General features: G+C 72.5%; 102 protein-coding genes, 3 pseudogenes and 1 riboswitch (2 of these 106 cut by a window edge). Of the genes and pseudogenes, 31 read left to right on the top strand and 74 right to left on the bottom strand.

The genetic code is table 11. From position 1 onward, the window contains the following. The 6 genes from ACSMXO_RS29610 to ACSMXO_RS29635 form a co-directional block, all read left to right on the top strand. Positions 1–644: the 3' portion of a polysaccharide deacetylase family protein gene (locus ACSMXO_RS29610; RefSeq protein ID WP_455414708.1), read on the top strand. It extends 406 nt beyond the left edge of the window; the window shows 644 of its 1050 coding nt (coding positions 407–1050); its start codon lies beyond the left edge, outside the window; it ends in the stop codon at positions 642–644. 402 nt (positions 645–1046) lie between these two features. Then, positions 1047–1496 (top strand): helix-turn-helix domain-containing protein, encoded by a 450-nt coding sequence (locus ACSMXO_RS29615; protein ID WP_346259647.1) that lies wholly within the window; start codon positions 1047–1049, stop codon positions 1494–1496. Between the two features lie 51 nt (positions 1497–1547). Next, positions 1548–2051, top strand: a complete 504-nt coding sequence (locus tag ACSMXO_RS29620; RefSeq protein ID WP_346259648.1) for a hypothetical protein — start codon at positions 1548–1550, stop codon at positions 2049–2051. 11 nt (positions 2052–2062) lie between these two features. Further along, positions 2063–3331: an MAB_1171c family putative transporter gene (locus tag ACSMXO_RS29625; protein WP_455414709.1), complete on the top strand. Its 1269-nt coding sequence runs from the start codon at positions 2063–2065 to the stop codon at positions 3329–3331. Between the two features lie 8 nt (positions 3332–3339). Beyond that, positions 3340–4260 (top strand): oxygenase MpaB family protein, encoded by a 921-nt coding sequence (locus tag ACSMXO_RS29630; RefSeq protein WP_346259650.1) that lies wholly within the window; start codon positions 3340–3342, stop codon positions 4258–4260. 171 nt (positions 4261–4431) lie between these two features. Then, the gene (locus ACSMXO_RS29635; protein WP_346259651.1) at positions 4432–5211 is read left to right on the top strand and encodes a VOC family protein; all 780 of its coding nucleotides are present in this window, start codon (positions 4432–4434) and stop codon (positions 5209–5211) included. A 36-nt stretch (positions 5212–5247) separates the two neighbouring features. Here the strand turns inward: ACSMXO_RS29635 and ACSMXO_RS29640 are convergent, their stop codons facing one another. Next, positions 5248–6207 (bottom strand): EamA family transporter, encoded by a 960-nt coding sequence (locus tag ACSMXO_RS29640; protein ID WP_455414710.1) that lies wholly within the window; start codon positions 6205–6207, stop codon positions 5248–5250. Between the two features lie 40 nt (positions 6208–6247). Here ACSMXO_RS29640 and ACSMXO_RS29645 point away from each other — a divergent pair, with 40 nt between their 5' ends. Both ACSMXO_RS29645 and ACSMXO_RS29650 read left to right on the top strand, forming a co-directional pair. Further along, entirely contained in the window at positions 6248–6835 is a 588-nt protein-coding gene (locus tag ACSMXO_RS29645) for a MarR family winged helix-turn-helix transcriptional regulator (protein ID WP_455414711.1), read from the top strand. Between the two features lie 110 nt (positions 6836–6945). Continuing rightward, positions 6946–8526, top strand: a complete 1581-nt coding sequence (locus ACSMXO_RS29650) for an outer membrane protein assembly factor BamB family protein (protein WP_455414712.1) — start codon at positions 6946–6948, stop codon at positions 8524–8526. Positions 8527–8638: 112 nt separating this feature from the next. Here the strand turns inward: ACSMXO_RS29650 and ACSMXO_RS29655 are convergent, their stop codons facing one another. Beyond that, positions 8639–9922 carry a hypothetical protein gene (locus ACSMXO_RS29655; RefSeq protein WP_455414713.1) on the bottom strand — a complete coding sequence of 428 codons (1284 nt, stop codon included), beginning with the start codon at positions 9920–9922 and terminating at the stop codon, positions 8639–8641. 397 nt (positions 9923–10319) lie between these two features. Here ACSMXO_RS29655 and ACSMXO_RS29660 point away from each other — a divergent pair, with 397 nt between their 5' ends. Next, positions 10320–13793, top strand: coding sequence for a phosphatidylinositol-specific phospholipase C domain-containing protein (locus ACSMXO_RS29660; RefSeq protein WP_455414714.1), 3474 nt, complete (start codon positions 10320–10322; stop codon positions 13791–13793). A gap of 351 nt (positions 13794–14144) precedes the next feature. Here ACSMXO_RS29660 and ACSMXO_RS29665 read toward each other — a convergent pair whose 3' ends face one another. The 5 genes from ACSMXO_RS29665 to ACSMXO_RS29685 form a co-directional block, all read right to left on the bottom strand. Next, complete coding sequence (locus tag ACSMXO_RS29665; protein WP_455414715.1) at positions 14145–15845, bottom strand: ABC-F family ATP-binding cassette domain-containing protein; 1701 nt, start codon at positions 15843–15845, stop codon at positions 14145–14147. A 509-nt stretch (positions 15846–16354) separates the two neighbouring features. Then, entirely contained in the window at positions 16355–16726 is a 372-nt protein-coding gene (locus ACSMXO_RS29670) for a hypothetical protein (RefSeq protein ID WP_455414716.1), read from the bottom strand. 848 nt (positions 16727–17574) lie between these two features. Further along, the gene (locus ACSMXO_RS29675; RefSeq protein ID WP_455414717.1) at positions 17575–18309 is read right to left on the bottom strand and encodes a class I SAM-dependent methyltransferase; all 735 of its coding nucleotides are present in this window, start codon (positions 18307–18309) and stop codon (positions 17575–17577) included. A 381-nt stretch (positions 18310–18690) separates the two neighbouring features. Further along, positions 18691–19083, bottom strand: a complete 393-nt coding sequence (locus ACSMXO_RS29680) for a VOC family protein (protein WP_346259659.1) — start codon at positions 19081–19083, stop codon at positions 18691–18693. 35 nt (positions 19084–19118) lie between these two features. After that, positions 19119–19901, bottom strand: coding sequence for a MerR family transcriptional regulator (locus ACSMXO_RS29685; RefSeq protein ID WP_346259660.1), 783 nt, complete (start codon positions 19899–19901; stop codon positions 19119–19121). A gap of 229 nt (positions 19902–20130) precedes the next feature. On the opposite strand from ACSMXO_RS29685, the gene ACSMXO_RS29690 reads away from it, so the two are divergent. After that, the gene (locus ACSMXO_RS29690) at positions 20131–21744 is read left to right on the top strand and encodes a helix-turn-helix domain-containing protein (protein ID WP_455414718.1); all 1614 of its coding nucleotides are present in this window, start codon (positions 20131–20133) and stop codon (positions 21742–21744) included. A 226-nt stretch (positions 21745–21970) separates the two neighbouring features. Here ACSMXO_RS29690 and hisG read toward each other — a convergent pair whose 3' ends face one another. The 4 genes from hisG to ACSMXO_RS29710 form a co-directional block, all read right to left on the bottom strand. Further along, a complete protein-coding gene (gene hisG / locus ACSMXO_RS29695) occupies positions 21971–22816 on the bottom strand; it encodes an ATP phosphoribosyltransferase (protein WP_346259662.1) in 846 nt (281 codons plus the stop codon). A 79-nt stretch (positions 22817–22895) separates the two neighbouring features. Continuing rightward, the gene (locus ACSMXO_RS29700) at positions 22896–23159 is read right to left on the bottom strand and encodes a phosphoribosyl-ATP diphosphatase (RefSeq protein ID WP_208811799.1); all 264 of its coding nucleotides are present in this window, start codon (positions 23157–23159) and stop codon (positions 22896–22898) included. 81 nt (positions 23160–23240) lie between these two features. Then, positions 23241–24473, bottom strand: coding sequence for a GerMN domain-containing protein (locus ACSMXO_RS29705; protein WP_455414719.1), 1233 nt, complete (start codon positions 24471–24473; stop codon positions 23241–23243). Beyond that, positions 24470–24991, bottom strand: a complete 522-nt coding sequence (locus ACSMXO_RS29710; RefSeq protein WP_455414720.1) for a SigE family RNA polymerase sigma factor — start codon at positions 24989–24991, stop codon at positions 24470–24472. The genes ACSMXO_RS29705 and ACSMXO_RS29710 overlap by 4 nt, the downstream gene beginning before the upstream one ends. 210 nt (positions 24992–25201) lie before the next feature. Here ACSMXO_RS29710 and ACSMXO_RS29715 point away from each other — a divergent pair, with 210 nt between their 5' ends. Genes ACSMXO_RS29715 through ACSMXO_RS29725 form a run of 3 tightly spaced genes read left to right on the top strand, consistent with a single transcriptional unit; the run spans position 25202 to position 27656 of the window. Further along, on the top strand, positions 25202–26059 hold the full coding sequence (locus ACSMXO_RS29715) for an ABC transporter substrate-binding protein (protein WP_455414721.1): 858 nt from the start codon (positions 25202–25204) through the stop codon (positions 26057–26059). Then, positions 26056–26901 (top strand): amino acid ABC transporter permease, encoded by an 846-nt coding sequence (locus tag ACSMXO_RS29720; RefSeq protein WP_455414722.1) that lies wholly within the window; start codon positions 26056–26058, stop codon positions 26899–26901. Before ACSMXO_RS29715 ends, ACSMXO_RS29720 begins: the two co-directional genes overlap by 4 nt. Then, complete coding sequence (locus tag ACSMXO_RS29725) at positions 26898–27656, top strand: amino acid ABC transporter ATP-binding protein (RefSeq protein ID WP_455414723.1); 759 nt, start codon at positions 26898–26900, stop codon at positions 27654–27656. Before ACSMXO_RS29720 ends, ACSMXO_RS29725 begins: the two co-directional genes overlap by 4 nt. Before the next feature lie 393 nt (positions 27657–28049). On the opposite strand, the gene ribH is transcribed toward ACSMXO_RS29725, so the two are convergent. From ribH to pyrR, 25 genes are all read right to left on the bottom strand, one after another. Next, a complete protein-coding gene (ribH, locus tag ACSMXO_RS29730; RefSeq protein ID WP_346259667.1) occupies positions 28050–28529 on the bottom strand; it encodes a 6,7-dimethyl-8-ribityllumazine synthase in 480 nt (159 codons plus the stop codon). A gap of 2 nt (positions 28530–28531) precedes the next feature. Continuing rightward, positions 28532–29803 carry a bifunctional 3,4-dihydroxy-2-butanone-4-phosphate synthase/GTP cyclohydrolase II gene (locus ACSMXO_RS29735; RefSeq protein WP_455414724.1) on the bottom strand — a complete coding sequence of 424 codons (1272 nt, stop codon included), beginning with the start codon at positions 29801–29803 and terminating at the stop codon, positions 28532–28534. Next, positions 29800–30429 (bottom strand): riboflavin synthase, encoded by a 630-nt coding sequence (locus ACSMXO_RS29740; protein ID WP_455414725.1) that lies wholly within the window; start codon positions 30427–30429, stop codon positions 29800–29802. Before ACSMXO_RS29740 ends, ACSMXO_RS29735 begins: the two co-directional genes overlap by 4 nt. A 2-nt stretch (positions 30430–30431) precedes the next feature. Next, on the bottom strand, positions 30432–31493 hold the full coding sequence (gene ribD, locus ACSMXO_RS29745; RefSeq protein WP_346259670.1) for a bifunctional diaminohydroxyphosphoribosylaminopyrimidine deaminase/5-amino-6-(5-phosphoribosylamino)uracil reductase RibD: 1062 nt from the start codon (positions 31491–31493) through the stop codon (positions 30432–30434). Positions 31494–31657: 164 nt separating this feature from the next. Further along, positions 31658–31830: riboswitch (FMN riboswitch) on the bottom strand. Positions 31831–31911: 81 nt separating this feature from the next. Next, entirely contained in the window at positions 31912–32916 is a 1005-nt protein-coding gene (locus tag ACSMXO_RS29750) for a GGDEF domain-containing response regulator (protein ID WP_455414726.1), read from the bottom strand. Beyond that, the gene (gene rpe, locus ACSMXO_RS29755) at positions 32913–33593 is read right to left on the bottom strand and encodes a ribulose-phosphate 3-epimerase (protein ID WP_455414727.1); all 681 of its coding nucleotides are present in this window, start codon (positions 33591–33593) and stop codon (positions 32913–32915) included. The genes ACSMXO_RS29750 and rpe overlap by 4 nt, the downstream gene beginning before the upstream one ends. A gap of 38 nt (positions 33594–33631) precedes the next feature. Beyond that, a complete protein-coding gene (locus tag ACSMXO_RS29760) occupies positions 33632–35755 on the bottom strand; it encodes a xanthine dehydrogenase family protein molybdopterin-binding subunit (RefSeq protein WP_455414728.1) in 2124 nt (707 codons plus the stop codon). 126 nt (positions 35756–35881) lie between these two features. After that, positions 35882–37495, bottom strand: coding sequence for an RsmB/NOP family class I SAM-dependent RNA methyltransferase (locus ACSMXO_RS29765; protein WP_455414729.1), 1614 nt, complete (start codon positions 37493–37495; stop codon positions 35882–35884). Further along, a complete protein-coding gene (fmt, locus tag ACSMXO_RS29770) occupies positions 37492–38418 on the bottom strand; it encodes a methionyl-tRNA formyltransferase (RefSeq protein ID WP_455419335.1) in 927 nt (308 codons plus the stop codon). Before fmt ends, ACSMXO_RS29765 begins: the two co-directional genes overlap by 4 nt. Positions 38419–38426: 8 nt before the next feature. Continuing rightward, entirely contained in the window at positions 38427–39047 is a 621-nt protein-coding gene (gene def, locus ACSMXO_RS29775) for a peptide deformylase (RefSeq protein WP_455414730.1), read from the bottom strand. Between the two features lie 190 nt (positions 39048–39237). Beyond that, entirely contained in the window at positions 39238–40221 is a 984-nt protein-coding gene (locus ACSMXO_RS29780) for an AAA family ATPase (protein WP_346259675.1), read from the bottom strand. Between the two features lie 220 nt (positions 40222–40441). Continuing rightward, positions 40442–42565 carry a primosomal protein N' family DNA-binding protein gene (locus ACSMXO_RS29785; RefSeq protein WP_455414731.1) on the bottom strand — a complete coding sequence of 708 codons (2124 nt, stop codon included), beginning with the start codon at positions 42563–42565 and terminating at the stop codon, positions 40442–40444. A 59-nt stretch (positions 42566–42624) separates the two neighbouring features. Next, positions 42625–43818, bottom strand: coding sequence for a methionine adenosyltransferase (gene metK / locus ACSMXO_RS29790; protein ID WP_107262802.1), 1194 nt, complete (start codon positions 43816–43818; stop codon positions 42625–42627). 92 nt (positions 43819–43910) lie between these two features. Continuing rightward, the gene (gene coaBC / locus ACSMXO_RS29795; RefSeq protein ID WP_455414732.1) at positions 43911–45116 is read right to left on the bottom strand and encodes a bifunctional phosphopantothenoylcysteine decarboxylase/phosphopantothenate--cysteine ligase CoaBC; all 1206 of its coding nucleotides are present in this window, start codon (positions 45114–45116) and stop codon (positions 43911–43913) included. Between the two features lie 19 nt (positions 45117–45135). Continuing rightward, positions 45136–45399, bottom strand: a complete 264-nt coding sequence (gene rpoZ, locus ACSMXO_RS29800) for a DNA-directed RNA polymerase subunit omega (RefSeq protein WP_101366725.1) — start codon at positions 45397–45399, stop codon at positions 45136–45138. 148 nt (positions 45400–45547) lie between these two features. Next, positions 45548–46060, bottom strand: coding sequence for a guanylate kinase (locus ACSMXO_RS29805; RefSeq protein ID WP_455414733.1), 513 nt, complete (start codon positions 46058–46060; stop codon positions 45548–45550). 26 nt (positions 46061–46086) lie between these two features. After that, positions 46087–46404: an integration host factor, actinobacterial type gene (mihF, locus tag ACSMXO_RS29810; protein ID WP_101366727.1), complete on the bottom strand. Its 318-nt coding sequence runs from the start codon at positions 46402–46404 to the stop codon at positions 46087–46089. A gap of 171 nt (positions 46405–46575) precedes the next feature. Then, positions 46576–47418 (bottom strand): orotidine-5'-phosphate decarboxylase, encoded by an 843-nt coding sequence (gene pyrF / locus ACSMXO_RS29815; RefSeq protein WP_455414734.1) that lies wholly within the window; start codon positions 47416–47418, stop codon positions 46576–46578. A 164-nt stretch (positions 47419–47582) separates the two neighbouring features. Continuing rightward, positions 47583–48857: an adenosylmethionine--8-amino-7-oxononanoate transaminase gene (locus ACSMXO_RS29820; protein ID WP_455419336.1), complete on the bottom strand. Its 1275-nt coding sequence runs from the start codon at positions 48855–48857 to the stop codon at positions 47583–47585. A 40-nt stretch (positions 48858–48897) separates the two neighbouring features. Then, a complete protein-coding gene (locus tag ACSMXO_RS29825) occupies positions 48898–49965 on the bottom strand; it encodes a quinone-dependent dihydroorotate dehydrogenase (protein ID WP_455414735.1) in 1068 nt (355 codons plus the stop codon). Beyond that, positions 49962–53285 carry a carbamoyl-phosphate synthase large subunit gene (gene carB / locus ACSMXO_RS29830; protein ID WP_455414736.1) on the bottom strand — a complete coding sequence of 1108 codons (3324 nt, stop codon included), beginning with the start codon at positions 53283–53285 and terminating at the stop codon, positions 49962–49964. The genes ACSMXO_RS29825 and carB overlap by 4 nt, the downstream gene beginning before the upstream one ends. Further along, on the bottom strand, positions 53278–54402 hold the full coding sequence (carA, locus tag ACSMXO_RS29835; protein WP_455414737.1) for a glutamine-hydrolyzing carbamoyl-phosphate synthase small subunit: 1125 nt from the start codon (positions 54400–54402) through the stop codon (positions 53278–53280). Before carA ends, carB begins: the two co-directional genes overlap by 8 nt. 52 nt (positions 54403–54454) lie before the next feature. Then, entirely contained in the window at positions 54455–55771 is a 1317-nt protein-coding gene (locus tag ACSMXO_RS29840) for a dihydroorotase (RefSeq protein WP_346259684.1), read from the bottom strand. Then, positions 55771–56694, bottom strand: a complete 924-nt coding sequence (locus tag ACSMXO_RS29845) for an aspartate carbamoyltransferase catalytic subunit (RefSeq protein ID WP_346259685.1) — start codon at positions 56692–56694, stop codon at positions 55771–55773. Before ACSMXO_RS29845 ends, ACSMXO_RS29840 begins: the two co-directional genes overlap by 1 nt. Then, positions 56694–57275, bottom strand: a complete 582-nt coding sequence (pyrR, locus tag ACSMXO_RS29850; protein WP_318397399.1) for a bifunctional pyr operon transcriptional regulator/uracil phosphoribosyltransferase PyrR — start codon at positions 57273–57275, stop codon at positions 56694–56696. Before pyrR ends, ACSMXO_RS29845 begins: the two co-directional genes overlap by 1 nt. Positions 57276–57558: 283 nt before the next feature. Here pyrR and bldD point away from each other — a divergent pair, with 283 nt between their 5' ends. Continuing rightward, complete coding sequence (gene bldD / locus ACSMXO_RS29855) at positions 57559–58047, top strand: transcriptional regulator BldD (protein ID WP_101366736.1); 489 nt, start codon at positions 57559–57561, stop codon at positions 58045–58047. A gap of 533 nt (positions 58048–58580) precedes the next feature. Here the strand turns inward: bldD and nusB are convergent. From nusB to ACSMXO_RS29880, 5 genes are all read right to left on the bottom strand, one after another. Then, a complete protein-coding gene (nusB, locus tag ACSMXO_RS29860; RefSeq protein WP_346259752.1) occupies positions 58581–58991 on the bottom strand; it encodes a transcription antitermination factor NusB in 411 nt (136 codons plus the stop codon). A 23-nt stretch (positions 58992–59014) separates the two neighbouring features. Then, positions 59015–59572, bottom strand: coding sequence for an elongation factor P (efp, locus tag ACSMXO_RS29865; RefSeq protein WP_107262813.1), 558 nt, complete (start codon positions 59570–59572; stop codon positions 59015–59017). Positions 59573–59673: 101 nt separating this feature from the next. After that, entirely contained in the window at positions 59674–60120 is a 447-nt protein-coding gene (gene aroQ / locus ACSMXO_RS29870; protein ID WP_346259686.1) for a type II 3-dehydroquinate dehydratase, read from the bottom strand. After that, positions 60117–61193: a 3-dehydroquinate synthase gene (gene aroB / locus ACSMXO_RS29875; RefSeq protein WP_346259687.1), complete on the bottom strand. Its 1077-nt coding sequence runs from the start codon at positions 61191–61193 to the stop codon at positions 60117–60119. The genes aroQ and aroB overlap by 4 nt, the downstream gene beginning before the upstream one ends. Positions 61194–61204: 11 nt before the next feature. After that, the gene (locus ACSMXO_RS29880) at positions 61205–62203 is read right to left on the bottom strand and encodes a helix-turn-helix transcriptional regulator (protein ID WP_455414738.1); all 999 of its coding nucleotides are present in this window, start codon (positions 62201–62203) and stop codon (positions 61205–61207) included. Positions 62204–62288: 85 nt separating this feature from the next. Here ACSMXO_RS29880 and ACSMXO_RS29885 point away from each other — a divergent pair, with 85 nt between their 5' ends. Then, positions 62289–63035 (top strand): alpha/beta fold hydrolase, encoded by a 747-nt coding sequence (locus ACSMXO_RS29885; RefSeq protein WP_455414739.1) that lies wholly within the window; start codon positions 62289–62291, stop codon positions 63033–63035. A gap of 303 nt (positions 63036–63338) precedes the next feature. Then, complete coding sequence (locus ACSMXO_RS29890; RefSeq protein WP_455414740.1) at positions 63339–64268, top strand: TIGR04222 domain-containing membrane protein; 930 nt, start codon at positions 63339–63341, stop codon at positions 64266–64268. A 171-nt stretch (positions 64269–64439) separates the two neighbouring features. Here ACSMXO_RS29890 and ACSMXO_RS29895 read toward each other — a convergent pair whose 3' ends face one another. From ACSMXO_RS29895 to ACSMXO_RS29905, 3 genes are all read right to left on the bottom strand, one after another. Further along, on the bottom strand, positions 64440–64955 hold the full coding sequence (locus ACSMXO_RS29895; protein ID WP_455414741.1) for a shikimate kinase: 516 nt from the start codon (positions 64953–64955) through the stop codon (positions 64440–64442). Positions 64956–65016: 61 nt separating this feature from the next. Next, positions 65017–66195 carry a chorismate synthase gene (gene aroC, locus ACSMXO_RS29900; protein WP_455414742.1) on the bottom strand — a complete coding sequence of 393 codons (1179 nt, stop codon included), beginning with the start codon at positions 66193–66195 and terminating at the stop codon, positions 65017–65019. A 97-nt stretch (positions 66196–66292) separates the two neighbouring features. Further along, entirely contained in the window at positions 66293–66790 is a 498-nt protein-coding gene (locus tag ACSMXO_RS29905) for a MarR family winged helix-turn-helix transcriptional regulator (RefSeq protein WP_455414743.1), read from the bottom strand. A 177-nt stretch (positions 66791–66967) separates the two neighbouring features. Between ACSMXO_RS29905 and ACSMXO_RS29910 the strand changes: the two are divergent. Continuing rightward, a pseudogene (locus ACSMXO_RS29910) lies at positions 66968–68167 on the top strand (multidrug effflux MFS transporter); the annotation flags it as partial. 136 nt (positions 68168–68303) lie between these two features. On the opposite strand, the gene ACSMXO_RS29915 reads toward ACSMXO_RS29910, so the two are convergent. From ACSMXO_RS29915 to ACSMXO_RS29925, 3 genes are all read right to left on the bottom strand, one after another. Further along, positions 68304–68495 carry a DUF397 domain-containing protein gene (locus ACSMXO_RS29915; RefSeq protein WP_455414744.1) on the bottom strand — a complete coding sequence of 64 codons (192 nt, stop codon included), beginning with the start codon at positions 68493–68495 and terminating at the stop codon, positions 68304–68306. Between the two features lie 314 nt (positions 68496–68809). Then, entirely contained in the window at positions 68810–68998 is a 189-nt protein-coding gene (locus tag ACSMXO_RS29920) for a DUF397 domain-containing protein (RefSeq protein WP_455414745.1), read from the bottom strand. Continuing rightward, positions 68961–69770, bottom strand: coding sequence for a helix-turn-helix domain-containing protein (locus tag ACSMXO_RS29925; RefSeq protein ID WP_455414746.1), 810 nt, complete (start codon positions 69768–69770; stop codon positions 68961–68963). Before ACSMXO_RS29925 ends, ACSMXO_RS29920 begins: the two co-directional genes overlap by 38 nt. 370 nt (positions 69771–70140) lie before the next feature. Here ACSMXO_RS29925 and ACSMXO_RS29930 point away from each other — a divergent pair, with 370 nt between their 5' ends. Beyond that, positions 70141–70395, top strand: coding sequence for a hypothetical protein (locus tag ACSMXO_RS29930; protein ID WP_455414747.1), 255 nt, complete (start codon positions 70141–70143; stop codon positions 70393–70395). A gap of 420 nt (positions 70396–70815) precedes the next feature. Here ACSMXO_RS29930 and ACSMXO_RS29935 read toward each other — a convergent pair whose 3' ends face one another. From ACSMXO_RS29935 to aspS, 13 genes and pseudogenes are all read right to left on the bottom strand, one after another. Next, positions 70816–71646, bottom strand: a complete 831-nt coding sequence (locus ACSMXO_RS29935) for a shikimate dehydrogenase (protein ID WP_455414748.1) — start codon at positions 71644–71646, stop codon at positions 70816–70818. A gap of 12 nt (positions 71647–71658) precedes the next feature. Continuing rightward, the gene (mltG, locus tag ACSMXO_RS29940; RefSeq protein ID WP_455414749.1) at positions 71659–72879 is read right to left on the bottom strand and encodes an endolytic transglycosylase MltG; all 1221 of its coding nucleotides are present in this window, start codon (positions 72877–72879) and stop codon (positions 71659–71661) included. Then, a complete protein-coding gene (ruvX, locus tag ACSMXO_RS29945) occupies positions 72876–73337 on the bottom strand; it encodes a Holliday junction resolvase RuvX (protein ID WP_455414750.1) in 462 nt (153 codons plus the stop codon). The genes mltG and ruvX overlap by 4 nt, the downstream gene beginning before the upstream one ends. Positions 73338–73499: 162 nt before the next feature. Further along, positions 73500–76181: an alanine--tRNA ligase gene (gene alaS, locus ACSMXO_RS29950; protein WP_455414751.1), complete on the bottom strand. Its 2682-nt coding sequence runs from the start codon at positions 76179–76181 to the stop codon at positions 73500–73502. Then, the gene (locus ACSMXO_RS29955; protein WP_130460315.1) at positions 76178–76483 is read right to left on the bottom strand and encodes a hypothetical protein; all 306 of its coding nucleotides are present in this window, start codon (positions 76481–76483) and stop codon (positions 76178–76180) included. The genes alaS and ACSMXO_RS29955 overlap by 4 nt, the downstream gene beginning before the upstream one ends. Before the next feature lie 4 nt (positions 76484–76487). Continuing rightward, positions 76488–76979 (bottom strand): DUF948 domain-containing protein, encoded by a 492-nt coding sequence (locus tag ACSMXO_RS29960; protein ID WP_346259701.1) that lies wholly within the window; start codon positions 76977–76979, stop codon positions 76488–76490. Positions 76980–77120: 141 nt separating this feature from the next. Then, on the bottom strand, positions 77121–77876 hold the full coding sequence (locus ACSMXO_RS29965; protein ID WP_455419337.1) for a hypothetical protein: 756 nt from the start codon (positions 77874–77876) through the stop codon (positions 77121–77123). 2456 nt (positions 77877–80332) lie between these two features. Next, positions 80333–82129 (bottom strand): replication-associated recombination protein A, encoded by a 1797-nt coding sequence (locus ACSMXO_RS29970; RefSeq protein WP_455414752.1) that lies wholly within the window; start codon positions 82127–82129, stop codon positions 80333–80335. Positions 82130–82205: 76 nt separating this feature from the next. Further along, on the bottom strand, positions 82206–82496 hold the full coding sequence (locus ACSMXO_RS29975; protein ID WP_346259703.1) for a hypothetical protein: 291 nt from the start codon (positions 82494–82496) through the stop codon (positions 82206–82208). Continuing rightward, positions 82493–83846: pseudogene (locus tag ACSMXO_RS29980) on the bottom strand (MFS transporter); the annotation flags it as partial. The gene ACSMXO_RS29975 and the pseudogene ACSMXO_RS29980, both read right to left, overlap by 4 nt. Continuing rightward, a complete protein-coding gene (locus ACSMXO_RS29985; protein WP_455414753.1) occupies positions 83843–84505 on the bottom strand; it encodes an ArsR/SmtB family transcription factor in 663 nt (220 codons plus the stop codon). The gene ACSMXO_RS29985 and the pseudogene ACSMXO_RS29980, both read right to left, overlap by 4 nt. Before the next feature lie 260 nt (positions 84506–84765). Further along, a complete protein-coding gene (locus ACSMXO_RS29990; RefSeq protein WP_455414754.1) occupies positions 84766–86346 on the bottom strand; it encodes a hypothetical protein in 1581 nt (526 codons plus the stop codon). A 125-nt stretch (positions 86347–86471) separates the two neighbouring features. Continuing rightward, positions 86472–88298 (bottom strand): aspartate--tRNA ligase, encoded by a 1827-nt coding sequence (gene aspS / locus ACSMXO_RS29995; RefSeq protein ID WP_455414755.1) that lies wholly within the window; start codon positions 88296–88298, stop codon positions 86472–86474. 220 nt (positions 88299–88518) lie between these two features. Here aspS and ACSMXO_RS30000 point away from each other — a divergent pair, with 220 nt between their 5' ends. Continuing rightward, positions 88519–89172 (top strand): alpha-ketoglutarate-dependent dioxygenase AlkB, encoded by a 654-nt coding sequence (locus ACSMXO_RS30000; protein ID WP_455414756.1) that lies wholly within the window; start codon positions 88519–88521, stop codon positions 89170–89172. Between the two features lie 54 nt (positions 89173–89226). Here the strand turns inward: ACSMXO_RS30000 and ACSMXO_RS30005 are convergent, their stop codons facing one another. The 6 genes from ACSMXO_RS30005 to ACSMXO_RS30030 all read right to left on the bottom strand — a co-directional run bounded on the left by ACSMXO_RS30005 (position 89227) and on the right by ACSMXO_RS30030 (position 94362). Continuing rightward, the gene (locus ACSMXO_RS30005) at positions 89227–89634 is read right to left on the bottom strand and encodes a hypothetical protein (protein WP_455414757.1); all 408 of its coding nucleotides are present in this window, start codon (positions 89632–89634) and stop codon (positions 89227–89229) included. Beyond that, positions 89612–90133, bottom strand: coding sequence for a hypothetical protein (locus tag ACSMXO_RS30010; protein ID WP_455414758.1), 522 nt, complete (start codon positions 90131–90133; stop codon positions 89612–89614). The genes ACSMXO_RS30005 and ACSMXO_RS30010 overlap by 23 nt, the downstream gene beginning before the upstream one ends. Then, positions 90126–90878, bottom strand: a complete 753-nt coding sequence (locus ACSMXO_RS30015; RefSeq protein WP_455414759.1) for a hypothetical protein — start codon at positions 90876–90878, stop codon at positions 90126–90128. Before ACSMXO_RS30015 ends, ACSMXO_RS30010 begins: the two co-directional genes overlap by 8 nt. Positions 90879–91168: 290 nt before the next feature. Next, positions 91169–91669 carry a GbsR/MarR family transcriptional regulator gene (locus ACSMXO_RS30020; RefSeq protein WP_455414760.1) on the bottom strand — a complete coding sequence of 167 codons (501 nt, stop codon included), beginning with the start codon at positions 91667–91669 and terminating at the stop codon, positions 91169–91171. Positions 91670–91822: 153 nt separating this feature from the next. Then, a complete protein-coding gene (locus ACSMXO_RS30025; protein ID WP_455414761.1) occupies positions 91823–93451 on the bottom strand; it encodes an ABC transporter permease in 1629 nt (542 codons plus the stop codon). Beyond that, complete coding sequence (locus tag ACSMXO_RS30030) at positions 93451–94362, bottom strand: ABC transporter ATP-binding protein (RefSeq protein WP_455414762.1); 912 nt, start codon at positions 94360–94362, stop codon at positions 93451–93453. Before ACSMXO_RS30030 ends, ACSMXO_RS30025 begins: the two co-directional genes overlap by 1 nt. Before the next feature lie 236 nt (positions 94363–94598). Between ACSMXO_RS30030 and ACSMXO_RS30035 the strand changes: the two genes are divergently transcribed. The 7 genes from ACSMXO_RS30035 (at position 94599) to ACSMXO_RS30065 (ending at position 100315) form a co-directional block, all read left to right on the top strand. Beyond that, positions 94599–94901 carry an urease subunit gamma gene (locus tag ACSMXO_RS30035; protein ID WP_278062759.1) on the top strand — a complete coding sequence of 101 codons (303 nt, stop codon included), beginning with the start codon at positions 94599–94601 and terminating at the stop codon, positions 94899–94901. Beyond that, the gene (locus ACSMXO_RS30040) at positions 94898–95278 is read left to right on the top strand and encodes an urease subunit beta (RefSeq protein WP_455414763.1); all 381 of its coding nucleotides are present in this window, start codon (positions 94898–94900) and stop codon (positions 95276–95278) included. Before ACSMXO_RS30035 ends, ACSMXO_RS30040 begins: the two co-directional genes overlap by 4 nt. Then, complete coding sequence (locus tag ACSMXO_RS30045) at positions 95275–96984, top strand: urease subunit alpha (RefSeq protein ID WP_455414764.1); 1710 nt, start codon at positions 95275–95277, stop codon at positions 96982–96984. The genes ACSMXO_RS30040 and ACSMXO_RS30045 overlap by 4 nt, the downstream gene beginning before the upstream one ends. Before the next feature lie 12 nt (positions 96985–96996). Next, positions 96997–97659, top strand: coding sequence for an urease accessory protein UreF (locus ACSMXO_RS30050; RefSeq protein WP_455414765.1), 663 nt, complete (start codon positions 96997–96999; stop codon positions 97657–97659). A 118-nt stretch (positions 97660–97777) separates the two neighbouring features. After that, a complete protein-coding gene (ureG, locus tag ACSMXO_RS30055; RefSeq protein WP_455419338.1) occupies positions 97778–98434 on the top strand; it encodes an urease accessory protein UreG in 657 nt (218 codons plus the stop codon). Continuing rightward, the gene (locus ACSMXO_RS30060; RefSeq protein WP_455414766.1) at positions 98434–99321 is read left to right on the top strand and encodes an urease accessory protein UreD; all 888 of its coding nucleotides are present in this window, start codon (positions 98434–98436) and stop codon (positions 99319–99321) included. The genes ureG and ACSMXO_RS30060 overlap by 1 nt, the downstream gene beginning before the upstream one ends. A 220-nt stretch (positions 99322–99541) precedes the next feature. Further along, positions 99542–100315, top strand: coding sequence for a DUF998 domain-containing protein (locus tag ACSMXO_RS30065; protein WP_455414767.1), 774 nt, complete (start codon positions 99542–99544; stop codon positions 100313–100315). Between the two features lie 210 nt (positions 100316–100525). Here the strand turns inward: ACSMXO_RS30065 and ACSMXO_RS30070 are convergent, their stop codons facing one another. Further along, positions 100526–101569 (bottom strand): S1 family peptidase, encoded by a 1044-nt coding sequence (locus ACSMXO_RS30070; protein WP_455414768.1) that lies wholly within the window; start codon positions 101567–101569, stop codon positions 100526–100528. 214 nt (positions 101570–101783) lie between these two features. On the opposite strand from ACSMXO_RS30070, the gene ACSMXO_RS30075 reads away from it, so the two are divergent. Beyond that, entirely contained in the window at positions 101784–102632 is an 849-nt protein-coding gene (locus ACSMXO_RS30075) for a GDSL-type esterase/lipase family protein (protein ID WP_455414769.1), read from the top strand. 57 nt (positions 102633–102689) lie between these two features. Here the strand turns inward: ACSMXO_RS30075 and ACSMXO_RS30080 are convergent, their stop codons facing one another. Continuing rightward, positions 102690–103166: a winged helix-turn-helix transcriptional regulator gene (locus ACSMXO_RS30080; protein WP_455414770.1), complete on the bottom strand. Its 477-nt coding sequence runs from the start codon at positions 103164–103166 to the stop codon at positions 102690–102692. A gap of 184 nt (positions 103167–103350) precedes the next feature. On the opposite strand from ACSMXO_RS30080, the gene ACSMXO_RS30085 reads away from it, so the two are divergent. After that, positions 103351–103920 carry a PaaI family thioesterase gene (locus ACSMXO_RS30085; RefSeq protein ID WP_455414771.1) on the top strand — a complete coding sequence of 190 codons (570 nt, stop codon included), beginning with the start codon at positions 103351–103353 and terminating at the stop codon, positions 103918–103920. 24 nt (positions 103921–103944) lie between these two features. Here ACSMXO_RS30085 and ACSMXO_RS30090 read toward each other — a convergent pair whose 3' ends face one another. From ACSMXO_RS30090 to urtA, 6 genes are all read right to left on the bottom strand, one after another. After that, positions 103945–106125: a WD40 repeat domain-containing protein gene (locus ACSMXO_RS30090; protein WP_455414772.1), complete on the bottom strand. Its 2181-nt coding sequence runs from the start codon at positions 106123–106125 to the stop codon at positions 103945–103947. A gap of 391 nt (positions 106126–106516) precedes the next feature. Further along, positions 106517–107212 (bottom strand): urea ABC transporter ATP-binding subunit UrtE, encoded by a 696-nt coding sequence (gene urtE, locus ACSMXO_RS30095; RefSeq protein WP_455414773.1) that lies wholly within the window; start codon positions 107210–107212, stop codon positions 106517–106519. Beyond that, positions 107213–107980, bottom strand: coding sequence for an urea ABC transporter ATP-binding protein UrtD (urtD, locus tag ACSMXO_RS30100; RefSeq protein ID WP_455414774.1), 768 nt, complete (start codon positions 107978–107980; stop codon positions 107213–107215). Beyond that, positions 107977–109206, bottom strand: coding sequence for an urea ABC transporter permease subunit UrtC (urtC, locus tag ACSMXO_RS30105; RefSeq protein WP_455414775.1), 1230 nt, complete (start codon positions 109204–109206; stop codon positions 107977–107979). Before urtC ends, urtD begins: the two co-directional genes overlap by 4 nt. Continuing rightward, positions 109203–110084, bottom strand: a complete 882-nt coding sequence (gene urtB / locus ACSMXO_RS30110; protein ID WP_455414776.1) for an urea ABC transporter permease subunit UrtB — start codon at positions 110082–110084, stop codon at positions 109203–109205. The genes urtC and urtB overlap by 4 nt, the downstream gene beginning before the upstream one ends. 89 nt (positions 110085–110173) lie before the next feature. Then, a complete protein-coding gene (gene urtA, locus ACSMXO_RS30115; protein ID WP_346259727.1) occupies positions 110174–111397 on the bottom strand; it encodes an urea ABC transporter substrate-binding protein in 1224 nt (407 codons plus the stop codon). 191 nt (positions 111398–111588) lie between these two features. Here urtA and ACSMXO_RS30120 point away from each other — a divergent pair. From ACSMXO_RS30120 to ACSMXO_RS30130, 3 genes and pseudogenes are all read left to right on the top strand, one after another. Beyond that, positions 111589–112098 (top strand): annotated as a pseudogene (locus ACSMXO_RS30120) (PadR family transcriptional regulator); the annotation flags it as partial. A 122-nt stretch (positions 112099–112220) separates the two neighbouring features. Then, complete coding sequence (locus ACSMXO_RS30125) at positions 112221–112931, top strand: ABC transporter ATP-binding protein (RefSeq protein ID WP_455414777.1); 711 nt, start codon at positions 112221–112223, stop codon at positions 112929–112931. Further along, a protein-coding gene (locus ACSMXO_RS30130; RefSeq protein ID WP_455414778.1) for an FtsX-like permease family protein crosses the window boundary here: on the top strand, positions 112928–113970 show its beginning. 1297 nt of this gene lie beyond the right edge of the window; the window shows 1043 of its 2340 coding nt (coding positions 1–1043); its start codon is at positions 112928–112930; its stop codon lies beyond the right edge, outside the window. Before ACSMXO_RS30125 ends, ACSMXO_RS30130 begins: the two co-directional genes overlap by 4 nt.

Raw genomic sequence — 113970 nt, forward strand, 5'->3', positions numbered from 1 at the left:
GGCTGTTCCGGCCCCCGTACGGCGAGACCAACGCCACGCTGCGCTCGGTGCAGGCCCAGTTCGGCCTGACCGAGGTGCTCTGGAGCGTGGACTCCCAGGACTGGAACGGCGCCAGCACGGCCCAGATCGTCCAGGCCGCCAACAACCTCACCGACGGCGGCGTCATCCTGATGCACGACGGCTACCAGACCACCATCAACGCCGTACCGCAGATCGTCGCCAACCTGGCCAACCGCAACCTCTGCCCCGGGATGATCTCCCCGGCCACCGGTCGGGCCGTCGCGCCCGACGGCACCAACCCGCCGACCAACCCGCCCACGAACCCGCCGACCAACCCGCCGACGCAGGGACCGGGCGGCTGCACCGCCACCGTGTCGCTGAACTCCTGGAACGGCGGCTTCGTGGCCACCGTACGGGTCACCGCCGGCTCGTCCGGCACCAACGGCTGGTCGGTAGGGGTGACCCTGCCGTCCGGCGCCACGGTCACGAACTCGTGGAACAGCCAGCGCAGCGGCAGCAGCGGGGCGGTCACCTTCACCAACGTGAGCTTCAACGGCCGGATCGCCCCCGGACAGTCGACCGAGTTCGGCTTCCAGGGCAGCGGTAGCGGGACCGGCATGTCACCGACCTGCACCGCGAGCTGAGTGGCGCACCTTTCGCCGTCCGGTGCGGAGGAGGCGTCCTCCGCACCGGACGCCCGCCGTCGGCGGGCCGGTCCGGCGTGGATCTGGCGTCGGGCGACCGGCGGAACCCCCTGGTCCGGCCGGGCGCCCGACGCCGACCGTCGGGCTAACGGACCCGCCGCCCCCGGCGAGTGGTCCGCAGATGCCGTCAGTACGACGGGCTCCGGTCTAGCGACACGTTCCCGTCTCCCCCGTTGAACGACGGCACCTCCCCGTGCCCGCGCGTCCCGGCATAATGCCTCCGGTCATGCCTGCCCGCGCGTTCGCAGCGATGATACGCACACGGCAGGTGATCCCGTCAACATTTGTGGACAGTGCTGTGGCATGCTGTAAACCACTGGAACCAGTCCCGGAGGAGGCCAGATGGCTGAGGAGGCGGACGAGTTCCGCAGCTCGGGGACCCTGGCCGACCGGCTGGACCGGCTCTTCGACCGGATCCGCAAGCCCGACGGCAGCGCGTACAGCCTGCGCGAGGTGGCGGACGCGATCACCGCACAGGGCGAGTCGATCTCGCACACCTACATCGGCCAGCTACGCACCGGAAAGAAGCGCGACCCGAACCTCAGCCACCTCCGGGCGCTGGCGAAGTTCTTCGGGGTACCGGTGGAGTACTTCACCAGCGACCGGCTGGCCGCCGACGTCGACAAGGAACTCGACCTCGCCGCCGCGTTGCAGCAGGTACGCGCCCGCACCGTCGCGCTGCGCAACTCCGTGATCCCGGAGGCGCAGTCCGCCATCGATGCCCTCACCGAGTTGCTCGGGGTGATCCGCGTCCTTGAACAGGGCAAGCCGGACGCGGATGATGGCGCGTGAATGCGGATCGCGGTCTGGCGACAGCACGCCGCGCAGAGGGACGGTGGGCCCATGACGCTACGGCAGGTACGCCGGCGCTGTGAGCAGATCGCGCGCGGCATCCGGGTACCGGACCCGTTCGACCTCGACACGTTCATCAGCGACTTCGGCGCCGACCGGGGACGCCCGGTCCACCTGATCGCATTCGACCTGCCGCCCGGGGCGCCGTGCGGGCTCTGCGTCTCGACCGACGCCGCCGACTACCTGGTGGTGACCTCCGCCGCGACCGGGGTGCAGCGGGTGCACATCGCCCTGCACGAGCTGGCGCACCTGCTGCTGGAGCACCGGCTGCACCTGGTCGACGAGGTACAGGGCAGCCGACAGCTGTTCCGGCATCTCGACCCGGGGGTGGTGCGGGCGATGTTCGCCCGGACCAACTACAGCAGCCAGGAGGAGCAGGAGGCCGAGACCCTCGCCTCGCTGCTCGGGCAGCGCGCCGGGCTGTGGCGCCCGCCGGCCCCGCGTACCCCGAGCGACCCGGTGGTCGAGCGGCTCGGCCAGTCGCTGGAACACTAGGGTGTTGCCGGATGGACGGTAAGAGCGGCATCTTCCTGTTCTGCGCGGCGGTCGCGTGGATCGCGGTCGGCTACAAGGTGGCGGCACTCGCCCGCAACCCCCGCAACCTGAACCTGTGGGTGCTGACCCTCTGCATCGCGCTGCCGGCGGCCGGGTTCACCATGGCCGTCCCGGCCGTCTACACGGCGGTGAACCGCTTCTTCGGGGTACCGAACCTCGCCTCGCTGCTGGTCTACGGCTGCATCGTCGGATACAGCATCACCGCGCTGGTCATGCTGATGCTCTGGCACATGCCGGCGGCCGAGGCGCTGCCCCGGGCCCGGGTGCTGGCGGTCTTCTACGGCCTGGTGCTGGTCGCCATGGCGGTGCTCTTCGCCAACAGCGGCGCCACCGTCGAGGCGCCGAGCGACTTCGACGACGTCTACGGCCCCCGCCCGGTCGGCGGCACCTTCCTGCTGGTCTACGTCTCCGCGTTCGCCTTCGGGCTCGGCGTCGCCGCCTGGCGCAGCCTCCAGTTCGCCAGCCGGGTCGCCCGGAGTGACGGGCGCCCGTGGCTGCGCCGGGGCCTGCGGCTGGTCGCGGCCGGCTCGATCGTCGCGCTCGGCTACTGCCTCGGCAAGGGCGGGTACGTCGTCGCCGCCTGGTTCGGCACGACGCTGCCGGCCCTGAGCGACGTCGGTACGCTCTGCGCCTGCGTCGGGGCGCTCGTGATCACGATTGGCTTCACCATCCCGTCCTGGGGACCGAACCTCTCCGCGGCGGCGGACAGGCTGGGACGGGCCCGCACCTACCTCCGGCTCTATCCGCTGTGGCACGCCATGTACCAGGTGATGCCGGAGATCGCCCTGGACCCGCCCGCGTCCCGCCGGGCCGACCTGCGGATGCTGCGCGACCTCGACTTCGCGCTCTACCGGCGGGTCATCGAGATCCGCGACGGCCGGCTCGCGCTCGCGGCGTATTTGGCACCGCCGGACGGGACTCCCCCGCCGGACGGTCGCGGCCCCGACGCTGCCGGCGGCAGGACGGCCGCCGCGACCCGGGAGGCGATCCGGATCCGGGACGCGCTGGCCCGACTGCGGGCGGCGAGCCCGGAACGGCAGGACGCGGATCCGAGCGCTCCGACTGCCCGGGAAACCCGTTCCGCTACCCCGGCACAGGCCGACGACGACGGCGACCTCGCCGCCGACCTGGAGTTCCTCGGCCGGGTCTCGTCGGCGCTGCGCCGGCTGCCGCCGGCGACGACCGCACCCAGCTCGCCCGGTGCGCCGGTGCGGAACTGACCGCACCGATGCTGCACCGGCCCGGCCGCTTCGACCGGCTACGCGAGATCCGCGAACTCGACCCCGCCCGGGACTGCCACCGGATCTACCGGACCACCGCGCTGTGGGAGTTCCCGTTCGACGTCCGGATGGGGCTGCTGCTGGCGTTCTGGCGCACCTTCGCCGTGCCGTCAATCGCCGAGCTGCTGGCCGCGACCGGTGAGACCACGTCCCGGACCGAGCGGCGCGCCGACGACACCGGCATCCTGATGTACACGCTGATCGAGCACGGCCTCGACCACCCGCTGGGCCGGGCCGCCACCCGCCGGCTCAACCAACTGCACCGCCGGTACGCCATCGACAACGACGACTACCTCTACGTGCTCGGCACCTTCGTCTTCGTCGGTACCCGGTGGATCGACCGGTACGGCTGGCGCCCGCTGTGCTGCCACGAGCGCACCGCGACCTACCACTTCTACGCCGAACTCGGCCGGCGGCTGCGCATCACCGGCATCCCGCCGGACCTGGACAGCTACGCCGACTGGTACGACACCTTCGAAGCCGCGCGGTTCGCCGCCACCCCGGCCGCCCGGCGGCTCATCACCGCGACCAAGGGACTGCTCGCCGACCTGCCGAAGCCGCTGGTACCGATCGGCGAGCGGGTCGCCGACGCGCTGCTCGACCCACCGCTGCGGGCGGCGGTCTCGATCGCACCGCCGCCGTGGTGGGCCCGGGCCCTGCTGGCCGGCGGGCTCGCCGGTCGGGCCGCGTACCTGCGGCACGGGGCGGCACCGCGCCGGCGGCAGTACCTCGACGGCGGGCTGCGGGCGAAGACCTACCCCGACGGGTACGACATCGCCACGGTCGGCCCGGCGCAGGAGCACCGGGTGCACGAAGCCGGGCGGGCAGCGCGTCCGGAGCACCGTCCGGACCATCGAGCCGCAGGGTAGACCGGGTGGCACGACAGTCAGGGTCGAATCCGATGCCGGCGAGATCCGGGCCGGCTCGGTCCCGCAGACCGCCTACGCACAGCTCTCAACCTTCCCGCCGCTCATAGGCGAAGGGTGCCGGCGCGCTGGCAGAATGGCCGGACCTACCGGCCGAGACGGGGCGAGACATCGATGGCGACGACGGACGAACGGATAGTGCCGGACGAGACGACCGTACCGCTGCTGAACTGCGTGTCGGCGGACGAGACGCTCGCGTTCTGGCGGGCCCTGGGCTTCGAGGTGACCTGGGAGCAGCGCAAGCCGTACCTGTATCTGGCGTTGCGGTGGAGCGGGTTCGAGCTGCACTACGGTGCCGCACCGGCCGGGCTCGACCCGGCGCTGGAGAACACCGGCGGCTGCCTGGTGATGGTCGGGGCGGTCGCGCCGTACCACGCGGCCTTCGTGGCGGCGATGCGGAAGACGTACGGGAAGGTGCTCGGCAAGGGGCTGCCGCGGATCACCCGCTACCGGCCCGGCGCCTCCCGGTTCAGCATCGTCGACCCGTCCGGCAACTCGATCATCTTCATCCGCCGCGACGAGCCGCAGGAGCTGGAGTACGGCGGCGCGAAGCGGCTGACCGGGCTGGCCAAGGTACTCGACAACGCGCGGATCCTGCGCGAGTTCAAGACCGACGACCGGGCCGCGTTCCGGGCGCTCAACTCCGGGCTGCGCCGGCACGGCGAGACGGCGTCCGGTCTCGACCGGGCCCTGGCGCTCGCCGCGCTGGTCGAACTGTCGATCGCGCTGGACGAACCCGACCGGGTGCCCGAGTGGGGTTCCCGGCTACGGGAGATCTCGCTGACCGGGCCCGAACGGGAGCAGGTGGAGCGCGCCGTCGCCGACCCGACGGTGCTCACCGGATGGCTGCCGGAGGCCACCGCGCCCGAGGGGGACGGCCCCGGCGAGGAGTAACCGGTCGACGGCAGGTCTGCCGCAGGTCGGGGGGGGTCAACCCGGGCAGGGTGACGCCTGCTTCCCGGCCCGGCTGGTTCGGCGGGCTCGGGCCGCCCGGAGGCGCGCGGCGAGGCGTGCCGTGAGCGGCTGGCCGAGCAGGATGCCGAGGAAGACCAGGACGAGCCCGCAGACCTGTTGCGGCGCGAGGGTCTCGTCGGCGACCACCGTGCCGAGCAGTACCCCGGTCACCGGGTTGAGCAGCCCGATCAGGCCGACGGTGCCGGCGCTCAGGTGCCGCAGTCCGGTGAACCAGGCGGCGAAGGCGAGCGCGGTGGCCAGCACCGTGACGTAGCCGAAGCCGGCGACCGCCGGGCCGTCCAGGGCGGGCGGCCGCCCCTCCACCGCGACGGCGACCGGGAGCAGGACCACGCCGCCGGCGACGAGCTGCCACGAGGTCAGCGAGAAGACGTCGATCGGCTGGTTGGTGGTGGTTGGCCCGACCCGGACGCCCGCACTCCACCTCTTGGCGAGCACGTAGCCGAGCGAGGACATCACCATGGCGGCGACGGAGGCGAGTACCCCGGAGAAGTCGACGGCGACCGTGCCGTCCAGCAGGAGCAGGCAGACGCCGCCGATCCCGATGCCGGCGCCGGCCAGGTGCGCCGCCCGGGGGCGTTCGGCAAGCGCCGCCCAGGCGATCAGCATCATCACCACCGGCGCGGTCGCCATGATCGTCGAGGCGACGCTCGTCGGCAGTACCTGCGCCGCCAGGTAGACAAGCGCGAAGAACGCGCCCATGTTGAGGGTGCCGAGGACCAGCGACCGCCACCACCACGAGCCGCGCGGCAGCGTCCGGCGTACCAGCAGGAGCAGCAGGCCGGCCGGGAGTGCCCGGATCACCGCCCCGTACAGCGGATAGTCGGCCGGCAGGAACCGGTGGGTGACGAAGTAGGTCGCACCCCAGGCCACCGGGGCGATCGCGGTGACGGGCACCCACCGAAAAGTAGCTTCCACGGAAGACAGTATAGCTTCCCGGGAAGCTATACTGTCGGGTGTGACCGAGTACCTGGATCACGTTGCCCGGATCCAGCAGGCCTGGGCCCGGGAGCGACCCGACCTCGACGTACGCCCACAGGGTGTGATCGGCCGACTGCACCGCCTCGCCGGGCACCTCACCGAGCAGCTTCAGGTCGTCTACCGGCGGTACGGGCTGGGCGAGGGTGAGTTCGACGTCCTCGCCACCCTGCGCCGCGCTGGCGAGCCGTTCGAACGCGCTCCGGGCGAACTGGCCGCCTTCACCATGGTCACCACCGGGGCGATGACCAAGCGGATCGACCGGCTGGAGCGCGACGGGTTGGTCAGCCGACGGCCCAGCACGACCGACGGGCGAGGACGGCTGGTCGCGCTCACCGAGGCCGGCCGAAAGCTGATCGACCAGGCGTTCGCCGAGCACATGCGCAACGAACGCCGCCTCCTCGACCTGCTGCCGCCGGACGACGCCGCCCAGCTGGAACGACTGCTCGCCGCCTGGCTCGCCGCCTTCGAGACGCCGCTACCGGCGACCAGAGACTCTGGGACGCGCCCCCGGGCGGAGGCGCGGGGCGACGACTCGCAGCCGACCCGACGGGGGCGCGCCGAGTAACCGCGCGTCCGTGGACCCGACCGGCCGGCCTGAGCCGCCGGCGACCTTGAGCCGACCTTGCAATTGAGATATGCCTTTATAGATATATCTCACTCGTAAGGGGATCTACGATGAGCAACGTTCGACGGATCGGCACCGCGTCCGCGCTGGCCATGGCGTGCGTGGTGGCACTGGTACCCATCATCCACGCACCACCGGCGAGCGCCCAGGACGGCGCTGAGTGGTCCATGGGCGGCCACGACATCCGCAACACCCGGTCGAACCCGGACGAGCAACTACTCTCCCCCTCGACGGTCGGCGCCCTGGAGACCGCCTGGACCGTCACCACCGACGGCGACGTCTCGGCCACTCCCGCCGTGGTCGACGGCGCCGTCTACTTCCCGGACTGGGGCGGCACCTTCTGGAAGGTCGACGCCGCGACCGGGGAGGTGATCTGGTCCCGCTCGGTCGCCGAGCTGGCCGGAATCGCCGGCACCTTCGCCCGGACCGCCCCGGTGGTGGCCGGCGACACCGTGTACCTCGGCACCCAGGCCGGTGCCCGGCTGCTGGCGATCGACACCGAGACCGGCGACCTGCGCTGGAACACCGCGATGGACACCCATCCGGACGCCATCCTCACCTCGTCGCCGGCCATCCACGACGGCGTGCTCTACCAGGGCGTCTCCTCGCTGGAGTTCCTCAACGCCGGCGACCCGGCGTACGACTGCTGCACCTTCCGGGGCAGCCTGGTGGCGGTCGACGCGGCGACCGGAGTGGTCCGGTGGAAGAGCCACACCCTGCCGGACCAGGGTGCGGGCGGCGACATCTTCAGCGGTGCGTCGGTCTGGGGCAGCACCCCGACCATCGACCCGGAGAGCGGCACCGTCTACGTCGGCACCGGGCAGAACTACTCGATCCCGGCCTCGGCGCGGGAGTGCCAGGAGAACGGCGGTACCCCGCAGGAGTGCCTGCCGCCGTGGAACGCCAAGGACTCGATCGTCGCGATGGACATGGCCACGGGTGAGATCACGTGGTCGACCGGCCCGCCCCGGTTCGACGAGTGGAACCTCGCCTGCATACCCGGATTCCCGCCTAACAACTGCCCCAACCCGGGCCCGGACCACGACACCAGCGACGGCACCCACCTGTTCACCATTCCCGGCCCGGACGGGCAGCCCCGGAAGGCAGTCGGTGCCGGCCAGAAGAGCGGCGAGTTCTGGATGCTCGACGCGCTGACCGGGGAGATCATCTGGAGCGCGTCGGTGGGGCCGGGCTCGGTGCTCGGCGGCATCGAGTGGGGCACCGCCAACGACGGCGAGCGGATCTTCTTCGCGGAGACGAACAACGACCGGGAGCCGTACCAACTGCCCGACGGCCAGACCATCGACTACAGCTCGTTCGGCGCGCTGGACGTGGCGACCGGGGAGATCGTCTGGCAGGTACCGGAACCGCACGGCGGCCTGGCGGTCGGCCCGGCGACGACGGCGAACGGCGTGGTCTACTACGGCTCGCTGAACGGCTACATGTACGCCCTCGACGCCGAGGACGGCGAGGTGCTGTGGGAGTACCAGGGCGCAGGGGCGTCGAACGCCGGTCCGGCCATCGTCGACGGCAAGCTGTACTGGGGCAACGGCTACGAGCGGCTCGGCGCCGCCAGCACCACCTTCTACTCCTTCGGCCTGCCGGCCACCGCCACCGGTACGAGTCCGTGATCGGTCGCGACCGCTGACCCGCGGCCCGGACCCGCCCACACGGTGGTGCGGAGGACCACGACGGTCTTCCGCACCGGTCCGCCCGTGGCGGGTGTCAGCCTGGTCGCAGCCGTCAGCGGGGCCAGGCGCAGTGGACGTGCGTGGCGTGGTCCGCGTCGTCCCCCGGGCCCAGCACCTCCGTCGCGCCATAGGCGCGGCATGCGTCCTTGAACGCCTGGTTGAACGGGTTCGCGGTGGTGACCCGGGTGCCGTTGATCGTGTCAACGTCGAACGCCTTGCCGACGTAGTGCCGGGAGTTGGCACCGTGCCTGCTACCCGCTATCGCGGTCACCCGGAAGGTGAAGCCGTCCAGGAGGTGCAGGCTGAGCATTCCCCGCAACATGTCGAGGTCAAGGTTCACGCTGGTCCTGCCGACATGGCTGAAGTCGCTGGTACTGGCGGGCAACCCGGCCGCCGCGTCCACGATGTTCTGCCGGGCCGTCGAGGTCGGATCGGACTGCCCGCCCACGTGGAAGGTGAGCAGGTCGATCGCCGGGATGTCCCGGATGAAGGCCGCCGGGTTGTGTGCCGGCAGACCCGTGCTGAACACTCCCGACCCCAGCGAGACCGACAGTGTGGAGGTGCCCAGGCCGTAGCACGGAGACAGATAGCGCTGCCCGGCAGGCAGTGCGAAGCATCCGCCCCACGGCGTTCCGTCCAACGTCTGTAGTGCCAGGTCGAAGCCGATCTCCAGCTGCCGACCGCCATCGTAGATGCGGCCGTCGATCAGCACCGCGCCGATGCTGTAGCCGTAGTAGGAAGAGGAGAAGGCGAAGGGAGCGGCAGCGGCGATGACGGCACCGTCGTACCTGGCACCGCCCGACCGCTCGATCAGGTACGCCTGGCCCGCACCCGCGAGGTAGAAGTTGCACACGATCTCCGCCAGGTAGTCGACCCGGGCCAGGGCAGTGCCGTTGAGGGTCACCTGCCGGCTGATGTACGGCACGCAGGTCGGAGGGTCGTCCTGGGCGTCCGTGGCCATGCGCGGGGCCGGGCCGGCCTTCGGCTCTCCCAGGGTGATCCCGGTGCCGCTCGGTACGGACGCCGCGAGACGCCGGCCAGCAGGTCGGATGGCATCGGTCGGCGCCAGCCCGGACACGCCGGGTGCGGCCACGGCCGGCCGGGCCGGCAGGCTCGGTGTACCCTCGTCGCCCGACACGCCGGCGTACGCCGGCACGGCGTACCCGAGCGTCCCGGCCAGCGCCAGCACCAGAGTCAGAGCCAGCGTCCCGCTCCTCCGCCGGCCCCGGCGCGACTTCACCGGGCCCCGTCCGGCCCGGTCGACCGGGCGGGCCGTATCGACCCGGGTGTCCTGCTCGGCCGCCGGACCCGGCCGGGGCGGAGTGGTGGTCGCCACCGCCCCTCCCGATACCGTCGACGTCTCCCGGACCCTGCCTATCCGCATCATGCTTCCTCCATAACCGAGGTACGTGTGCGGGCCAGGCTCGCAGCCCGGACTGGACGGCAACTGAAGGTCGATTGAACGCGCTGGCGCGGGGCTCGACAGCCGGATCCCGGGCCGTGCGCCGCGCACGTCCGGCTATCTCGTACACCGTCGTCATCTGACAGATGTCTCGGCGCCTCTACCCACCGACACTTCAGGTGCGACCGCTCAACACAACGCTGGGCGCGCTCGATAGCGTCGGAGGCCCACCATGCAGACACCCTCCCGAACCGGTCCACCTCACCGGACCCGGCGGCGGAGACTGTCGGTCCCGTTCCTCGTCCTGACTCTCGTCGCGACCGCGGCGGTCGTGTTGGCACCGACCGCTCCGGCGTACGCCAACGAGTACTACAACGACATCCGGTCCGCGTCGGAGGCCAACCGGAACTGGATGTCCCGGGTACCGGACGATGCCAGCCTGGCCGATCTGTCGATTCCCGGCACCCACGACACCCTCGCGCTGTGCGGCCACTCGGCGAGCGGAAACGGCGACGACTGCGAGTTCATCTCGACCGAGATCACCCAGACGCAGGAGCGCCACGGGTACAGCGCGGAGACCCTGACCGTCCAACTGGAGGCCGGTATCCGGTCGATCGACATCCGGGTCCGGGTGGACAAGGGTGACGCCGGTCTGACCTTCACCGTCCACCACGGCGTCTACTACCAGCACGCCAACTTCACTGACGTACTGACGAAGATCGAGACTTTTCTCGACGCCAACCCGGACGAGACCATTCTGTTGAACCTGAAGGCGGAGTGCGAGGGCTCGGGCACGACGACCTGCTACGACGCGGAGGGGTACGACAGCACCGAATGGCGGAGGAAGGTCTTCGACTCATACCTCACCGGGCACTACTACACCGGCGAGGAGGAGGAAACGAGGCAGGGCAAGTCCTGGGCGGACCTGTTCTGGGCGGATTCCGTCGACGGTAGGCAGCAGGCGGCGACGCCGACCCTCGGCGCCGTACGCGGGAAGATCGTCCTGCTCGGCTTCGTCGGCCCGCGCGGCGGGATCTACGACGGCTACGGGATCGGCCAGCTCTACCCGGCCGGCGGGTCCTCGGAGAACTACATCCAGAACGACTGGGATGTCCCGACGATCAGCGCGATCAACGAGAAGTGGGAGAAGGTCCGGGCTCATCTCCGGAAGACCAACGGGGTGTGGGACGCCAACCGGGGCGAGCAGGCCCATCACGACCACGAGCCCGACGCCCTCTACATGAACCTCACCAGCGGCTCGGGCAGCGCGGCGCGGCCCTACACCGTGGCCGGCGGCACCCCGACGGCGACCGGGGTCAACGAGTTCCTCCTCCAGTGCCTGCGCGGCGCCGACGGCCGCTGCCCGGAGTTCTATCCCGGTCGTGGCGACAACTTCGGTGGCCGGTCAACCATGGACCGGACCGGGATCGTGGTGATGGACTTCCCCGGCGGCGGCCTGATCGACGAGATCATCAGCAGGAATCCGACCGGCTCGTCGGTGTACCCCAACCTGGGTGCTGGCGCCCCGATGGAGGCGCACCTCGGCGGGGACGACGGCGGCAGCCGGCCGGCGGTGCCAGGTGACCACGCGCAGTGCCGCCCGGACGGGATGATCCCGACCGCCGGCACCAACGCCCCGTACTGCGACGTCTATCAGGGCGACGGGCGGGAGTGGCTGGGCCAGGACCGCGACCGGCGGGTGATCGGCTACTTCAACGGCACCCGTACCGGTGCGGACGGTAAACCGCGTTATCTGGTGAACAACATCCCCTGGTCCAAGTTGACACACATCAACTACGCCTTCGCCTGGATCGACGGAAACCGGATCTCGGTCGGTGCGGACGGTCCGGGCAACCCGGCCACCGGGATGACCTGGGACGGGCCCGGCACCGAGATGGACGAGAGCCTGCCGTACCGGGGCCACTTCAACCTGCTGAGCACCTACAAGGACCTGCATCCCCGGGTGAAGACGCTGATCTCGGTGGGTGGCTGGGCGGAGAGCCGCGGCTTCTACCCGATGACCACCAACGCCGACGGCACCACCAACCAGGCCGGGATCAACACCTTCGCCGACTCGGTGGTCGAATTCCTCCGCCGGTACGACTTCGACGGCGTCGACATCGACTTCGAGTACCCGACCGTGCTGGACGACACCGGTAACCCGAACGACTGGGCGACCGCACAGCCGCGCCGCAAGGGGCTGCCGGCGGCGTACACCGCGCTGATGAAGACGCTGCGGGAGCGGCTCGACCGGGCCGCCGCGGCGGACGGCCGGTACTACCTGCTGACCTCCGCCTCCTCCGCCTCCGGCTACCTCGTCCGAGGCATGGAGAACCACAAGGCGCTGCGCTACCAGGACTACACCAACCTGATGGCGTACGACTACCACGGCTCCTGGAACGACGTGGTCGGCCCGAACGCCGCCCTCTACGACGACGGCAAGGACCCGGAGCTGACCGAGCTCTACCAGACACCGGAGTACCAGAAGATCGGCTACTTCAACACCGACTGGGCGTTCCACTACCTGCGCGGCGCGATGCAGGCCGGACGGATCAACATCGGCATCCCGTACTACACCCGGGGCTGGCGCGACGTCACCGGCGGCGAGAACGGCATGTGGGGGACGTCGGTCGGTGCGGACTGCCAACCCGGGACCGGCCTGGTCCGACCCTGTGGCGACGGCGCGGTCGGGGTCGACAACATCTGGCACGACGTCTCCGCCGACGGCGCGGAGGTCGGCGCGGGCGTCAACCCGATGTGGCACGCCAAGAACCTGGAGCGTGACGTCACGCCCCGGTACACCAACGCGGTCGGCCTGAGCCCGGAGACCGACCCCGACGACCGGCGTACCGGCACCTACGACCGGCACTGGGACGAGGTGACCCGCACCGCCTGGCTGTGGAACTCGCAGAAGAGGACCTTCCTCTCCATCCAGGACATGCAGAGCCTCGACCAGATCATCGACTACGTCGACCGCAGCGGCGCGGGCGGCGTGATGATGTGGGAACTCTCCGGCGACTACGACTGCCCGGACGAGGCTGACACCAGCGCCAGAAACCCGTGCGTGATGGGCCACACCCTGACCCGCCGGCTGCACGAGCGGCTCCAGGGCCTCGACTCGTACGACAACAGCCGCAGCACCGGCAGCACCGCACAGCGCCCCGGCTCGGCGATCGACGTCACCGTCGACCTCGTGCGGTACCCCACCGAGACGGCGCAACTCTGGCCGTTGACGCCGACGGTCCGGATCACCAACAACACCGGGGTGACGATCGGTGGCGGCAAGGAGAACGTCATCTCGTTCGACCTGCCGACCTCCACCCCGGCGCTGATCAAGGACGGCGACTGGCAGACCGGCGAGCAGGGCGGCCGGTGGAAGGTCCAGGCGGGGCACACCGGACCGAACGCCGGAACCGGACTCGCCGGCGACTTCCATCGAGTAACCCTGAACCTGGACTACTGCCAGATCATCCCGGCCGGCAAGAGCCTCGACATCCCGATCATCTACTACATCCCGGCCACCGGACCGGTGAACACCACGGTGAAGCTCGGCAGTACGACGTACGCGCCGGTCACCGAGCACAACCGGGGGGCCGCGAAGGTGAACCCGCCGGCCGGCGGCTGCTCGGCACCGGCCTGGGACGCCGCCAAGGTGTACGACCCGGCGACGCAGTCTGTGGAGAACGTCACCGTGAAGTACAACGGCAACATCTGGCGGGCCAAGTGGTGGACCCAGGGCAACGCCCCGGGCACCGGAGCCGACCCCGACCACGAACCCTGGAAACTCATCGGTCCCGCCAGCTAGATCCGGACCGTCGACAGGATCGCCCGCCCGGGCCAGGCCCGGGCGGGCGATCCTCCCCCTCGCTGCCCCCTCGACGGTCTCGCTGCCTCCTCCGCCTCCTCGCTCACGCGGCCCGGGCCGGTTCAGCGTGCCGCGGCCGTCCCCGCGCCCCGGACCACGAGCTGCGTCGTGGCGGCGGGCCGGGAGACTCCCGTTCGCGTCGTGCGGCGGTGCCGGGCTTCCACCCCGCTCCGGTACGACCGAAGTCTGCGCCGCCGCGCAGCGGCGAGACATCTGTCAGATGACGACGTTCTCGGGTCGCCCGGTGCGGGCCAGCGGTCGGGGCCAGGGTTTCCCGGCCGTGCTGGGTCATCAGGACAATTCCGTGGTGTCGGCGGTGAGCGGCAACGTTGGCCAGGCCGCGAGGTCGTGCAGCATCTGGCGATCGTGGGTGGCGACGACGACGGCTGCCGGGGTCTCCCGCAGGGCGCCGGTCAGCTCGTCTACCAGCAGCGCCGACAGGTGGTTGGTGGGTTCGTCGAGGATCAACAGGTCGGGTCGCTCGGCGAGCCGCAGCGCGAGGTTCAGCCGGCGTTGCTGGCCCTGGGACATCCGCCCGACGGGTGTGCGCAGGGCTTCCCGGTCGAGCAGGTTGGTCGCGGTCAGCGCCAGATGGCCCCTCGCGCCGAGGTGTCCCCGGGACTGGAGCTGGCCCACGTGCTGGTCGTACAACTGGTGGGCGAGCACGGTCGGCGGCCAGGCCGGCACCTCCTGCCCGAGGTACGCCACCCGAGCCCCCGAGAGGTGGCGGACCTGGCCGGTCGACGGTTCGAGAGCCTTGGCCAGTACCGCGAGCAGTGTCGACTTGCCCGCCCCGTTCGGGCCGGTCACCAGCAGCCGGTCCCCGCCGTCGAGGGTGAGCGTGACGCTGCGGTGCAGCCGTCCGGCCACGGTGACGTCGTGGCAGCGCAGCAAGGGCGAACCGGGGCGGGTGGCGAGGTCGGGCCAGCGCAGCCGCAGTGGCGGCTCGGGCACGGTGAGCTGGTGGGCGTCCAGCTCCTCCTGCCGGCGCCGGAACGCCTGGACGACACCCGGGGCGCGGGACTGGCGCTGGTGTTTGCCGTGCCCCTTCTCCGGGCGCCAGCCGGTGCTGAGTCGCTGCTGCGCCTCGTTCACCGCCTCGGCCAGTCGCTGGTGTTCGGCCTGTTGGGCCTCGTAGTCCCGCTCCCACCGTTCGCGCTCGCGCCGGCGCCCCTCCTGCCAGCCGGCGTAGCCGCCGGCGAAGAGGCGCGGTCGCCCGTCCTGGCTCGGGTCGAGGTCCAGGAACTCCACGGCCACGTCCCGAAGCAGGGCACGGTCGTGCGTCACCACCACGACCCCGCCGGGATGCTGGCGGAGCCGTGCGGTGAGGAAGGTCAGGCTGTCGGCGTCGAGGTGGTTGGTCGGCTCGTCCAGCAGCAGCAGGTCGTAGCGCGCCCCGAGCAGGCAGGCCAGGCGTACCCGGTAACGCTGCCCGACCGACAGTGTGGCCAGCGGGCGTTCCCGGTCGGTGCAGGCGTCGAGCCCGGCCAACGCCACGTCTACCCGGCGCTCCGCGTCCCAGGCGTCGAGCCGCGTCGCGGCGTCGAGGGCGGCGGCGTACGCGGCGTCGGCGCCCGCCCTGCCCTCGGCGAGCGCCGTCGCCGCGTCGTCGAGCGCCCGCAGGGCACGATGGGATTCCCGCATCGCCCCCAGGACGAGGCTGCCCACCGTCTCCCCGCCGCGCGCCTCCAGCGACTGCCGGGCGACGCCGATCGTGCCGATCCGTTCCACCGTGCCCTGGTCGGGCGCGAGCATGCCGGCCAGTACGTGCAGCAAGGTCGTCTTGCCCCGGCCGTTCTCGCCGACGACGGCAAGGCGGGAGCGGGCCGAGACGGTCACGCTCACGTCGGAGAGGACGACGCGGCCCCCCAGCACGACCCGTACGCCGTCGGCTCGGACGTGCGCGCGGTCACCGGCCGGCAGCCGGCCGCCCCAGGCGAAATCGGACAGGGTGGTCGATTCCGGGGATGAGTTCAGGTCAAGATTGTTCACTGTCTGCTCTTCGGCTCGTCGTGGAGCCGGGCAGCACGAAGACGCCGCCCGGCAGGAACACCAGGACGGCGGAACAGAGCTAGCTCAGAGAAGCCGGGTCAACCCTGCCGCCGTCAGCGGCGGGACCAGGGCTTCATCGCAGCGATGCCTGAATGCATGCCGACAACCATAGCCGACTCGTCGTGCGAGGCGTCGAGGATGGTGATCGGGAATATTCGGGTGCTGGTCAGCGGAGCTTCCGCTCGTAGCAGACCGACAGGGTCGAGCCCACGTAGGGGCCGAACAGCGGAATCTCGCGGTAGCCCTCACGGTGGTAGAAGCGCTGCGCATCCGGCTGGGCGGTCCCGGTCTCCAAGCGGAGTGTCGTCCAGCCGCAAGGTTGTACATCTCGCCACCGGTGCCGGCGTCGACATACCGACCGAGGTATTCCCGGATCGCCGTGACGTCGTCCCGAGCCCGCAGAATCTGCCGGGCGTACCCGTTGAGTCCTTCGCTGTCGACGCTAAGGGTCACGGCTCGATCACCGTTCTTACCAGGATCATGCCGGTCAGGCCCAGCCCGCCGAATACAAGAGCGGCAACGAGCAGGCGTCGGGTGAGCGAATGCTGTTCACTGCCCACAAGATAGGTGGAGATGCCGAAGGCGCCGCCGACGACGCTCAACGACATCGGAATCAGGGTCGCGGGTGTGGCGTCACCCGCAAGGATTAGGAACCCCGAGACGGCGGCGAAAAAGATCGGCACGTTTGCGAGGGCAGTGCGGAGCAGGCGGAACGAGCTCACCCGCAGTGCGGCGACCTCCGCCTGATATTTCTGGGGCGGGTCCTGCTCCGGCTTGGAGGCTCGTCGTAGTGCGCTAAGCCATGGTTGCCCTCGGCTCATGGCAGGCACGATAGCAACGCCGAGCGTTACCAGCCGTCCTGTGGGCTTCGTCCCGACGCCAGCCGGACGAGGAAACCGCTCCGCGGGGACGACACATCAGGTACCCGGGCCGCCGGAAGCCGGAGCCCCGCCACCGAACTGAATTCCACCATGGACGTCCCGCGAGGGATGCTCTCGTCCTCGGTCGGGCAGCGGCGGTAGGAAGACACCTCGCGCGAGCCGAACCGGCCTGCCACACCGTCGGGCTCCGGCAGTCGGAAGCCTCACCGGGTCGGCGGACGGGGCTGCCGGTCGGAAGAGTCAGGTTGTGCCGACCGGTACGCCGACCCGGTGCGGAGGGGGCGTCCTTCCCTCCGCACCGGGTTTCGCCGGCGCCAACTCGCGGCGCTGGTGGGCCGCCGCCGTTGACTGGCAGCGCGGGTGGCACCTGCTCCCGGGGCCGGATCCGGCGCCGTGGAAGCCGGATCCGGTTCGACGGCCCGGCAACGAGCCAGCCGGTTGTTGCTGATGTCCCACCACCCACAGGTGGCCGTCGGGTCGACGGTGGGCGTGCCGCCAACCGAGACAGGTTGCCGAAAACTTCCGGTAATCAGCTCCGTCGATAAGCTGTACCACTATTAATGCCCATCGAAGGCGCTCGACACAAGACCTGTACGAGCCACATATCAACCCACCGTTGACTCCCGGAAGATGGCCGGAACTTCCGGCGAGGCGGCCCTGCCCGGACCCGAATCCCATCCTCGACTCCCGGCAGCCGCCGCACCGCCGCGCCGTCGAGCAGGGACCCGTCACCACCGAAGGCCGGTAGGCACCGGACGGGGGTAACGACGAGTCCCCGGTCGGCTGCGCTAACCGCGCCGATAGACGGAGACGTGACTCGTACTCTCGGCGTCGAACGGCCGGCGGTGCCAGTCGGCGTACCGGTCGGCGAGCCGGAGACCGGCCTGTGCCGCCATCTGGTCGATCTGCTCGGGCCAGGCGTACCGCATGCCGAACGGCTTGAGATGCACGCCCGCACTGTCGAACCTGATGGTCTGTCGGACGAACGTCTGCGCGGCCCGGTCGAACCGGTGCAGCCGGATGGTCGCCGAGTCCTCCGTCACGTCCCACACCTGGACCTGCTGCCCGGTGCGCTCCATGTCGACCGGATCGGGGACGTACGTCTCGATCACGAACGCGCCGCCCGGTGCCAGCACCCGCGCGACGTTGCGGAAGCACTCCTCCTGCCGCCCGGCACGGACCAGGTTGAACAGTGTGTTGTAGACCAGGTACACCAGGGTGAACGGTCCGCTGACCGGCACGTCCGCCATGTCACCGATGGCGACCGGCAACTGCTCGCCACCGGGTTTGGCACGTAGCCGCGCCACCATTTCCTCGGATGCCTCGACGCCCTCGACGGCGAGGCCGCGGGCGGCCAGCGGAAGTGCGACCCGGCCGGTGCCGATCGCGAGTTCCAGCACCGGACCGCCGTCGGCGAGACCTTCGAGGAAGTCCACCGCCGGGGCCGGATCGGGGTTGGAGCCGTTGTCGTAGCCGGCGGCCCAGAGCCGGCCGAAGAGTCCGGGATCGTCGAGGAGGGACATCACTCGCCCTCCTCGCGCCCGGCCGGCCGAGCGGCCGGCGGGAATCCGGTCGGGCGCGTCCTACCGGCGCCCGCCGCTGTGCTGGTCGTGGAGACCGACGTACTCATGAAGCCTCATATCCTTCGGGTAGACGACGCCTGCTCGCTGACTGGACATGGGCGCTCGTGGCATGGCCGTCTCCTCTCTCGGTCGGCTTCCGGTCGGCTCTGGCCGCCGGGCAGGGTCAGGACAACAGACGCCCGGTCACCCCGGCAACCGCTTTACCGCTGCCGCACCCGCTCTCACTCTCACTCTCGATCTCCGGATTGTGGCTGCGCCCGGCCCCGGAGGTTTCTTACCGAGCGGTTACGGCCGGCACCGCCGCCCGCCGCAGGGTTCGGCTCAGGCCGGGCCGAGCAGGTCCCAACGGTTGCCGGCGACGTCCCGGAACACCGCCACCCGGCCGTACGGCTCGGCCCTCGGCAGGCTCACGAACTCGACGCCGGCGGCGACCATCCGGTCGTACGCGGCGTCGAAGTCGTCGACCCGGAGGAAGAACCCGACCCGGCCGGCCACCTGGTCGCCGACCACGGCACCCTGCCGCTCGCCGTCGGCGCGGGCGAGCAGGATGCCGGTCTCGGCACCGGGTGGCCGGACCACGACCCACCGTTTCGGGCGACCGTCATTGGTCAGCGACGGCGAGTCCTCGACCAGCTCGAAGCCGAGCACTCCGGTGAAGAACTCGATCGCCGGGTCGTACTCCGCCACCACGATGGTCACCAGGTCGATCCGCATCCCGGCAGCCTAGGCCGTCGGTCCGGCGACGGAGCCTAGGCGTCCAGGCCGGCGCGGACCCGGTCGAGGTAGTCGACGAGGGCGCGCATCTGGTCGGCCGGCCACGGGAGGCTCCGGCCGAGTTCCCCGCTGTTCTCGTCCCACATCCGCCGGGCCGCCGTTCTGGTCCGCTCCCCGGCGGCCCCGGCCGGGTGGAACCGGTCCGCCAGGGCGTCCCAGCGGCCGGCCAGGGCCCGTACCGCCGGATCGTCGGTCGGGGTGCCGTGCTGGACGTGCCGGAGCAGCTCCACCACGAGTTCCGCCCATTCGGCCCGGGCCGCCTCGACTCCGGCCGGGCCGAGCGCCGCCCGCCGCTGCGCCAGGTGCTCCCGCTCTTCGCCACTGAACGAGGTTTCGAACACAGAGATCATCTCCAGGGTCGTCAGAAACTGGTCCGGATCGGGCATCGACGCGCCGTCGATCTGGTCGAGCAGGCCGTGCAGCCGCTCGATGAGCTGGTCGAGCCGGACGGCCTGGGCCGCCAGCCCGCGCAGTTGGGCCGTCAGCAGGTCCCGCATCGCCGCCAGGTCGCCCGCCGACCCGGCGAGTACGCCCGCGATCTCCTCCAGGGACAGCCCGAGCCCGCGCAGCGCCCGCACCCGGTACAGCCGGCGCAGGTCACCCTCGGTGTACCGGCGATGCCCGGAGCTGGTGCGCTCGCCCGCCCGCAACAGGCCGATCTCGTCGTAGTGGTGCAGGGTACGCACCGTGGTCCCGGTGGCCCGTGCCAACTCACCGATGCTCCACCGACGTCCGGTGTCGTCGTCTCTCCCGGTCACGCCGGGAACGCTACGACCTCCCGTTACGTCAGGAGCAAGTGCGCAACAGGAACCGGTCAGGGGCACCGGGACCAGGTCCGCAGGTGGGGCGCAGAGCGGAGTCGCGCTCCGGAAACAGCCCGGTACGCTGGCTCCGCCCACCCGCTCGGCAGGAGCGTCGCGGCCGGGAACGACGGATCCGCACCGGAGGTCGCCGAGCCGGGAGGACGTACCGAGGAGTCAGCACCCGATGAGCCGGGAACCAGAGGACGTGGCCACGCCCAGCCGTGATGGCGACCTGCTGAGGCTCGCCCGTCTCTCGGTAGGGCCGGACGCGGTACGCGACATCCTGGACTGGCTCGGGCGGCGTACCGGCGGCGCGGCCCTGCTGGTCGGGGCCGACGGGAAGGTACTCGCCGGGCCCACCGACCGGCTCGGACCCGGCACCCTGCTGTCGCGGGCGGTCGGCGCCGCCATCGCGGACCTGTCCCGGCGCGGGTCGAGCGCCGCAGTGGTCGACACCGGCGGACCGACCCGGGTCCACCTGCTGCGGCTGGACGGCGGCGCCCCGGACAGGTCCGCCGCGTCGCTGGTTGCCCGGGCCGAGGAACAGGTCGGCTACCTCGCGGTCGTCGCCGCCCCGGAGCGGCAGCTCGGCGAACTGCTCGCCGACGCCGCGCGGACACTCTCGCTGTGCTGGCGGGTCGAGGAGGCGGACCGGGCCCGCCGGCGGATCGTCGCCGCCGACGCGCACGGCCGGGAGGCGGTACTGCACCTGTTGATGGTCGGCGACGTGCCGCCCGCCCGGCGGATCGCCTCGGCGCTGCGGCCGCACCTGCCCGACGCGCTGCGGGTCTGTGTGATCGAGTGTGTCGGCCGGCAACGGTACGAGGTCGCCGCCGAGATCGACCGGTCGCTGGCCGGCCGGGCCTGGATCGTGCCCTGCCCGGTCCGCTCGAACCATCTCATCGCACTCGTACCGGCCGAGCCGTCCACCGGCGACGCCCCGGCGCCGGGCCGGGAGGCCGCCCGGCGGGGCGCGGGTCGGACCGATCCGGTGGACCGGCTCGGGCGGCTGATCACCGCCCGGGCCCGGCAGTGCCGGGTCGGGATGAGCGAACCGGTCGCGCTGGCGGACACGGCCACCGGCTACGAGCACGCCTTCCACGCGCTGGCGGTGGCCCGGGCCGCGACCGGGGGGTACGCGCGCTTCGACCGGCAGCACGACCTCGTGCCGCTCACCGGCCCGGACGGGTACCTCTGGGCCCAGCGGCTGCTGCAACCCTGCCTCGACCACGTCCCGGCCCGCCGGGCCGACCCGGGTGCGGTGGAGTTGCTCGGCACACTCAGCTCGTGGTTGGCCTTCGACACCGCGGCCAGCCGGCATCTGAAGATCCACCGCAACACCCTGACCGGTCGGCTACGGCTGCTCAACGCGCTACTCGGAATGGATCTCCTCCGGGTCCCCGACCGCTCCGCTGCCTGGCTGGCGCTGCGGGTGCGCGCCGCGCCCCGGCCGGACGATCCGCGGGCCGGTGCGGTGCCGGCCGAAACGGTACCGGCCGACCGGGAGGTCACCCTGGACCACCTGCTCGCCGCCCCGGCCGTGACGGCGTGGGCCCGGGCCCGGCTCCGGCCGTTGCGCGCGACCGACCGGTCGACCGGGCTCGAGACGGTACGGGCCTGGCTGGCCGCCGACACCAACCTCTCGGCCACCTCGGCCGGGCTCGGCATCTCCGTGTCGGCCACCCGCAAGCGGCTCGCCCGGGCCGAACAGGCGCTCGGGCGCTCGCTGCTGCACGCCCCGGACGCCCGGCACGAACTCTGGCTCGCCCTGCGCGCGGTCGAGCTGGCGGACGGCTGACCGCCGGGCCGGCGGTCACTGTGCACGGCGGGACCGGTCGCGGGGTCGCTGTGCAGATCGCTCCCTCGCGACCGGCGTCCGGGACGCCGTACGGTGTCAGTGCCGATGCGGGGGATGGCCACCGTCCGGCGACCCTTCGGGTGGTGCCACGAGGGCGAAGGGCAGCCGGACGGTGGCCTTGGCCACGAGAGGTACGGACGCGCCAGGGCGGTGGCCGGGCGGCGGACTACAGCCGGCAGGCGTGGATGTCGGTGACCAGGATCGCCCGGGCGCCGACGTCGTACAGCTCGTCCATGATCTGGTGTACGTCCTGGCGCAGCACCATCGCCTGCACCGCCACCCAGCCCTCCCGGTGCAACGGCGAGATGGTCGGGGACTCGATTCCCGGGGTGAGTGCGCTGGCCTTCTCCAGCAGGTCGGCCCGGACGTCGTAGGCGAGCATCACGTACCGGCGGGCGACCAGCACCCCCTGGAGGCGCCGGACGAGCTGGTCCACCTGCCCGTTGGCCGGGGCACCGGTCCGGCGTACCAGGACGGCCGACGAGCGCAGGATCGGCTCACCGATGATCACCAGGCCGGCCTGCCGCAGCGTGGCACCAGTTTCCACGACGTCCGCGACCACGTCGGCCACGCCGAGGCGTACGGCGTTCTCGACCGCGCCGTCGAGCCGGATCACCGTCGCGTCCAGCCGGTGGTCGGTCAGGTAGCCCTCGACCACCCCGGGATAGGCGGTGGCGATGCGCCGGCCGGCGATCTGGTCGACCGTCGAGACGGTCTCCGGCCGGGCGGCGAACCGGAACGTCGCCGCGCCGAAACCGAGGTCGAGCATCTCCTCGGCCGGGCTGGCCGAGTCGACCAGCAGGTCCCGTCCGGTGACGCCGAGGTCGAGGTCGCCGGAGCCGACGTAGGTGGCGATGTCCTTGGGCCGGAGGTAGAAGAATTCGACGTCGTTGGCGTCGTCCCGGCAGATCAGGTCGCGGTCGTCACCGCGCTGGCGGTAGCCCGCCTCGCGCAGCATCTGGGCGGCCGGTCCGGACAGGGTGCCTTTGTTGGGAATGGCGATGCGCAGCATCGGGAGTGCTCCTCGCGGTCAGGGATCGGAATCGGGCTGACGGACGCGTCCGGTGCGGTCGACGGGACGCGGCGGGGCACTACAGATGTCGGTAGACGTCCTTGAGGTCCAGACCGGTGGCGAGCATCAGCACCTGCGCCTGGTAGAGCAACTGGGAGATCTCCTCGGCGGCCCGTTCCGGACCCTCGTGTTCGGCGGCCATCCACGCCTCGGCCGCCTCCTCGACGACCTTCTTGCCGATCGCGTGCACGCCGCGCTCCAGCGCGGCCACCGTCGCCGAGCCGGGGGTGCCGGCCGCGGCCTTGGCCTGCAACTCGGCGAACAGCTCCTCGAACGTCTTCACGGCATCCGATTCTCGCAGCCGGCCGGCACCGGCCCGGTCGCCGGGTCGGCCGGCGGCCCACCAGGTGGACCGCCGGCCGGTTCAGCGCACCGTCACGGTGTGGTCGTCGAGGAACCGCTCGGACCCGTCCTCCAGCGAGATCGCGTACGTGGTCAGCGTGTACCGGCCCGGCGGCAGCGTGACGCGGAACGTCGCCTCCCCCTGGGCCGGCCCGGCGACCGAGAGCGTGACCACCTGCTCCCGCACGGTACGCGTACCGCGCTGGATCCGGAGCTGGGCGGTCGCCTCCGGCAGGATCCCGGCGACGTGCACCTGGAAGCTCCGGCTGACCGCGTCGCCGTGCTGCGGCGAGATCAGCCAGACCGGGGCGAGCACCTCCAGCGCCGGGGCCCGACGCAGCACCCCGGAGGTGTCGACCCGGCCCCAGAGCCGGTCGACCGCTGCACCGTCGAGCCGCAGCCGCAGCCCGGAGACCCCGGGCACCGCAGTGACGGTCCAGACCAGTTGCTGCACGGCCAGCCGTGTGGTGACCTCGTCGACGCCGTCTCGGGAGGCCCCGGCGAGGTCGACGGTGGCGATGCCGTCGTCGACGCTCACCTCCCGCAGGTCGGTCCCCTCCGGCCACGGGTTGCGGTAGTCCGGGTCCATCCCGACCGGCCCGTCCAGCAGGTTCCGCAGCGCGGCGGTGATCCGGTCCCGGGCCGAGCCGTCGTGCAGCCACAGCCGGTGGAACTCGCGGTAGAGCCGGGGTCGGGCCCGGTCACCGCCGAGGTAGTAGACCGGCAGGTCGGCGGTGCTCTCGGTGGCGCCGGGTGCCGGCGTACCCGGGCCGGTGCCGGCCGAGGGGGCGACCGCGCCGTCCGGCGGAGTCGGACCGGTGCGGACGTCGTCCGGCGACACTGTCAGTGTCGCCGGCCGGTCCGCGCCGGGCGGCGGCTCGGCCCGGTCGGACGGTGCCGGCACGACCGTGCCGGCCAGCCCGACCAGCACCGCCGCGACGCTCAGCGTGGCGACCGTCACCGCACCGGCCGCCAGCGGCGACCAGCCGCCCCACCAGCCCCGGGCGACCCGGGGCAGCGACCAACCCGGTCCGCGCCACCAGCGCCGCGCGCCGCCCCGGTCGCCGGCCCCGATCCGCCGCTGGATCTCGGGCAGCGCGCCCGGTCCCGGCTCGATCCGGTCGGCCTCGGTCGCGAGTACCCGGCGCAGCAGGTCCTCGTCCGCCGGTGCCTGCTCCCCCGGCCCCGACGTCGCCCCCGGTCCCGACGTCCACGCCGGCTCGGAATGCGCACCGGGTCGCCGCTGCTCGTTCATCGCTCCGCCCCCATGCTCTGCTTCAGCGCGGCCAGCCCCCGGAAGGTGTGGCTCTTCACCGCGCCCCGGCTGACACCCATCAGTTCGGCGGTCTCGGCCTCCGAGAGGTCGAGGTAGTAGCGCAGCACCAGCGCCTCCCGCTGCCGGGTCGGCAGGGTACGCAGCGCTGCCATCACCGCGTCGTGCTGGAGCAGGTCGAGTGCGCCGGCCTCGGCGCTCGGCGCGTCCGCCACCGACCCGGCTCCGGCCAGGTACGCGGTCACCACCCGGCGGTGTCGCAGCGCCGACCGGCACCGGTTCAGCACGCTGGTCCGCAGGTAGCCGAGGGCGCGGTCGGCGTCCCGCAGCCGGGACCAGTGCCCGTGCAGCGCGACGTAACCGTCCTGCACGATCTCCTCTGCCGCACCCTGGTCGTGCAGGAGCAGCGTGGCGAGTCGTACCAGCGGGCGGTAGTGGGCGGCGAAGAGGCTGGTGATCGCCTCGTCCGCCGACCACTGTGGTGGTCCCGATCGTGTCATGGTCCTCCCGCCGGGCGGGTCGGAGACCAGTTGGGTCGTCACGGCAGGATGACGCGCGACCCCCCGTTCCGGTTTACCCGCCGCGCCGGGTCGACACCACTCGACAGGCCGATCTCGACAGGCCGATCACCCACCCGACCGGCTGATATCCCGATCGGATCGAGAGAGATATCTATGGGTACCCGTCGACGTGTGCCTATGCTGTCGGCCATGGCTCGCCGATCTCTGCCGGTCGCGCTCACGACCGCCACCCTTGTTCTCGCGGCCCTCGTCGGCTGCGCGCCCCAGAACCAACCCGCGCCCGTTGCACCGCAGGCCACCTGTACCAAGGCCGAGCTGAAGACCCGTACGCCGGGCAAGCTGACCATCGCCACCGACGACCCCGCGTACGCACCCTGGTTTGCCGACAACCTGCCGGCCAACGGCAAGGGCTTCGAGTCCGCGGTCGCCTACGAGGTCGCCGAGCAGCTCGGCTTCGCCCGGGTCGACGTGCAGTGGGTACGGGTCAAGTTCGACACCGCGATCGCGCCGGGGCCGAAGGAGTTCGACTTCGACATCAACCAGTTCTCGATCACCGACGAGCGCAAGCAGGCGGTGGACTTCACCTCGCCGTACTACCTGGTCCGGCAGGCGGTCGTCGCCGGCAAGGGTTCCAAGATCACCGGTAGGTCGCGGCTGGCCGACCTCCAGGGTGCCAAGCTCGGCGCCCAGGTGGGCAGCACCAGCTACCAGGCGATCACCGATGTGATCAAGCCGACGGTCAAGCCGCAGGTCTACAACACCAACGACGACGCGAAGAAGGCCCTGCAGAACGGCCAGCTCGACGGCATCGTGGTGGACCTGCCCACCGCCTTCTACATCACCTCGACCGAGGTGAAGGATGCCACCATCGTCGGGCAGTTACCGCAGGTCGGGCTGCCGGAGGCCTTCGGCCTGCTGCTCGACAAGGGCTCGCCGCTGACCGGCTGCGTGAGCGGCGCGGTCGACGCGCTCCGCGCCAACGGCACGCTCGGCAACCTGGAGAAGACCTGGCTCTCCGAGGTGGCCGGCGTCACCGACATCACGTGACCCTGCTCGACCACCACCCCTCACCGATCGCGCGCCAGCGGACCGCCTACCGGAAACGGCAGACGGTCCGCTCGGTGCTGGTCGCCGCCGCGTCGACCGGCGTACTCGGCACCCTGCTGGTGCTCGCGGTAACCGGGTCGCCCGGCTGGGAGCGGGTACGACAGTCCTTCCTCGACCCGCGCATCGGCCGGGAGGCACTGCCGGAGATCCTCACCGGACTCTGGCTCAACGTCCGGCTGCTGTTCTTCTGCGCGCTGGGGGCGCTCGCCCTCGGCCTGGTGGTGGCGGTGCTGCGTACCCTGCGCGGCCCGGTCTTCTTCCCGGTCCGGGCGCTGGCCGCCGGCTACACCTACACGTTCCGCGGGCTGCCGCTGATCATCGTGATCTACGTGCTCACCCTCGGCGTGCCCGGGCTGCGGTTGCAGGGCATGCCGCCGGTGCTGGTGCTCGGCGGGATCGCCCTGGTCCTCACCTACGGCGGCTACCTGGCCGAGGTGTTCCGGGCCGGCATCGAGTCGATCCATCCGAGCCAGCTCGCCGCCGCCCGGTCGCTCGGACTCAGCTACCGGCAGACGATGCGGCACGTGGTGCTGCCCCAGGCGGTCCGCCGGGTCGCCCCGCCGCTGCTCAACGACGTGGTCGCGCTCCAGAAGGACGTCGGGCTGGTCTCGCTGGCCGGGCCGATCGACGCGGTACGGGCCGCCCAGATCGCCACCGCCGAGAGCTTCAACTACACGCCGTACATTGTCGCGGGGGTGCTCTTCGTGCTGCTCGCCATTCCACTCATCGCGGTCACCGACTGGGTGACCCTGCGCGCCGCCCGCCGGCAGGCCGCCCGATGAACACACCCGTGTTGCGCTGCCGGGGGCTGCGCAAGGTCTTCGGCGGGCACGTCGTACTCGACGCCCTCGACCTGGACGTGACCGAGCACGAGGTGGTGGCGCTGATCGGCGCCTCCGGATCCGGCAAGTCCACGCTGCTGCGCTGCGTGAACCTGCTGGAGGAGATCGACGACGGCACCATCCACCTGGACGGCGAGCACATCACCGACCCGCGCACCGACCCCGACCTGGTACGCCGGCGGATCGGCATCGTCTTCCAGGCGTACAACCTCTTCCCGCACCTGCGGGTGCTGGACAACATCACGCTGGCCCCGGTCCGGGTGCACCGGCGGGACCGGGGCGAGGCCGAGGCGCAGGCCCGGGAGCTGCTCGCCCGGGTCGGGCTGGCCGAGAAGGCCGCCGACTATCCCGACCGGCTCTCCGGCGGCCAGCAGCAGCGGGTGGCGATCGTCCGGGCGCTGGTCAACTCGCCCCGGCTGTTGCTGCTCGACGAGGTGACCTCGGCGCTGGACCCGGAACTCGTCGGCGAGGTGCTGACGATGATCCGGGGTCTGAAGGCGGACGGCATGACCATGGTGCTGGCCACCCACGAGATGGGCTTCGCCCGCGAGGTCGCCGACCGGGTCTGCTTCCTGGACGGCGGCCGGGTGATCGAGGAGGGGCCGCCGGAGCAGGTGCTCGGCGAGCCGAGCCAGCCCCGTACCCGGCAGTTCCTCCGCCGGATCATCGAGGCGGGCCGCCTCCAGGTCGGCTGACGACGGATCGGCCCGACGCCCGACGTGCTCCGTCCGAAGACTGTCGAGCTGCCCCGCTTGCGCGCCCACCCTCAACCGCAGCCGGCGACGAACCACCCAGGTAGCAGACTGTCGAGCTGCCCCGCTCATGCACCCGCGACGGCAGGCCGGCGGGTAGGGCTGGCCGCCGCCAGTGCGGCAGGCCGGCGCCGTACTACGAGCCGGAACCGCGGCCGGGGGTGGTGCCCCGTCTGTGCACCCAGCTCGACAGTCTCGCAATCGGGGACCTGTCCCTGGCCGTGCACGCCACCGTCCAGCGCAAGCCAGGCCAACCGGTCGCCGGTGGGCACTGGCCCTGCGACCCGCCCGATCATCGGCCAAGCGGGCGACGACGCCCCGGATCGCCCCCGCGGGCTACGGGCGGGCGGCGATATCCCGGACAGCCACGGCGGCCTCCAGGGCCGCCGTGGTGGCCGCCCAGCCCTTGTCCTCGGCCGAGTCGGGCAGCCCGGCCCGGTCCCGGGCCTGCTCCAGGTTGTTCACCGTCAGCACGCCGTGCGCGACCGGCTTCCCGCTGTCCAGCGCGACCCGGGTCAGCCCCTCGGTCACCGACTGGCACACGTAGTCGAAGTGTGCGGTGGCACCCCGGATCACCACGCCGAGCGCCACCACCGCGTCGTAGCGCCGGGCCAGCGCCTGGGCCACCACCGGCAGCTCCACCGAGCCGGCCACCCGGACCACGACCACGTCGTCCACCCCGCACGCCTTCGCCGCGGTCACCGCCCGGTCGACCATGTGGTCGGTGAGTTCGCCGTGCCAGCGCGCGGCCACCACCCCCACGGTCAGCCCGGAGGCGTCCACCGTCGACAATTCCGGCTCTCCGAACCCCGCCATCGTCACGCCAACCTTTCCGTCATCTCCGCGAGTTCCGTCAGCTCCCCGGCGTCGGCCGGGGTCTCCAACTCGTCCAGCAGGTGCCCCATCCGGTCCCGCTTGGTACGCAGGTAACGCACGTTCTCCGGGGTGGCCCGGACCGGCATCGCCTCCCGGCCCACCACGGTCAGCCCGTACCCCTCCAGCCCGGCCCGCTTGGCCGGGTTGTTGGTCAGCAGCCGCATCGAGCGGACCCCGAGGTCGTAGAGGATCTGCGCGCCGGTGCCGTAGTCCCGGGCATCGGCCGGCAGCCCGAGATCCAGGTTGGCATCGACGGTGTCCCGGCCGAGGTCCTGCAACTGGTACGCCTGCAGCTTGTGCAGCAGCCCGATGCCGCGCCCCTCGTGCCCGCGCATGTAGAGCACCACGCCCCGCCCCTCGGCCGCGACCCGGGCCAGCGCGGCGTCGAGCTGGGGGCCGCAGTCGCAGCGCAGCGAGCCGAAGACGTCCCCGGTCAGGCACTCCGAGTGCACCCGTACCAGCACGTCCTGGCCGTCGCCGAGGTCGCCGTAGACCAGCGCGATGTGCTCGGCGCCGTCCTGCCGGGCCCGGTAGCCGACCGCCCGGAACGGCCCGTACGGCAGCGGCAGCCGGGTCTCGACGACCTGCTCGACATCCGTCTCGGTACGCCGCCGGTATGCGATCAGGTCCGCGATGGTGATCAGCGTGATGCCGTGCTCGGCGGCGAACTTCTCCAGGTCGGGCAGGCGCATCATGGTGCCGTCGTCGTTGACCAGCTCGCAGAGCACCCCGGCGGGGCGGAGCCCGGCGAGCCGGGCCAGGTCGACGGCCGCCTCGGTGTGCCCGGGACGGCGCAGTACGCCGCCGGCCTTGGCCCGCAGCGGCACCACGTGCCCCGGCCGGCTCAGGTCGGTGGCGTCGGTCGACGGGTCGGCGAGCAGCCGGATGGTGTGCGCCCGGTCGGCGGCGGAGATGCCGGTGCTGACCCCCTCCCGCGCGTCCACCGTCACCGTGTACGCGGTGCCCCGCTTGTCCTGGTTGGTGTGGTACATCGGCGGCAGTTCGAGGCGGTCGCAGTCCTCCTCGGTCAGCGGCGCGCAGATGTACCCGGAGGTGTAGCGGACCATGAACGCGACCAGTTCCGGGGTGGCCCGGTCGGCGGCGAAGATCAGGTCGCCCTCGTTCTCCCGGTCCTCGTCGTCGACCACGACGACCGGGCGGCCGGCCGCGATCTCCGCCAGCGCTGCCTCGATGGTGCCGAATTCGGTGGTCATGCCACGGCCTCCAGTCCGTCGACCGGCAGTCGCCCACCGGTCGTCAGCAGTCGTTCGACGTACTTGGCGAGGACGTCAACCTCGAGGTTGACCGGCTCGCCGACACCCTTGCGGCCCAGCGTGGTGGCGGCCAGCGTGGTCGGGATCAGCCCGACCGAGAAGGTCTGCGCGGTCAGCGCGGCGACGGTCAGCGACACCCCGTCGACGGTGATCGAGCCCTTCTCCACCACGTACCGGGCGAGGTCGGCGGGGAGGCCGAAGGTGACCGTCTCCCACTGCTCGGCCGGCGCCCGCCCGACGATCTCGGCGACCCCGTCCACGTGCCCCTGCACCAGGTGCCCGCCGAGCCGGCTGCCGAGGGTGGCGGCCCGCTCCAGGTTGACCGGGTCACCCGGGCGCAGCGCCCCCAGCGAGGTACGCCGGAACGTCTCGCCCATCACGTCGGCGGTGAACGTGTCGCCGTCGACCTCCACCACGGTCAGGCAGACCCCGTTGACCGAGATCGAGTCGCCGTGCCGGGCGTCCGAGGTGACGACCGGGCCGCGGATCGCGACCAGGGCGGAGTCGCCTCCGGTGTCGTCCCGCCGGACCAGTTCGCCCAACTCCTCCACGATGCCGGTGAACATCCTCAGCCCTCCGTCTTCCTGGGAAACGCGGTGACCCGCAGATCGGGGCCGACCGGTGTGATGTCGGTGAACTCCAGGTCGATGACCTCGGAGATGGTCTGTGGGCCGGCGTCGGCCAGTGCCGCCGGGCCGGCCCCGAGCAGCTTCGGCGCCAGGTAGCCGACCACCTTGTCGACCAGGCCGGCGGCGAGGAACGCGCCGGCCAGGGTCGGGCCGCCCTCCAGCAGTGCCGCCCGGACGCCGCGCCGGTAGAGCTCCGCGAGCAGCCGGGTCAACTCCACCCGGCCGTCCGGGCCGGTACCGACCTCCTTGGCGGTCGCCACCCAGGTGGGCGCGGCGCCGTCCCGGACCCGGGCGTCGAGGGGGGTACGGCCGGCGCTGTCCACCACCACCCGCAGCGGCTGCCGGATGGCCAGGGTGCCGTCGCGCAGGTTCCGCGCGGTCAGTCTCGGGTCGTCGGCGATGACGGTGCCGACCCCGGCGATCACCGCGTCGACCGTGCCGCGCAGCGCGTGCACGTCGATCCGGGCCGCCTCGGACGTGATCCACATGCTGGTGCCGTCGGCCGCCGCGATCCGGCCGTCCAGGGTCGCCGCGTACTTCCAGATCAGGTACGGCCGGCCCCGGCGTACCGCGGTCAGCCAGGCCAGGTTGCCGGCCTCCGCCTCGGCGGCGCGTGTCCCGACCTCGACCTCGACCCCGGCCTCCCGCAGCCGCTCGATGCCGCCGGCCGCGATCGGGTTCGGATCGGGTACGCCGATCACTACCCGGCGGACCCCGGCCGAGATCAGCGCCCCGCTGCACGGCCCGGTACGCCCGGTGTGGTCGCAGGGTTCCAGGGTCACCACGGCGGTGCCGCCGCGGGCCCGCTCACCGGCCTGGGCCAGCGCGACGATCTCGGCGTGCGGCCCACCGGCGTACGCGTGGAAACCCTCGCCGACGATCTCGCCGTGCGGGTCGAGCAACACGCAGCCGACCAGGGGATTGGGACTCGTCGTGCCCAGGCCGCGGGCCGCCAGCGCGATAGCCCGGCGCATCGCCTCGTCGGCGGAGACGCCCCCCATGCCGTTTCCCTCTTCCTCGCCCGTCGTCGTGGCGCGCAGGCGGGGTGTGGGAGGGCACCGGCCGATGGCCGGGCGTGCGGCGGCGGAGCGTGGGGACGGCAGGCGCCGACCCCGGGGGACCGCGGGTCGGCGCACACGCACCGGCCGGCGGACCCATCCGTCCCGCGCGCTGTCTCCCATCCGGACTGTCTGGGTGCGGAAACTGCCCGCCCCCAACCGTCGGCCCTGGATTCTCACCAGGTCCACCGGGCGGCCGAGGCCGACCGGGTCGCGGGCTTACCGGGCTTGCGCCCGGATCACCGCCGGTTCGGAATTACACCGAGTCCCGCCAGCGCGTGGTGGGTACGGATCGAGTCTTACACGGAACCGGGGCTGTCGGGCCAGTGAGGCGACCGACCTCACAGCGACGTGACCGTCGTCACTTCGCTCCGCGCCGCCGCTCCCCCGCGTCGGCTGCCGGTGCCCCCGGGGTACGCCGGCGGTCCATCGCCACGTACGACCCGGGCTGGCTCTTGGCCACCGACTTCATCTCGGAGGCGGCGGCGATCACCTCGAGCGGGTCGGTGAACCGGCGCTCGGGCACCGACAGCGACACCCCGATGGAGAGGGTGACCAGGTGGGCCCGCTGGATGTTGCCGCGCCGGTCCTTCAACTCGACGTAGCCGCGCTTGGCGTCCTCCGGGTCGTACAACTCGTCGGCGGTCTTCTCGAAGTCGACCACGGCCCGCTCGGTGAGCGGCCGGACCTGCTCGGGGGCGCAGACGATCACGAAGTCGTCGCCGCCGATGTGCCCGAGGAAGGCCGGCGGCAGCCCGACCGAGACCACCGCCCGATGCAGGCTGCGGGCCAGCGCGCTGATGAACTCGTCGCCGCGGACGAAGCCGTACCGGTCGTTGACGCTCTTGAACCGGTCGATGTCGACGTAGCCGACCGCGTAGTCGACGCCGCTGCGTACCCGGTCGCCGATCTCGCGGCGGACCCGGGTGTTGCCGGGCAGCCCGGTCAGCGGGGAGACCTCGCGGAACTCCTTGTTGCGACGCAGCGTGGAGCTGATCCGGGCGACGAGTTCGGCGGTGTCGAAGGGCTTGACCAGGTAGTCGTCGGCACCGGCGGTGAGGCCGTGCACCTTGTCCACGGTCAGCCCCTTGGCGGTGAGCATGATCACCGGCAGCGCCGAGGTCATCGGGTTGGCCCGCAGCCGGCGGGTCAGCTCCAGCCCGTCGATCCGGGGCATCCGCAGGTCGACCACTGCCAGGTCGGGCCGGCGCCGCTCGATGACCTCCAGCGCCTCCTGGCCGTCGCTGGCCTGCGCCACCTCGAAGCCGTGCAGCCGCAGGTTGAACGAGACGAACCGGACGATGTCCTCGTCGTCGTCGACCACCAGGATCAGGTCGGGCCGCTCCTCGGCCCCGTCGACGCTCACGACGACGGGACGGCGCGCTCGGCGAGCCGCCGGAGCTGGGTCACTGCCGCAGCCGGGTCCGCCGCGCCGTAGACGGCGGTGCCGGCGACGAAGGCGTCCGCGCCGGCCGCCGCCGCCTGCTCGATGGTGTCGGCCGCGATGCCGCCGTCCACCTCGATCCGCAGTTCGAGGTGGCCGGCGTCGGCGTGCCGGCGGGCGGTCCGGACCTTGTCGAGCAGCTCGGGGATGAACCGCTGCCCCCCGAAGCCCGCCTTGATAGTCATGATCAGCAATGTATCGAAGCTGGGCAACAGGTCAAGGTACGGTTCGATCGGAGTGTCCCGGTCGATCGCCAGCCCGGCCTTCGCCCCCGCCGAGCGGAGATCCTTGGCCAGCGAGACCGGGTTGTCACAGGCCTCGGCATGGAACGTCACGTTGTACGCCCCGGCGTCCGCGTAGCTCGGCGCCCAGCGCCGCGGATCCTCGATCATCAGGTGTACGTCGAACGGCAGCGTGCTCGCGGCCAGCAGACTCTGCACCACCGGCAGCCCGATGGTCAGGTTCGGCACGAAGTGGTTGTCCATCACATCGACGTGCAGCCAGTCCGCCGTGGGCTCCACCGCGTGCACCTCATCGGCGAGCCGGGCGAAGTCTGCGGCGAGGATGCTGGGCGCGACGATCGGCGCTGGTACGGTCACCGCGCCAGTGTACGAATGCCGGCCACCCCGCGCGCTCGTCACCCTCGGATCGCGGTGGCACCCGAGAAGAACCGGTCCGGGGTGATCGGCAGGTCACGGACGCGTACCCCGGTGGCGTGGTGCACGGCGTTGGCGATCGCCGCGGCGGTGCCGACGATGCCCAGCTCGCCGATGCCCTTCGAACCCATCGGGTTGACGTACGGGTCCTCCTCGACCAGCGTGTGCACCTCGACGCAGCCGACGTCGGCGTTGGTCGCGATGTGGTACTCGGCGAGGTCCTGGTTGACCACGTGACCGAACCGGGGATCGAGCACGCACTGCTCGTGCAGCGCCATCGACAGCCCCATCGTCATCCCGCCGAGCAGTTGGGAGCGGCCGGTCTTCGGGTTGATGATCCGGCCGGCGGCGAAGACCCCGAGCATCCGGGGCACCCGGACCTCGCCGGTCGCCTCGTGCACCCGGACCTCGGCGAACTGCGCGCCGAAGGCGTACATGGAGAAGCGCTCCCGCTCCGGGTTCGCCGGCATGTCGGCGCTGGCCTCGATGCCGTGCGCCGGCGGGTCGGCGTGTTCGGCGGCCATCCGGGCCCGGAGCCGGCGTGCGGCCTCGACCACCGTGCTGCCCCACGAGGTCATCCCGGACGAGCCGCCGGCGGACATCGCGGCCGGCAGGTCCGTGTCGCCGATCCGCAGCACGATCCGGTCGACCGGTACGGCCAGCGCGTCGGCCGCGATCTGGGTCAGCGAGGTCCAGGTGCCGGTGCCGAGGTCGGCGGCACCGATCGAGACGACGTACCGGCCGTCCGGCTCCACCCGGATCGTCGCCGAGGAGCCGGGTAGCTGGTAGACCGGGTACATCGAGGCGGCCACCCCGGTGCCGACCAGCCAGCCCCCGGCGGCCCGCCGGACGCCGGGAGTCGGGTCCCGGCCGGCCCAGCCGAACCGGCGGGCGCCGTCGCGCAGGCAGGCCACCAGGTTGCGGGTGGAGAACGGCCGCTCCAGTTCCGGATCGAGCGGCGGCTCGTTGGCGATCCGGAACTCGACCGGGTCCTGCCCGCAGGCGATCGCCATCTCGTCCATCGCCGACTCCAGCGCGTACATCCCCGGGGCCTTGCCGGGGGCGCGCATGATCGTCGGGACCGGCACGTCGAGCCGGACCATCCGGTGCGTCGTGCTGCGGTGCGGCGCCGCGTACATCACCCGGGTCGGCGTGACGGTCTGTTCGGCGAACTCCTTGTGCCGCGCGGTCTGCTGCACCACCTCGTGGCTGATCGCGACCAGCCGGCCGTCCCGCCCGGCACCGAGCCGGACCCGCTGGACCGTCGGGGTGCGGTAGCCGACCTGGGAGAACATCTGCTGCCGGGTGAGCGCCAGCTTCACCGGACGGCCGGGCACGGCGAACGCGGCCAGCACCGCGAGCACCACGTCCGGATGGGCGTGCAGCTTGCCGCCGAACGCGCCGCCGACGTGCGGCGAGACCGCCCGGATCCGCTCCAGGTCGAGCCCGAAGAGGGTGGCGAGCGAGTCGCGCAGCCGGTGCACACCCTGGCTGCCGACGTGCAGGGTGAGCCGGTCGTCGGCCCACTCCGCGATCGTCGAGTGCGGCTCCAACTGGGCGTGCTGGTACCAGGCGGTGGTGTAGGTGGCGTCCAGACGTACCGCCGCGTCGGCCAGCGCCGCCTCCGGGTCGCCGCGCACGCTGTCGGTGGCGAACCCGCCGTTCGTGACCTCCGGGGCGTACCGGTCGGGATGGTCGGCCCGCAGTTGGACGTCGTGCGGGCCTGCCTCGTAGTCGACCCGGATCATGCTGGTTGCCAGGCGGGCAATCTCCGAGGTCTCCGCCACCACCCCGGCGACGAACTGCCCCCGGTACGCCACCTCGGGCGTCTGTAGGATCACCAGCTCCGGGTCGTCGAACGAGGCGACCCGGGGCGCGTTCTCGTGCGTCAGCACGGCCAGCACGCCCGGCTTGGCCAATGCCACCTCGGTGTGCACGGCGGTGATCCGTCCCACCGCGACGGTGGCCTGCACACCGAACAGATAGACCGGCCGGTCGACGGGGTGCTCGAAGGCGTACCGGGCGGTGCCGGTGACCTTCGCCGGCCCGTCGAACCTGTCCAGCGGAGTGCCGATGGCCCGGACCGGCAGCGTCTTCCCGTCCACACCTGCAATGTATGTAAGGAATCGTCCCCGGCTACCCGCTTCGGTGGAAGTGGGTACAAATACCGGCCGGCGCCACCGCGCCCGCACCGGTGCTCGCCGACGACGTCGGCGAGTCGGTGCGGGTCCTCAGCCCCGGCGCAGTACCGCCAGGAACATCGCGTCGGTGCCGTGCCGGTGCGGCCAGAGCTGCACGGTCGGGCCGTCGCCGAGGCCGGGCATCCCGGCCGGCAGCAGCGGCCGGGCGTCGACGAAGTCGACCGGTACGCCGGAGCGCCGCGCCGCCTCGGTGACCGAGACGTGCGTCTCCACCACGTGCGGCGAGCAGGTCACGTACGCCACCACCCCGCCCGGGCGGACCGCCCGGAGCGCGGCGCCGAGCAGCTCCCGCTGCAGGCGGGTCAGCGCCGGCAGGTCGGAGGGCTGGCGGCGCCAGCGGGACTCCGGACGCCGCCGCAGCGAGCCGAGACCGGTGCAGGGCGCGTCGACGAGCACCCGGTCGAAGGAGTTCTCCGGCAGGTCCGGGTCGCGCCCGACGGTACGCCCGTCGGTGGTCAGCACGGTCACCGGCAACCCGCGTACGGCCTGGGACACCAGCCGGGCCCGGTGCTCGGCCACCTCGACCGCGGTCAGCCGGGCACCCCGCTGGGCGGCCAGCGCGCCGAGCAGGCCGGCCTTGCCACCCGGCCCGGCACAGAGGTCCAGCCACCGTTCGTCGGTGCCGTCGACCTCGGCGCCGGCGAGGGCGGCGGCCACCAGTTGGGAGCCCTCGTCCTGGACGTGCGCCCGGCCGTCGGCCAGCACCGCCATCTCGCCCGGAGCACCGCCGGGCAGATAGACGGCGTACGGCGAGAAGGCACCCGGCGCCCCGCCCACCTCGTCGGCGACCTCGACCGCGTCCGCCCGCCCCGGGCGGGCGCAGAGGTGCACCGGCGGCCGCTGGTTGTCCTCGATCAGCAGCCGGGCGGTCTCCCCCAGGTCTCCGCCGAGCGTCTCGGCGAAGGCCCGCACGATCCACTCCGGATGGCTGTAGGTGAGGGCCAGGTGCCCGACCGGGTCGGTCTCGGCCGACGGGGCCAGCTCGGCCAGCCAGGTGTCGAGGTCCTTGCCGGCGACCTCCCGGAGCACGGCGTTGGCGAACCCGGACGCCCCCGGGGCGACGGAGCGGACCAGGTCGACCGTGGAGGAGACGGCGGCGTGCGCCGGGACCCGGGTGTAGAGAAGCTGGTAGGCGCCGAGCCGCAGCGCGTCCCGGGGTTGCGGGTCGATCCGCGCGACGTCCCGGCCGGCGGCGGCGGTGAGGATCGCGTCCAGGGTGCCCCGGACCCGCAGCGTGCCGTAGGTCAGTTCGGTGGCGAAGGCCGCGTCCCGGCCGTGCAGCCGCCGGTCGCGCAGGATCCCCGGCAGGACCAGGTTCGCGTACGCGTCGTCCCGGTGCACCGCCTCGATCGCCTCGTACGCCGCCTGCCGGGGCAGGTCGACCGCTGGTCGCCCCGCTCGGGGCGACCGCCCGTCCCGGTCCCGCCGGTCGCCGCCCCGGCCACCCCGGTCGGCGCCGTCCCGCCCCCGGCCACCCCGGTCGGCGCCGCTCTGGCCGGTACGCCCCCGGTCGTCGCGTCGACGGTCGTCGCGGCGATGATCTTCGCGGCGACGGTCGGTGCCGCCGCCCGGCGCACGGTCGTCGCGGCCCCGGTCGGCTCCGGCCCGTGCGGTGCCGCCGACCTCTCCGGTACGTTCGCTCACCCGAACTGCTCCCCACCGGCGACCCGGACGCCCCGGGCCCAGTCCGGTGCCGGCATCGCACGCTTGCCGGCCGCCCGCACCTCGCCCAACGCCACTGGCGTGGTGGCGGTACCAGCCAGCACCCGGCCGCGCTCGACCAGCAGCTCGCCGGGCTTGAGCTCGGGTGCGTTGCCGACCGGCCGCACCGGGCCGAGCTTGACCCGGTCGCCGCGGAACTGGGTCCAGGCACCGGGCGCCGGGGTGGCGGCCCGGATCCGCCGGTCCACCGCGAAGGACGGCTCCGACCAGCGGACCTCACCGTCGGCGACGGTCAGCTTCGGCGCCAGCGAGACCCCGTCGGCGGGTTGCGGCACCGCCCGCGCGGTGCCCTGCCCGATCGCGTCGAGCACCGTGACCAGCAGCCCGGCGCCACTGTGGGCGAGGCGCTCCAGCAGGTCACCGGCGGTGTCGGCGGGCCGGATCTCCTCGGTCACGGTGCCGAAGACCGGGCCGGTGTCCAGCCCGGCCTCCAACTGGAAGACGCTGGCGCCGGTGACCTGGTCGCCGTGCAGCACCGCGTGCTGCACCGGCGCGGCACCCCGCCAGGCGGGCAGCAGCGAGAAGTGCAGGTTGACCCAGCCGTGTGCGGGGATCTCCAACGCCACCGGCGGCACCAGCGCACCGTAGGCGACCACCGGTACGCACTCCGGCGCGAGCTGGCGCAGCCGGTCGAGGAACTCCGGCTCGCGGGGCCTGGCCGGAGTCAGCACCTCGATGCCCCGCTCGTCGGCCCAGGCGCCGACCGGTGACCGGGACAGTCCCCGGCCCCGACCGGCCGGGGCGTCGGGCCGGGTCACCACGGCCAGCAGTTCGTGCCCGGAGGCGGCGATGGCGTCCAGGCTGGGCAGGGCGACGGCCGGCGTACCGGCGAAGATCAGGCGCACCGGCGGTGTCACCGACCCAGACCGAACGGGCTGGCGGAGCGGTCCAAGCCGCCCAGCCCCAGCCTGGCGCCGAGTCCCTGGCGCCGGTTGGCCGGCGGGTCGTGCGGGCTGACCTTGACCACCGGCGGGGCGTCCTGGTCGTACCAGTCCGCCTGCCGGATCGCCTTCATCGCCTCCTTGCGCGCCTCGGCGTCGAGCCGGTCGAGGAAGAGCACCCCGTCGAGGTGGTCGGTCTCGTGCTGCACGCACCGGGCCATCAGGCCGGTGCCGACGATCTGCACCGGGTCGCCGTACTCGTTGAAGCCCTTGGCGATCACGTTGAGCCGGCGCTTGGTGTCGAAGTAGAGCCCGGGGATGGAGAGGCAGCCCTCCGGACCGTCCTGCTCGTCGGAGTCGGGGAACTCCAGTACCGGGTTGACCAGGTGCCCGAGCACGTCGTCGACGTCGAAGGCGAACACCCGCAGGCCCACGCCGAGCTGCGGCGCGGCGAGGCCGGCACCGTTCTGCTCCCGCATCGTGTCGGTCAGGTCGGCAACCAGTTTGCGCAGCTCGGCGTCGAAGTCGACGACCGGTTCGGCCGGGGTGCGCAGCACCGGGTCCCCGAACAGACGGATGGGCTGGACGGTCACGCGGGACGGCTCCTTCACGGATGGGTTCGGTGGTGCCGTACCCCAGTCTACGGGCGCACCGGGGAGACGACCGGCGAGCCGTCCCGCGACGGTGCGCGCCGGGATCGGCGAGGGTCGGCCGTGACACCGGTCACCCCCCGGGCCGGACCGACCAGTGGGACGCGGTGGTGCGGAAGCCGTACGCGACAGGTCAGGGTTGGGTGCCCGGCTCGCCGGCCAGTACGGCGTCGGTCCGGTCGAGGATGTGCTCGGGGAGCGGAAGCTGCGTACCGTGCGCCGCGTCCCAGTCGTAGATCACGCTCAGCCCGACCTCGGCCCGGAAGTACTCGATCGCGCTGAGCCCGCCGACCACCTGCTCGTCGCACTCGGCGACGAGCTGCCCGGGCACCAGCTTGAAGCCGTTGCGTAGCGCCGCGCTGAGCCGCCGGTGCCCGTCGACCACGAAGAACTTCTCGCCGGTGTAGCCGATTCGCAACGGCTCCAGGGCCTCCTCGCCGGCCTGCCCGATCTGTGCGACGAAGTCCGACTCCCAGAGGCCGCGCAGTCCCTGGATCTCCTGGGTGGGATAGATCCGGGCCGGGTCGAGCAGCAGCAGCGGCGGGGAGTCGCGCAGGATCTGCTGGCCGAAGGAGCCCTCGTAGGCGGCGATGACGTGCTCGACCACCTCGTCGGCGGACGCCTTGGTGCTGTCGCAGATCAGGTCGTAGTTGCGCAGCTTCGCCTTGTCCACGCCATACCGGACGAGGAAGCGGTTGCGCTCGCTCTCGCTGCGCTCGTGCAGCTTGGCCCGGGCCTCCTCGATGGAGGTGTAGCTCTCCGCCGGGCCGGACGGCCGGGCGAGCACCCGGCGGGCCGCCTCGGTCGGCTCGGTGATCATATGGATCTTGAGCGCGTCCTTGAAGAAGTGCCAGGCGAGCCGGCTGTCGACGATCAACTGCTCGCCGGAGTCCGCGATGTCCTGCTGGAGCTGGTCGACGTAGCCGTCGACCGCCTGGTCCAGCTCGGCGTGCAGGTTGAGCTGGAGCGCGGTCATCTGCCGCTGCTGGGCCATCTCCCGATAGAGGTCGCCCACGCTGACCCGGCGCAGACCGAGCCGCTTGGCCAGCTCGATGGAGACGGTGCTCTTGCCGCTGCCAAGGTCACCGTTCAGGACGATCGACTGACGACCGGTCACGACCTACCCACCCCTGATCCCAGATTGTTCAAGATCAATAGTTTGAACGCCGAACCGGCGCGATCACTCTCCGTCACGCCTCCCGCGTGGAGCATGAGGGGCGATGGTATCACCCGGATCCCCGACCACAGGTCGGACTCTGCGTGCGTCCGCCTTCGGATACCCACTGCGGACGGTAGCCGAAACAACCCTCCGTGTCGGGTTCTCGGTCGGTACCCGGTCAGAAGATGTCCTGCGGATCGACCTGGATCCGCACCGGCTGGCCGGCCTTGCGGGCCGTCCGGAGCGCAGCCGCCTCGTGCAGGGCGGCGGCCAGCGCCGCGGCCCGGGACCGGGGCACCCGGACCAGCATCCGCTCCTGCCCGTCCGGGGCCGGCACCGGACCGAGCACCTCGGCGGCCGGCGGCAGCCGGGCCTCGTCGAGCAGCTCCGCCACCGCCGCCGCCACCCCGGTCAGGCTGGCCATCCGGGCGGCCGGCGGAAAGCCCAACTCGCGCCGCTCGGCCAGTTCCCGGCCGGCGAACCAACCCGGATCCCAGCGCAACAGCGCCTGCACCGGCGCCAGCGAACCGTCCGCGACCACCACCACCCGGCCACCGGCCGGACCGGGCCGGGCCAACGCCGCCGCCGCCAGCCAGCGGCGCAGCGCCTCCTCGCCGGCCCGCAGGTCGGCCCGGGTCAGCAGCGCCCAGGAATCCAGCAGCAGCACCGCGCCGTAACCGCCCTCGGCAACCGGCTCGGCGCCGGGTGTCGCGATCACCAGGCCCGCCTCGCCGGGCACCGAGCGCAGCACCTCCTCCCGCCCCGAGGTCCGCACCGGCACCCCGGGAAACGCCCGGCCAAGCTCCTCGGCGGTACGCCGGGCACCCACCACCGCCGCCCGGAGCCGCCGTCCGGCGCACTGCGGGCAGGCGTACCCGGCGGCCACCCGGGCGCACCACCGGCAGGTGGGAGTGCCGCTGGCCGAGCGCAGGGCGAGCGGACCGGAGCAGTGCGGGCACCGGGCCGGCGCCCGGCACTCGGCGCAGGCCACCGCCGGCAGGTAGCCCCGCCGGGGCACCTGGACCAGCACCGGCGCGTCGGACTTCAGCGCCGCCCGGGCCGCGTCCCAGGCCAGGCTCGGCAGCCGGGCCGAGGCCGCGGCGGGATCGCGGGCCAACTGCGGGTCGTCGCCGGTCGGCGTGATCCTCGGGGTACGCGCCCGCAGCGTCGACCGGTCGGCCACGATCTCCTTCGCCCAGCCCGTCTCGACCAGCAGCCGCGACTCGGCGGTACGGGCGTACCCGCCGACCAGCACCGCGGCGTCACCGAGCTGCGCCCGGGTGAGCAGCACCTCCCGGGCGTGCGGGTACGGCGCCCGGGGCTCGGCGTGCAGGTCGTCCCCGTCGTCCCAGATCGCCACCAGCCCGAGGTCGACGACCGGGGCGAACATCGCGGCCCGGGTACCGATCACCACCGGCACCCGGCCCCGGGAGGCGGCCAGGAACGCCCGGTACCGCCGGGCCGGCCCGAGGGCCGCGGAGAGCGCCACGTGCCGCCCGGTACCGAGCAGCCCGGTCAGCGCGGCGTCGAGCCGTTCCAGGTCCCGGGCGTCGGCCACCACCGCCACCACGCCGCGCCCACTGCGTACGGTCGCCGCCGCCGCCTCCGCGAACCGGCTCGGCCAGTCCTCGCCGGGTAGCGCCGACCAGACCGCCCGGGGTGTCCGACCGTCGGCCAGGGCCCGCAGGAATCCCGGTCCGGCCGGATAGCTCCGCCAGCCCGCGTCGACGGATCCGGTGCCGCCCGCGACCGATTCGGCCCCGGCCGTGCCCTCCACCGACGCCGGCCCGGCGGCGCTCACCGGCGACTCCGACTCGGCCGCACCCTCCACGGACGCCGGCCCGGCGGCACTCTCCGGCGGCCCGGCGGCACTCACCGGCGACTCCGATCCGGCCGCACCCTCCACGGACGCCGGCCCGGCCGAGCCCTGCGGAGCTGCCGCCTCGGCTCCGGCGTGGGTGCCGGCCGCTGGGGGCGGGGCGGCTTCCCGCTCGACCCGGGCGTGCCGGGGCGGGACGGCCAGCCGCAGCACGTCGGCAAGGTTGCCGGCGTACCGGTCGGCGACCGCCCGGGCCAGCCGGGCGATCTCCGGGGTGAGTACCGGCTCGGGCGAGACCAGCCGCTCCAGGTAGCTCAGCCGGCCGTCGTGTGCGGACAGTTCGGCTCGGTCCAACAGCCAGCCGTCGACCAACTGGCCGGCGAAACGCACCCGGACCCGGGTACCCGGCCGCGCCTGGTCGGCCAGTTCGGCCGGGACCAGGTAGTCGAAAGGCCGGTCCAGGTGGGCCAGCGGCACGTCCACGCAGACGCGAGCGACCGGCAGCCCAGGCGCGGGCTGCCGGTCGCTGCGCTTGCTGGTGGTCAGGCTCCCGCGGCCGACTTGAGGTCGGCGGCGCGGTCCGTGTTCTCCCAGGTCAGGTCGGGCAGCTCACGGCCGAAGTGGCCGTAGGCGGCGGTCTGCCGGTAGATCGGGCGGAGCAGGTGCAGGTCCCGGATGATCGCCGCCGGACGGAGGTCGAAGACCTCGCCCACCGCACGCTCGATCCGGTCCACCGGCACGTTCTCGGTGCCGAAGGTCTCGATGAAGAGGCTCACCGGGTGCGCCTTGCCGATCGCGTACGCGACCTGGACCTCGCAGCGCTCGGCCAGCCCCGCGGCCACCACGTTCTTCGCCACCCAGCGGGTCGCGTACGCGGCCGAACGGTCGACCTTGGACGGGTCCTTGCCGGAGAACGCCCCACCGCCGTGCCGGGCGTACCCGCCGTAGGTGTCCACGATGATCTTGCGGCCGGTCAGCCCGGCGTCGCCCATCGGGCCGCCGATCTCGAACCGGCCGGTCGGGTTCACCAGCAGCCGGTAACCGTCGATGTCGAGGCCCAGCTCCTCCAGCTCCGGCGCGATGACGTGCTCGCGGATGTCCGGGGTGAGCAGCGACTCCAGCGAGATGTCGGCGGCGTGCTGCGACGACACCACGACGGTGTCGAGCCGGACCGGGCGCAGCCCGTCGTATTCGATCGTCACCTGGGTCTTGCCGTCCGGCCGCAGGTAGGGAATGGTGCCGTCCTTGCGGGTGGCGGAGAGCCGGCGGGCCAGCCGGTGCGCCAGGGCGATCGGCAGCGGCATCAGCTCGGGCGTCTCGGAGCAGGCGAAACCGAACATCATGCCCTGGTCACCGGCGCCCTGGGCGTCCAGTGCGCTCTCCGACGAGCCGGAGCGCAGCTCGATGGCGCTGTCCACACCCTGCGCGATGTCCGGCGACTGCGAACCGATCGACACGCTGACGCCGCACGAGGCGCCGTCGAAGCCCTTCTTCGACGAGTCGTAGCCGATGCCGAGGATCGTCTCCCGGACGATCGCCGGAATGTCGGCGTACGCCTTCGTGGTCACCTCGCCCGCGACGTGCACCTGGCCGGTCGTGATGAGAGTTTCGACCGCGACCCGGCTACGCGGGTCCTGGTCCAGCAGCGCGTCGAGGATGCCGTCGCTGATCTGGTCAGCGATCTTGTCGGGGTGGCCTTCCGTGACCGACTCCGAGGTGAACAAGCGACGTACCACGGTGCTCCTAAAGATCTCGAATTCAGCTGACGCGGCAGTGTAGTCACGGCCGCCTGGTCCCCAGACCCGTGCCTGGTAAGCGTGCTACCCGGTCATGACAGGTCGGTTAAGCGCGTTACTACCAGATCCCAGACGCCGTCGGCGAGATCTTCCTTGGATTGCTCCGGAAACGCTGTCGCCGAACCGTCAGCACCGAGCACGACGGCGGTATTGCGGTCGGCACCGAAAACCTTGTCCGGCCCGACCTCGTTGACCACGATCAGGTCGGCGCGCTTGCGGGTCAGCTTGGCCCGGGCGTTCGCCTCGGCGTCGCTGGTCTCGGCGGCGAAGGCGACCAGCACCTGGCCCGGCCGGCGCCGCTCGCCCAGCTCGGCGGCGATGTCGGGGTTGGCCACCAGCTCGACGGTGAGCGTGCCGCCCCGGTCCGCCTTCTTGATTTTGTCGGCGGCGTAGGTCGCCGGCCGGAAGTCCGCCGGCGCCGCCGCCATCACCACCGCGTCGGCCGTCTCGGCCGCCTCCAGGGTGGCCTTGCGCAGTTCCTCGGTGGTCGAGACCCGGACCACGTCCGCCCCGGCCGGGTCCGGCAGCGAGACGTTCGCGGCGACCACCGTGACCTGCGCACCCCGGGCCACCGCCGTCCGGGCGAAGGCGTAGCCCTGCTTGCCCGACGACCGGTTGCCGAGGAACCGCACCGGGTCCAGCGGTTCCCGGGTGCCGCCGGCGGTGACCACCACCCGGCGGCCGACCAGGTCCCGGGGCTCGGCGACGCCGCGGGCGAGCACCCGGCGGGCCACCGCGAAGATCTCGGCCGGGTCAGGCAGCCGGCCCTTGCCGGTGTCGACGCCGGTCAGCCGGCCGCTCGCCGGCTCGATCACCAGGACGCCGCGGCGGCGCAGCGTCGCGACGTTCTCCACCGTTGCCGGGTGCTCCCACATCTCGGTGTGCATCGCCGGGGCGAGCACCACCGGGCAGCGGGCGGTCAGCAGTGTGTTGGTGAGCAGGTCGTCGGCGAGACCGTGCGCGGCCTTGGCCAGCAGGTCGGCCGTTGCCGGGGCGACGACCACCAGGTCGGCGGCCTGCCCTAGGCGGACGTGCGGCACCTCGTGCACGTCGGCCCAGACATCGTCGGCGACCGGCTGGCCGCTCAACGCCGCCCAGGTCGGCGCGCCGACGAAGCGCAGCGCGGAGGCGGTCGGCACGACCCGGACCCGGTGCCCCGACTCGGTGAAGAGCCGGAGCAACTCGCAGGTCTTGTAGGCGGCGATGCCACCGCCCACCCCGAGTACGACCGCGGTCATCGCCGACGCCCGGACGACCCTACGGCTGGTCGGTCGGCTCGGCGGTGAGCAGACCGGCGTTGATCTCCCGCATCGCGATCGAGAGCGGCTTCTCCTGCGGGGTGGTCTCCACCAGCGGGCCAACGTACTCCAGCAGGCCCTCGCCGAGCTGGCTGTAGTAGGCGTTCACCTGGCGAGCGCGCTTGGCGGCGAAGATCACCAGAGCGTACTTCGAGGTGGTCTTCTCAAGCAGCTCGTCGATCGGCGGGTTGGTGATGCCTTCGGGACTGGCGATGGATCCCACGGAGATAAACCTCGGTGTCTTCTCGACCGCCGGGCGCGGCGGTCAGGTCGGAGTTGGCTCAGGTCTGTGCCCGACTCGAATCCGCGTCGACCACGTCGGCGGCGCTCGCCGTGGGGTCCCCGCGTGGGTTGCCCGCGTCGGCGTTGCCTCAGGTCGGCGTCAGAAAGGACGAACCGAGCAAGCTTACCAGTTCATCCGCGGCGCGCCCGAGCACATCGTTCACGACCGTTGCGTCGAATTCGCGACCCGCCGCGCGGGCGTGGTCCCAGGTCGGGGCCAGGTAGACCAGCCGGGCCTGCGGCATCGCCGCCCGCACCTGCCGGGCGCCCCGGAGGTCGATCGGGAGCAGCACCGGTTGGCCGGCCGACAACCGGATCCGCACCGGCTCGCCCGGCGTGCCGTACCGGTGGACGCCAATTTCCGACCACTCCAGCAACTGTCCGTCGTCGAGTAGTCGGCCGAATTCGGCCCGGTCGACGAAGCGATAGTGCACTCCGTCGATCTCGTAGCGCCGACGGGGCCGGGTGGTCACCGGGACCGGAAGCCACAACTGGCGCGATCGGGCCCGGACGAGTTCTGTCACGCTGTCCTTGCCGGCCCCGGAGGGACCGGCAAGGACCGTGAGACGAGCCGCTGGGCGGACATCGTCATGCGTACCCACTGCTTGTTTCTACACGGCGAGTGGAACTAGTTCGCCGAGAATTCTCCAAGCAGTGCCTTGCGCTGCTGCTCGCCGAGGCCACGGAGGCGACGACTGTCGGCGATCTTGAGCTTCTCCATGATCTGGGTGGCCCGGATCTTGCCGATTCCCGGCATGGCCTGAAGTACGGCCGATACCTTCAGCTTGCCGACCACGTCGTCCGACTCCGCACGGTCGAGGACGGCGGCGAGGTTGGTCTTGCCCTGCTTGAGCTCTTCCTTGAGCTTCGCCCGGGCCTTGCGGATCTCCGCGGCCTTCTCCAGCGCGGCTGCGCGCTGTTCGGGGCTCAGTTGGGGGAGCGGCACCAGTTCTCCTCAGGTCCCTATCGCGACGGGCGGGACGCGCCGTCGCATCTGTGAAACGTGGTGTGCCTGGCAACCAAAGGGGTATGTGGTTCCCAGCGCCGGGAAAACTAGCGGCCAACGGAGGTTTCGGCAACGTGGGCACGCCATGATCATGTCAGCGTAACCATGAGATCACTGACCGGCAGCGGTCAGCGCGGCCCGACAATCGGCCAGCGCCCGGTCCGCCGCCGCGCGCAACGCGGCGGGATCGGGGCCCGCGCCGAGCACCTCCCGGGAGTACGACGGAAGCACTCTGGACAGCTCGCCACCGAAGACCGTACGCAGGTCGTCGGCGCGTCCACCCTGCGCGCCGAGGCCCGGCGCGAGCAGTGGACCGCCCACCCCGGAGAGGTCGTGCCCGGTCTCGCCGATGGTGGCGCCGACCACCAACCCGAAGCTGCCGAGCGGCTCCGCACCCGCGTTGAGCTGCGAAATCTCTTCAATGATCGTTTGCGCGACGGTGCGCCCGTCGGCGCCGACGGCGCGCTGGACGCTGGCGCCCTCGGGGTTGGAGGTGAGCGCCAGCACGAAGACGCCGCCGCCGTGCTTGCGCGCCGTGTCGAACATCGGGGCGAGCGAGCCGACCCCCAGGAAGGGGCTCGCGGTGACCGCGTCGACATACATCGGGCTGGATGGATCCAGGTACGCGTCGGCGTACGCGGCGACCGTGGAGCCGATGTCGCCGCGCTTGACGTCAAGCAGAACGAGCGCGCCCGCGCCCCGCAACTGTCGGATAATTGACTCAAGTACGCCGACCCCGCGCGACCCGAACCGCTCGAAAAATGCCGACTGCGGCTTGACGACCGCGACCCGGTCGCCGAGCGCCTCGACCACCGTCTCGCTGAACCGGGCGACCCCGTCGACGTCGTCGGTCAGGCCCCACCGGGTCAGCAGCGCGGGATGGGGGTCGATGCCGACGCAGAGCGGTCCGCGCTCCGCCATCGCCCGGTGCAGCCGACTGCCAAAGGTCTCCATTCGCCTCTCCTCTCCGCCGGCGCCATGACCTTCTGCCATGTCGCCGCGACTAACCGTCACATCTCCGGTCGGCCGTGCCCGCCCGGCCGGGGTACCGCGGCGGCGGGCTGCACCGCACCGGGGGCCTCGGCACGTCCGGTCGGCCGGTCCCGGTGGCCGCGCGGTCAGCCGGCCTCGGCGGCCGCGCCGATCGCCGTACAGATCCGGGCGAGGTCGTCGTCCCCGCTGACGTACGGCGGCATCGTGTAGATCAGGTCCCGGAACGGGCGCAGCCAGACCCCGTACGCCGCCGCGGCCTCGGTCGCCGCCGCCATCTTCACGTCGTGGTCGAGCTGCACCACGCCGATCGCGCCCAGCACCCGGACGTCGGCCACCCCGGCGGCGCCCCGTAACGGCGCCAGACCGGCCGAGAGCCCGGCGGAGATCCTGGCTACGTCCGCCGCCCAGTTTCCGGCCTCCAGCAGCCCGATGGAGGCGTTTGCGACCGCACAGGCAAGCGGGTTCCCCATGAAGGTGGGGCCGTGCGCCAGCACCCCGGTGGCGGAGATCCCCTCGGCGACCTCGGGGGTGCAGAGCGTGGCGGCCAGGCTCAGGTAGCCGCCGGTGAGCGCCTTGCCCAGACACATCACGTCCGGGGTCACCGACGCGTGCTCGGCCGCGAAGAGCGCGCCAGTCCGGCCGAAGCCGGTGGCGATCTCGTCGAAGATCAGCACGATGTCGTGCTCGGTGCAGAGTTCGCGGAGCAGCCGCAGGTAGTGCGGATTGTGGAAACGCATCCCACCGGCGCCCTGCACCACCGGTTCGACGATCACCGCGGCGAGTTCGCCGGCATGCCGGTGCAGCGCGTCGGCGAGCGCGGCCGCGTACCCGGGGTCGACCGGGGCGGCGAAGCCGGGTGGTGGCAGGTCGGCGAAGACCTGCCGGGGCAGTACGCCGGTCCAGAGCGAGTGCATCCCGCCGACCGGGTCGCAGACGCTCATCGGATGGAAGGTGTCGCCGTGGTAGCCGCCCCGCCAGGTGGCCAGCCGGTGCCGCTGGGGGCGCCCCCGGCCGCGCTGGTACTGCACCGCCATCTTGACCGCCACCTCGACGGAGACCGAGCCGGAGTCGCAGAGAAAGACGTGTTCCAGCCCGGGTGGGGTGATCTCCACCAAGGTGCTCGCCAGCCGGACGGCGGGTTCGTGGGTGAGGCCGCCGAACATCACGTGGCTCATCCGGCCGAGCTGCTCGGTGACGGCGGCGTCCAGCACCGGATGCCGGTACCCGTGGATCGCCGCCCACCACGACGACATGCCGTCGACGAGTTCCCGGCCGTCGGCCAGGCGCAGCCGGACCCCCTCGGCGCTTTCCACCACGGCGGGGTCGGTGCTGGCCGGCATCGGGGCGTACGGGTGCCAGACGTGCGCCCGGTCGGCCGCGACGATCTCCTCCGGAGTCACCGGCACCCCTCCGATCCCGCTGTGGCGGCCTCCCCGGGGCTCACGGCCGGGTCGCCCGGGCCACCGCACGGACCAGCCCCGGCCCGCCGTAGACGAAGCCGGTGTAGAGCTGCACCAGGCTGGCTCCGGCGTCCAGCAGCGCGGTGGCGTCCGCCGGGTCGAGGATGCCCCCCACCCCGACCACCGGCAGCGCGCCGTTCGTCTCGGCGTGCACGAACGAGACCACTTCCCGGGTACGCGCGGTCAGCGGCCGGCCGGAGAGCCCGCCCGCCTCACCGGCCCGGTGCGCGTCCGACGGGGCGATCCCGTCCCGGCCCAGCGTGGTGTTGGTGGCGATCACCCCGGCGGCTCCCCGGTCCAGGCAGACCTGGAGCACCTCGGCGATGGCCGCCTCGGTCAGGTCCGGGGCGATCTTGACCAGGATCGGCTTCTCCCCGACCAGCGCGGTCAGTAGCGCGTCGAGGTGCGCCCGGTCCTGCAGCGCCCGCAACCCGGGGGTGTTCGGCGAGGAGACGTTGACCGCGAAGTAGTCGCCGTACGGCGCCAGCGCCCGGTACGAGGCCAGGTAGTCGGCGACGGCGTCGTCCAGCGGGGTGATCTTGGACTTGCCCAGCGAGATGCCGAGCGGCACCCCCAACGGCCGGCGCAGCGCCGCCAGCCGCCCGGCCAGCGCCTCCGCTCCGGCGTTGTTGAAGCCCATCCGGTTGATCACCGCCGCGCTTTCCGGCAGCCGGAACAGCCTCGGCCGGGGGTTGCCCGGCTGCGGATGCGCGGTGACCGTACCCACCTCGACGAAGCCGAAGCCCAGCGCCGGCCAGGCCGGCAGCGCGGCGCCGTCCTTGTCCATCCCCGCGGCCAGCCCGACCGGGTTGGGGAAGTCGACCCCGAAGACGGTACGCGGGGCGGAGACGGCGTACCGGGCCCGCAGCAGCGCCAGCGCGGCCGGACTGCGGGAGAGCCCGGCCAGCCGGCCCAGCGTCCACTCGTGTGCGGTCTCCGCGTCCCCGCCGCCGAGCCGGAACAGCGCGGGCCGGACGACCCGGTCGAAGAGCGCTCCCCCGCCCGCCGTACGCCGGCCCGGTTCGGCCGTCGCCGTCGGCGTGCTCACTCGCCGGCCCGCAGCGCCGCGTGCAACTCCTGCAACGGCCGGACCGACATGTCGCCCCGGATCAGCGCCTCGATCCCCATCACCGCGGCCGCCGCGCCGGGCACGGTGGTGATGCACGGGATGTCCGCGCCGACCGCCGCGCTGCGGATCTCGTACCCGTCGGAGCGGGCGCTCGCCCCGGAACCCTGCGGGGTGTTGATCACCAGGTCCACCTCGCCGGCCGCGATCAGCGTGACCGCGTCCGGCGAGTCGGCACCCTCCTCGTAGTGCTTGCGGATCAGCTCGCAGGAGATGCCGTGCCGGCGCAGCACCTCACCGGTGCCGGTGGTGGCGACGATCTCGAAGCCGAGGTCGGCGAGGCGCTTGACCGGGAAGATCATGCCGCGCTTGTCCCGGTTGGCCACTGAGACGAAGACCTTGCCCCGGATCGGCAGCGAGCCGTACGCCGCCGCCTGCGACTTGGCGAAGGCGTGCCCGAAGGCGGTGTCGATGCCCATCACCTCGCCGGTGGACTTCATCTCCGGGCCGAGCAGCGAGTCGATGCCCTTGCCGGTCGGGGTGCGGAACCGCTTGAACGGCAGCACCGCCTCCTTCACCGCCACCGGCGCGTCGGCCGGGGTCGTCGTACCGTCGCCGGTCGGCGGGAGCAGCCGCTCGGCGCGCAGCTCGGCGATGGTGGCCCCGAGCATGATCCGGGCGGCCGCCTTGGCCAGCGGCACCGCGGTCGCCTTGGAGACGAACGGCACGGTCCGGGAGGCCCGCGGGTTCGCCTCCAGCACATAGAGGGTGTCGTCCTTCAGCGCGTACTGCACGTTGAGCAGGCCGCGCACCCCGATCCCCCGGGCGATCTGGACGGTGTAGTGGCGTACCGCCGCCAGGTGCGAGCTGGCCAGGGTGATCGGCGGCAGCGCGCAGGAGGAGTCGCCGGAGTGGATGCCGGCCTCCTCGATGTGCTCCATCACCCCGCCGACGTAGACCTCGCCGTCGGCGTCGCAGAGCGCGTCCACGTCGATCTCGATCGCGTCGTCGAGGAAGCGGTCCACCAGCACCGGATGGTCCGGCGAGATGTCGGTGGCCCGGGCGATGTACCCGCGCAGCGTGTCGTCGTCGTAGACGATCTCCATGCCCCGCCCGCCGAGCACGTACGACGGCCGGACCAGCACCGGATAGCCGATCTCGGCGGCGATGGCGTGCGCCTCGTCGTACGAGGTGGCGGTGCCGTGCGCCGGGGAGCGCAGCCCGGCCCGGTCCAGCAGCGCACCGAACGCGCCCCGCTCCTCGGCCAGGTGGATCGACTCGGGGCTGGTACCGATGATCGGCACACCGGCGTCCTTGAGCCGCTGCGCCAGGCCCAGCGGGGTCTGCCCGCCGAGCTGGACGATCACCCCGACCACCCCCGGCCCGCCGGCCGCCCTGCCGGAGCTGTCCTCGGAGTGCCAGACCTCCAGCACGTCCTCGAAGGTCAGCGGCTCGAAGTAGAGCCGGTCGGCGGTGTCGTAGTCGGTGGAGACGGTCTCCGGGTTGCAGTTGACCATCACCGTCTCGTAGCCGACCTCCCGGAGCGCCATCACCGCGTGCACGCACGAGTAGTCGAACTCGATGCCCTGGCCGATCCGGTTCGGCCCGGAGCCGAGGATCAGCACCTTGGGCCGGTCCGACGGGGTCACCTCGGTCTCTTCGTCATAACTGCTGTAGTGGTAGGGCGTACCGGCGGCGAACTCGGCGGCGCAGGTGTCCACGGTCTTGTAGACCGGGCGTACCCCGAGCCGGTGCCGGAGCGTCCGTACCCCGTCCTCGGCGGCCAGCTCCGGGCGGAGCGCCGCGAGCTGCCGGTCGGAGATGCCGGCCCGCTTGGCCCGGCGCAGCAGCTCCTCGTCGAGTACCGCGGCGGCGACGATCTCGGCACGCAGCTCGACCAGCCCGGCGATCTGGTCCAGGAACCACGGGTCGATCCCGCCGGACGCCTCCGACACCTGTGCCACCGAGGCGCCGAGCCGCAGCGCCCGCTCGACGCTGTAGAGCCGCCCGTCGTGCGGGGTGCGCAGCGCGGCGAGGGTGCCGTCAAGAGTGGCGCCCTCCGGGTCCGGCACGGTCCAGAAGCCGCCCTCCTTGGTCTCCATCGAGCGCATCGCCTTGTTCAGCGCCTCGGGGAAGTTCCGGCCCAGGCTCATCGCCTCGCCGACCGACTTCATCGTGGTGGTGAGTTCCTTGTCGGCGGCCGGGAACTTCTCGAAGGCGAACCGGGGAATCTTCACCACCACGTAGTCGAGGGTCGGCTCGAACGCGGCGGGGGTCTTCAGGGTGATGTCGTTCGGGATCTCGTCCAGGGTGTAGCCGACGGCCAGCTTCGCGGCGATCTTGGCGATCGGGAAGCCGGTCGCCTTGGAGGCCAGCGCGGACGACCGGGAGACCCGGGGGTTCATCTCGATCACGACCAGCCGGCCGTCGCGCGGGTTGACCGCGAACTGGATGTTGCAGCCGCCGGTGTCCACCCCGACCTCGCGGAGCACCGCGATGCCGAGGTCACGCAGCCGCTGGTACTCCCGGTCGGTCAGGGTCATCGCCGGTGCGACGGTGACGCTGTCCCCGGTGTGCACGCCCATCGGGTCGACGTTCTCGATCGAGCAGACCACCACGACGTTGTCGTGCCGGTCCCGCATCAGTTCGAGCTCGTACTCCTTCCAGCCGAGCACGCTCTCCTCGATGAGTACCTCGTGCACCGGGCTGGCCGCCAGGCCCGCCCCGGCGATCCGCTCCAGGTCCTCGTCGGTGTGCGCCATCCCGGAGCCGAGCCCGCCCATCGTGAACGACGGCCGGATCACCACCGGCAGGCCCAGCTCGGCGACGGTGGAGCGGACCTCGTCCATCGAGTGGCAGACCCGGCTGCGCGGGGTCTCGCCGCCGGCCTTGGCGACGATCTCCTTGAAGAGCTGCCGGTCCTCGCCGCGCCGGATGGCGTCGATGTCGGCGCCGATCAGCTCGACGCCGTACTTGGCGAGCACCCCGGACTCGTGCAGCGCCACGGCGGTGTTCAGCGCGGTCTGGCCGCCCAGGGTGGGCAGCAGGGCGTCCGGCCGCTCCTTGGCGATGACCAGCTCGACGAACTCCGGGGTGATCGGCTCGACGTAGGTGGCGTCGGCGAACTCCGGGTCGGTCATGATGGTCGCCGGGTTGGAGTTGACCAGGCTGACCCGCAGCCCCTCGGCGCGCAGCACCCGGCAAGCCTGGGTGCCGGAGTAGTCGAACTCGCAGGCCTGGCCGATCACGATCGGCCCGGAGCCGATCACCAGTACGTGCTTGAGGTCTGTCCGCCTAGGCATGCTTGCCGCCTTCGATGAGTTCGGCGAAGCGGTCGAAGAGGTAGTCCGCGTCGTGCGGGCCGGCCGCCGCCTCCGGGTGGTACTGCACGGTGAACGCCGGTACGTCCTTGGCCCGCAGCCCCTCGACCACGTTGTCGTTCAGGCAGACGTGGCTCACCTCGACCCCGCCGAAGTCGGTGTCGATCACCTGGTTGAGCGGCGCGTCGACCGCGAACCCGTGGTTGTGGCTGGTCACCTCGACCTTGCCGGTGCTCTGGTCCAGCACCGGCTGGTTGATGCCCCGGTGCCCGTACCCCAGCTTGTAGGTGCCGAAGCCGAGCGCCCGGCCGAGGATCTGGCTGCCGAAGCAGATCCCGAAGAGCGGGAGCCGCCGGCGCATCACCTCGCGGGCCAGCCCGGCCGGATGGTCGGCGGTGGCCGGATCACCCGGGCCGGGCGAGAAGAAGACCGCGTCGGCGCCGGTGGCCAGCAGGTCGTCGATGGTCGACGACGCGGGCAGCACGTGCGTGGTGACCCCGCGCGCGGCGAGCCGGCGCGGCACGTTCCGCTTGATCCCCAGGTCCAGCGCGGCCACCGTGAACCGGTGCTCCCCCTCGGCCTGCACCACGTACGGCTGCGCCGTGGTCACCTCGGCGGAGAGGTCGGCCCCCTCCATCCGGGGCGCCTCGCGGACCCGGGCCAGCAGTTCCACCGGGTCATCGGTCAGGCTGGAGACCCCGACCCGCATCGCGCCGCGCTCCCGCAGGTGCCGGGTGAGCGCCCGGGTGTCCACCCCGGCGATCCCGACCACACCCTCGGTGGCCAGCCGGTCCTCCAGGGAGCCGGTGGCCCGCCAGTTCGAGCCGATCCGGGCCGGGTCCCGGACGACGTACCCGGCCACCCAGATCCGGCCCGACTCGTCGTCCTCGGCGTTCACCCCGGTGTTGCCGATGTGCGGCGCGGTCTGCACCACCACCTGGCGGTGGTAGGACGGGTCGGTCAGCGTCTCCTGGTAGCCGGTCATCCCGGTGTTGAAGACCGCCTCGCCGAAGGTCTCCCCCACGCTGCCGTACGCCTCGCCGCGGAAGGTCCGGCCGTCCTCCAGGACCAGGATCGCCGATCGCCGCCGCCCGCTCATGCCCTGCCTCCGATCCGGACTGCGGGGCTCGCAAGCTCACTCCTCGCTCGGATCACTTCACGGCCTTTCCGTCCAGCACCGTCGGCTCGCCGCGCAGGAAGGTCGCGACGATCCGGCCGGGCAGGGTGAGCCCGGCGTACGGGGTGTTGCGGCTGCGGCTGGCCTGCTCGGCCGGGTCGATGGTGCGACGAGCCGCCGGATCCACCAGGGTCAGGTTGGCCGGTACCCCCGGTGCCGGGGTGCGGCCGTGCTCGGTCAGCCCGGCGATCCGGGCCGGGGTCCGGGACATCCGCTCGGCGATCAGGTCCCACCGTTCGCCGAGTACGTCGAGTAGCACCGAGAGCGCCGTCTCCAGCCCGAGCATGCCCGGCCGGGCGTACGCCCACTCGCACTCCTTGTCCTCCAGCGCGTGCGGGGCGTGGTCGGTGGCGACGATGTCGATGATCCCCTCGACCAGCGCCGCGCGCAGCGCGGTGACGTCGGCGGCGGTACGCAGCGGCGGATTGACCTTGAAGACCGGGTCGTAGCTGGCGGCGCGTTCGTCGGTGAGCAGCAGGTGGTGCGGGGTGACCTCGGCGGTCACCCGCACGCCGCGCTTCTTGGCGTGCCGGAGCACCTCCACGCTGCCGGCGGTGGAGAGGTGGCAGACGTGCAGCCGGCTGCCGACGTGCTCGGCCAGCAGCACGTCCCGGGCGATGATCGCCTCCTCGGCGACCGCCGGCCAGCCGGTCAGGCCGAGCCGGGTCGAGACCTCGCCCTCGTGCATCTGGGCGCCCTCGGTCAGCCGGGGCTCCTCGGCGTGCTGCGCGATCACCCCGTCGAACGCCTTGACGTACTCCAGGGCCCGGCGCATCAGCCGGGGGTCGGCCACGCAGTGCCCGTCGTCGGAGAAGATCCGCACCCGGGCCGCGGAGTCGGCCATCGCGCCCAGCTCGGCCAGGCGCTCGCCGGCCAGCCCGACGGTGACGGCGCCGATCGGCTGCACGTCGACCAGCCCGGCCTCGCGGCCGAGCCGCCACACCTGCTCCACCACCCCGGCCGTGTCGGCGACCGGCGACGTGTTGGCCATCGCGCAGACGGCGGTGTAGCCCCCCAGCGCCGCCGCCCGCGAGCCGGACTCGACCGTCTCGGCGTCCTCCCGGCCCGGCTCCCGCAGGTGCGTGTGCAGGTCGACCAGGCCGGGCAGCGCGACCAGCCCGTCCCCGTCGACCACCCTGGCACCCCGGGCGGCCAGGCCGTGGCCCACCTCGGCCACCACGCCGCCGGCCAGCAGCAGGTCGACCGGCTCGGCGCCGACCACCCGCACGCCCCGGATCAGGTACGCCGGCGTCGCCGCCCCCGGGTCACCTCCGGTGGTCACGTCGGTCATCACTTCATTCCCCCCAACAGCAGGTACAGGACGGCCATCCGGACGGAGACTCCGTTGGCGACCTGTTCGACGATCGTGGAGCGGGGCGAGTCGGCCACCTCGGGCGCGATCTCCATCCCGCGGTTCATCGGACCCGGGTGCATCACGATGGCGTGGTCCGGCAGCCGGGCCATCCGGGGCCCGTCGAGTCCGTAGCGCCGGGCGTACTCCCGGGCGGACGGGAAGTAGGAGTCGGCCATCCGCTCCCGCTGCACCCGCAGCATCATCACCACGTCCGAGGTGGGCAGCACCGCGTCGAGGTCGTACGACACCTCGGTGCCGGGCGCGAGCGCCGCGCCGATGTCGACCGGGATCAGCGTCGGCGGGCCGACCAGGGTCACCTTGGCGCCCAGGGTGGCCAGCAGCAGCACGTTGGAGCGGGCGACCCGGCTGTGCAGCACGTCGCCGACCACCGCGACCGACAGCCCGGCGATCCGCCCCAGCCGGGCCCGCATCGTGTACGCGTCCAGCAGCGCCTGGGTCGGGTGTTCGTGCGTACCGTCGCCGGCGTTGAGCACGGAGCCCTCGACCCAGTTGGCGAGCCGGTGCGGCGCCCCGGAGGCCGGGTGCCGGATCACCACCGCGTCGGCCCCCATCGCCTGGAGGGTCAGCGCGGTGTCCTTCAGGCTCTCGCCCTTGGAGACGCTGGAGCCCTTGGCGGAGAAGTTGATCACATCGGCGGAGAGCCGCTTGGCCGCCGCCTCGAAGGAGATCCGGGTCCGGGTGGAGTCCTCGTAGAAGAGGTTGACCACGGTACGCCCGCGCAGCGCGGGCAGCTTCTTCACCTCGCGGCCGGCCACCGTCGCCATCTCGGCGGCGGTGTCCAGGATCAGCGTGGCGGTGGTCGCGTCGAGATCCGCACCGGAAAGCAGGTGTTTGAGCATTATGCCGCCCCTCCGATCAGCTTGACCTCGTCGGTGCCGTCGGTCTCCGCGAGAGTCACCTTGACGCTCTCGGCGAGCGCCGTCGGGATGTTCTTCCCCACGTAGTCGGCCCGGATCGGCAACTCCCGGTGGCCCCGGTCGACCAGCACGGCGAGCTGCACCGAACTGGGCCGGCCGAGGTCGCTGAGCGCGTCGAGGGCGGCCCGGACGGTCCGGCCGGAGAAGAGGACGTCGTCGACCAGGATCACCCGTTTGCCGTCGATCCCCTCCGGGGGGACCTGGGTCGGGCCGATCGCGCGTACCGCGTGCCGACGGAGATCGTCACGATAGAGAGTGATATCGAGCACACCCACCGGTACGGCGATGCCCTCGAAGGCGTTGATCCGGGCCGCCAGCCGGCGGGCCAGCGGAGCGCCCCGGGTGGGTATCCCGAGCAGTACGGTACCGGCCGCGCCCTGGGTCTTCTCCAGGATCTGGTGTGCGATTCGGTCCACCACCCGGGCCAGTTCGGCGCTGGTCAGGATGACCTTCACGGACGGTGGTGAGACCGGCTGCGGCTGAGCAGCCTGCGGGTACGCCACGGCGGACCCCCTTCCCCGCCTCACGGGACGGGTCGTTAAAGGACGTCGGATTCCGGCGCTTGCCTGACGCGGCCCGGGCCGGGGCTCTAGTCACGTTACCACTGGCCACGGGGCCGGCCACGGCGGGTCGCTGACCCCCGGATCAGCGAGCCGAAACCGCCCGGCTGAACACGATCTTTGTAATAGGTAGGTAACTAGCACTTGACCACGTGTCGTTATCCCCGTACCGTCACGCTCCGTAGCGATCGCTGGGGAGATCCCCGACCAGCACTGGGAGTGCCGAATGCCCTCTGAATACGCCAAGTCGTTGGGCGCGCGCCTGCGCTCTATCCGTCAGCAGCAGGGATTGTCCCTGCAGGGGGTGGAGGAGAAGTCAAACGGGCGGTGGAAAGCCGTCGTGGTCGGCTCGTACGAGCGGGGCGACCGGGCGGTGACGGTCTCCCGTCTCGCCGAACTCGCGGACTTCTACCGGGTGCCCGTCTCGGAGCTGCTGCCGGACGGCAGTGGCGTCCGTCACGAGCCGACGAACAAGATCGTGCTCGACCTCGAGCGGCTGTACGACGAGGCCTCCGAGGACCTCGCCTACGTCGCCCGCTATGCCCGCGCCATCCAGCAGCAGCGCGGTGACTACAACGGACGGGTGCTGTCGATTCGCGCGGACGACCTGCGGGCGCTCGCGATCGTCTACGACTCCTCCCCCTCCGGCCTGATCGAGCGGCTCACCGAGCACGGCGTGCTCGTCGCCGACCCCCGGGCGCTCTTCGCGTCCTGATCCCCCCGACTCGCGGGGTCCGTGCCTACCGGGCGCGGGCCCCGCGAGCCGTTTCGCCCCGAGCCGCCCGCACTGCCCGTCGCCGCTGCTCGTCACGTCTGGGCCGGGACGGCCCTCGCGACCCCGTCGCAGCCCCCGAGCACACGTCTGAGCCGGGACAACGTCTGAGCCGGGAACTGTCGAGCTGCGCCGTCTGTGCGCCCGCTGTCCGGGGGCGAAAGGGTTCAGTGACCCGGCCCGTCGACCGCAGCGCTGGCCCGACGCCGGGGCGGCCCGGTGCCGGCCGGCACCGGGCCGCCCCGGCCGGCGTCGAATGGCAGCAACATGCGACAGACAAGACCATCGCGAACGGCTCGGGGTCCCAAAGGAATCGGGGTCCCAAAGGAAATCGCCGACGGGGGGCACGACGATCCGGTGGGTGCGCAAACGGGGCAGCTCGACAGTCCCATGCACAGACGTCGCCCGGTCGGCTCCGGCCGCCCGCGACTGACACCCGGAACCCACCGCGCCGGGCGAACCCGGCTACCGAAGGCTCAGCGGGTCGCGTACTCGGCGATCCGGCCCAGGATGCCGTTGAGGAACCGGGGCGAGTCGTCGGTCGACATCTGCCGGGCCAGCTCGACCGCCTCGCTGATCGCCACCGCGTCGTCGATCTCGTCGAGGTAGAGCAGCTCGTAGATGGCGATCCGGGCGAGGTTACGGTCGACGACCGGCATCCGGTCCAGCGTCCAGCCCTCGGCGTAGCTGTCGATCAGCTCGTCGATCCGGGACTGGTGCGCCGCCACGCCCTCGATGAGGCCCACCGCGTAGCCCAGGTGCTCGGGGCGCGGCTGTTCCAACCGTTGGAGATAGCCGGCCAGCACCTCGGCGACGGGCCGGTCCCGCAGGTCCGCCTCGTAGAGGACGTCCAGAGCCCGCTTGCGCGCCTTGCGGCGGGCCGGCATCTGCTGTTTGGGGCCCTCCGCCATCAGGCTCGGCCGAGATAGCGGCCGTCGCGGGTGTCGACCTTGATCTTCTCGCCGGTGGTGATGAAGAGCGGCACCTGGACGGTGGCGCCGGTCTCGACCGTCGCCGGCTTGTTGCCGCCGGTGGACCGGTCGCCCTGCAGGCCGGGCTCGGTGTAGGTGATCTCCAGCACGACGCTGGTCGGCAGTTCGACGTAGAGCGGCACGCCCTCGTGGGTGGCGACGATCGCCTCCGCCTCGGGCAGCAGGTAGTTGGCCGCCTCGCCGACCGTGCCGCCGGGCACCGGAATCTGGTCGTACGTCTCCAGGTCCATGAAGACGTAGTCCTCGCCGTCGGCGTACAGATACTGCATGGTGCGCTTGTCGACGGTGGCCGTGTCGACCTTGGTACCCGCGTTGAACGTCTTGTCGACCACCTTGCCGGACAGCACGTTCTTCAGCGTGGTGCGCACGAACGCACCGCCCTTGCCGGGCTTGACGTGCTGGAACTCCACGACGGCCCACAGCTCGCCGTCGAGGTTGAGAACCAGCCCGTTCTTCAGGTCGTTGGTGGTGGCCATTTCCTGCCTTGATCTTTAATTCGGGCGGACAGACCCGGCAAGTCTACTAGGAGCGTCCAGTTGATCAGGACCAGCCCGATTCGAGGAGGCGGGACGGCCGATCAGCCTCGGGCGGACCGGTCCCGCAGCGCGGCCAGGTGCAGCAGGGCCAGCCGGTAACCGTCGACCCCGAGGCCGCAGATCACCCCGGTCGCGACGGCCGAGACCACGGAGTGGTGCCGGAACTCCTCCCGGGCGTGGATGTTGGAGATGTGCACCTCGACCAGCGGGCCGCGCAGCATGGCGCAGGCGTCCCGGACCGCGTAGGAGTAGTGCGACCAGGCGGCCGGGTTGAGCACCACCCCCGCCTCCTCGTCGGCCGCCTGGTGCAGCCAGCCGATCAACTCCGCCTCGGCGTCGGTCTGCCGGACCTCCACGTCCAGCCCCAGTTCCCTGCCGGTCGCCTGGCAGCTCGCCACCAGATCGGCGTAGCTGGTGGCGCCGTACACCTCGGGTTGCCGGATGCCGAGCCGGCCCAGGTTGGGCCCGTTGAGCACGTAGACCCTCATGCCGCCACCTCGGCGTACGCGTCGAACAGCAACCCGTCGTCCGGGCCGTCCAGGATGCCGGTCTCGGCCAGCCCGTCCAGCACGACGAACCGCAGCCGGTTGCCCCGGGTCTTCTTGTCCACCCGCATCGCGGCCAGCAGCTCCGGCCAGGCGTCCGCCCGGTAGCTCGTCGGCAGCCCGAGCGTGGTCAGCACCGTCCGGTGCCGGGCCGCCGTCGGCTCGTCCAGTCGGCCGGCCCGCCAGGCCAGCCCGGCGGCGTAGACCAGGCCGACGGAGATCGCGTGCCCGTGCCGCCAGCGGTAGCCCTCGACCTTCTCGATCGCGTGCCCGAGGGTGTGGCCGTAGTTGAGGATCTCCCGCCGGCCCGCCTCACGCAGGTCGCCGGAGACCACCTCCGCCTTCACCCGGATGGCCCGCTCGACCAGCTCCCGGACCACCGCCCCGGTCGGGTCCACCGCTGCCGTGGGGTCGGACTCGACCAGGTCGAGGATGGCCGGGTCGGCGATGAAGCCGCACTTCACCACCTCGGCGAGCCCGGCCGTCAGGTCGACCGCCGGCAGCGAGTCCAGCATCGCCAGGTCGCAGAGCACCCCGACCGGCGGGTGGAAGGCGCCGACCAGGTTCTTGCCGGCGGCCGTGTTGACCCCGGTCTTGCCGCCCACCGCCGCGTCGACCATGCCGAGCAGCGAGGTCGAGACCGGCACCCAGCGGACCCCGCGCAACCAGCAGGCGGCGACGAAGCCGGCCAGGTCGGTCACCGCGCCGCCACCCACCCCCACCACCGCATCGGTACGGGTGAAGCCCGCCGCGCCCAGCCGCTCCCAGCAGCCGGCCGCGACCTCGATGTCCTTGCCGGCCTCGGCATCCGGCACCGGCACGGTCAGCGGGGTGATCCCGGCGGCGCGGAGCCGCTCGGCCAGCTCGTCGGCGTGCGCCTTCAGCGGCGGGGCGTGCAGCACGGCGGCGCGCTCGGCACCGGCCAGCAGCGGCGGCAGCGCGGCCAGCAGGTCCCGGCCGACGAGGACGTCGTACGGCCGGTCGCCGCCGACCGGAATTCGGGTCAGCTCGTCCATCGGGCTAGAGCCTAGAGGATGGGGTCCGCCGGCAGCGGTGGTCGGCGGGCGGCGTACCCGGCGAGCGTGCCGGCGTAGTCGGTGACGGCGGTACGCAGCTCGTCCGGGCGGAGCACGGTGAACGGCCAGCCCAGCCCGGCGAGGAGCTGGGCCATCCCGGTCAGGTCCTCGGCCCGGGTTCGCAGCAGGATGCCGTCGGAGGTGGGCACCAGCTGGGCGACGCTGGGCGGTACCCGACGGCGGGCCTGTTCCAGATCGGTCTCCAGCAGCACCTCGACCTCCCAGCGGTACGCCACCCCGGCCAGCGACCGGGTGACGTGCCCGACCGGATCGAATCCGTCCGGCACGGTGAAGGTGCCGGTGCCGGTGCCGGTGCCGGTGCCGACCGACGCGATCCGGTCGAGCCGGAAGGTACGGACCTCGCCGCGCCGGTGGTCGTGGCCGGTGACGTACCAGCGACCGGCGTGGAAGACCAGGCCGTACGGGTCGAGGTCGCGCACCGACGGCTCACCGCGCCAGGAGCGGTAGCCGATGGTGACCCGCTGCCGGGAGTGGGTCGCCGCGCCCAGGGCGAGCAGGGTCGCGGTGGCCGGCCGGGGTGCGTCGGCCCGCCGCCGCAGGCTGAACCCGAGGCTCCGGGTCACCGCGTCGAGCCGGTCGGCGAGCGGCCCGGGCAGTACCCGGCGGATCTTCGCCTGGGCGAGCCCGGTGGCCGGAGCGGCGGTGCCCAGCCCGAGCTGTTCGGCGGCGACCAGCCCGAGCAGTACGGCCACCGCCTCGTCGTCGGTGAGCATCAGCGGCGGCAGCCGGTAGCCGGGCTGGAGCCGGTAGCCGCCGTACCGGCCCCGGGCGGCGGTCACCGGGATGCCGAGGTCGACCAGGGTGTCGGCGTACCGCCGGACGGTCCGCTGGTCGACGCCGAGCCGGGCGGCCAACTCGGCACCGGTCAGCCGGTGGGAACTCTGCAACAGCTCCAGCATCCCGAGCACCCGAGCGGCCGGATGTGGCACGGGTCACACTCCTAATCCGGGCGGAAGTCGCCCGGATTCGACTCTAGCCTCGGGGCCGGATCGCACGAGAAGAAGGAGCAGACAGATGGCCACGTTCGTCCTCGTCCCCGGTTTCTGGCTCGGCGCCTGGGCCTGGCGGGAGGTGACCGAGGGGCTGCGCGCGGCCGGGCACCGGGCGTACCCGCTGACCCTGACCGGGGTGGCCGACCGGGCTCACCTGGCCGACCCCGACGTGGGTCTGGAGACGCACACCGCCGACATCGTCCGGCTGGTCGAGGCGGAGGAACTGCACGATGTCGTACTGGTCGGGCACTCCGGCGGCGGGATGCCGGTCCAGCAGGCGGCGGACCGGCTCCCCGACCGGTTCGCCCGGGTGGTCTACCTCGACAGCGGGCCGCTGCCGGAGGGTACGGCGCAGTTCGACACCAACCCGCCGGAGGAGCAGCACCGGCTCCGGGCGCTGATCGGCGCCGGACACCTACTCCCGCCGCCGGCCTGGGACCCGGCCGCCGACCCGGTCAACCTGGCCGGGCTCGACGACGAGTCCCTGGACCTGCTCCGGGAGCGTGCCACCGGCCAGCCGCTGCGCACCGCCACCGACCCGGTACGCCTGCCGCACGGCCACACGGTGCCGGCCGCGCTGATCGCCTGCACCTTCCCGGTGGAGACGGTGCGGCAGATGGTCGCGCAGCGGCACCCGTTCTTCGCCGGGCTGGCCGGTGCTGACCTCTACGGCCTGCCGACCGGGCACTGGCCGATGTTCAGCGAGCCGAAGCGCCTGACCGAGCTGCTGGACCGGATCGGCCGGGCGGACCCGAACGGCGCCGCATAGCCGTCGGCGGCTCGGCGTCCCCGCCAGGCACGGGTGGCCGGCAGGTGTCCGGTGGGGAGACTGTCGAGCTGCCCCGCTTGTGCCGCCGAACAGGCCAGCCCAAGCCGGACAGGCAGAGCCCCAGGCGAGGACCACGAGTTGGGCGCGGTCGCGGGCATGGAACCTTGCCGTGGCCATCCTTCCGGCCAGGATGCGCTGTCCGCCGCCGGGTTTACCGGAACGATGCGGATTGCCGGGCCGACCGGTGGCGCCCGCCGTCGACACTGGAGCCAGCTCTTTCCTCGGTACCCGGGAGGAGGCGCGATGTGGTTCCTCTCCATCCCCATGCTCGTCTGGGCCTATCTCGGTGTGGCGGCGGCGGTGTTCGTCGGCGCGTGGGTGTACCGGCGAAAGGTCGTCAACGGCCCCGTCGGGCTCGGCGCCGGCGAACTCAAGCCGGAGCAGGTCGGCTACCTACAGTCCGGGGAGCGGCTCGCGGTCTACGCCTCGCTCGCTGGGTTGCGCTGCGCCGGCGTCGTACGGCTGAGCCATAAGAGGAAGCGGCTCCGGGCGTACGGCTCGCTGCCGGCCGGGGCGACCCCGCTGGACCGGGCGGTCTACGCCGCGGCCGCCACCCGGGTGCCGCAGCAGCAACTCCGGGCCGATCCCGGGGTGGTCGAGGCGGTCGACCTGCTGCGCGAGGAACTGGAACGGATGAGGCTGCTGCTCCCGCCCCGCGTACGCCGGGCGGCCCGGCGCGGGGTCTGGACGATGCTGGTGCTGGTGGCGGTCGGCAGCGCCCGGCTCGCCGTCGCGGCGAGCAACGGCCGGCCCGCCGGCTACCTCGCGGTCGCGCTGACCCTGGCCATCGTCGGATATCTCGTGCTGGTCGCCCGGATACCCCGGCGTAGTCTCGTCGCCGACCGGATGATGGACGAGCTGACCCGGACGTACGCCCACCTGCACCCCGACCAGCGTCCCGCGCTGACCACCTACGGCCCGACGGCGGCGGGCATGGGAGTGGCGCTGTTCGGCACCCGGCTGCTCCGGCAACTCGACCGGGATATGGGAGTCGAGGCACACATCGAGCACAGGGGGACCGAGGCCGCACCCAGCGGAACCGTCGGTTGGTGGGGCGGCTTCGGCGGCTACAACTACGGCGACGGCGGTGGGGGCGGATCGGACGGCGGGGGTAGCGGCGGCGGTGACGGCGGCTCTGGAGGTTATGGCGGTGGTGGCGAGGGTGGCGGTTGACCCTGGCGCGACGTCAGGCGGGCGAGCGGGTCTGGTGGTTCCACCGGCGTGGGCTCGGTCATCCGAGACCACCGGCCGCGCCGGTGACGTCGCTGGACCGGGCGGCGTTCCTGACCGGCGCCGCCGGGCTTGACCACTACCTACTGCTCAACCCTGCCTATGAAACACGGCCTACCCGACCCGGTCGCCGGCCAGCCCGGCCAGGATCTCCTCGGCCACCTGCTCTGGGGTCCGCCCGTCGGTGACCACGGTCCAGGTCGCCACCTCGGTGTAGAGCGGACGCCGCTGGTCGAGCAGGTGTTTCAGGGTGGCCCGGGGGTTGATCGCGAGCAGCGGCCGACCGGTGCCCAGGCCGACCCGCCGGACCGCGTCCGGCAGCTCGACCGAAAGGTAGATGACCCGGTGCCCGGCGAGCGCGGCCCGGTTCTCCTCGGCGAGGATCGCGCCGCCGCCGAGCGCCAGCACCCCGTCGAAGGTGGCCAGCGCGGTCGCCACGGCGGCCCGTTCCAGGGTACGGAAGTGATCCTCGCCGTCGTCGACGAAGATCTCCGGGATCGGCTTGCCGGCCGTCGCCTCGATGTCGCTGTCGGTGTCCCGGAAGTCGACGCCGAGGCCCTTGGCGACCAGCAGCCCGGTGCTGGTCTTGCCGGCGCCCATCACGCCGACCAGGACACAGACCGGTGCCATCAGCGGTGCTCCCGTTCCGTTCGCGACTGCGGGGCTCGCAAACCCGGCTCACTCCTCGCGCTCACCGGATCACCAGGTTGTCCAGGTAGCCGGCGAGGTTGCGGCGGATCTCGGTGACCGAGTCGCCGCCGAACTTCTCCAGCGCCGCCTCGGCCAGTACCAGCGCGACCATGGTCTCGGCGACGATCGCGGCGGCGGGTACGGCGCAGACGTCGGAGCGCTGGTTGATCGCGGTCGCCGGCTCGCCGGTCGCCACGTCCACCGTGGAGAGTGCCCGGTTGAGCGAGGAGATCGGCTTCATCGCGGCGCGTACCCGCAGCGGCTCGCCGGTGGTGATCCCGCCCTCCAGGCCACCGGCCCGGTCGGTGACCCGGCGTACCCCGGTCGCGGTGGGGACGATCTCGTCGTGCGCCACCGAGCCCCGGGACCGGGCCTGCTGCCAGGCGTCGCCGATCTCCACACCCTTGATCGCCTGGATGGACATCAGCGCGGCGGCGAGCCGGGCGTCGAGCTTGCGGTCCCACTGCACGTGGCTGCCGAGCCCCGGCGGTACCCCGTAGGCGAGCACCTCGACGATGCCGCCGAGGGTGTCGGCGTCGGACTTGGCGGCGTCCACCTCGGCGACCATCCGGGCACTCGCCTCCGGGTCGAGGCAGCGCAGCGGGTCGGCGTCGATCCGCTCGGCGTCCTCGGGTCGGGGCTGCAACCCGGGCTTGGCGGCCACCGAGCCGAGCTCCACCACGTGCGAGACGATCTCGATGCCGAGCGCCTGCCGGAGCAGGGCCCGGGCGACGGTGCCGACCGCGACCCGGGCGGCGGTCTCCCGGGCGCTGGCCCGTTCCAGGATCGGCCGGGCGTCGGTGTGGCCGTACTTCTGCATGCCGGCCAGGTCGGCGTGCCCGGGTCGGGGGCGGGTCAGCGGGGCATTACGGGCCTGACCGGCCAGCAGCTCCGGGTCGACCGGGTCGGCCGCCATCACCGTCTGCCACTTGGGCCACTCGGAGTTGCCCACCCGGATCGCCACCGGGCTGCCCAGGGTCAGGCCGTGCCGGAGACCGCCGACGATCTCGACCTCGTCCCGCTCGAAGGACATCCGGGCGCCCCGGCCGTAGCCGAGCCGACGGCGGCCCAACTGACGGACGATCTCCTCGCTGGTCACCTCGACCCCGGCCGGCAAGCCTTCCAGCACCGCAACCAGGGCGGGACCATGGGACTCCCCCGCCGTCAACCAGCGCAACACGACCAACCCTCTCCTCGTGGCGACCGGGCCGGCCGCCCGCCGGTCAAGTTTGGCACGGCCCCGGGGTGCTGCCGCGCACCGCCCGTGCCGTCCCGCTCTACGGACGGGCAGCGGTCGGCGGCCCGGACGGCTGGTCGGCCCGCTCCTGGTCGGCGAGCAGGTCGGCGAGCCGGTGCAGTTGGCCGGCGGCCCGCACGATGTCCCGGCGGGCCGGCTCGTCGAGCCGGTGCAGCGCGTCGAGCAGCAGGTCGCGCCGGTGCGCGACGTACTCGGCGATCCGCAGGTGCGCGGCCGGGGTCAGCCGGAGCCGGACGATCCGCCGGTTGTGCGGATCCCGGGCGCGTTCCAGCAGGCCGGCACCGGCGAGGTCGCCGACCAGCGTGCTGACCGTGTTGGCCGCCGTGTGCAGCCGTTCCGCCGCCTCCTTGACGCTGATCCCCGGGCAGCGCTCGACCAGCCGCAGCACCTCCACCTGGGCGTCCGGCAGCGGTACCCGGCCGATCCGTCGACTCGTCGACCGGCGCAGCACCCGGTGCAGGTCGGCCACGGCGCTGCCGAGCGCCTCCGCCGCGCCGGCCGTCACGTCGTCGGTCATCCTCGATCCCGTCACCGTCGCGTCCCCTGTCACCGTCTCGGCCGGCGCCGTCCTGGTCCGGCACCCCTGCCGTCGTCACCCGGGCACCTCGGTGCCTCCGGGGTCGGCTACTTCACATCGCAATAGCTCTGCCCACAGAGCTAAAGTGTCGGCTATCCCAAGACTAGGGGGACCGCAGTGGGCAGAGTGCGCTCCGCACCACCGCCGGGCCGCGCCTCGGGAGTCGGACAACTGCTGCTGCTCGGTACCCTGACCGCGGTCGGTCCACTGTCCCTGGACATGTACCTGCCGGCGTTCCCCGAGATGACCGGCGAGCTCGCCGCCACCCCGGCGCAGGTGCAGTTCTCGCTCACCACCTTCCTGTTCGGCCTCGCCCTCGGCCAGCTCGTCACCGGGCCGCTCAGCGACCGGTGGGGCCGCCGCCGGCCGGTACTGGTCGGTGTCGTCGCGTACACCGTGACCAGCCTGCTCTGCGCGTTCGCCCCGTCGGCCGAGGCACTGGCCGCGCTCCGGCTGCTCCAGGGCGTGACCAGCGGCATGGGCGTGGTCGTCGCCCGGGCCATCGTCCGGGACCTCTACTCCGGGGTGGCGGCGGCGAAGTACTTCTCCCGACTGATCCTGATCTTCGGGGTCGCCCCGGCCGCCGCACCGGCCCTCGGCACTCTGGTACTCCGGTTCGGCTCGTGGCGGGCGGTCTTCGTCGCGCTGTCGGCGATCGGTCTGCTGCTGCTCGCCGCCGTCATCTGGCGGCTGCCGGAGACGCTTCCGGCGCAGCGGCGGCACACCGGCGGGCTGGCCGGTACCGCCCGGGCGATGTGGGGACTGCTCACCGACCGGGTCTACCTCGGCTACGTACTCACCCAGGGGCTGGCCTTCGCCGCGCTCTTCGCGTACATCTCCGGGTCCTCGTTCGTGATCCAGGACGTCTTCGCGCTCTCCGCCGGCTGGTTCACCCTGGTCTTCGCGGTGAACGCCGTCGGGATGACCGCGGTCGGGCAACTCAACGCCCGGCTGCTCGACCGGTACGGCACCCGCCGGCTGCTCGGCACCGCCCTGCTCGTCAGCCTGCTGGCCGCCGCTGCCCTGCTCGGCGGGGCGATCACGGAGAACGTCCCGACCGTCCTGGTCGCGCTCTTCGCCTTCGTCTCGTGCGTCGGGATGATCCTGCCGAACGGGCTGGCCCTGTCCATGGACCGGCATCCCGGGCACGCCGGCAGCGCCGCCGCGCTGCTCGGCGCGCTCCAGTTGTCCATCGCCGCCGCCGTGGCACCGCTGGCCGGACTCGGCCCGGACGACAGCGCGGTGCCGATGGCCGTGCTGGTGCTCGGCAGCACCGCGCTCTCCGCGCTGGTCGTCTTCACCATCGCCCGGGGACGGGGACCGGCCGAGCCGCCTGGGTCGGTGGAAATTGAGCGATCACGTACGCCCGCCGGTCCCGCCCCGGCAGAACGCAGATGAGCGCCCCGCCGCCCGGGTCGTCCGGATAGTGGGGCACTGGTCGTGGCTCTGGCGGCTACGGCCGCTGGGCTACCTCACCGACGAACGCCCGCCAAGCGGCCGGCCCGAACGTCAGGGTGCCGCCATCCCGGTCCTTGGTGTCCCGGACCAGCACCCGGCCCGGAAGGTTGTCGGCAACCTCCACGCAGTTGCCCTGGTTGGTGCCGCTGCGGCTGCTCTTGTGCCAGTTCGGCGTAGGTGTACTCATGGATCAACCTACCGATCATCGTCCGCGTCTCAGTGCTGAGCAGTACCCGGGCGGATAGGGCCTCCCGCACCCACTCTAAGGCGCGTATGTCGTCGGCGTGCGAGTCCGCTCACGTAGCTGGTCGTGGAGCTACGAACCGTCCTTGAACCATCAACGACCGTCCCGCCCAAGCACCCGAGAAGCAATCGTAAGGTGCCGACGCTGAACCTCCAGGCTTGACACCCGCTTGGCGAGGTGTCGCCACACGACCAGAGACGACGCGCCCCACCGCCTGGGTCGACCGGGTAGCGGGGCGCTGGTCGTGGCTCTGGCGGCTACGGCCGCTGGGCTACCTCACCGACGAACGCCCGCCAAGCGGCCGGCCCGAACGTCAGGGTGCCGCCATCCCGATCCTTGGTGTCCCGGACCAGCACCCGGCCCGGAAGGTTGTCGGCAACCTCCACGCAGGCACCGCCATTCGGGCTGCTACGGCTGCTCTTTCGCCAACGCGGCTCCATGGTCATCAATCACCCTCAGGATCAACTCTCTAGTTGATGTCCAGGGTAGCGCCACGGCGCAGATGGATTCCCACGCGCGCCCCAGGTACAAGAGGTCTCGGACCTTGGCCGCTACGTCCCCGGACAGTTGATGATCGACGTAGGCGACGGACGCGCCGTCCGTCAGTGTGGCAACGGCGAACGCCCCGGCATGCCCAACGTGCAGGCCGGCCGTGAACGGCACCACCCTGACGTGCACGTTCGGTCGGTGACCGACGTCAACAAGGTGCTCAAGCTGTCGCTTCATGACCCCGGGGTCACCGTGCCGCAATACAGCCTCGCCGATGATGGCGGTAAGGACGACCGGGGTCGGTCGGTCGAAGACGGCCGCTTGCCGCCTGATCCTTGTCTGAACCGCTTCCTCGACCTGATCCGGGGTGTGGGGCCCTGCGGCCGTCACCGCTCGCGCGTACTCATCCGTCTGGAGCAGGCCAGGAATCACGGACGGTTCAAACCATCGCAGGATGACTGAGCGCGCCTCGTTCTCCTCCCACGGGCGCAGCCATGGAGCGACCGAATCCCCCCGGGATCTATCGGCCGCGCGCACCAGTTCGCCGCTGGCGCCAAGTGCGCGGTCAAGAGCGTCCGCCATGCCGTCGGCGGGGACACTCCGGCCCGACTCGTAGTGACCGATCTGAGAGCCACTGACATGTACCTCAGCGCCCACGGCGTCCTGAGACATTCCGCGCTCCACTCGAAGCCTGCGCAATAGGTGGCGAAACTCGTTCGTGTCGGCCAACTATCCCCCTCCGTCTGGTTGTAGGCCGCTACTGCTCTCAGCACATCTTCCGTCACCACAGGGTGACGGTCCAGGGTGGAGAGCAGACGGAGGAGCCCGCAAGCACGGCCCGTCCACCCTTGGAGGGCATCCATTGCGCTCCCCGAATGGGCCCCCTCCGTCAAAGGGGCGGGGGACCGAATCAGAGGCACTGGCGGTCCCCGCCTTCCAATCTCCGAGGACCCTGAGAGGTGATCCGATGGCACTGGAAAGGCGGCAACAACACCGACGAGACTGGCGACGACTCTGGCGCTATTGCCGATGTGGTCACCGCTGGGTCTGTCCGGACTCCCGCAAACGAACTCCGCCGCCGTTCCGCCCCTTCGCCCCGATGACCGAGGCGGAATACCGGGTCGGCTTCGCGGCATCGTCGCCCGCACCCAAGATCGTCTACGTCAGCCCGCCCTTCCCGATCCTGCCGAACACACGCTGGGCACAGGAGGGCAGGGAGGGCAAGAATCCGCTCTGGAACTCGCCGTCCGGCCGACACCAGATCGGCCGGGCCGGCGCGCTGACACCCGCCCAGATCCACCGGGGCCACCACGGCGAACGGGAGTCAGCCGCCGAGCGCGCCGGTCGGATGTAGCCGTGATCGGGCCGCAGGAGCGCTGGTACCGGCACATGCGACGGCTCGCCCGGCGGCGCTACCCGACCGGCAGACACACTCCGGCGCAGTCGTATAGCTGCGAGACCTGTCGGGACCCCTGGCCCTGCGCGCCCGCCCGCCTGGCCCTGCTTATCGGCTTCAGAGGCAACCGAGTCGGACTGATGATGTACCTCGGGGTACACCTCACCCGCGCACTGCAATCCATGCCCGACACGCACCCCGCGCTGATCGCGGGACAGATCCTCTACTGGGTGCCCCGGCGCCGCCAATGACCTGCCTCATCACCCGATCGGCCCGCCTCGGTTCGCCGCCCTCCCCTCGGCGTTCCGGGGCGGGCCTTTGTGCGCCCGAGTTTCCCAAAGACCACTACGTCGACCTCGCGGCCCGGCCCGGGTCCGCTCACTGCACGGCGCGGGCGGCGGCGAGGGCGGAACGCATCTCGGACACCGGGGCGCGTACCCCGGTGAACTGCTCGAACTGCCCGACCGCCTGGGCCAGCAGCAGGTCGAGGCCGGAGACGATCCGGCAGCCGGCCGCCGCCGCAGCCGCGGCGAGCGGGGTCGGCCACGGGTCGTAGACGACGTCGAAGAAGACCGTCTCGGGCCGCCAGGACCGGGCCGCCGCAGCGAAACCGTCGGCGGCGCCCTTCGGCACGGTGGAGATCACCAGATCCGCACCGTCCGGCTCGGCCGGCGCCGCCCAGTCCGCGATCTCGAACCGCAGCCCGAGCGTGCCGGCCAGCCCGGCCAGTTCCGCACCGGCGGCGGGCCGGCGTACCCGGCAGGTGACCCGGCGGGCGGCGAGCTGGACGGCGGCGGCGAGCGCCGCGCGGGCGGTACCGCCGGCACCGAGCAACACCACCTCGGCACCGGCCGGCACACCCGCGCCGGTCAGCACGTCGACCATCCCCGGTACGTCGGTGTTGTCGGCGGCCCACGAGCCATCCGGTCGGCGTACCAGAGTGTTGGCGGCGCCGATCGCGGCGGCGACCGGCGAGACCTCGCCGGCCACCGCGAGCGCCGCCTCCTTCAGCGGCATGGTCAGGGAGAGCCCCGCCCACTCCGGGCCGAGCCCGGCCACCCGGTCGGGCAGCTCGGCCTCGGCACACTCGATCGCGCTGTACGACCACCCGGTCAACCCGGCCGCCGCGTAACCGGCGTTGTGGATCACCGGGGAGAGCGAGTGGGCGATCGGCTTGCCCAACACCGCCGCCCGGCGCTCGTGCGTCACCTCGCCGTCACCTCAGAGCACGCCGTTCTCTCGGGCCTTCTGCTCGTTCCGTGCGTGTTCCTCGGCCGTCTCCGCGAACGCCGAGTGGCCCTGCTTGTCGATGGCCACGAAGAACCGCCAGTTGCCCTTGGGCGGGTTCATCGCCCCCTCCAGGGCCTGCTGGCCCGGGTTGTTGATCGGTCCCGGGGGCAGCCCGGCCTTGCCGTGCATCCGGTACGGGTTGTTCTTGTCGAAGAGTTCCGCGTCCGTCATGTCCCCGGACCGCTTGGTCTTCTTGCCGGTCAGCTCCCAGTAGTAGTTGACCCCGACGTCGAACTCCAGGCAGCCGGTCAGGCCGTTGCCGTTCTTGCAGTAATGGTCGCCGCTGTAGATCCGGTTGTACGCCACCCGGGCGACCTTGCCGAGGTCGTCGGCGTTGCCCGCCTCGGCCTGGGCCAGCGACGCCACGATCAGCGCCTCGTACGGGCTGATCTCGCGCTCCTTCTGCACCCGGTCGACGAAGTCGATCTCCTCGGCTACCGACATAAACCGCTGGACCATCAGCTTGAGGATCGCCTCGGCGCTGGCGTTCGGCGGGAGTTCGTAGGTGTCCGGGAAGAGGAAGCCCTCGATCGACTTCCGCACCGACTGCTTGTCGTCGCGCTTGAACCAGAAGTCGGCGATGCCGAGCCCTTCCAGGTCCTTGGCGGCCGTCTCGAAGTCCTTGACCGGAAGTTTCGTCTCGGCCGCCAGCGCCTTGAAGATCTGCTTGGCGGTCGCGCCCTCCTTGACCAGGAAGCCGTTGACGAGCTTGTTCTTCAGGTCCAGCAGCAGGCCCAGCGCCGCCTTCGCGTTCATCTCCTTGCGGACCTTGTACACACCCGGCTGGATGTTCTGGCTCCGCGAGTTCTCCTGGGCCGCCTCGATGAACGCCTTGGCGCTCTTGACGACGCCGGCCGCGACCAGCGTGTTGGCGATCTCGGCGATGCTCTGGCCCTGTTCGACCTGGACCTGCACCTCACCGCTGCCGTTGCCGTCGTAGTCCGGGGTGACGAAGTATCCCTGCACCCGGTCGAAGCCGTACCAGCCGGCACCGCCCAGGACGCCGAGCAGCACGAACGCCATCAGCAGTGCCGCGACGGTGCGCCCCCGCCCGCCACGCTTCTTCTTGCCGTTGCGTTTGCGCTGCGCGCCGCGCCGGTGCCGTCCCTTCTCCGCACGCTCGTCGAACGCGAGCTCCAACTCGTCGATCATTCCGTCCGCCTCCGCTGCCTATCTAGCCAGCTCTGCAGAATCTCCACCGCGGCCGCCTGATCGACCACCGCCCGTTGACGCCGTCCTCGGACGCCCCGCTCGGCTAGCCTACGAGAAGCCACGACGGTCGACATCCTTTCATCCACCAGATCGACCGGCACCGGCGTGATCGCCGCAGCCAGCCGCTGGGCGTACGCCTTCGCCTGGGTCGCCGCCGGTCCGTGCCCACCGGCGAGTGTCACCGGCAGACCGACCACCACCGTGACCACCTCGTGGAGTTCGACGAGCCGCGCGATTTCCGAGATATCGGCGGGAACCGCCTCAATACCGGTCTTCAGGTCCCGGGCCAGCGTGACCAGCGGAGTCGCCAGGATGCCGTCCGGGTCGGAGAGCGCCACGCCGACGCGTACCTGGCCGACGTCCACGCCGAGCCGCACGCCACGGGCAGGAGCCGTCATCGTGCCGCGCCTCGGAAAGGTCGATTCATCGTGTTACGCACCGGAAAACTGGATCATCCGTATCCTGTCGGCCGGCTCCGGGCAGATCCGCCCGAACCGGCGGGCCGTCGTGGCTGAAGATCCAATCACAACGGCCCGCCGGGGAGCAACCAGTGCCGGAGTTCACGCCTCGGTGAGCGCCTTCTCGACCGCGGCCAGCAGGCTCGGCGCCTCGCCGGCCGGCAGGCCGCCGCCCTGGGCCAGATCGGCGTTGCCGCCGCCCCGACCGGAGAGCGCACCCTTGACCAGGGCCGCCGCCGAAACACCCCGGTCCTTGGCCGCGCCGTTCACCGCGACCACCAGCGACGCCTTGCCGTTCGCCCGGGCCGCCACCGCGACCACCGCCGGGCGGGCCGGGTCGATCTTGCCCCGGATCTCCTGGGCGAGGGTACGCACGTCGTTGCCGGCCGCGCCCTCCGGCGCCTCGGTGCCGACGAAGGCGACCCCGCGGACGTCCCGGGCCGCCGCGGCGAGCGCCGCCGCACCGCCGAGCACGAGCTGGGCGCGGAGCTTCTCCAGCTCCCGCTCGGCGTCCCGCAGTTGGGCGACCGTCTGCTCGACCCGGTCCGCCACCTGGTCACCGGGCACCCGGTAGAGCTCGGCCAGCCGGGAGACCAGCAGGTGTTCCTTGGCCAGGAACCGGAACGCGTCCAGCCCGACCAGCGCCTCGACCCGGCGTACCCCGGAGCCGATCGAGGACTCGGAGAGGATCTTCACCAGGCCGAGCTGGGCCGAGCGGGCCACGTGGGTACCGCCGCACAGCTCCCGGGCGTAGTCGCCAACCTCGACGACCCGCACCTCGTCGCCGTACTTCTCGCCGAACAGCGCCATCGCGCCCAGCCGGCGGGCCTCCTCCTGCGAGGTGATGAAGGCGTGCACCTCCAGGTCGGCCAGCAGCACCTCGTTGACCTGCTGCTCGACGTCGAGCAACACGCTCGGCGCCACCCCGGTCGGGGTGTTGAAGTCGAACCGCAGCCGGCCCGGTGCGTTCAGCGAACCGGCCTGGGTGGCCGACTCGCCGAGGAAGTTGCGCATCGTCTGGTGCACCAGGTGGGTGGCGGTGTGCGACCGGGAGATCGCTCGCCGGCGTACCACGTCGATCTCGGCGAGGCCAGCCTCGCCGGTGCGTACCTCGCCGCGGACCACCCGGGCCCGGTGCACGATCAGCCCCGGGATCGGCTGCTGCACGTCGAGCACCTCGACCTGACCGGCGCCGACGGTGATCAGGCCGACGTCCGGCTGCTGGCCGCCGCCCTCGGCGTAGAACGGGGTCGCGTCCAGCACCAGTTCGATCGTGTCGCCCTCGCCGGCCACCTCGACCGGCGTGCCGCCGGTGCCGAGCAGCGCCCGCACCGACGACTCCCGGGACACCTCGGTGTAGCCGGTGAACTGCACCGGCCCGCCGGAGTCGAGCACCGAGCGGTACGCCGACAGGTCCACGTGCCCGGTCTTGCGGGCCTGCGCGTCGGCCTTGGCCCGGGCCCGCTGGTCGGCCATCAGCCGGCGGAACCCGTCCTGGTCCACCGACAGGCCCTGCTCGGCGGCGATCTCCAGGGTCAGGTCGATCGGGAAGCCGTAGGTGTCGTGCAACTGGAACGCCTTGTCGCCCGACAGCTTCGCGCCACCCGCCGAGCGGGTCTCCGCGATCGCGGTGTCCAGGATCGTCGTACCGGCCCGCAGGGTGGAGAGGAACGCGTCCTCCTCGGCGTAGGCGTACGACGAGATCCGGTCGAACTCCGTCGCCACCTCCGGGTAGGACGGGGACATGCAGTCCCGGGCCACCGGCAGCAGTTCGGGCAGCGCCCGCTCCTGCCAGCCGAGCAGCCGCATCGCCCGGATCGCCCGCCGCATGATCCGGCGCAGCACGTAGCCACGCCCCTCGTTGGCCGGGGTCACCCCGTCACCGATCAGCATCAGCGCGGTCCGCACGTGGTCGGCGACCACCCGCAGCCGTACGTCGTCCGGGTGCGACTCGCTCGCCGCGTGCCCGGAGTGCGCCCCGTACCGCCGGCCGGTCAGCTCGGCCGCCCGGTCCAGGATCGGCCGCACCTCGTCGATCTCGTAGAGGTTGTCGACACCCTGCAGGATCGCGGCCATCCGCTCCAGGCCCATGCCGGTGTCGATGTTCTTCGCCGGCAGGTCACCCAGGATCGGGAAGTTCTCCTTGTCGGTGCCGGGCCCCCGCTCGAACTGCATGAAGACCAGGTTCCAGAACTCGAGGTAGCGGTCCTCGTCGACCGCCGGCCCGCCCTCGCGGCCGTAGGCCGGGCCCCGGTCGTAGTAGATCTCCGAACACGGCCCGCACGGCCCCGGGATCCCCATCGACCAGAAGTTGTCCGCCTTGCCCCGCCGGACGATCCGCTCCGCCGGCACGCCGGTCTTGCGCCAGATCGCCTCGGCCTCGTCGTCGTCCAGATAGACCGTCGGCCAGATCCGCTCCGGGTCCAGCCCGAAACCGCCCTCGGCGACCGGCTTGGTGACCAGCTCCCAGGCGAGCGCTATCGCACCCTCCTTGAAGTAGTCGCCGAACGAGAAGTTCCCGTTCATCTGGAAGAACGTGCCGTGCCGGGAGGTCTTGCCCACCTCGTCGATGTCCGGGGTACGGATGCACTTCTGCACCGACACCGCCCGCCGGAACGGCGGCGTCTGCTGACCGAGGAAGTACGGCACGAACTGGACCATGCCGGCGTTGACGAAGAGCAGGTTCGGGTCGTCGATCGCCGGCAGCGGAGCGGACGGCACCACCGTGTGCCCGTTGGCCTCGAAGTGCGCCAGGTAGCGCCGCTTGACTTCCGCCGTTTTCATCTGGTGCCTTCCTCCGGAAACAACTCACGGTCGCCGATCCTGGGGTCCTCGCGCAGTTCCTCGAACTGGTCGTCGAACGCGACGCCCTCGGCGAACGCCTGGTGGATCTGCTGCTCACGCTCGGCCATGCCGTCCCGGACGTCGTCCGCGAAGTCCCGTAGGGACTGCACCAGACCACCGGCGGACTCCGCCAGCGAATTCGCGATGCCACCCGGCGTGTACGCCTGGGCGGTGCGGGTCAGCTTGCGGACGACCAGCGCGCCGACGGCCAGCCCGATGCCCAACCAGAGCAGTCGTTTCATGGCCTCATCCTTCCTCCGCACCGGCCCGGCGCCCGCGCCGGGACGCCGCCCGGCGCTGCTGCTTGATGGTGGTACGGACCTCGCGCTCCTGTTCGGCGTGCCGTCGGGCGGCGGCGGCCCTGCGTACGCCATACCCGAATGCGGCCACCTTGACCAGCGGGTTCGCCGCGGCGGCCGAGACCACGGTGCTCAGGTTGGCGATGTTGGCGGTGACGTTCTGGGCGTGACCGGTCATCGTGTCGATCTTGGCGAGCTGGATGTTCACCCCGTCCAGCGAGGTGTGCACCTGGCCCAGCGCGGTGTTCACGTTCTCCACCGTGACGTTCATGTTGGCGAGCAGCGGCGCCGTACGGTCGTTGATGTCGTTGATCGCCTGGGTCGCCGCGTCCACCGTGTTGCCCAGCCGCCAGATCGGCCTGGCCAGCACCAACACCAGCATCAGGAACGCCCCGGCCGCGACGAGCGCGGCGATCTGGCCGATCTCTCCAGCGTCCACCCGTGTCCTCCTCTATGCACCGTCTCGGAAATCGCGCGCGAGGCGTCTCACCCGGACGTCCGGCGCCGTGTCACGGCGGTTACCCGGAATGCCCTTCGGAGTACCAACCCCGAACCCTACCGTCGGTGACGACCACCGGCCTCACGACGGGGTCGGGGTGGGCGTCAGCCCGCCGAGCGGATCGTCGGTGAAGAGTGGATCCGGGTCCACTCCGGTGAGCGACGGATCGGTGGTGGGCTGCGGACCGATCCGCTCGTCCGCGATCGCGTTACGGACCTTGATCGAGACGAGCGCACCCTCGCAGTTCACCCCCTCCGGCCCGGTCGCGGCGGGCGACGGGGCCGCACCGGGGGCGGTGAGCGCCGGGTCGGGGCAGGCCGGCTGCCGTACCCACATGTCGAGGGTCAACTCGTCCCGCCGCCAGCAGGTGTAGTGCCCGTTGACCGGCTGTTCCGGGCAGAGCGCCACCTTCCACGGTCGCCACCCCTCGCGGGTCAGCGCGGCCTCGTAGACCTGCGCCGTCTCCTCCCACTTCCGGTCCGACTCGACGGTCCGCTCGCGGAAGCGGCACTCGATGAAACACCACCGGCTGCCGCTCACCCCGTCGACCGTGTCCGTGGCGGCCCAGGCCGGCACCGCCAGCGCGTCGAGGGAGTTGAACACCGGATCCCGGGTCGCGGCCCGGACACCGAAGTACGTCGGCAGCGCACCGAGCACCAGCAGGCTGGCCAGCAGCAGGGCGATCGTCTTCAACCGCCGCTGTTCGCGGAGCTGGCGCCGTAGCTCCGCCCGGGCACCCCGGGCCGGTTCCGCCGGCGGTTGCACCGGATCGGACCGGTCCGGTCCGCCGTCGGGGTCGAGGCCGGCGGTGGCCGGCGGCATGCCGGCGGAACGCATCGCCGCGTCCGGCCGAGGCGGGCCGTCGGGGCGGGCACCGCCGTCCGGACGTACCGGCGGGCGGGTGGGTGCGTCGGGCCGGACCGGCGGGTCGGGCCGGACCGCCTCGTCCCGGGACGGACCGTCCAGTCGGGCCGGAGCCGGACGGGGTGGGGCCGCCCGGCCGGCCTCGGCTGGCGTGGGGCGGGCGGGCGTACCTGCGCCCGGATCCCGGGTCGGCCCGGCCGGCGGCGCGGAACCGGGTCCGGGGTGGACCGGCACGGCCGGCCCCCGGGCCGACGCCCGAGCGGGGCCGCCGGGCGACCCGGCAGGACCGGGGCGACCCGGTACGCCGCCGTCGAAGGCGGTACCGCCCGGTCGACCGGCCGTGCCGCCGTCGACGGGCGCACCGGCACGGCCGGCGGTCGGGCGGCCGGCAGGACCGTCGCCGCGAACCGGCCCCGGTGCCGGCGGGCCGCTCCGGTCGGCCGGCTCGACGGCGTACCTGCCGCCCGGCGCAGCGCGCCGCTCCGCCGGTTCGACGGGAGGCCGGCCGAGCCCGGCGGCTCGGGGCGCCCCTGGCTCGCCAGCCGGTTCGACCAGGCGGGGGACGCCGCCGCGCGTCGACGCGGTGCGGGGACCACCCGGCACCGGCGCAGCACCGGCTCCGGACGGGCTTCCGGTGGGGGGAAGATCACCGCGTGGCCCGGCGCCGGCCGGTGGTGCGACCGCGCCGTGCCGCCCCGGTACGACCGGTGGCGGCCCACCGTGCCGCCCGCCGCCGCCCGTACCTTCGGTGCCGAACGGCGGACCGGAGGGGCCCGCGCCGGAGCGGCCCCGGGCGACCCGGCCGCCGTCCCGGAGGTCCTCGGTCGACGGTGCCCCGTGCCGGGCCGGTCCCGGCTGCCCGCCGTCGATGCTGTCCGGCCCGGACGGTGGCCGGTTGGCCGCCCTGCCCGGCCCGCCCGCCGAACCGCCTACCGGTCCCAGCCCGGTGACCGGACCTGGTCCGCCGGCCGACCGGCCGCCCCGCTCTGCCGAACCAGCCGGAATCGGCGGAGAACCGGGCGCACCGGCATCGGACGCCGGAGCCGGCGGCCCGTATCCGGCGGCCGGGGTGACCGGGCGGACCCCGGACCGGCCGGCCTTGCGGATCCAGTCCGCCGGCCGCTCCGGATGGCCCGGCGGGCGGGTCTCCCGCTCCCCGGCGGCGTGTTCGCCACCCGGGGCGGCCTGTGCCGCCACGCCGGGCGGTCCACTGACCGCCGCATGTGCACCGGCGCCGGTGGAGTGCGCTCCACCGGCCGGGTACGTCCCGCCGGCTGCGGGATGCGCACCGGGGTCTGCGGAGTGCGCCCCACCGGAGGCGTGCGTACCGGTCCCCGGGGAGTAGCCGCCCGGGCCGGAAGGCGTACCGGTGCCGGCGGCGTGGGCGCCGGAGGGCGGCGGGGCGGCACCGGGGCGGCGCGCGCCCAGGACCGGACCGCCGCGTCCCGGCCCGCCCGGGTCACGCTCGGGTGCACCCGGACGGCCCGGTGCGGCCGCAGCGGGCGGAACCGATGGCGCGTTGCCGGAGGCCGGTACGACGAACTCCCCGCCGGTGGGCGCGGCCCGTGCCCCGAACCGTCCGCCGGGACCGGCCGGGCTGCCCGGACCGGCGAAATCACCGGGCGCGAGTCCGGCCGACCGGCCGTGCCGGCCGTCGCCGGGTTCGGTGGGCGGCGCCCCCCGGCGTGCCGGGGACGGCTCCTCGCCCCGGGCACCCGCTGCCCGCCGCCCCGCACCCGGTTCGACCGGGGCGGCGCCGTGCCGCGGCTGGTGCCCGGCGGACGGTACCGGCTCACCCGGCCACGGTGTGGCGCCGGGCCGCACCGCAGGCTCGCCCCGGTCACCGGCCGGGCGACGCTCCGGTGGCCCGGACCAGGCCGTCGGGTGGACCGGCTCGGCCGCGCGACCCGGCCGACCGAGCGGCGGCGCCGGCACGACCGGCGGCACCACGGACGGCGGCGTCGGCGGTACGCCCGGGGGCCTCGGCTCGGCGCGCGGCGGCTGGGGCCCGGCGCCCCGGGCGGGCTGGGCCGGGTCCGGCGGCTCCGCTGCCCGCCGGGGCGGTACCGGTGCTCCCGGCTCCGGCTCGTCGCCCCGACGGCGACCAGGGCCGGCGATCGGATCCGCCGACGGCGCGCCGGGGGGCGGCACCGATCCGGTGTCGTCCGGTCCCGCCTCCGGCAACCGCTCGTAGGCGGCGGGGACCCGGGCCGGCGGGTCAGCCGGGCTGGTGCCGTCGGCCGGACCGATGTCGACCTTCTGCTCCTTGGCGGTACGCAGGTCGGTGATCCAGCCCAGCTCCTCGCCGCTGACCTCGGGCTCCGCGGGCGGAGCCTCCTCCGACCTGCCCCGGCCCCAGCGGCGTCCCTTGCCCCGTGGTTCCCGCCGCTCGTCGTGGCCGTCCTCGCCCCGGTCCGAACCGCGCGATCTCACTGGTGTTCCTCCCCCTCGGATGTCCCGCCGCCATCTGCTGTCACCGTGCCGTGCCCGGCGTCCTCCGGCACCGCGCCGCGCCCGGGATCTTCTGTCGCCCTGCCCGGCACCGCATCGTCCGGCGCCGCGCCGCTCACGGCATCCTCTGGCACCTTGCCCGGCACCGCATCTTCCGGCGCCGCGCCAGCCGCCTGACGACCTCGACGGGCGCGGCTGCCGCCCACGGCACCCTCGGGCACCTTGCCGTGCACGGTCTGCTCCGGCACGCTGCCGGACGACGCCGCTGCCGTCGGCCCCCTGCCGGGTCCGCCCCCACCCCCGGCCCGCTCCCCGGCGCCTGTGGGCACTTCTCCGTCGGCGCCGGGCGGGTGTGCGGCCTCGCGGGCCGGCAGGCGTACGCCGTCGGTGGGCGGCGGTGCGGGCTGTCCCCGGACGATCCGGCGCAGCAGTGGCAGCCGGGTGCCGACGGCACGCTCCGCACCGTGTCCGCTCGGCCGGTAGTAGTCCACTCCGACGAGGTCGTCCGGGGCATACTGCTGGGTGACCACCCCCCGGTGGTCGTCGTGCGGATAGCGGTAACCGGTGCCGTGCCCCAGCCCGCGCGCTCCGGGATAGTGGGCGTCGCGCAGCGCCCGGGGCACCGAACCGCCCCGACCGGCCCGTACGTCGCCGATCGCCGCGCCGATCGCCGTGGTCGCCGAGTTGGACTTCGGTGCGGTGGCCATGTGGATCACGGCATGGGCGAGGTTGAGCTGCGCCTCGGGCAGGCCGACGTACTCCACGGCGTGCGCCGCGGCGGTGGCCACGCTCAGCGCGGTGGGGTCGGCCATCCCGACGTCCTCACTTGCGAAGATCACGATCCGCCGGGCGATGAACCGGGCGTCCTCGCCGGCCACCAGCATCCGGGCCAGCCAGTGCAGCGCGGCGTCCACATCGGAGCCCCGCATGCTCTTGATGAACGCGCTCACCACGTCGTAGTGGGCATCGCCGTCCCGGTCGTAGCGCACCGCCGCCACGTCGACAGCCTGCTCGGCGGTGGCCAGGTTGATGACGGTCTCGCCCAGCGCCGTGGCCGAGCCGGCCGCCGCCTCCAGCGCGGTGAGCGCCTTGCGCACGTCTCCGCCGGCGAGCCGGACCAGGTGCTCCTCGGCATCGGGGGCGAGGGTGAGCGCGCCGGCCAGTCCGCGCTCGTCGGCGACGGCGCGGCGGAGCAGACCCCGTACCGCGTCGTCGTCCAGCGGTTGCAGGGTGAGCAGTACGCACCGGGACAGCAGCGGCGAGATGACCGAGAAGTACGGGTTCTCCGTGGTCGCCGCCAGCAGGGTGACCGTACGGTCCTCGACCGCGGCCAGCAGGGAGTCCTGCTGCGTCTTGCTGAACCGGTGCACCTCGTCGATGAACAGCACCGTCGGGCGCCCGCCGGCCCGCCGCTCGCGACGGGCGGTGTCGATCACCGCACGGACGTCCTTGACCCCGGCGGAGAGCGCCGACATCGCCACGAAGCGCCGCTCGGTGGCGTGGGCCACCAGGTGGGCGATGGTGGTCTTGCCGCTGCCCGGCGGCCCCCAGAGGATCACCGACATCGGTGACGTACCCGTCACGAGCTGTCGCAGCGGCGCGCCGGGCGCGAGCAGATGGTCCTGTCCGACCAGCTCGTCCAGGCTGGCCGGACGCATCCGGACCGGCAGCGGCGAATCGACGGAGGGTACGGTGAAGCCGTCGACGGCGGTCCCGGCCGGCGCGGAGCGCCCACCGGCGGGATCGACGAGAGAGAATAGGCCGTCGGACTCCATCAGGAAGACATTACCGGCCCGGTTTCCGGTGCCGGAAATGCACCGATAACCGGGCCGGTCGTGATTCCGACGGACATCAGCCCCGACCTGGCCGGCGGCCCCGGTACCACCGGCCACCACCGCCGGCGGTGCCCGGGCCCCGGCCCACCCCGGCGAGGTAGAGGGCGAGGCAGAGCAGTCCGATCAGCACCAGGGTGGGGAAGTTGAACAGGTCGGGCGCGCCCAGGTTCTCGTCGAACAGATCCAGCAGCAGCGCAAGGGCGAAAACTCCGGCGGCGATGTAGGCGAGCATGCGTTCCTCCCGGCGGGGGTCCCAGTAGGTCGGCCAGGATGTACCCGACGGCGCCGCCGGCCAATCCACCGGCACCGGACGGCTCCACGCGTGGCTCGGCTGCACCGGCCCGCCCGTCCGGACCTCGGTGGCGGTCGGTCAGGCGACCGGCTCCGGCTCGGCCGGCTCTGGTCGGGCCGGAGGGGCCGCACGGCGGGTCGCCCACCAGGCGGGCAGGTAGAGCGGTGCAGCGGCGGCCAGTACGACCCCGCCGACCACCATCGCCGTGCGCACCGAGGTCGCCGCGGCCAGGGAGGTGAGCACGACGCCGCCGAGCGCGCCGGCCGGCTGGGCCACCATCGAGTTCAGCGAGATGACGCTGTTCCGGTACGGGCCGTCGACCTGCCGGTGCAGCAGTCCGGAGTGCAGCGGGTTGGACGCGCCGTGCACGGCGTAACAGAGCAGGTAGGCCGCGATGATCCCGACCGGCCCGGCGAGTAGTCCCATCGCGACAACCGTGGCCCCCTGGAGGATCCGGAGCAGCCCGGCGCTGAGCGGCACGCCCAGCCACCGGCTCGCGTACGCGATCACCGCCGCGCCGCCCGCCGAGGCGAGCCAGGCCACCGAGGCGGTCGGTCCGAGCAGCGCCGCCGCCCGGTCCGGGTCGCCCAGCACCTCGGCGAGCCGGACCGGCAGCAGCGCCTCGAAGGTGACCATCCCGAAGCCCCAGAACAACTCCACCGCGATCAGCGCGAGCACGATCCGGGAGCGGCGGACCAGTCCGAGTGCGCCGCCGATCACGCCCGGTACTGCCCGGAGCGAGGTGCGCAGCGCGGCGACACCGGCGGCCGGGCGCACCTCCACCAGCAGCAGGAGCAGGGCGACCAGGCCGACGACCTCCAGGGCGATCGACGCCAGCACCGGCAGGCTGAGCGCGCTGACTCCGCCGAACGGACCGAGCGCGACGAGGCCACCGCTGAGCAGCGCACCGGCGCCGATGCAGACACCGAGGACGACTCCGCCGGCACTGAGTCCCCGCTCGATCGGCGCCTCCGGATCGGCGGCCAGGGCGGCGTCGACGTACCAGGACTCGAGCGGGCCGCTGTCCAGGGCCCGGAAGATCCCCAGGAGTACGAAGGCGAGGAGGAACAGCACGAAGGAGTCGGCCACCAGCAGGAGCAGCAGCAGCGATCCGAGGTTGACCAGCCCGGCCGCGACCAGCAGGGGTTTGCGGCCCAGTGCGTCGGCGAGCCCGGCGGTCGGCAGCTCCAGCGCGAGCACCACCAGTCCCTGCGCCGCGGCGACGACCCCGACCTGCGGGAGGCTGAGCCCGCGTTCCAGCATCAGCAGTATGAGCACGGGAATCTGCAGCCCGACGGGCAGCCAGCGCAGCCCGTGCAGGATCAGGTAACGCCGCCGGACCTGCCGGCCGGTCAGTGCGGTCACGACCGCTCCCCCTTCTCGGCGACGCCCCCGGCCAGGGGAATCGGCCCTCGTACCGGAAAGCTGTGCAGGTAGAGCAGAACCTGCTCGGTGCCGTCACCGGGCTCGGGCAGGTTCGCGCCGTCGACCGTCGGCACGGCGTGCCGGTAGCGGTCGACCACCGCGAGCAGTTCCTCGTTGAGCTGCCGCAACTGCGGCGGGGTCAGCCGGAGCAGCACGTCGGAGAAGCTCGCCGCGTCACGCCACTCGGCCGGGTAGTCGCGCTGCTCGGTGATCCACCGCTCGGTCAGGTCGGCGTGCAGCCGTACCGCGTTCCGGTGCAGCCAGTCCGCGGCGGCCAGCGCGTCCGGGTCGCCGGCGAAGTCGTCCCGGCGCCAACTGCTGAACTGGTGCGCCGCCCGCCACCAGCGCTGCCGTCCGGACCCCCGGTCCGGCTCCTCCACCACCAGCCCGGCATCGGCGAGCTGCCGCAGGTGATAGCTGGTGGCGCCGGTGTTGGTGCCGAGTGCCTCGGCCAGCCGGGTCGCGGTGGCCGGGCCGTCCGAGCGGAGTGCGATCAGCAGCCGGGCGCGCAGCGGATGGGCCAGCACCCGGATCTGGGTGCTGTCCAGGGTCACCACCGAGGGCGACTGCTCGGCAGGACGGGACGACTCAGGTTCCATGGATGCACAATAACTGTGCACAGATTCTATGCACAATAGTTGTGCATAGAATCTGTGCATGAGATCGGCACTCCGGCCGGAGCCGGCGGGCAGCGCAGAGATCAGGTGGGCGGGGAACAGCCGCGGAAGTTCAGCGGTCCGGCGTGGTGGGCGGAGCCGGAGGCCATACAGGCGTACCGGCCGGATCCGTGGACCCGGCCGGTACGCCGTCAGTAGGCACCGTCCCCGCCTCCCATCGGGAGGGCATCATCGCCCGCCGGTCAGCCGCCCGGGAACGAGTTCGGGTCGACCTCACTGGTCCGCGCGTTGCCACCCGCGACCGGAGTCAGCGTGATCGTCCAGATCGTGTACTGGCTGGAGGTGGTGGTGAACTTGAAGGTGTCCTCGAAGCGCTGGAAGTTGCAGTTCCGGCTGAACGCCTTGGCCCGGCCGTCCCAGTCCTTGCCACCGGTCATGTAGATCCGGTAGGTGCCGTCCTTGATCGAGGAGACGGTGTGCTTGCCCTTGGCCCGGACGTAGACGCTGACCGTCGGGGTCTTGGCGCTGCCCAGCACCAGGTTGATGACCGCATCGCTGCTGCCGCCATTTTCGATCTTGAGCTGTCCCTGGCCGCTGCGCACCCGCTTGAGGTACGCGCCGTTGCCCAGCCGCCGGTTGCTGTCCGCCGTCTTCTTCGGTACGAACGTGCCGACCTGGTACGGCTGCGCCGGGTCCGCCGCCGCCAGCGCCTGCTGCGCGGTGCGTACGTCTTCGGCGGCCGGGTCCCGGCTGAGCCGGGCCAGCGCCGACGAGCCGAGGCAGACCTCACCGGCCCCGGCGGCGGAGCCGGTCTCGGTGATCGAGTCGACCATGCCCTCCAGCCCGCGCAGCAGGTCGGCGTGCGCCGTCGCGGCGTTCTGCGGGGGCACCACGCCGGACAGTGCGGTGATCTGCTGGTCGAGCGCCCGGCCGATGGTGCCGGCGGCGGTACCCACCGCCTTGGGGTTCTTAGCCGCGCCGAGCTGGGTGAAGCCCGGCGCCACCGCCTTGTCGACCTCGGCGAGCAGCACCTGGTATTCCTGGGCGCTGATCGGCGCGGCGCTCGGCGAGGGCTCCCCGCCCTGGCCGGAGGCCGTCCGGCCCGAGGTCGACCCCTCGGAGTCCCGGTTACCGGCCCAGATCAGCAGCGGCACGGCCAGCGCGACCAGCAGGACCACGGCGACGGCACCGCCGACGATGGCGATGATCTTGCCGCGCCCGGACTTGGCGGGCGGTGGCGGCGGAAACGCACCGAACTGCGGCGGCCCACCGAACGGCGGCCCAGGCGGGCCGGCTCCGAACGGCGCGGTCGGCGGACCTGACACCGGCGGCGGCGCACCGAACGGCGTGGTCGGCGGGCCCGAAACCGGCGGGGTGCCGTAGGGAGCGGTCGGCGGAGCCGAGACCGGCGGGCCGGCGCCGAACGGCGTGGTGGGCGGGGCGGAGACCGGCGGCGGTGCGCCGAACGGGGTGGTCGGCGGGGCGGAGACCGGCGGCGGTGCGCCGAACGGGGTGGTCGGCGGGGCCGACGTCACCGGCGGGACCGGACCGGGCGTACCGAAGGGGGCGGCTCCGAAGCTGGCGGGGACCGCACCGCCTCCGCCCGGCACGATCCGGATCTGGACGTACGCGTCCCGGGGCGGGCCGCCGGGCACGGTCGCCGGTCCGATGCCGGGCAGCCGCAGCACGGTGCCGTCACCGAGCCCGGCCGGGATCCGCAACGGGATGCTCTGGCCCGACCAGGGCAGGACGACGGTCTTGAGGACCTCGGATCCCGCCTCGCTCGGGTCCAAGTCGATGATCAAATCAGGGTTGGGCGCCATGGACCGAGTATGAGCATCCGAAGCAAATCAATTGCCGCCCACCCCCGGCCGTCCCGGGCCCGTCGCCCGGGCCGCTGCCTCCCGAGACGCCGCAGGACGTCCCGAGAGGCTTCGGCCCGGCTGTCTCAGGAGGGCTCGACCGGGGCGGCGACCCCGGCGGTGCCGCCGTGCGACGGTGCCGCCGGCTTCGGCTTGGCGTCGATGCCCGCCTCGGCCCGCTGCTGCGCGGTGATCGGGGTCGGCGCGCTGGTCAGCGGATCGAACCCGCCCCGGGTCTTCGGGAAGGCGATCACCTCGCGGATCGAGTCGGCCCCGGCCAGCAGCATGCAGACCCGGTCCCAGCCGAACGCGATGCCGCCGTGCGGCGGCGGGCCGTACTTGAACGCCTCCAGCAGGAAGCCGAACTTGTCGGCCGCGTCCTCCGGGCTGATCCCGAGCAGGTCGAAGACCCGACGCTGCACGTCGGCCCGGTGGATACGGATCGAGCCGCCGCCGATCTCGTTGCCGTTGCAGACGATGTCGTACGCGTACGCCAGCGCCCGGTCCGGCGCCTCCTCGAACCGGTCCACCCAGTCGGCGTTCGGCGAGGTGAACGGGTGGTGCACGGCGGTCCAGCCGCCCGCCCTGCCGTTCTCGGCGTCGGAGGCCGGCTCGAACATCGGCGCGTCGACCACCCAGCAGAACGCCCAGGCGCTCTCGTCGACCAGACCGGCCCGCTTGGCGATCTCGATCCGGGCCGCGCCGAGCAACTCCTGCGCCTCGCGCCGCTGCGCGCTCGCGGCGAAGAAGACCGCGTCGCCCGGCTTCGCCCCGACCGCGTCGGCCAGCCCGGCCAGGTGTTCGGCCGACAGGTTCTTGGCCACCGGCCCCCGGGCCTCGCCCGACTCGGCGTCGAGCACCACGTACGCCAGGCCACGGGCGCCGCGTGCCTTCGCCCAGTCCTGCCAGCCGTCGAGTTCCTTGCGGCTCTGCCCGGCGCCGCCCGGCATCACCACGGCGCCGACGTAGCCACCGGCGTCGATCGCCCCGGCGAAGACCCGGAACTCGGTGCCGCGCAGGTAGTCGGTCAGCTCGGTCAGCTCGACCCCGTAGCGCAGGTCGGGCTTGTCGGAGCCGTACCGGTCCATGGCGTCGTGCCAGGTGATCCGGGGAATCGGCCGGCTGATCTCGTGCCCGGCCAGCTCCCGCCAGAGCGTGGCGACGATCTCCTCACCGAGGTCGATCACGTCGTCCTCGGTGACGAACGACATCTCGATGTCGAGCTGGGTGAACTCCGGCTGCCGGTCGGCCCGGAAGTCCTCGTCCCGGTAGCAGCGGGCGATCTGGTAATAGCGCTCCATCCCGCCGACCATCAGCAACTGCTTGAAGAGCTGCGGGGACTGCGGCAGGGCGTACCAGGTGCCGGGCTGGAGGCGTACCGGCACCAGGAAGTCGCGGGCGCCCTCCGGCGTCGACCGGGTCAGGGTCGGCGTCTCGATCTCCAGGAAATCGCGGGAGTGCAGCACACCCCGGGCGAGCTGGTTGGCCGCCGAGCGCAGCCGCATCGCCCGGGCCGGGCCGCTGCGCCGCAGGTCGAGGTAGCGGTATTTGAGGCGTACGTCGTCGCCCGCCTCCACCTGGTCGTCCACCGGCAGCGGCAGCGGCGCCGCCTCGGAGAGGATCTCCAGCCGGTCGACCGTCACCTCGATCTCGCCGGTGGCCAGTTCGGGGTTGTCGTTGCCCTCGGGGCGGCGGGTCACCTCGCCGGTGACCCGGACGCAGTACTCGTTACGCAGCGCGTGCGCCGAATCCATCCCCTCACGGAAGACCACCTGCACGACGCCGGAGGCGTCCCGCAGGTCGACGAAGATGACTCCGCCGTGGTCCCGCCGGCGGGCGACCCAGCCGGCGAGGGTCACCGTGCGGCCGGCGTCGCTCGCGCGCAGGGTGCCGGCATCATGGGTACGGATCACGACAGGTGTCTCCTCACGTCTGTCCGGGCGGTCCGGGCTGCTGCCCTGACATTCTGTCAGGACGGTCCGGACCGCCCGGCGCCCCACCCGCCCGGTCCCCGCACACCGGCCGGGCACGCCCGCCGGCCGTCCGGCGCGTTCCGCGGGTTCCCGTGGCGGCCGGTCCCACCCACACGACGCCCGGTTCGTACGTGCGTTCGAGCGGGGTTAGCATGACCGCATGACGTCCGGTGCCTACCAGCCCTCGATGCTGGATCTCGCCACCGGCGACGGGATCGCCGGGGACGGCGCCGCGCTCGGCCCGCTGGCAGGAGCACTCCGTCGGCACGAGCTGACCTCCGGCGCCTGGGTCGACCATCTGCCCGGTTGGGTCCGGGGCTCCGATGCCGTGCTGCGCACCCTGCTCGACGACGTCGACTGGCAGGCCGAGCGCCGCCGGATGTACGACGGGGTGGTCGACGTCCCCCGGCTGCTCCGCTGGTACGCCGGCGGCGAACCGCTCCCGCACCCGGTGCTCGGCACCGCCCGGTCACGGCTCAGCCGGCACTACGCCGCCGAGCTGGGCGAGCCGTTCGTCACCGCCGGGATGTGTCTCTACCGCGACGGGCGGGACAGCGTCGCCTGGCACGGTGACACCCACGGCCGCTCGGCCCGCGAGGACACCATGGTCGCGATCCTCTCCTTCGGCTCGCCCCGGCCGTTGCTGCTGCGCCCGCGCGGCGGCGGCGCGAGCCTCCGCTTCCCGCTCGGGCACGGCGACCTGATCGTGATGGGCGGCTCCTGCCAACGCACCTGGGAGCACGCCGTGCCGAAGACGTCCCGGCCGGTCGGTCCCCGGGTCAGCGTGCAGTTCCGGCCGGTCGGCGTGGCCTGAGGAGGGCCCGGCGGAGCCCCACCACCGGGGACCCCGCCGGACAGCTCGACGCCGTCAACCCTGGTAGATGTCGTCGTGCCAGGGCCTGGTGTCCGAGACGAGGGTACGGATCTGCCCGATGGTGGCGTCCGGGGCGAGGATCGCCGCGCGCCATCGCCGGATCATCGTGGTCGCCTCCCGGACCACGGTCCGCAGTTCGGAAACCTCCCGGGTCGCCTTCTCCACCTGCTGCCGGGCGACGATCGTCTCCGCCTCCAGCTCCGCGACCCGGAGCTTGAGCGGTTGGACCAGGGTGAGTGCGGTGTCGGTAAGTACGTCGGCGGCGTCCGCCCGGAACCTGCGCCGTTGCAGCAGGACGGCGGCAGCCGAGGCGACCCCGCCACCCCCACCGAGGATGCCGATGGCGGAGAGCAGGATCTGGACCCAGGGCGGGCCCGACTCAGCTGGCACTGGAGCGGTCATGCCGCCCTCCTTCCACGGGTGTCGGTACCTCGACCGGGGCGTGCTGCTGGTGTGCCTGGGCCATCCGGTAGAGGTCCCGGATGATCTGCGCGCACCGCCACCACGAGGCGATGGCCACCGCGGCGATGAACAGACCGGCGGTGAGCCCCGCGCGGCCGGAGATGGCGAAGATAGCTATGGCGTACATCCCGGTGACGGCGCCGAACGACAGCAGCGCCCCGAGTTCCACGCCCATACCGATGGCGAGTTGCCCCCGCCAGGCGACCCCACACAGGCCCGCGACGCCGGCGACGATGAGGCCGACCGCCCAGACCTGTTCCAGCAGGGTGGGCATGGCGACCGAGACCGATCGGGGACGGCTGTCCAGCGCGACCAGGAGTACTCCGCAGACGACGGCGGTGGCCAGCGAGGTCACCTCGAACGGGTGCCGGCCGGAGACCACCCTGGCGTGCCGGATCCGCCAGCGCTGCCCGGGACGCGGGACCGTCCGCTCAGGCATGCCGGACCGGCCGGCCATTGTCGAACCAGACGTTGGACGCTTCCCAGCTCACTCCCTTATGGGCAACGCTGGTGACGATCCCGGTCCGGTAGTTCCGGCCGAACACGTTGCCCCGGAACACCACCGACGAGGCGGCCAGGTCCGGACGGATCCCGATGGTGTAGGTGCCGCCGTCGCAGTAGTTCCCCTCGAAGCGGAGGTTGTGCACGGCGAACCCGAGGGAGAGGCAGGAGTTCATCGTCTCCGCCGTACTCGGCCGCCAGGCGTCCAGCCGGTTGTGCCGGATGAGCACGTCGCCCGCGCCGATGGCCCGGATGCAGTCGTTGTGCGAACCGGGCTCCCCGGCCAGGTCGTGGATCCACGAGTCGACGACCTTGACCCGGGAACCGATCCAGAGTCCGTCCTGGACGGAATGGAGGTTGACCCGGCGCAGCGTGTAGTCGTCGAAGCAGACGCCGACCGGTGGGACTCCCCTGCCGTCGATCTCCACGTCCTCGACGACCAGGTTGACCGCCGAGTCGAAGGTCCGGATCGGAAAGGTGGTGCCGTCGGAGGTGATCCTCGACCGGCGGAGCGTGACGTTCCTGGCGTGCACGCTCACCCGTCCGGTGATGTTCAGGTCGCTGATCACCTGACCATCGCGACGCAACTCCAGGGAACCGGACGGGGTGAGGGCGGTGTCGGCCGGTACGCCGGTGGTGGCCGGCCCTGGCCAACGGGTCAGTGGTACGAGCGGTGCAGGCATGGTCTCTCCCGAACAGACCTCATGGGGTGCGGGTCACCGCGGCAGGTGCACGCCCTGAACGCGCTCCGCCCGCCCCGACGGGTCTCTACAGGTCACTGCCTGACCGCCGGCCGGGTCGCCAGGTCGATGATCGACGGACTCGGTCACCCCGGATATCACTCATGTTACAGATGTACCGGTCATGAGACATTTGCTCAGGCAGACAAATCACGGACAGCTCGGGGCATCCGCGCAGCGTGCGCCCATCGACGACCACTGGGGAGGGTTCCGGCCGAGCGGGCTCGGCGGGGTCAGCCGGCCCGCTCCCCGTGCTCGCGCCGCCGGGTCTCGTTCCACCGCTCGACGAGCGCGGCCATCTCGTCCTGGACGAAGAACAGGAAGTCGCGCATGTCGGCCAGCCGGGTACCGGACGGCGACACGTCGCCGCCGACCGCCAGTACACCCTGGTGCATCAGGTCGCCGAGTTTCTGGTAGACCCCGCTCTGCACGGCCGCCGTGTACCAGATGTCGTCCGGGGCGTGGTAGCGGTCCCGCCGGGAGTTCGGCACCGGCTCCCGCACCACCAGGTTGACGTGCAGCAGATAGCGCAGCGCGCCGGAGATCGCGGCGGCGCTGACGCCGAGCCGCTCGGCGATCTCCCCGGCGGTCAGCCCGGGCTCGTCGGTCACCATCAGGGCACCCAGCACCCGGGCCGCCATCCGGGGTACGCCCAGATCGCTGAAGGACAACGCGAACTGCTCGACGAAACGGCGTACGGCCTCCTCGTCCCGCGGAACGTCGGTTCGCGTCATTTTCGTCCTTCGCTCGTTTCTGAAGATCGTGTAATTGTGCCTCAACACCGCGTGAGCGGACCAACGCCTCCAGCCGCGCCCGTCGAGGCGCGGCTGGCGGGGCGGTACGGGCGGCCGGGGGCAGGTACCGGTCGAATGCCGGGACGGTACGGGTCAGAGTGCCAGGTCGCGGCGCCGGAACAGGGCCAGGCCGGCGGCGCCCAGCGCCACTGCCACCACTGCCAGCAGCACCAGCGGGGTCGCCGAGACCTCTGCGGACGGCAGTGCCGGTACGTGACTGAACGGTGAGACGTCCCGCACCGCCTGGGGCAGGTTGAGCAGCTCGCCGAACTGACCGAAGATCAGGCTGACGGCGAAGCCGAGCCAGCCCAGCCCGACGGCCAGCCGGGGCAGCAGGCCGAAGACCAGCACGACGTACCCGATCATGATCAGCGCCGGCGCGGTCTGCACCAGCGCGGCGGCGCCGAGGTCGGGCAGCCGGTCGGAGAGGTCGCCGGCACTCAGCCCGGCGACCAGGCCGGCCGAGACGCCCGCGAGCAGCAGCAGGAAGACCGCGCCCAGGGCCGCGACGAGCAGGTGGCTGCCCAGCCAGCGCAGCCGGCCGGTGGCGGTGGCGAGCAGCGGCTCCGCCCGCCCGCCGGCCTCCTCGGCCCGGACCCGCAGCATCGCCTGCACCACGTAGCCGGCCACCATCGCCCCGACCATGGCCAGCATCGCGGTGAAGAACGAGTCGGCCAGGGCCCCCTCGCCGCCGAGTTCCCGGATCGTCCGTGCCGCACCCTCGTTGCCGGCGAACGCGTCCGCCACCGTGCCGGCCAGGGAGCCGATGACCACCCCGAACAGGCCGATCGCGACGGCCCAGCCGAGCAGCGTGCCGCGCTGGAGCCGCCAGGCCAGGCCGAGCGGGCTGAGCAGCGCGGTGGCGGCCCGGGCCGGTCCGGGCCGGGCGGAGATCATGCCCATCCCGACGTCCCGGCGGTCGGCCAGCGCGAAGGCCGCTGCGAGCAGGGCGGCGAAGACCGCCACCGGGAGCACGAGCACCCACCAGCGGTCGTCGGCGAACGGCCGGACCAGGGTGGCCCAGCCGATCGGGGAGAGCCAGGACGGCCAGGCACTGGTCATGGTGTAGCCGTCCGGCCGCACCTCGCCGAACGCGTCGCCGAGTCCGCGTACCAGATAGGCGGCGCCGATCGCGGCGGCGGCGATCCCGTTCGCCGCCCGGGCGCCCTGGCTGAGCTGGGCGGCGACCGCCGCGATCGCACCGAAGGTCAGGCCAGCGGCGCCGACCCCGAGGCCGAACGCGATCGACCCGCCGGCCGGCAGGCCGTTGCCGATCAGCGTCAGCGCGAGCAGCGCGGCCAGCAGCAGGTTCGCCCCGGCGGTGACGATCATCGCCGCGGTCAGGCTGGCGTGCCGGCCGACCACCATCGAGCCGATCATCTCGGTACGCCCGGTCTCCTCGTTCTGCCGGGTGTGCCGGACTACGGCGAGGATGCTCATGAACCCGGCCAGCACGGCGAGGAAGGCGAGGATCTGGAAGGCCAGCATGTCGCCGTCGGTGATCCCGCTCGGCGCGTTGCGCAGCATCAGGATCGCCGGGCTCTCCGCAGCGGTACGCAACGCGGTGAGCCGGTCGGCCTCGGTCGGGAACTGCTCCTGCTCGGCGGCGTACGTGAAGGCGAGCAGCGCCGTCGTACCGACGATCCACAGTGGCAGTTGGATCCGGTCCCGGCGCAGCGCGAGCCGGGTGAGCCGGGCGGTGCCGGTGAAGGTGCCGGCCATCAGACACCGGCCAGTTCGTCGTGGGCTTCCCGGCTGCCGTAGTGCCGCATGAACAGCTCCTCCAGGGAGGGCGGCGAACTCGTCAGCGCGCGCAACTCGAAGCGGTGCAGGTGTTGCAGCACCGGATCCAGCTCGGCCGAGTCGACGTCGAACCGGGCGTGCGTGCCGTCCACCAGGGCGTCATGCACCCCGGCCAGCTCGACCAGCCCGGTGATCGGTCGGGCCGTCTCCACCGAGATGGCGGTACGGGTCAGGTGCCGCAGCTCGGCCAGGGTGCCGGACTCCACGGTCCGACCCTGCCGGATGATGCTCACCCGGTCGCAGAGCGCCTCCACCTCGGAGAAGATGTGGCTGGAGAGCAGCACCGTCCGGCCCTGCCGCTTCACCTCGCGTACGCACTCCTGGAAGACCGCCTCCATCAGCGGGTCGAGCCCGGAGGTCGGCTCGTCGAGGATGTAGAGCTCGACGTCGGAGGCGAACGCGGCGACCACGGCGACCTTCTGCCGGTTGCCCTTCGAGTACGTCCGGGCCTTCTTGGTCGGGTCGAGTTCGAAGCGCTCCAGCAACTCGTCGCGGCGCCGCCGGTCCAGCCCGCCGCGCAACGCCCCGAACAGGTCGATCGCCTCGCCGCCGGTCAGGTTCGGCCAGAGGTTCACGTCACCGGGCACGTACGCCAGCCGCCGGTGCAGCGCCACCGCGTCCCGCCACGGGTGCCCGCCGAGCAGGCTCACCTGGCCGGCGTCGGCCCGGAGCAGTCCCAGCAGCACCCGGATGGTGGTCGACTTCCCGGCACCGTTCGGACCGAGAAAGCCGTGCACCTCGCCGACGTCGACGGAAAGGTCCAGCCCGTCCAGTGCGCGGCTCCGGCCGAAGGACTTGACCACGCCGGAGACCGAGATAGCAGTAGTCATGGCGCCGACGCTACGCCCATTTCACAAGTTTGTGAAAACTCAGAAGCGTCAGGATTTCGTCAAGATGCCGGCCCTGGTCCGCCCCTCCGCCAGGCTCCGTCCGGCCCGTCCGCCGGGGCTCCGTCCGGCTGACCGATTGGCCCCGGCAAGTCGCCACCGGCGCGCGGTGGTCGTAACCTCATCGAAATCTCTGACTGACACGATCCGCTGAGTCCTCGCCCGCTGCGGAGGTGTAGATGTTCCTCACCCGTCACGAGCAAGAACGGCTGATGGTCCATGTCGCGGCCGATCTGGCGTGGCGCCGACGTGAGCGCGGGCTGCGGCTCAATCACCCGGAGGCGGTCGCCGTGATCACGGCGTTCCTGCTGGAGAGCGCCCGGGACGGGCGTACCGTCGCCGAGCTGATGGAAGCCGGGCGGACCGTGCTCGGTCGCGACGACGTACTCGACGGTGTTCCGGAGATGATCGCGGAGGTGCAGGTGGAGGCGACGTTCCCGGACGGTACGAAGCTGGTGACCGTACACGAGCCGATTCCGTGACGGGGGCGGGCGTGATCCCCGGCGAACTGCTGCCCGGTACGGGCGACGTGACGATCAACCCCGGCCGACCCGTCCGCACCCTGACCGTCGTGAACACCGGGGACCGGCCGGTCCAGGTCGGCTCGCACTACCACTTCGCCGAGGCGAACCCGGCGCTGGAGTTCGACCGGGCGGCGGCCTGGGGGCACCGGCTCGGCGTACCGGCCGGCACGTCCGTCCGGTTCGAGCCGGGCATCGGCCGGGACGTCGACCTGGTGCCGCTCGGCGGCGCCCGGATCGTCCCCGGACTGCGCGGCGAGTGCGCCGGCCCACTCGACCGGACCGAGCCGCCCGACCCCGGTGCTGCCGCCGCGGACCCCACCGGGGAGGTGTCGTGAGCACCCTGGACCGGCGCCGGTACGCCGCCCTGTACGGCCCCACCGTCGGCGACCGGATACGGCTCGCCGACACCAACCTGCTGATCGAGGTCGAACAGGACCACTGCGGGTACGGCGACGAGGCGGTCTTCGGCGGCGGCAAGGTGATCCGCGAGTCGATGGGCCAGTCCCTGGTCACCCGCGCCGACGGCGCCCCGGACACGGTGATCACCGGCGCGCTGGTGCTGGACCACTGGGGCGTGGTCAAGGCCGACGTCGGCATCCGGGACGGCCGGATCGTCGCGCTCGGCAAGGCCGGCAACCCGGACACCATGGACGGGGTCCACCCCGAGCTGGTGATCGGACCGGGCACGGAGATCATCTCCGGCAACGGCAGGATCCTCACCGCCGGTGCGATCGACAGCCACGTACACCTGATCTGCCCGCAGATCCTGGAAACCGCGCTGGCCAGCGGGATCACCACGATCATCGGCGGCGGTACCGGCCCGGCCGAGGGGACCAAGGCGACCACGGTCACCCCGAACCCCTGGTATCTGGGGCGGATGCTGGAGGCGCTCGACCCCTGGCCGGTCAACGTCCTGCTGCTCGGCAAGGGCAACACGGTCAGCGAGGAGTCGCTCTGGGAGCAGTTGCGCGGCGGGGCGGGCGGCTTCAAGCTGCACGAGGACTGGGGCACCACACCGGCCGCGATCGACACCTGCCTGCGGGTCGCCGACGCCTCCGGCGTGCAGGTCGCGATCCACACCGACACGCTGAACGAGGCCGGCTTCGTCGAGGACACCCTGCGGGCGATCGGCGGGCGATCGATCCACGCGTACCACACCGAGGGGGCGGGCGGCGGGCACGCGCCGGACATCATCACCGTCGCCGGAGCGCCGAACGTACTCCCGTCGTCGACCAACCCGACCCGGCCGTACACCCGGAACACCCTCGACGAGCACCTCGACATGCTGATGGTCTGCCACCATCTCAACCCGACCGTGCCGGAGGACCTGGCGTTCGCGGAGAGCCGGATCCGGCCGAGCACCATGGCCGCCGAGGACGTGCTGCACGACCTCGGCGCGATCTCGATGATCGGCTCGGACTCCCAGGCGATGGGACGGGTCGGCGAGGTGATCCTGCGTACCTGGCAGACCGCGCACGTGATGAAGGCCCGGCGCGGCGCGCTGCCCGGTGACGGCGCCGCCGACAACCTGCGGGCCCGCCGGTACGTCGCCAAGTACACGATCTGCCCCGCCGTCGCGCACGGCATCGACGGCGAGGTGGGGTCGGTCGAGCCGGGCAAGCTCGCCGACCTGGTGCTCTGGGACCCGGCCTTTTTCGGGGTACGCCCGCACCTGGTGCTCAAGGGCGGCATGATCGCGCTCGGCCAGATGGGCGACGCCAACGCCTCGATCCCGACCCCGCAGCCGATGCTGCCCCGGCCGATGTTCGGCGCGTACGGCGCGGCGCCCGCCGCGACCAGCCTCGCCTTCGTGGCCCCGGCCGCCATCGACGCTCTGCTCGGCGACCGGATCGGCATCCGCCGGGCGTTGGCACCGGTGGCCGACACCCGCTCCCGGGGCAAGGCCGACCTGCCGGGCAACGACGCCCTGCCGCGCATCGAGGTCGAGCCGGACACCTTCACGGTACGCATCGACGGCGCGGTCGTGGAGCCGGAGCCTGCGGTCGAGCTGCCGATGGCCCAGCGCTACTTCCTCTTCTGAAGGTTGACCGCCGTGACCGGACTCGCCACCCTGCTGGTGCTCGCCGACGGCCGGCTGCCCGCCGGCGGCCACGCCCACTCGGGCGGGCTGGAGGCGGCGGTGACCAGCGGCCGGCTCCGCGACCTGGCCGGGCTGACCGCCTTCCTGCACGGCCGGCTCGCCGGCACCGGCCGGGTCGGCGCGGCCTTCGCGGCGGCCGCCTGCGCCGCCGCGAAGGCTGACGACATCGCGAGGACCGACGCGCTCGACCAGGGGATGGACGCCCGCACCCCGTCTCCGGCGCTGCGTCGGGCCTCCCGGGCGCAGGGTCGGGCGCTGCTCCGGGCCGGCCGGGCGATGTGGCCGGTCGATCCGGTGATCCGGAATCCACACCATCCGGTGGCTCTCGGCGTGGTGGCTGCCGCCGCCGGACTCTCCCCGGCCGAGGCGGCGGTCACCGGGGCGTACGGGACGGTCAGCGGGCCGGCCAGCGCCGCCGTACGGCTACTCGGCCTGGACCCGTACGCCGTACACGCCCTGCTCGCCGAGTTGGCCGGCGTCTGCGACCGGCTGGCCGCGCTGGCCGTGGCCGGGGCGGACGATCCGGTCGACCGGCTGCCCGCCGACTCCACCCCGCTGCTGGAGATCGGCGCCGAGGTTCACGCGAGCTGGGAGGTGCGTCTCTTTGCATCCTGACCGACCCGACCACGGAACCGGCCCGCACAGACACCCGGACGGCGGGACACCGCACCAGCACCCCGACGGCGAGGTGCCGCACCGGCACCCGGACCCGGAGGTCGACCCCCATCCGCCGGTGGACCGGTCGGGCGGCTCCGTACCGGTCCGGGTCGGCATCGGCGGCCCGGTCGGCTCGGGCAAGACCGCACTGGTCGCCGCGCTGTGCCGGACCCTCGCCGACGAGCTGCGGCTGGCCGTGGTCACCAACGACATCTACACCACCGAGGACGCCGACTTCCTGCTCCGCAACGGCGTACTGCCGGCGGAGCGGATCCGGGCGGTGGAGACCGGTTGCTGTCCGCACACCGCGATCCGGGACGACATCTCGGCCAACCTGGACGCGGTGGAGGAACTGGAGGCCCTGCTGGGGCCGCTGGACCTGGTCCTGGTGGAGAGCGGTGGGGACAACCTCACCGCCACCTTCAGCCGGGGACTGGTGGACCGGCAGATCTTCGTGGTCGACGTGGCCGGCGGGGACAAGGTGCCACGCAAGGGTGGCCCCGGGGTGACCGGTGCGGACCTGCTGGTGGTGAACAAGACCGATCTCGCTCCGCTGGTCGGCGCGGACCTGTCGGTGATGGCCCGGGACGCGGCCGCCCGGCGCGGCGCGCTGCCCACGGTCTTCCTCTCCCTGGTGGAGGATCCGGCCGCGACGGCGGTCGCCGACTGGATCCGGACGCTGCTGCCGGCACCGGCGGTACCGGTGGACGACCACCCGGGGCACCGGGGCTGATGCGGGCACTGGCCCGGATCGTCGCCGAGGCCGACCCGCTGCGGGGGACCCGGCTGACCGTGCTGCGCGGCGAACCGCCGCTGCTGCCCCGGCGGACCGGACCGGTCGGCCCGGCGGGTCCCGGGCGCGAGGTCCAACTGCACCTCGTCGGCGGGGCGGCCGGCCCGCTCGGCGGCGACCGGCTGCGGATCGAGATCGAGGTCGGGCCGGGAGCGCGGCTCTGCGTACGGAGTGTGGCCGCGTCGCTGGCGCTGCCGGCGCGGGACGGTGCCGAGTCCCGGCTCGTCGTACAGGCCCGGGTGGCGGCCGGTGGACGGCTGCGCTGGCTGCCCGAGCCGCTGATCGGGGCGGCCGGCTGTGCACACCGGACCACCTGCGTCGTCGAGCTGGCCGAAGGGGCGGCGCTGTGCTGGCGCGAGGAACTGGTCTGCGGCCGGCACGCCGAGCCGGTCGGCGACGTACGGCTGGAGATGACGGCGCGGTACGGCGGTCGTACCCTGCTCCGCAACGATCTCGTTGTCGGACCCGGTGCCGCCGGCTGGTCCGGCCCGGCGGTGCTCGGCGGCGCCCGGGCGGTGGGCTCGGTGCTGATGGTCGACCCGGCCTGGACCGGATCTCCGCCACCCGGGCCGGCCGGCTACGACTCGGCGGTGCCACCCGGACCGAACGCGCCGGACCGGGCCGGGCCGTCGGGTGGGGCAGCGCCGGAGCCGGCGGCCGGTACGGCCGGTGCGGCCGGGCCGGTGCGGCCGGAGCCGGCGGTGGCGGCGGCGGTGCTGCCGCTGGCCGGTGGGCCGGCCGTGCTGGTCAGTGCGGTCGGCGCGGACGCACGGGCGGTCCGGACCCGGCTCGACCGGGCACTCGGCTGGCCAGCCGGCCGGCCCTAGCCGACCACCGAGTCAGTTCCGCCCGGGCTGACGCCCTGGCCGACCGGCCGATCCCGAAGGCAGCTCGGAGATCGGCCGCACCGCGCACCGGGACGATGCCAGCGAATCGGAGTCGGCCAATCCCCTCGGCCTCCAGCGGTCGCCGGAGGGGACGGCGGGAGCGGCGAGCAGAGCGGCATATCGACACGTACCCGAGCATGCTGTCACGTAGGGTGACGACATGCCTGCGGTGCCCTGGTGGGCGGTCTTCTCGGCGGCAGCGCTCCCGATGCTGCTGGTGATCGGATGGACCACCGCAGCCGTGCGGCAACCGCCCGGGTACGACCCGTGGGCGGACACTGTCAGCTCGCTCTCCTCGTACGGGATGCTCGACCGGCAGATCCTGGTCGGCTGCCTCGCCGGGCTCGGGGTGGCCCACCTGGTCACCGCGATCGGTCTGCGCCCGGTCCGCGCCGCCGCCCGAGTGCTCTACGGCAGCGGCGGGGCGGCCACGATCCTGGTGGCGGCGGTGCCGAAGACCGACTCCCAGACGCCCCGGGTGCACGGGGTCGCCGCCGTGGTCGCCTTCGTGGCGCTGGCGGCCTGGCCGGCGGTGGCTGCCTTGCCGGTCCCCTGGCGCGACCGGAAGAGGTACCGGCAGGGCGCGTCCCGGCACGACCGGCCGGGCGCCGACGCTCCGCGCCGCTCTCCCGTGGACCAGGCGGCGGACCGATCCGGCCGTCACCATGGCCGCGGCGTACGCGGCGAGCCACCCGCAAGGGCTCGGCCGGCTCGCCAACCCGCTCGGCCGTGGGTGCTGCGTCCGGCGGCCGGCGGCGCGGCCTCGCTGGTGATGCTCGGCTTCGGGCTGTGGTTGGCACTGCAACTGCCCGACGGCGGCTGGGCGGGGTTGGCCGAACGGCTGATCGCCGGCACCGAGGCAATCTGGCCGCTGGTCGTGGTGTTGACCCTGCTCCGCCGGCCCCGCCGGCGACCGGCGACGGCACCCGGTTGACCGTGATTGCGATCGACCCCGTCGACGGGAATGAAATGACGGCACCCGACCCGGGACCGGACCCACGTGGGGACGACGACACCCGCCCCGGGACGGCGAGGCCGGTCCCGGTCACGCCGATCGGCGTGACCGGGAGGGCGGGTGCCGGCCGTTCGCCGGACTACCGCCGAGGATCCCGATCACGCCGATCGATCGCCGGCCCGGATCAGCTCAGTAGATGCTCACGCCGTACGCGTTGAGCGCCTCGACCACCGGCTGGAAGAACGTCGTGCCGCCGGTGCTGCAGTTGCCGCTGCCGCCCGAGGTCAGGCCGAGCGCGGTGTTGCCGGCGAAGAGCGGGCCGCCGCTGTCGCCCGGCTGGGCGCAGACGGTGGTCCGGATCAGGCCGGAAACGGTGCCGCTGCCCTGGTAGGTGACGGTGGCGTTCAGCGCGGTCACCCGGCCGCTGCGCAGCCCGGTGGTGCTGCCGCTGCGCTGCACCGACTGGTTGACGGTCGGGTTGGCCGCACCGGTGATGTCCCGGTAGCCGCCGTAGAGGTAGACGTCACCCGGCTGCTGGGCGACACCGCTGGCGTACCGGACGATGCCGTAGTCGTTGCCGGGGAAGCTGCTGCCGGCCCGGGTGCCGATCACCGAACCGCCCGAGCTGGCCGACCAGTTCGCGCCGGCGTTGGTGCAGTGGCCGGCGGTGAGGAAGTAGTAGGTGCTGCCGCTGCGGACGTTGAAGCCCAGCGAGCACCGGCTGCTGCTGGTGTAGATCGCGTTGCCGCCGGAGATGGTGGTGCTCAGCGTGCCGGGGATCGACTGGATCCGGACGGCGCCGCCGAAGCGGGCGGTGACGGCCTTGATCTTGGCCAGCTTGGCACCGGTGACCGTGCTGTCCACGTCGACCGCGACCTGGTTGGTGACCGGGTCGACGTACCACGCGGTGCCGGGGATCCTGGCCGACCGGTCCAACTCGGCGGTGACCTCGGCCAGTTGGGCGGAGCCGCGGGCGACGACCTTGGCGGTCGCCCCGGAGGCCCGGACCTGGCGGGCCGCCGCCTCGTCGGTCACCGTGACGACCATCTTGCCGTCGGCGCCCAGGTACGTCCCGGCGGACCGGGCGCCGAGCCGCTCGGAGAGCGCCGTCGCCGCCTCCGGCGTGGCGACCGGGGCAGCCTGTGCCGGTACGCCGATCAGCATGCCGGCGACGAGGGAGCCGGCCGCGGACGCGATCGCGACAAGGCGGATCGAAGACCTTGTGGGTCGCATGTAGAGCCTCCCAAGGGGGGTTTGGAGGTGTCTGCGCCGAGTTGGCACATCTGATACGAGTATTCAGACATCTAAGATCATGAACAAGGTGCCTAACATATCGCCTGCAACAGGGCGTTCGCCTTATGGTCATCTCCGTTGTGGAGACTCAGCCCGGTCTATATGATTCGCCCACTCCCAGCCGGCTCAGGCAACCGCGATCCGGAGGCCGCCCATGTCCGCTCCCCGCCGCACCGCCACCCTCCTGTCCACCCTCCTCGCCGCCGTCGTATCCGTCACCTCGGTCGGGCTGGTCGCCGGCCCGGCGCACGCCGATCCCGGTCCACCGCCCGCCTCGATGGCCAGCCTGGGTGACTCGATCACCCGGGGATTCAACGCCTGCGGCTGGTACGTCGACTGCCCGTCCCGCTCGTTCAGCACGGGCGACGATGCCGGAGTGAACAGCCACTATCTGCGGATCCGTGCGGTGAACCCGGCGATCGGCGGGCGCAACCACAACAACGGTGAGTCCGGTGCCGAATCCGCGGACATGGCCGGCCAGGCCGACGTCGCCGTCTCACAGGGCGTCGGCTACGTGACGATGCTGATCGGCGCGAACGACGCCTGCGCCAGCTCCGAGTCGGGCATGACCCCGGTGAGCACCTTCCGGAGCAACATCGACGCCGCGCTGGGCCGGCTCCGCGCCGGGCTGCCGAACGCCCGGGTGTTCGTGATCAGCGTGCCCGACATCCAGCGGCTCTGGTCGGTCGGCCGGGGCAGCCTCGCCGCCCGTACGGCGTGGTCCCTCTTCAGCATCTGCCAGTCGATGCTGGCCAGCCCGACCTCCAGCGCGCAGGGCGACGTGGACCGGCGCAGCCGGGTACGGCAACGGGTGGTCGACTACAACAGCCAGCTCGCCCAGGCCTGCGCCGCGTACGGGTCGAACTGCGTGTTCGACGGCAACGCGGTGTTCAACTATCCGTTCACGCTGGGCCAGTTGTCCGGCTGGGACTACTTCCACCCCAACGCCTCCGGGCAGCAGGTGCTGGCCGAGATCTCGTACGGCGCCGGATTCCGCTGGTAGCAGTCCTCGGGCGGGAAGGGTCGCAAGACCGGTCCGGCGCTTCCCGCCCGACTCTCGTCAGCGCCGGCGGTGTGCGCCGGGGCCGGGGCGGGGCAGCACGTCCCGGGGCGAGGTCACCTCGTGACCGTCCGCGCAGCGGAGCACGACCCGCACCTGCGCGGCACAGTCCCGGTGCACCGTGGTCAGCGGCGATCCCTCCGGGTCGGCCAGATAGCGGTCACCCCACTCCAGCACCGCCACCAGCACCGGCCACAGGTCGAGCCCCTTTGTGGTGAGCCGGTACTCGTGCCGCGACCGCGCACCCGGCTCCCGGTACGGCTCGCGGCGTAGCAGACCCTCGTCGACCAGCATGGCCAGCCGGTCGGTGAGCACCTGCCGGGGAATCCCGGTGCGCTGGCGCATGTCGTCGAAGCGCCGGATCCCGTTGAACACCTCGCGCAGCACCACGACGGTCCACCGCTCGCCGAGGATCGCCATCGCCCGCCCGATGGTGCAGTTGTCGACCGACCATCCCAGCGCCTCCGGTGCCACCATGTGACCTAGGCTAGGTCTCGTTGACAGACCCAGCAACCCCCTGGGAAGCTGCCCTCTGACCGGGCGAAACGGGGCGACGACGTGACCGAGCCCGGCGAGGAGACGACGTGACCGAGCCCTGCGAGGTCACCAGGCAGCACAGGTTGCCAGGTCATGGCGACGACGAGCGAAGCGAGGAGACGACGTGACCGACACGCGGGCGGGCCAACGCCACCGCACCTTCTCGTGGGCCGATCCGACAGACAGTGCGGCCCAGCTCGGGCGGCGGGCCGGACTCGACCTGCTCCGCGCGATGATCGCCGGCGAGCTGGCCGCGCCGCCGGTCACCGAGCTGATCGGGATGGGTCGGATGACCGCCGAGGAGGGCCGGGTCTCGGTCGAGATGACCGCGCGGGAGTTCCACTACAACCCGCTCGGCACGGTGCACGGCGGGGTGCTGTCGATCCTGCTGGACACCGCCGCCGGCTGCGCCGTGCACACCACGCTGCCGGCCGGGATGGGCTACACGACGATGGATCTCAACGTGAAGTTCCTCCGCCCGGTGACGGTGCAGAGCGGGATGCTGCGCTGCGAGGGCACGGTCATCCAGCGCGGCCGCCGGACCGCCCTCGCCGAGGCGCGGCTCACCGACGGGAGCGGCCGGCTGGTCGCGCACGCCACCTCGTCCTGCCTGCTCTTCGAGACCACCGAGGAGGATGCCGGGCCGGTCGCGACCACGTCCGGCAGCCAGCCCGGCGGCACGCCGGTCGGCTAGTTCGGACCGCCTCCGCCGGCCGACCTATCCGACCCGGTCGGGCGGCGGGCGGTAACCGACAAGTCCGTCCCCGGTCGCCACCACCAGCAGCCCGGGCAGCGCCACGAGATCGGTCACCGGGGCACCCACCTCGATCGTCCGGCCCGGTGTCCCCGGCTCGCCGACGGGCTGCCACCGCAGCACGCTGCCGTCGGCCGCCACCAACCAACTGGTCCGGTCGGCCTGGACGACGGCAAGCGCGCGTACCGGCCGGGTGGCGGTCAGCACGACGACGGGTTCGGGCGGCAGATCGTCCGCCATCGGCGCGACCGGACCGTCGGGCTCGCCGCCGGCCCCGGGCTGCCCGCCGCCGGGCCGGCCCGACCGCTTCGACCGGACCAGGTCGGTGACGTCGACGCAGCGGACCTGCCCGTTGCGGCCGGCCCCGAACACCAGGCCGCGCCCGTGGACCGTCCCGGTCGCCACGGCGTACGCGGCACCCCCGTGACCGTCCAGCACCGTCCACCCGGGCGACCCCCAGGCGTCGAGGTCCCAGAGTCGTACGGTGTCGTCCTCGGCGGCGGTCAACCCGACCGGTACCCCGGCCAGCTCGCCGATCGCCACCCCCCGGATCCGGCCGGAGTGCCCGGTCACCGCTCCGTCCCGCCGGCCGGTCGGGATGTCGACCCGGAACAGCGCGGCGCCGTCCGCCACCAGCAGCACCCGGCGGCCGTCCAGCAGCCCCGTGCCGAGCGGCCCGGATGGGGAACCGCCGGCCGCACCCGCCGCGTCCCGCGATTCCGGTCCCGGGCGACCCGCCTGGTTCCGGCCGAACGGCACCGCGCCGATCGGGTCCCCGGTGCCCGGGTCCCAGAGCGCGACGCCGTCCGGCCCGATCTCGGCCAGCACCGGGTGCTCGCCCGGCACCAGCACTGCCCCGTCCGGGACCCCGTCGAGCGGCAACTCGACCTCGGCCCCGGTCACGGGGTCGAATCCCCGGACCCGAGACCCGGACAACGCCGCGAGCAGCACCGGCCGCCCCGCCAGCCCGCCGACCGCGAGGCGACGCCCGGAAACGCCCGGCGGCTCCGGCGCCGCGCCGTCCTGGTCGCCGGGCGGCGGGTCGCGCCGGAACGGGTACGGGCGCTCCGGGTCCCAGACCCAGACCAGGCCCGCACCGTCCCCGGTGACCAGCATCGACCGCCCGCCGATCTCGACCGCGATCGTCCGGGTCGGCGCCGCCTCGTACGGGTAGCGGAACGCCTCGCCCAGTTGCCGGCCGGTCTCCGGCAGCCAGGCCCGTACGGTCGCGTCGTCGCCGCTCCACAGCACCGTACGCTCGCCGAGCCGGCCGGCCAGCACGGAGTTGACCTGGCCGGTGTGCCCGGCGAATGCCGGCCCGAGAGGTCGCCGGTCGCGCAGGTCCCAGGCCCGGGCCACCCGCCCGGCGGCGCCGAGCAGGATCGGCCGGCCGTGCCAGTCCGCGAACCCCAGCACGGTCACCAGCCCGGAAACCTCGAAGCCGTACTCGCCGAGCGACTCGACCCGGACGCCGTCGCCGTCGGCCGGCGTCAACTCCAGTCGCCACAGCGACACCCGACCGGCACTGGTACCGACCGCCAACACGGCGGCCTGGCCCGCCTCGGTCGCGGCCAGCACGCTGATCCGCTCGCTCCCGGTCCGCAGCGTGCGCAGCCGGGCACCCCGGTCGGCGCCGAGCGACCAGATCTCCAGGTGCGGCGATCCGCCGGTCAGCACCGCGACGGGGCGGCCGGCCAGCGTGACGGTGGCCAGGGACCGCACGTCGCCGCACCACTGCCGCCAGCGGGACCGGCCGCTGTCGAGGTCGCTCACCTGGAGGTAGCCGGCGCCGGCGCCGGAGACGACCAACTGCTCGCCGTCGATCCGGACGGTCGCGGACGCCCGCGCGTGGGCCCGCTCGTCCACCGCGCCGACCAGTTCACCGTCGGGCAGGTCGAGCACTACCCGGGCCCCGGCATAGCTGGTGACCAGTGCCCGGGGGCGTCCGGTCCGGTCGTCGGTGAAGCCGACCAGCGCGGTGACCCAGGCCGGCACCGGCTGGTACGGCCCGGGTCGCGCCGGCAGCGGTCGCGGTCGCCGGCCGGGCGGCCCCCAGATCCAGAGCGGCAGGCCGGTCCAGGCCGGTTCGCCGGCGGTAAGGCGGGCGGACCGCTCCGGCGTACGCCGGCCCGTCCCGTCGGTCATCGGCGGCTCGCCGTCCCGGAATGCCGCCCCTCCGCCGCGGCGACGGACAGCCAAAGGATGGACAGAGAAAGCAGGAACACGATTGTGGGGATCCCTCGTGGAGGCTCGGCCGGCGCCGGATCAGGTCGAGTGGAATCGAAGGGCGAATCGACCGGAATGAACGACGGAGAAATGATCGGACGACGTCAGCGCATCGACGATCACTTACCGCATCTTAGTCGGGCGGGCATGCCGGCCGGCCCCCGCGAAAGGAGCGGCATGCCCGACACGGGCGGCATGCCCGACACGGATGGCATGCCCGACACGGATGGCATTGCGCAGCCACGCCGACGGGAGACCCACCCGGATCCGGGACCGGGGTGACCCGATTCCCGGAGCCGGGCCAGATCCCCTAGACCGAGAGCAGTGAGCGCACCGACGGGTCGCGCAGGTCGCCCCGGTCGCCGGACCGGACCACCTCGCCGGCGTCCAGGATCACGAACCGGTCGGCGAGCCGCAGTGCCAGGTCCAGATACTGCTCGACGAGCAGGATGGCGAGCCCGAGTTCACTGTGCAGCCGCTGTACCGCCTCCTCGATCTCCAGGATGATCGACGGCTGGATGCCCTCGGTCGGCTCGTCCAGCAACAGCATCTTCGGCCGGCTGACCAGCGCACGGGCGATGGCGAGCTGCTGCTGTTGCCCGCCGGAGAGAAAGCCGGCCCGGCGCTTGCGCAACCCGGGCAGCGCCGGAAACAGGTCGAGGGCCTCGTCCACCGCACCCTGGCTGACCTGACCGGCCGCCTCCGCCGCCACCTGGAGGTTTTCCGCGACGGTGAGCTGCGGAAAGGTCTCGTGGCCGGGCGGCACGTAACCGAGTCCCCGACGTACCCGTTCGTGGGTCTTCAGCCCGGTGATGTCCTCCCCGGCGAAGTGCACCCGGCCGCCCCGGACCGGCAGTACGCCCATGATCGCCTTGAGCAGGGTCGTCTTGCCCACGCCGTTGCGCCCCATCACGCAGACCAGGGAGCCGGCCGGCGCTTCCAGGTCCACCCCGAAGAGCACCTGCGCCCGCCCGTACGCCACGTCCAGGCCCTGCACGGTCAGCATTTACGACGCCTCCTTGACCAGGTCGGCACTCTCCTTGCGGGTCCGGCCGAGATACACCTCCTGCACCCGGGGGTCGGCCTGCACCTCGGCCACCGTCCCCTCGCAGAGCAGCCTGCCCTCGTGCAGCACCGTGACGGTGCTGGCGAACCGGCGCAGGAAGTCCATGTCGTGTTCCACCACGATCACCGTGTGCTCCCTCGCCACCTGCCGGAGCAGCTCGCCGGTGCGGGCCCGCTCGTCCCGGCTCATCCCGGCCACCGGCTCGTCCAGCAGCAGCAGGCTGGGCCGCTGGGCGAGCAGCATGCCGATCTCCAGCCACTGCCGCTGCCCGTGCGAGAGCTCTCCCGCCGGCCGGTCCGCCAACCCGGCCAGCCCGGTGGTCTCCAGCGCCTCCGCCACCTGGTCGGCGATCCCCCGGCGGCGCCGCAGCAGGGTGCCGAGCGGGCGCCGGAACGTCGCCGCCAGATCCAGGTTCTCCAGTACGGTCAACTGCTCGAAGACCACCGACGTCTGGAAGGTACGGCCGATGCCGAGCCGGACGATCTGGTGCTCCCGCCGCCCCAGCAGTTCGGCACCGGCGAAGCGTACGGAGCCGGAGGCGGGTCTGGTCAGCCCGGTGATCACGTCGATCAGGGTGGTCTTGCCGGCTCCGTTCGGTCCGATCAGGAAGCGCAGCTCGCCGGTGCTGACGGTGAGATCGAGGTCGGTGATGGCCCGGAAACCGGAGAAGACCACGTTCAGCCCGCGCACCTGCAACAGCTCGGTCATGCCGGCTCCTCCCCCCGGTTGGCGGCCACCGCCGGTACCCCGGCCGCCGGGCGCTCGACCAGCGCGGCCGGGTCGACGGGGCCGGATCCGTTCGCCGCCGCCGTACCCGAGGCGACCGGGGCCGCCACGGCGCGGGGCGGGCGGCGGCGCCGGTGCCGGACGGCGGCCCGGATGTCGGCGGTGAGCCCGGCGAGCCCGCGCGGCGCCCAGAGCATCACCACCACGAACATCGCGCCCTGGAGGTAGACCCAGTTGTCCGCCGACTCCTCGCTGAAGATGGTCTTGGCGTAGTTGACCAGCAGGGCGCCGCCGACCGCGCCGGCCAGCGAGAACCGGCCGCCGATCGCCACCCCGATCAGCAGTTCGAGCGAGGCGACGATGCCCAGGTTGGCCGGGCTGAGCAGGCCGACCATCGGCACGAAGAGCGCACCGGCGATCCCGGCCATCCCGGCGGAGACGGCGAACGCGATGGTCTTCACCACGGCCGGCTCGTAGCCGAGGAAACGCACCCGGTCCTCGCCGTCCCGGACCGCGACCAGCAGTTGCCCGAAGCGGCTGCGCGAGAGCTGCCAGGCGAGCAGGAACATCGCCCCGAGCACAGCCACCACAACCAGGTAGAGGATCCGCTTGTCGCCCGGCTGGTAGAGGTCGAGGCCGTAGAACATCTGGAAGTTGGTCAGCCCGTTCGTGCCGCCGGTCAGCCCCTGCTGGCCGACCAGCAGGATCACGAACGCGGCGGCCAGCGCCTGGGAGAGCACGGCGAAGTAGGCGCCCCGGACCCGCTGCCGGAAGACCAGCAGGCCGAGCAGGACCGCGACGGTGACCGGCAACACCACCACCATGGCGAGCGCGAAGACCGGGTTGGCGAACGGCCGCCACAGCGCCGGCAGGCTCTCCACCCCGCTCCAGACCATGAAGTCCGGCAGCCCGCCGGGGCCGGCCTCGCGCAGTTTCAGGTGCATGCCCATGGCGTAGCCGCCGAGGCCGAAGAAGACGCCCTGGCCGAGGGTGAGCATGCCGCCCCGGCCCCAGGCCAGGCCGATCCCGACCGCGACGATGGCGTAGCAGAGGTACTTGCCGAGCAGGTCCAGCCGGAACGGCGAGAGTACCGCCGGAGCGACCAGTACCAGCAGCAGGCCGACCGCGACGAAGAGTGCCGGACCGGCCAGCCGCCGCCGGACCGGGCCGGCCGACCCGTCCGGCACGGTCGCCACCGCCCCGGTCACGACAGTGCCCGGGTACGGACGACGAACATCCCCTGCGGGCGGAGCTGGAGGAATGCGATGATCACGGCGAACACCACCACCTTGGCGAAGCTGGCCCCGTTGTCGACCCAGAATTCGACGAAGCTGTTCAGGATGCCGAGGGCGAAGGCGGCGATGACCGCGCCCCGGAGTTGCCCGAGGCCGCCGGCGACGACCACCAGGAACGCGTCCACGATGTAGTTGGTGCCCAGGGTGGGCCCGACCGGGCCGATCAGGGTGAGCGCCACCCCGGCCACCCCGGCCAGGCCGGAGCCGATGAAGAAGGTGAGCTGGTCGACCCGTTCGGTGGCCACCCCGCTGACCGCGGCGAGCTGCCGGTTCTGCATCACCGCGCGCATCCGCCGGCCCTGCCGCAGCCGGGTCAGGTAGAGCCAGATCGCCAGCACGCAGCCGACCGCGAGCATCATGATGAAGACCCGGTTGTACGGCAGCCGTACGCCACCGAGGTCGAGTCCGCCGGTGAGCCAGCCCGGGGCGCGTACCTGCACGTTCGGCGCGCCGAAGATGTCCCGGGCGACCTGTTGCAGGATGAGGCTGATCCCCCAGGTGAGTAGCAGGGTGTCCAGCGGCCTGCCGTAGAAGTGCCGGATCGCCAGCCGTTCGAGGATCAGCCCCAGCACGCCGGCGACGGCGAACGCCACCGGCAGGGCGACCAGCACCGACTGGGTACCGACCAGCGGTTGCAGCAGGTACGCGGTGTACGCGCCGGCCATGATGAACTCGCCGTGGGCCATGTTGATCACGCCCATCTGGCCGAACGTGAAGGTCAGACCGAGGGCGATCAGGAGCAGCACCGCTCCGATGCTCGCCCCGATCACCAGTTGGTTGAGTGTCGCCATGGCGCCGCGCCTCCGTCCCGGCTCGCAGCCGTCAGTCGGTCGTCAGCCGGGCCGGTGCCCGGTGCTCGGTCGCGCTCGGTGCCCGCCGGTCAGGAGAGCCCGGCGGCCCACGGGTACCCCTTCAGGTAGGGGTCCGGCTTGATCGGCTGGCCGGAGTTCCAGACCTCCTTGATCTGGCCGTCCGGCTGCACCAGCCCGATCCGGGCGGTCTTGAAGACGTGCTGGTTCTCGCCGTCGATGGTGACGGTCCCCTCCGGGGTCTCCAGCGCGATCCCGGCCGACGCCTTTTTCACCGCCTCGACGTCCACACTGCCGGCCTTGCGCACCGCCTCCGCCCAGAGGTAGACGGCGTTGTAGCCGGCCTCCATCGGGTCGGAGGTGACCTTGGCGGCGCCGTACTTGGCCTTGAACGCCTGCACGAAGGTGTCGTTCCGGGCCCCGGCGGTGGTCTGGTAGTAGTTCCAGGCGACCAGGTGCCCGGCCACGTTCTCCGGGCCGATGCCGACGACCTCCTCCTCGGCGACGCTGACCGAGACGGTCGGCATCGCCTCGGCGGTGATGCCGCTGCTGCGCAACTGCTTGAAGAAGGCGACGTTGCTGTCCCCGTTGAGGGTGTTGAAGACCGCGTCCGGCCTGGCCTGCTGGAGCTTGTTCACCACCGTGCTGTACTCGGTGTGCCCCAGCGGGGTGTACTCCTCGCCGAGCACGGTCATCCCGTTCGCCGCCGCGTACGCCTTGATGATCTTGTTTGCGGTACGCGGGAAGACGTAGTCGCTGCCGACCAGGAAGATGGTCTTCTTGCCCTGCTCCTTCAGGTAGTCCAGGCCGGGCACGATCTGCTGGTTGGTGGTCGCTCCGGTGTAGAAGATGTACGGCGAACTCTCCAGCCCCTCGTACTGGACCGGATACCAGAGCAGCGCCTTGTTGCGCTCGAAGACCGGCAGCATCGCCTTGCGGCTGGCCGAGGTCCACCCGCCGAAGACGGTGGCGACCCGGTCGGCGGAGATGAGCTTCTGCGCCTTCTCGGCGAAGGTGGGCCAGTCCGAGGCGCCGTCCTCGACGACGGGTTCGAGCTTCTTGCCGAGTACCCCACCGGCCGCGTTGATCTCTTCGATGGCGAGCAGTTCGGCATCCCGTACGGTCACCTCGCTGATCGCCATGGTGCCGCTCAACGAGTGCAGGATGCCGACCTTGATGGTGCTTCCACTGCCAGCTCCCGACGCCGTCGTCGGATCTTCGGCACATCCGGCCGCGGCCAGCACCATCGCCGCCGCGGCCAGCATGACCAGCCGGTTCCGTACGCCTCGTGGCATCCGCCTCCCCTTTCACCGGGCTGCTGCGTAGTGCCACGAACCGTAGGAATGAAGGATTTCATGAATCTGAGTGCATCGATGTCTGTCGTGTTAACGAACTCTCACAACGCAGATCGATCATCGGAGTCACGGAGCCGGTACGCACCCCGGCTATACATTGGGTGTATACGCGTGGTGTAGAGTCCCCGGACATGTCGATCGGACAGACTTTCCTGGGCCTCCTCGAGGCCAGCCCCCGGCACGGTTACGAGCTGAAACGGGTCTACGACGAACGGTTCGGCCAGGGCCGCCCGCTGCACTACGGGCAGGTCTACTCGACGCTGGCCCGGCTGCTGAAAAGCGGTCTGGTCGAGGTCGACGGGGTGGAGCCCGGCGCCGGCCCGGAGCGCAAGCGCTACGCCATCACCGAGGCCGGGGTCACCGACGTACGGCGCTGGCTGGCCCAACCGGAGAAGCCCGACGCCTACCTGCAGAACACCCTCTACGCCAAGGTGGTGCTCGGGCTGCTCACCGGCCGCGACGCCGCCGACATCCTGGACGTGCAGCGCGCCGAGCACCTGCGGCTGATGCGTACCCTGACCCGGCGCAAGGCCGACGGCGACCTCGCCGACCAGCTCATCTGCGACTTCGCGCTCTTCCACCTGGAGGCCGACCTGCGGTGGCTGGAGCTGACCGCCGCCCGCCTCGACCAGCTCGCCGCCACGCTCTCCGCCGCCACACCGGCGGTCCGGACCGACGCAGCAGCACCACAGACCGAGGCATCGGCGGCGCGGGCCGAGGCATCGGTGCGGTCCGGCGAGCCGACCGGACGCGGGGTGCCGGCATGAGCACCGGGGAACACCTGAGCACCGGGGACCAGCCGCTGCTGGCGGCGGTCGCGCTGCACAAGGCGTACGGGACGACTCCGGCATTGGACGGGGCGAGCCTGGCGATCCGGGCCGGCGAGGTGGTGGCCGTGATGGGTCCCTCCGGCTCGGGCAAGTCGACCCTGCTGCACTGCCTGGCCGGGATCGTCCGGCCGGACGCCGGTGCGGTGCGCTACCGCGACCGGGAACTCTCCGCGATGTCGGACGCCGAGCGCAGCGCGCTGCGCCGCAGCGAGTTCGGCTTCGTGTTCCAGTTCGGCCAACTGGTACCCGAACTGACCTGCCTGGAGAACGTCGCGCTGCCACTGCGGCTGGCCGGGGTACGCCGCCGCGAGGCCGAGCGCCGGGCGGCCGAGTGGCTGGCCCGCCTGGAGGTCACCGACGTGGCCGGGCAGCGCCCCGGCGAGGTCTCCGGCGGGCAGGGGCAGCGGGTCGCGGTGGCCCGGGCCCTGGTCACCGCGCCCCGGGCGGTCTTCGCCGACGAGCCGACCGGCGCGTTGGACTCGCTCAACGGCGAGCAGGTGATGCGGCTGCTCACCGGGGCGGCCCGGGACGCCGGGGCCGCCGTCGTACTGGTCACGCACGAGCCGCGGGTCGCCGCGTACGCCGATCGGGAGATCGTGGTGCGGGACGGCCGTACCCGCGAGACCGTGCTGGCGGACCGGTGAGCCGGCCCCGCGCCACCGGCTGGGCGGCCGACCTGGCCCTCGGGGCCCGGCTGGTCTTCGCCGGTGGCCGCAACGGGCTGCTCCGGACCCTGATGACCGCCCTCGGGGTGGGCCTCGGGGTGGCGCTGCTGCTGACCAGCACCTCCATCTCCACCATGCTGGACGGCCGCTCGGAGCGGACCGCCGCCCGCGACGACCAGTTCTTCGGTGTCGACCAGCCGCCGCCCGGCAACCGGACCCTGCTGGTCACGGCCGCTGACACCGTCTACCGGGACGAGGTGATCCGGGGCCGGCTGCTCCAACCGGATGGGGCGCATCCGCCGGTACCCCCGGGGCTGACCCGGCTGCCCGGCCCCGGTGAGCTGGTGGTCTCCCCCGCACTGGCCCGGCTGCTCGACTCGCCGGACGGGGCCCTGCTCCGGCCCCGGCTCGACCATCCCGTCGTCGGCACCATCGCCGACCAGGGCCTCTCCGGCCCCAACGAGTACGCCTACTACCTCGGCACGGACCGGCTCCGGCCGGGCGGCGGCACGATGCGGATCGACCACTTCGGTGCCGAGCCGAGCGGCGAGGGGCTGGACCCCGTGCTGATGCTGCTCGTAATGATCATCTTCGTGGTGCTGCTGCTGCCGATCGCGGTCTTCATCGCCGCCGCCGTACGCTTCGGCGGCGAGGCCCGGGACCGGCGACTCGCCGCACTCCGACTGGTCGGCGCGGACGCGGTGACGACCCGCCGGGTCGCGGCCGGCGAGGCGCTGGTCGGCGCGCTCTTCGGACTGCTCGGCGGTGCGGTCTTCTTCCTGCTCGGCCGGCAACTCGTCGAACGGGTCACGCTGGAGGGGATCAGCGTCTTCGCCGAGGACGTCCGGCCCAGCCCGGCGCTCGCCGTACTGATCGTGCTGGCGGTGCCGGCGGTCGCCGTCGCGGTCGCCCAGCTCGCGCTGCGCCGGATCGTCGTCGAGCCGCTCGGCGTGGTACGCCGGTCCGCCAACCGCCGGCGCCGGCTCTGGTGGCGGGTGCTCGTGCCGGTCGTCGGCGC

Source organism: Plantactinospora sp. DSM 117369 (genome assembly GCF_053764795.1).

What these genes read in the sequence shown, in the direction of transcription:
- ACSMXO_RS29615 (WP_346259647.1), top strand. Translation starts at nt 1,047, where the DNA reads ATGGCTGAGGAGGCGGACGAGTTCCGCAGCTCGGGGACCCTGGCCGAC.
- ACSMXO_RS29620 (WP_346259648.1), top strand. Translation starts at nt 1,548, where the DNA reads ATGACGCTACGGCAGGTACGCCGGCGCTGTGAGCAGATCGCGCGCGGC.
- ACSMXO_RS29625 (WP_455414709.1), top strand. Translation starts at nt 2,063, where the DNA reads ATGGACGGTAAGAGCGGCATCTTCCTGTTCTGCGCGGCGGTCGCGTGG.
- ACSMXO_RS29630 (WP_346259650.1), top strand. Translation starts at nt 3,340, where the DNA reads ATGCTGCACCGGCCCGGCCGCTTCGACCGGCTACGCGAGATCCGCGAA.
- ACSMXO_RS29635 (WP_346259651.1), top strand. Translation starts at nt 4,432, where the DNA reads ATGGCGACGACGGACGAACGGATAGTGCCGGACGAGACGACCGTACCG.
- ACSMXO_RS29650 (WP_455414712.1), top strand. Translation starts at nt 6,946, where the DNA reads ATGAGCAACGTTCGACGGATCGGCACCGCGTCCGCGCTGGCCATGGCG.
- ACSMXO_RS29670 (WP_455414716.1), bottom strand. Translation starts at nt 16,726, where the DNA reads ATGAGCCGAGGGCAACCATGGCTTAGCGCACTACGACGAGCCTCCAAG.
- ACSMXO_RS29675 (WP_455414717.1), bottom strand. Translation starts at nt 18,309, where the DNA reads ATGTCCCTCCTCGACGATCCCGGACTCTTCGGCCGGCTCTGGGCCGCC.
- ACSMXO_RS29680 (WP_346259659.1), bottom strand. Translation starts at nt 19,083, where the DNA reads ATGCGGATCGACCTGGTGACCATCGTGGTGGCGGAGTACGACCCGGCG.
- ACSMXO_RS29690 (WP_455414718.1), top strand. Translation starts at nt 20,131, where the DNA reads ATGAGCCGGGAACCAGAGGACGTGGCCACGCCCAGCCGTGATGGCGAC.
- hisG (WP_346259662.1), bottom strand. Translation starts at nt 22,816, where the DNA reads ATGCTGCGCATCGCCATTCCCAACAAAGGCACCCTGTCCGGACCGGCC.
- ACSMXO_RS29705 (WP_455414719.1), bottom strand. Translation starts at nt 24,473, where the DNA reads ATGAACGAGCAGCGGCGACCCGGTGCGCATTCCGAGCCGGCGTGGACG.
- ACSMXO_RS29710 (WP_455414720.1), bottom strand. Translation starts at nt 24,991, where the DNA reads ATGACACGATCGGGACCACCACAGTGGTCGGCGGACGAGGCGATCACC.
- ACSMXO_RS29715 (WP_455414721.1), top strand. Translation starts at nt 25,202, where the DNA reads ATGGCTCGCCGATCTCTGCCGGTCGCGCTCACGACCGCCACCCTTGTT.
- ACSMXO_RS29725 (WP_455414723.1), top strand. Translation starts at nt 26,898, where the DNA reads ATGAACACACCCGTGTTGCGCTGCCGGGGGCTGCGCAAGGTCTTCGGC.
- ribH (WP_346259667.1), bottom strand. Translation starts at nt 28,529, where the DNA reads ATGGCGGGGTTCGGAGAGCCGGAATTGTCGACGGTGGACGCCTCCGGG.
- ACSMXO_RS29735 (WP_455414724.1), bottom strand. Translation starts at nt 29,803, where the DNA reads ATGACCACCGAATTCGGCACCATCGAGGCAGCGCTGGCGGAGATCGCG.
- ACSMXO_RS29740 (WP_455414725.1), bottom strand. Translation starts at nt 30,429, where the DNA reads ATGTTCACCGGCATCGTGGAGGAGTTGGGCGAACTGGTCCGGCGGGAC.
- ribD (WP_346259670.1), bottom strand. Translation starts at nt 31,493, where the DNA reads ATGGGGGGCGTCTCCGCCGACGAGGCGATGCGCCGGGCTATCGCGCTG.
- coaBC (WP_455414732.1), bottom strand. Translation starts at nt 45,116, where the DNA reads ATGACCGCGGTCGTACTCGGGGTGGGCGGTGGCATCGCCGCCTACAAG.
- pyrF (WP_455414734.1), bottom strand. Translation starts at nt 47,418, where the DNA reads ATGGAGACCTTTGGCAGTCGGCTGCACCGGGCGATGGCGGAGCGCGGA.
- carB (WP_455414736.1), bottom strand. Translation starts at nt 53,285, where the DNA reads ATGCCTAGGCGGACAGACCTCAAGCACGTACTGGTGATCGGCTCCGGG.
- carA (WP_455414737.1), bottom strand. Translation starts at nt 54,402, where the DNA reads ATGAGCGGGCGGCGGCGATCGGCGATCCTGGTCCTGGAGGACGGCCGG.
- ACSMXO_RS29840 (WP_346259684.1), bottom strand. Translation starts at nt 55,771, where the DNA reads ATGACCGACGTGACCACCGGAGGTGACCCGGGGGCGGCGACGCCGGCG.
- ACSMXO_RS29845 (WP_346259685.1), bottom strand. Translation starts at nt 56,694, where the DNA reads ATGCTCAAACACCTGCTTTCCGGTGCGGATCTCGACGCGACCACCGCC.
- bldD (WP_101366736.1), top strand. Translation starts at nt 57,559, where the DNA reads ATGCCCTCTGAATACGCCAAGTCGTTGGGCGCGCGCCTGCGCTCTATC.
- nusB (WP_346259752.1), bottom strand. Translation starts at nt 58,991, where the DNA reads ATGCCGGCCCGCCGCAAGGCGCGCAAGCGGGCTCTGGACGTCCTCTAC.
- efp (WP_107262813.1), bottom strand. Translation starts at nt 59,572, where the DNA reads ATGGCCACCACCAACGACCTGAAGAACGGGCTGGTTCTCAACCTCGAC.
- aroQ (WP_346259686.1), bottom strand. Translation starts at nt 60,120, where the DNA reads ATGAGGGTCTACGTGCTCAACGGGCCCAACCTGGGCCGGCTCGGCATC.
- aroB (WP_346259687.1), bottom strand. Translation starts at nt 61,193, where the DNA reads ATGGACGAGCTGACCCGAATTCCGGTCGGCGGCGACCGGCCGTACGAC.
- ACSMXO_RS29885 (WP_455414739.1), top strand. Translation starts at nt 62,289, where the DNA reads ATGGCCACGTTCGTCCTCGTCCCCGGTTTCTGGCTCGGCGCCTGGGCC.
- ACSMXO_RS29890 (WP_455414740.1), top strand. Translation starts at nt 63,339, where the DNA reads ATGTGGTTCCTCTCCATCCCCATGCTCGTCTGGGCCTATCTCGGTGTG.
- ACSMXO_RS29895 (WP_455414741.1), bottom strand. Translation starts at nt 64,955, where the DNA reads ATGGCACCGGTCTGTGTCCTGGTCGGCGTGATGGGCGCCGGCAAGACC.
- ACSMXO_RS29905 (WP_455414743.1), bottom strand. Translation starts at nt 66,790, where the DNA reads ATGACCGACGACGTGACGGCCGGCGCGGCGGAGGCGCTCGGCAGCGCC.
- ACSMXO_RS29915 (WP_455414744.1), bottom strand. Translation starts at nt 68,495, where the DNA reads ATGAGTACACCTACGCCGAACTGGCACAAGAGCAGCCGCAGCGGCACC.
- ACSMXO_RS29920 (WP_455414745.1), bottom strand. Translation starts at nt 68,998, where the DNA reads ATGACCATGGAGCCGCGTTGGCGAAAGAGCAGCCGTAGCAGCCCGAAT.
- ACSMXO_RS29930 (WP_455414747.1), top strand. Translation starts at nt 70,141, where the DNA reads ATGACCGAGGCGGAATACCGGGTCGGCTTCGCGGCATCGTCGCCCGCA.
- mltG (WP_455414749.1), bottom strand. Translation starts at nt 72,879, where the DNA reads ATGATCGACGAGTTGGAGCTCGCGTTCGACGAGCGTGCGGAGAAGGGA.
- ruvX (WP_455414750.1), bottom strand. Translation starts at nt 73,337, where the DNA reads ATGACGGCTCCTGCCCGTGGCGTGCGGCTCGGCGTGGACGTCGGCCAG.
- alaS (WP_455414751.1), bottom strand. Translation starts at nt 76,181, where the DNA reads ATGAAAACGGCGGAAGTCAAGCGGCGCTACCTGGCGCACTTCGAGGCC.
- ACSMXO_RS29955 (WP_130460315.1), bottom strand. Translation starts at nt 76,483, where the DNA reads ATGAAACGACTGCTCTGGTTGGGCATCGGGCTGGCCGTCGGCGCGCTG.
- ACSMXO_RS29965 (WP_455419337.1), bottom strand. Translation starts at nt 77,876, where the DNA reads ATGCGTTCCGCCGGCATGCCGCCGGCCACCGCCGGCCTCGACCCCGAC.
- ACSMXO_RS29970 (WP_455414752.1), bottom strand. Translation starts at nt 82,129, where the DNA reads ATGGAGTCCGACGGCCTATTCTCTCTCGTCGATCCCGCCGGTGGGCGC.
- ACSMXO_RS29985 (WP_455414753.1), bottom strand. Translation starts at nt 84,505, where the DNA reads ATGGAACCTGAGTCGTCCCGTCCTGCCGAGCAGTCGCCCTCGGTGGTG.
- ACSMXO_RS29990 (WP_455414754.1), bottom strand. Translation starts at nt 86,346, where the DNA reads ATGGCGCCCAACCCTGATTTGATCATCGACTTGGACCCGAGCGAGGCG.
- ACSMXO_RS30000 (WP_455414756.1), top strand. Translation starts at nt 88,519, where the DNA reads ATGACGTCCGGTGCCTACCAGCCCTCGATGCTGGATCTCGCCACCGGC.
- ACSMXO_RS30005 (WP_455414757.1), bottom strand. Translation starts at nt 89,634, where the DNA reads ATGACCGCTCCAGTGCCAGCTGAGTCGGGCCCGCCCTGGGTCCAGATC.
- ACSMXO_RS30010 (WP_455414758.1), bottom strand. Translation starts at nt 90,133, where the DNA reads ATGCCTGAGCGGACGGTCCCGCGTCCCGGGCAGCGCTGGCGGATCCGG.
- ACSMXO_RS30015 (WP_455414759.1), bottom strand. Translation starts at nt 90,878, where the DNA reads ATGCCTGCACCGCTCGTACCACTGACCCGTTGGCCAGGGCCGGCCACC.
- ACSMXO_RS30020 (WP_455414760.1), bottom strand. Translation starts at nt 91,669, where the DNA reads ATGACGCGAACCGACGTTCCGCGGGACGAGGAGGCCGTACGCCGTTTC.
- ACSMXO_RS30025 (WP_455414761.1), bottom strand. Translation starts at nt 93,451, where the DNA reads ATGGCCGGCACCTTCACCGGCACCGCCCGGCTCACCCGGCTCGCGCTG.
- ACSMXO_RS30030 (WP_455414762.1), bottom strand. Translation starts at nt 94,362, where the DNA reads ATGACTACTGCTATCTCGGTCTCCGGCGTGGTCAAGTCCTTCGGCCGG.
- ACSMXO_RS30035 (WP_278062759.1), top strand. Translation starts at nt 94,599, where the DNA reads ATGTTCCTCACCCGTCACGAGCAAGAACGGCTGATGGTCCATGTCGCG.
- ACSMXO_RS30060 (WP_455414766.1), top strand. Translation starts at nt 98,434, where the DNA reads ATGCGGGCACTGGCCCGGATCGTCGCCGAGGCCGACCCGCTGCGGGGG.
- ACSMXO_RS30065 (WP_455414767.1), top strand. Translation starts at nt 99,542, where the DNA reads ATGCCTGCGGTGCCCTGGTGGGCGGTCTTCTCGGCGGCAGCGCTCCCG.
- ACSMXO_RS30070 (WP_455414768.1), bottom strand. Translation starts at nt 101,569, where the DNA reads ATGCGACCCACAAGGTCTTCGATCCGCCTTGTCGCGATCGCGTCCGCG.
- ACSMXO_RS30075 (WP_455414769.1), top strand. Translation starts at nt 101,784, where the DNA reads ATGTCCGCTCCCCGCCGCACCGCCACCCTCCTGTCCACCCTCCTCGCC.
- ACSMXO_RS30080 (WP_455414770.1), bottom strand. Translation starts at nt 103,166, where the DNA reads ATGGTGGCACCGGAGGCGCTGGGATGGTCGGTCGACAACTGCACCATC.
- ACSMXO_RS30090 (WP_455414772.1), bottom strand. Translation starts at nt 106,125, where the DNA reads ATGACCGACGGGACGGGCCGGCGTACGCCGGAGCGGTCCGCCCGCCTT.
- urtE (WP_455414773.1), bottom strand. Translation starts at nt 107,212, where the DNA reads ATGCTGACCGTGCAGGGCCTGGACGTGGCGTACGGGCGGGCGCAGGTG.
- urtD (WP_455414774.1), bottom strand. Translation starts at nt 107,980, where the DNA reads ATGACCGAGCTGTTGCAGGTGCGCGGGCTGAACGTGGTCTTCTCCGGT.
- urtB (WP_455414776.1), bottom strand. Translation starts at nt 110,084, where the DNA reads ATGGCGACACTCAACCAACTGGTGATCGGGGCGAGCATCGGAGCGGTG.
- urtA (WP_346259727.1), bottom strand. Translation starts at nt 111,397, where the DNA reads ATGCCACGAGGCGTACGGAACCGGCTGGTCATGCTGGCCGCGGCGGCG.
- ACSMXO_RS30125 (WP_455414777.1), top strand. Translation starts at nt 112,221, where the DNA reads ATGAGCACCGGGGAACACCTGAGCACCGGGGACCAGCCGCTGCTGGCG.